Annotated in this window: 107 protein-coding genes, 1 tRNA gene and 2 pseudogenes (2 of these 110 running past the window's edge); 63 read left to right on the top strand and 47 right to left on the bottom strand. The window is 69.8% G+C overall.

Going from position 1 to position 111,905, the window contains the following annotated elements; translation table 11 throughout:
• The 3 genes in view from QQ657_RS27530 to QQ657_RS27520 are tightly spaced (each overlapping or abutting the next) and all read left to right on the top strand, a layout consistent with a single transcriptional unit that may run on beyond the window.
• Positions 1-814: the 3' portion of an NUDIX hydrolase gene (locus QQ657_RS27530; protein WP_284745148.1), read on the top strand. It extends 5 nt beyond the left edge of the window; 814 of the gene's 819 nt are visible here — the last part of the coding sequence; the start codon falls outside the window, past its left edge; its stop codon occupies positions 812-814.
• On the top strand, positions 811-1,581 hold the full coding sequence (locus QQ657_RS27525) for an MBL fold metallo-hydrolase (RefSeq protein ID WP_284745147.1): 771 nt from the start codon (positions 811-813) through the stop codon (positions 1,579-1,581). Before QQ657_RS27530 ends, QQ657_RS27525 begins: the two co-directional genes overlap by 4 nt.
• On the top strand, positions 1,578-1,829 hold the full coding sequence (locus QQ657_RS27520) for a glutaredoxin family protein (protein WP_284745146.1): 252 nt from the start codon (positions 1,578-1,580) through the stop codon (positions 1,827-1,829). The genes QQ657_RS27525 and QQ657_RS27520 overlap by 4 nt, the downstream gene beginning before the upstream one ends.
• Here the strand turns inward: QQ657_RS27520 and QQ657_RS27515 are convergent.
• The gene (locus tag QQ657_RS27515; protein ID WP_284745145.1) at positions 1,810-2,991 is read right to left on the bottom strand and encodes a carboxylesterase family protein; all 1,182 of its coding nucleotides are present in this window, start codon (positions 2,989-2,991) and stop codon (positions 1,810-1,812) included. The two genes, QQ657_RS27520 and QQ657_RS27515, sit on opposite strands and share 20 nt — an antisense overlap.
• A complete protein-coding gene (locus tag QQ657_RS27510) occupies positions 2,988-3,809 on the bottom strand; it encodes a VOC family protein (protein ID WP_284745144.1) in 822 nt (273 codons plus the stop codon). Before QQ657_RS27510 ends, QQ657_RS27515 begins: the two co-directional genes overlap by 4 nt.
• Positions 3,810-3,892: 83 nt before the next feature.
• Here QQ657_RS27510 and QQ657_RS27505 point away from each other — a divergent pair, with 83 nt between their 5' ends.
• Positions 3,893-4,855 (top strand): Lrp/AsnC family transcriptional regulator, encoded by a 963-nt coding sequence (locus QQ657_RS27505; protein ID WP_284745143.1) that lies wholly within the window; start codon positions 3,893-3,895, stop codon positions 4,853-4,855.
• On the opposite strand, the gene QQ657_RS27500 is transcribed toward QQ657_RS27505, so the two are convergent.
• The 4 genes from QQ657_RS27500 to QQ657_RS27485 all read right to left on the bottom strand — a co-directional run bounded on the left by QQ657_RS27500 (position 4,852) and on the right by QQ657_RS27485 (position 8,762).
• Complete coding sequence (locus QQ657_RS27500; RefSeq protein ID WP_284745142.1) at positions 4,852-5,913, bottom strand: DNA polymerase III subunit beta; 1,062 nt, start codon at positions 5,911-5,913, stop codon at positions 4,852-4,854. The two genes, QQ657_RS27505 and QQ657_RS27500, sit on opposite strands and share 4 nt — an antisense overlap.
• Before the next feature lie 107 nt (positions 5,914-6,020).
• The gene (locus QQ657_RS27495) at positions 6,021-7,271 is read right to left on the bottom strand and encodes an MFS transporter (RefSeq protein ID WP_434056781.1); all 1,251 of its coding nucleotides are present in this window, start codon (positions 7,269-7,271) and stop codon (positions 6,021-6,023) included.
• Between the two features lie 415 nt (positions 7,272-7,686).
• Positions 7,687-8,361 carry a Crp/Fnr family transcriptional regulator gene (locus QQ657_RS27490; protein ID WP_003081747.1) on the bottom strand — a complete coding sequence of 225 codons (675 nt, stop codon included), beginning with the start codon at positions 8,359-8,361 and terminating at the stop codon, positions 7,687-7,689.
• 149 nt (positions 8,362-8,510) lie between these two features.
• Positions 8,511-8,762 (bottom strand): hypothetical protein, encoded by a 252-nt coding sequence (locus QQ657_RS27485; protein ID WP_013230551.1) that lies wholly within the window; start codon positions 8,760-8,762, stop codon positions 8,511-8,513.
• A 226-nt stretch (positions 8,763-8,988) separates the two neighbouring features.
• On the opposite strand from QQ657_RS27485, the gene nth reads away from it, so the two are divergent.
• From nth to QQ657_RS27465, 4 genes are read left to right on the top strand one after another with little or no spacing between them, the layout of a single operon-like run.
• Positions 8,989-9,672: an endonuclease III gene (nth, locus tag QQ657_RS27480; RefSeq protein WP_284745191.1), complete on the top strand. Its 684-nt coding sequence runs from the start codon at positions 8,989-8,991 to the stop codon at positions 9,670-9,672.
• Positions 9,669-10,268: a TlpA family protein disulfide reductase gene (locus QQ657_RS27475; protein ID WP_284745141.1), complete on the top strand. Its 600-nt coding sequence runs from the start codon at positions 9,669-9,671 to the stop codon at positions 10,266-10,268. Before nth ends, QQ657_RS27475 begins: the two co-directional genes overlap by 4 nt.
• Positions 10,265-10,963 carry an NUDIX hydrolase gene (locus QQ657_RS27470; protein WP_284745140.1) on the top strand — a complete coding sequence of 233 codons (699 nt, stop codon included), beginning with the start codon at positions 10,265-10,267 and terminating at the stop codon, positions 10,961-10,963. Before QQ657_RS27475 ends, QQ657_RS27470 begins: the two co-directional genes overlap by 4 nt.
• 4 nt (positions 10,964-10,967) lie before the next feature.
• Positions 10,968-12,152: a MarP family serine protease gene (locus tag QQ657_RS27465; RefSeq protein WP_284745139.1), complete on the top strand. Its 1,185-nt coding sequence runs from the start codon at positions 10,968-10,970 to the stop codon at positions 12,150-12,152.
• Here the strand turns inward: QQ657_RS27465 and QQ657_RS27460 are convergent.
• Positions 12,149-13,030, bottom strand: coding sequence for a GntR family transcriptional regulator (locus QQ657_RS27460; RefSeq protein ID WP_284745138.1), 882 nt, complete (start codon positions 13,028-13,030; stop codon positions 12,149-12,151). The two genes, QQ657_RS27465 and QQ657_RS27460, sit on opposite strands and share 4 nt — an antisense overlap.
• 111 nt (positions 13,031-13,141) lie before the next feature.
• On the opposite strand from QQ657_RS27460, the gene QQ657_RS27455 reads away from it, so the two are divergent.
• Complete coding sequence (locus QQ657_RS27455; protein ID WP_284745137.1) at positions 13,142-14,230, top strand: FAD-dependent monooxygenase; 1,089 nt, start codon at positions 13,142-13,144, stop codon at positions 14,228-14,230.
• Here the strand turns inward: QQ657_RS27455 and QQ657_RS27450 are convergent.
• Genes QQ657_RS27450 through nhaA form a run of 3 tightly spaced genes read right to left on the bottom strand, consistent with a single transcriptional unit; the run spans position 14,223 to position 16,880 of the window.
• Entirely contained in the window at positions 14,223-15,143 is a 921-nt protein-coding gene (locus QQ657_RS27450; protein ID WP_284745136.1) for an alpha/beta fold hydrolase, read from the bottom strand. The genes QQ657_RS27455 and QQ657_RS27450 overlap by 8 nt on opposite strands.
• Positions 15,144-15,147: 4 nt before the next feature.
• Positions 15,148-15,642 carry a phage holin family protein gene (locus QQ657_RS27445; RefSeq protein WP_284745135.1) on the bottom strand — a complete coding sequence of 165 codons (495 nt, stop codon included), beginning with the start codon at positions 15,640-15,642 and terminating at the stop codon, positions 15,148-15,150.
• A 59-nt stretch (positions 15,643-15,701) separates the two neighbouring features.
• On the bottom strand, positions 15,702-16,880 hold the full coding sequence (gene nhaA, locus QQ657_RS27440; protein WP_284745134.1) for a Na+/H+ antiporter NhaA: 1,179 nt from the start codon (positions 16,878-16,880) through the stop codon (positions 15,702-15,704).
• 187 nt (positions 16,881-17,067) lie between these two features.
• Here nhaA and QQ657_RS27435 point away from each other — a divergent pair, with 187 nt between their 5' ends.
• Positions 17,068-18,525 (top strand): peptide MFS transporter, encoded by a 1,458-nt coding sequence (locus QQ657_RS27435; protein ID WP_284745133.1) that lies wholly within the window; start codon positions 17,068-17,070, stop codon positions 18,523-18,525.
• Here the strand turns inward: QQ657_RS27435 and QQ657_RS27430 are convergent.
• The gene (locus QQ657_RS27430; RefSeq protein WP_284745132.1) at positions 18,522-19,253 is read right to left on the bottom strand and encodes a VIT1/CCC1 transporter family protein; all 732 of its coding nucleotides are present in this window, start codon (positions 19,251-19,253) and stop codon (positions 18,522-18,524) included. The genes QQ657_RS27435 and QQ657_RS27430 overlap by 4 nt on opposite strands.
• Before the next feature lie 129 nt (positions 19,254-19,382).
• Between QQ657_RS27430 and QQ657_RS27425 the strand changes: the two genes are divergently transcribed.
• The gene (locus tag QQ657_RS27425) at positions 19,383-19,724 is read left to right on the top strand and encodes a cupin domain-containing protein (RefSeq protein WP_284745131.1); all 342 of its coding nucleotides are present in this window, start codon (positions 19,383-19,385) and stop codon (positions 19,722-19,724) included.
• Between the two features lie 158 nt (positions 19,725-19,882).
• Here QQ657_RS27425 and QQ657_RS27420 read toward each other — a convergent pair whose 3' ends face one another.
• From QQ657_RS27420 to QQ657_RS27410, 3 genes are all read right to left on the bottom strand, one after another.
• Positions 19,883-20,377, bottom strand: coding sequence for a DUF6319 family protein (locus tag QQ657_RS27420; RefSeq protein ID WP_284745130.1), 495 nt, complete (start codon positions 20,375-20,377; stop codon positions 19,883-19,885).
• 143 nt (positions 20,378-20,520) lie between these two features.
• On the bottom strand, positions 20,521-22,503 hold the full coding sequence (acs, locus tag QQ657_RS27415; protein ID WP_284745129.1) for an acetate--CoA ligase: 1,983 nt from the start codon (positions 22,501-22,503) through the stop codon (positions 20,521-20,523).
• A 100-nt stretch (positions 22,504-22,603) separates the two neighbouring features.
• On the bottom strand, positions 22,604-23,206 hold the full coding sequence (locus tag QQ657_RS27410; RefSeq protein WP_284745128.1) for a GNAT family N-acetyltransferase: 603 nt from the start codon (positions 23,204-23,206) through the stop codon (positions 22,604-22,606).
• Between the two features lie 112 nt (positions 23,207-23,318).
• Here QQ657_RS27410 and QQ657_RS27405 point away from each other — a divergent pair, with 112 nt between their 5' ends.
• Together QQ657_RS27405 and QQ657_RS27400 are read left to right on the top strand one after the other, a co-directional pair.
• Positions 23,319-23,816 (top strand): phosphoribosyltransferase, encoded by a 498-nt coding sequence (locus tag QQ657_RS27405; RefSeq protein WP_284745127.1) that lies wholly within the window; start codon positions 23,319-23,321, stop codon positions 23,814-23,816.
• On the top strand, positions 23,809-24,531 hold the full coding sequence (locus QQ657_RS27400) for a Fic family protein (protein ID WP_284745126.1): 723 nt from the start codon (positions 23,809-23,811) through the stop codon (positions 24,529-24,531). Before QQ657_RS27405 ends, QQ657_RS27400 begins: the two co-directional genes overlap by 8 nt.
• Here the strand turns inward: QQ657_RS27400 and nicT are convergent.
• From nicT to QQ657_RS27365, 7 genes are all read right to left on the bottom strand, one after another.
• The gene (gene nicT, locus QQ657_RS27395; RefSeq protein WP_284745125.1) at positions 24,528-25,616 is read right to left on the bottom strand and encodes a Nickel transporter NicT; all 1,089 of its coding nucleotides are present in this window, start codon (positions 25,614-25,616) and stop codon (positions 24,528-24,530) included. The two genes, QQ657_RS27400 and nicT, sit on opposite strands and share 4 nt — an antisense overlap.
• A gap of 61 nt (positions 25,617-25,677) precedes the next feature.
• On the bottom strand, positions 25,678-26,607 hold the full coding sequence (locus QQ657_RS27390; RefSeq protein ID WP_284745124.1) for an N-acetylmuramic acid 6-phosphate etherase: 930 nt from the start codon (positions 26,605-26,607) through the stop codon (positions 25,678-25,680).
• Between the two features lie 20 nt (positions 26,608-26,627).
• The gene (locus QQ657_RS27385; protein WP_284745123.1) at positions 26,628-27,629 is read right to left on the bottom strand and encodes a MurR/RpiR family transcriptional regulator; all 1,002 of its coding nucleotides are present in this window, start codon (positions 27,627-27,629) and stop codon (positions 26,628-26,630) included.
• 211 nt (positions 27,630-27,840) lie between these two features.
• On the bottom strand, positions 27,841-29,565 hold the full coding sequence (locus QQ657_RS27380) for a serine hydrolase domain-containing protein (protein ID WP_284745190.1): 1,725 nt from the start codon (positions 29,563-29,565) through the stop codon (positions 27,841-27,843).
• 46 nt (positions 29,566-29,611) lie between these two features.
• Complete coding sequence (locus tag QQ657_RS27375; RefSeq protein WP_284745122.1) at positions 29,612-30,895, bottom strand: exo-beta-N-acetylmuramidase NamZ family protein; 1,284 nt, start codon at positions 30,893-30,895, stop codon at positions 29,612-29,614.
• Positions 30,892-32,631, bottom strand: coding sequence for a glycoside hydrolase family 3 protein (locus QQ657_RS27370; RefSeq protein WP_284745189.1), 1,740 nt, complete (start codon positions 32,629-32,631; stop codon positions 30,892-30,894). Before QQ657_RS27370 ends, QQ657_RS27375 begins: the two co-directional genes overlap by 4 nt.
• Before the next feature lie 670 nt (positions 32,632-33,301).
• Entirely contained in the window at positions 33,302-34,132 is an 831-nt protein-coding gene (locus QQ657_RS27365) for an HAD family hydrolase (RefSeq protein WP_284745121.1), read from the bottom strand.
• 598 nt (positions 34,133-34,730) lie between these two features.
• Between QQ657_RS27365 and ssd the strand changes: the two genes are divergently transcribed.
• The 9 genes from ssd to QQ657_RS27320 all read left to right on the top strand — a co-directional run bounded on the left by ssd (position 34,731) and on the right by QQ657_RS27320 (position 41,527).
• Entirely contained in the window at positions 34,731-35,804 is a 1,074-nt protein-coding gene (ssd, locus tag QQ657_RS27360; RefSeq protein WP_284745120.1) for a septum site-determining protein Ssd, read from the top strand.
• Between the two features lie 166 nt (positions 35,805-35,970).
• A complete protein-coding gene (locus QQ657_RS27355; RefSeq protein ID WP_284745119.1) occupies positions 35,971-36,222 on the top strand; it encodes a hypothetical protein in 252 nt (83 codons plus the stop codon).
• The gene (locus tag QQ657_RS27350) at positions 36,219-37,370 is read left to right on the top strand and encodes a TadA family conjugal transfer-associated ATPase (protein ID WP_284745118.1); all 1,152 of its coding nucleotides are present in this window, start codon (positions 36,219-36,221) and stop codon (positions 37,368-37,370) included. The genes QQ657_RS27355 and QQ657_RS27350 overlap by 4 nt, the downstream gene beginning before the upstream one ends.
• Positions 37,371-37,434: 64 nt before the next feature.
• Positions 37,435-38,193 (top strand): type II secretion system F family protein, encoded by a 759-nt coding sequence (locus tag QQ657_RS27345; protein WP_284745117.1) that lies wholly within the window; start codon positions 37,435-37,437, stop codon positions 38,191-38,193.
• A 55-nt stretch (positions 38,194-38,248) separates the two neighbouring features.
• On the top strand, positions 38,249-38,971 hold the full coding sequence (locus QQ657_RS27340; protein ID WP_284745116.1) for a type II secretion system F family protein: 723 nt from the start codon (positions 38,249-38,251) through the stop codon (positions 38,969-38,971).
• 28 nt (positions 38,972-38,999) lie between these two features.
• Positions 39,000-39,176: a DUF4244 domain-containing protein gene (locus QQ657_RS27335; RefSeq protein ID WP_284745115.1), complete on the top strand. Its 177-nt coding sequence runs from the start codon at positions 39,000-39,002 to the stop codon at positions 39,174-39,176.
• 20 nt (positions 39,177-39,196) lie between these two features.
• Positions 39,197-39,532 (top strand): TadE family type IV pilus minor pilin, encoded by a 336-nt coding sequence (locus QQ657_RS27330; protein WP_284745188.1) that lies wholly within the window; start codon positions 39,197-39,199, stop codon positions 39,530-39,532.
• Positions 39,519-39,995 (top strand): Rv3654c family TadE-like protein, encoded by a 477-nt coding sequence (locus QQ657_RS27325; protein WP_284745114.1) that lies wholly within the window; start codon positions 39,519-39,521, stop codon positions 39,993-39,995. Before QQ657_RS27330 ends, QQ657_RS27325 begins: the two co-directional genes overlap by 14 nt.
• Positions 39,996-40,912: 917 nt before the next feature.
• Positions 40,913-41,527: a bifunctional DNA primase/polymerase gene (locus QQ657_RS27320; protein WP_284745113.1), complete on the top strand. Its 615-nt coding sequence runs from the start codon at positions 40,913-40,915 to the stop codon at positions 41,525-41,527.
• An 84-nt stretch (positions 41,528-41,611) separates the two neighbouring features.
• Here the strand turns inward: QQ657_RS27320 and QQ657_RS27315 are convergent, their stop codons facing one another.
• Positions 41,612-44,056 carry a DEAD/DEAH box helicase gene (locus tag QQ657_RS27315; RefSeq protein ID WP_284745187.1) on the bottom strand — a complete coding sequence of 815 codons (2,445 nt, stop codon included), beginning with the start codon at positions 44,054-44,056 and terminating at the stop codon, positions 41,612-41,614.
• A 357-nt stretch (positions 44,057-44,413) separates the two neighbouring features.
• On the opposite strand from QQ657_RS27315, the gene QQ657_RS27310 reads away from it, so the two are divergent.
• The 3 genes from QQ657_RS27310 (at position 44,414) to QQ657_RS27300 (ending at position 48,127) form a co-directional block, all read left to right on the top strand.
• Positions 44,414-46,678: a sodium-translocating pyrophosphatase gene (locus QQ657_RS27310; protein ID WP_284745112.1), complete on the top strand. Its 2,265-nt coding sequence runs from the start codon at positions 44,414-44,416 to the stop codon at positions 46,676-46,678.
• A 156-nt stretch (positions 46,679-46,834) separates the two neighbouring features.
• Entirely contained in the window at positions 46,835-47,422 is a 588-nt protein-coding gene (locus QQ657_RS27305) for a hypothetical protein (protein ID WP_284745111.1), read from the top strand.
• A gap of 51 nt (positions 47,423-47,473) precedes the next feature.
• Complete coding sequence (locus QQ657_RS27300; RefSeq protein ID WP_284745110.1) at positions 47,474-48,127, top strand: hypothetical protein; 654 nt, start codon at positions 47,474-47,476, stop codon at positions 48,125-48,127.
• 18 nt (positions 48,128-48,145) lie between these two features.
• Here QQ657_RS27300 and QQ657_RS27295 read toward each other — a convergent pair whose 3' ends face one another.
• Positions 48,146-48,952, bottom strand: coding sequence for a S1 family peptidase (locus QQ657_RS27295; protein WP_284745109.1), 807 nt, complete (start codon positions 48,950-48,952; stop codon positions 48,146-48,148).
• 307 nt (positions 48,953-49,259) lie between these two features.
• Here QQ657_RS27295 and topA point away from each other — a divergent pair, with 307 nt between their 5' ends.
• The 7 genes from topA (at position 49,260) to QQ657_RS27260 (ending at position 59,349) form a co-directional block, all read left to right on the top strand.
• On the top strand, positions 49,260-52,139 hold the full coding sequence (gene topA / locus QQ657_RS27290) for a type I DNA topoisomerase (protein ID WP_284745108.1): 2,880 nt from the start codon (positions 49,260-49,262) through the stop codon (positions 52,137-52,139).
• 118 nt (positions 52,140-52,257) lie between these two features.
• Complete coding sequence (locus tag QQ657_RS27285; RefSeq protein WP_284745107.1) at positions 52,258-52,866, top strand: hypothetical protein; 609 nt, start codon at positions 52,258-52,260, stop codon at positions 52,864-52,866.
• Positions 52,867-52,952: 86 nt separating this feature from the next.
• Positions 52,953-53,744: an ESX secretion-associated protein EspG gene (locus QQ657_RS27280; protein WP_284745106.1), complete on the top strand. Its 792-nt coding sequence runs from the start codon at positions 52,953-52,955 to the stop codon at positions 53,742-53,744.
• 188 nt (positions 53,745-53,932) lie between these two features.
• Positions 53,933-54,724 (top strand): hypothetical protein, encoded by a 792-nt coding sequence (locus tag QQ657_RS27275; RefSeq protein WP_284745105.1) that lies wholly within the window; start codon positions 53,933-53,935, stop codon positions 54,722-54,724.
• A 494-nt stretch (positions 54,725-55,218) separates the two neighbouring features.
• Positions 55,219-55,827: a hypothetical protein gene (locus QQ657_RS27270; RefSeq protein WP_284745104.1), complete on the top strand. Its 609-nt coding sequence runs from the start codon at positions 55,219-55,221 to the stop codon at positions 55,825-55,827.
• 148 nt (positions 55,828-55,975) lie between these two features.
• On the top strand, positions 55,976-58,147 hold the full coding sequence (locus tag QQ657_RS27265; RefSeq protein ID WP_284745103.1) for a bifunctional MFS transporter/dTMP kinase: 2,172 nt from the start codon (positions 55,976-55,978) through the stop codon (positions 58,145-58,147).
• Positions 58,144-59,349, top strand: coding sequence for a DNA polymerase III subunit delta' (locus tag QQ657_RS27260; RefSeq protein WP_284745102.1), 1,206 nt, complete (start codon positions 58,144-58,146; stop codon positions 59,347-59,349). The genes QQ657_RS27265 and QQ657_RS27260 overlap by 4 nt, the downstream gene beginning before the upstream one ends.
• Positions 59,350-59,417: 68 nt before the next feature.
• Here the strand turns inward: QQ657_RS27260 and QQ657_RS27255 are convergent, their stop codons facing one another.
• Positions 59,418-61,076 carry a hypothetical protein gene (locus QQ657_RS27255; protein WP_284745101.1) on the bottom strand — a complete coding sequence of 553 codons (1,659 nt, stop codon included), beginning with the start codon at positions 61,074-61,076 and terminating at the stop codon, positions 59,418-59,420.
• A 133-nt stretch (positions 61,077-61,209) separates the two neighbouring features.
• Here QQ657_RS27255 and QQ657_RS27250 point away from each other — a divergent pair.
• From QQ657_RS27250 to QQ657_RS27240, 3 genes are all read left to right on the top strand, one after another.
• Positions 61,210-61,283, top strand: a tRNA-Thr gene (locus QQ657_RS27250).
• A gap of 196 nt (positions 61,284-61,479) precedes the next feature.
• Complete coding sequence (locus tag QQ657_RS27245) at positions 61,480-61,809, top strand: trypco2 family protein (protein ID WP_284745100.1); 330 nt, start codon at positions 61,480-61,482, stop codon at positions 61,807-61,809.
• A 31-nt stretch (positions 61,810-61,840) separates the two neighbouring features.
• Entirely contained in the window at positions 61,841-65,428 is a 3,588-nt protein-coding gene (locus QQ657_RS27240; protein WP_284745099.1) for a tetratricopeptide repeat protein, read from the top strand.
• An 81-nt stretch (positions 65,429-65,509) separates the two neighbouring features.
• Here QQ657_RS27240 and QQ657_RS27235 read toward each other — a convergent pair whose 3' ends face one another.
• The 7 genes from QQ657_RS27235 to QQ657_RS27205 form a co-directional block, all read right to left on the bottom strand.
• A complete protein-coding gene (locus QQ657_RS27235) occupies positions 65,510-66,715 on the bottom strand; it encodes a site-specific integrase (RefSeq protein ID WP_284745098.1) in 1,206 nt (401 codons plus the stop codon).
• The gene (locus QQ657_RS27230; protein WP_233223602.1) at positions 66,699-66,929 is read right to left on the bottom strand and encodes a helix-turn-helix domain-containing protein; all 231 of its coding nucleotides are present in this window, start codon (positions 66,927-66,929) and stop codon (positions 66,699-66,701) included. The genes QQ657_RS27235 and QQ657_RS27230 overlap by 17 nt, the downstream gene beginning before the upstream one ends.
• On the bottom strand, positions 66,926-68,482 hold the full coding sequence (locus QQ657_RS27225; protein WP_284745097.1) for a DUF3631 domain-containing protein: 1,557 nt from the start codon (positions 68,480-68,482) through the stop codon (positions 66,926-66,928). Before QQ657_RS27225 ends, QQ657_RS27230 begins: the two co-directional genes overlap by 4 nt.
• The gene (locus QQ657_RS27220; RefSeq protein ID WP_284745096.1) at positions 68,482-69,012 is read right to left on the bottom strand and encodes a hypothetical protein; all 531 of its coding nucleotides are present in this window, start codon (positions 69,010-69,012) and stop codon (positions 68,482-68,484) included. The genes QQ657_RS27225 and QQ657_RS27220 overlap by 1 nt, the downstream gene beginning before the upstream one ends.
• A gap of 450 nt (positions 69,013-69,462) precedes the next feature.
• Positions 69,463-71,634, bottom strand: coding sequence for a P-loop NTPase family protein (locus QQ657_RS27215; protein WP_284745095.1), 2,172 nt, complete (start codon positions 71,632-71,634; stop codon positions 69,463-69,465).
• Positions 71,634-72,422 (bottom strand): ABC transporter permease, encoded by a 789-nt coding sequence (locus QQ657_RS27210; protein ID WP_284745094.1) that lies wholly within the window; start codon positions 72,420-72,422, stop codon positions 71,634-71,636. The genes QQ657_RS27215 and QQ657_RS27210 overlap by 1 nt, the downstream gene beginning before the upstream one ends.
• A 91-nt stretch (positions 72,423-72,513) precedes the next feature.
• On the bottom strand, positions 72,514-72,747 hold the full coding sequence (locus tag QQ657_RS27205; protein WP_284745093.1) for a hypothetical protein: 234 nt from the start codon (positions 72,745-72,747) through the stop codon (positions 72,514-72,516).
• Positions 72,748-72,890: 143 nt separating this feature from the next.
• Here QQ657_RS27205 and QQ657_RS27200 point away from each other — a divergent pair, with 143 nt between their 5' ends.
• Complete coding sequence (locus QQ657_RS27200) at positions 72,891-73,244, top strand: GntR family transcriptional regulator (RefSeq protein ID WP_284745092.1); 354 nt, start codon at positions 72,891-72,893, stop codon at positions 73,242-73,244.
• Here the strand turns inward: QQ657_RS27200 and QQ657_RS27195 are convergent.
• Positions 73,241-73,441, bottom strand: a complete 201-nt coding sequence (locus QQ657_RS27195; protein WP_284745091.1) for a hypothetical protein — start codon at positions 73,439-73,441, stop codon at positions 73,241-73,243. The genes QQ657_RS27200 and QQ657_RS27195 overlap by 4 nt on opposite strands.
• A gap of 184 nt (positions 73,442-73,625) precedes the next feature.
• Between QQ657_RS27195 and QQ657_RS27190 the strand changes: the two genes are divergently transcribed.
• Entirely contained in the window at positions 73,626-75,041 is a 1,416-nt protein-coding gene (locus QQ657_RS27190) for an NsdA family TPR-like regulatory protein (RefSeq protein WP_491047358.1), read from the top strand.
• Here QQ657_RS27190 and QQ657_RS27185 read toward each other — a convergent pair.
• The 7 genes from QQ657_RS27185 to QQ657_RS27155 form a co-directional block, all read right to left on the bottom strand.
• On the bottom strand, positions 75,000-75,896 hold the full coding sequence (locus tag QQ657_RS27185) for a phosphotransferase family protein (protein WP_284745089.1): 897 nt from the start codon (positions 75,894-75,896) through the stop codon (positions 75,000-75,002). The genes QQ657_RS27190 and QQ657_RS27185 overlap by 42 nt on opposite strands.
• A gap of 124 nt (positions 75,897-76,020) precedes the next feature.
• Positions 76,021-76,350, bottom strand: coding sequence for a helix-turn-helix domain-containing protein (locus tag QQ657_RS27180; RefSeq protein ID WP_284745088.1), 330 nt, complete (start codon positions 76,348-76,350; stop codon positions 76,021-76,023).
• The gene (locus QQ657_RS27175) at positions 76,347-76,679 is read right to left on the bottom strand and encodes a helix-turn-helix domain-containing protein (RefSeq protein ID WP_284745087.1); all 333 of its coding nucleotides are present in this window, start codon (positions 76,677-76,679) and stop codon (positions 76,347-76,349) included. The genes QQ657_RS27180 and QQ657_RS27175 overlap by 4 nt, the downstream gene beginning before the upstream one ends.
• Positions 76,679-76,927, bottom strand: coding sequence for a hypothetical protein (locus QQ657_RS27170; RefSeq protein ID WP_284745086.1), 249 nt, complete (start codon positions 76,925-76,927; stop codon positions 76,679-76,681). Before QQ657_RS27170 ends, QQ657_RS27175 begins: the two co-directional genes overlap by 1 nt.
• On the bottom strand, positions 76,914-77,213 hold the full coding sequence (locus QQ657_RS27165) for a hypothetical protein (RefSeq protein ID WP_284745085.1): 300 nt from the start codon (positions 77,211-77,213) through the stop codon (positions 76,914-76,916). The genes QQ657_RS27170 and QQ657_RS27165 overlap by 14 nt, the downstream gene beginning before the upstream one ends.
• Complete coding sequence (locus QQ657_RS27160) at positions 77,210-77,407, bottom strand: hypothetical protein (RefSeq protein ID WP_284745084.1); 198 nt, start codon at positions 77,405-77,407, stop codon at positions 77,210-77,212. The genes QQ657_RS27165 and QQ657_RS27160 overlap by 4 nt, the downstream gene beginning before the upstream one ends.
• Positions 77,404-77,565: a hypothetical protein gene (locus QQ657_RS27155; protein ID WP_284745083.1), complete on the bottom strand. Its 162-nt coding sequence runs from the start codon at positions 77,563-77,565 to the stop codon at positions 77,404-77,406. The genes QQ657_RS27160 and QQ657_RS27155 overlap by 4 nt, the downstream gene beginning before the upstream one ends.
• Positions 77,566-77,715: 150 nt before the next feature.
• On the opposite strand from QQ657_RS27155, the gene QQ657_RS27150 reads away from it, so the two are divergent.
• Complete coding sequence (locus QQ657_RS27150; RefSeq protein ID WP_284745082.1) at positions 77,716-78,867, top strand: helix-turn-helix domain-containing protein; 1,152 nt, start codon at positions 77,716-77,718, stop codon at positions 78,865-78,867.
• A gap of 276 nt (positions 78,868-79,143) precedes the next feature.
• Positions 79,144-79,944, top strand: a complete 801-nt coding sequence (locus QQ657_RS27145) for a DUF5131 family protein (RefSeq protein ID WP_350310708.1) — start codon at positions 79,144-79,146, stop codon at positions 79,942-79,944.
• Here the strand turns inward: QQ657_RS27145 and tcmP are convergent.
• From tcmP to QQ657_RS27115, 6 genes are all read right to left on the bottom strand, one after another.
• Positions 79,904-81,046 carry a three-Cys-motif partner protein TcmP gene (gene tcmP / locus QQ657_RS27140; RefSeq protein ID WP_284745080.1) on the bottom strand — a complete coding sequence of 381 codons (1,143 nt, stop codon included), beginning with the start codon at positions 81,044-81,046 and terminating at the stop codon, positions 79,904-79,906. The two genes, QQ657_RS27145 and tcmP, sit on opposite strands and share 41 nt — an antisense overlap.
• A gap of 211 nt (positions 81,047-81,257) precedes the next feature.
• The gene (locus QQ657_RS27135; protein WP_284745079.1) at positions 81,258-81,902 is read right to left on the bottom strand and encodes a DUF2314 domain-containing protein; all 645 of its coding nucleotides are present in this window, start codon (positions 81,900-81,902) and stop codon (positions 81,258-81,260) included.
• Entirely contained in the window at positions 81,899-82,189 is a 291-nt protein-coding gene (locus tag QQ657_RS27130) for a PadR family transcriptional regulator (protein ID WP_284745078.1), read from the bottom strand. Before QQ657_RS27130 ends, QQ657_RS27135 begins: the two co-directional genes overlap by 4 nt.
• Before the next feature lie 528 nt (positions 82,190-82,717).
• Positions 82,718-83,428, bottom strand: coding sequence for a hypothetical protein (locus QQ657_RS27125; RefSeq protein ID WP_284745077.1), 711 nt, complete (start codon positions 83,426-83,428; stop codon positions 82,718-82,720).
• Positions 83,429-83,444: 16 nt separating this feature from the next.
• The gene (locus QQ657_RS27120; RefSeq protein ID WP_284745076.1) at positions 83,445-83,927 is read right to left on the bottom strand and encodes a hypothetical protein; all 483 of its coding nucleotides are present in this window, start codon (positions 83,925-83,927) and stop codon (positions 83,445-83,447) included.
• A 174-nt stretch (positions 83,928-84,101) separates the two neighbouring features.
• Positions 84,102-84,557, bottom strand: a complete 456-nt coding sequence (locus tag QQ657_RS27115) for a GreA/GreB family elongation factor (RefSeq protein ID WP_284745075.1) — start codon at positions 84,555-84,557, stop codon at positions 84,102-84,104.
• Positions 84,558-84,679: 122 nt separating this feature from the next.
• Here QQ657_RS27115 and QQ657_RS27110 point away from each other — a divergent pair, with 122 nt between their 5' ends.
• The 7 genes from QQ657_RS27110 to QQ657_RS27080 all read left to right on the top strand — a co-directional run bounded on the left by QQ657_RS27110 (position 84,680) and on the right by QQ657_RS27080 (position 91,215).
• Positions 84,680-85,267, top strand: a complete 588-nt coding sequence (locus tag QQ657_RS27110; RefSeq protein ID WP_284745074.1) for a TetR/AcrR family transcriptional regulator — start codon at positions 84,680-84,682, stop codon at positions 85,265-85,267.
• A gap of 106 nt (positions 85,268-85,373) precedes the next feature.
• Positions 85,374-86,576, top strand: a complete 1,203-nt coding sequence (locus QQ657_RS27105) for a M14 family metallopeptidase (protein WP_284745186.1) — start codon at positions 85,374-85,376, stop codon at positions 86,574-86,576.
• Positions 86,577-86,604: 28 nt separating this feature from the next.
• Complete coding sequence (locus QQ657_RS27100) at positions 86,605-87,129, top strand: gamma carbonic anhydrase family protein (RefSeq protein WP_284745073.1); 525 nt, start codon at positions 86,605-86,607, stop codon at positions 87,127-87,129.
• 39 nt (positions 87,130-87,168) lie between these two features.
• Positions 87,169-87,591 carry an uL11 family ribosomal protein gene (locus QQ657_RS27095; protein WP_284745072.1) on the top strand — a complete coding sequence of 141 codons (423 nt, stop codon included), beginning with the start codon at positions 87,169-87,171 and terminating at the stop codon, positions 87,589-87,591.
• Between the two features lies 1 nt (position 87,592).
• A complete protein-coding gene (locus QQ657_RS27090; RefSeq protein WP_284745071.1) occupies positions 87,593-87,997 on the top strand; it encodes a hypothetical protein in 405 nt (134 codons plus the stop codon).
• Between the two features lie 112 nt (positions 87,998-88,109).
• Positions 88,110-89,378 carry a serine hydroxymethyltransferase gene (gene glyA / locus QQ657_RS27085; RefSeq protein ID WP_284745070.1) on the top strand — a complete coding sequence of 423 codons (1,269 nt, stop codon included), beginning with the start codon at positions 88,110-88,112 and terminating at the stop codon, positions 89,376-89,378.
• A 181-nt stretch (positions 89,379-89,559) separates the two neighbouring features.
• The gene (locus QQ657_RS27080) at positions 89,560-91,215 is read left to right on the top strand and encodes an MDR family MFS transporter (RefSeq protein ID WP_284745069.1); all 1,656 of its coding nucleotides are present in this window, start codon (positions 89,560-89,562) and stop codon (positions 91,213-91,215) included.
• Positions 91,216-91,287: 72 nt separating this feature from the next.
• Here the strand turns inward: QQ657_RS27080 and QQ657_RS27075 are convergent, their stop codons facing one another.
• Positions 91,288-91,806, bottom strand: coding sequence for an inorganic diphosphatase (locus QQ657_RS27075; protein WP_284745068.1), 519 nt, complete (start codon positions 91,804-91,806; stop codon positions 91,288-91,290).
• A gap of 178 nt (positions 91,807-91,984) precedes the next feature.
• Here QQ657_RS27075 and dacB point away from each other — a divergent pair, with 178 nt between their 5' ends.
• The 14 genes and pseudogenes from dacB (at position 91,985) to folK (ending at position 106,697) form a co-directional block, all read left to right on the top strand.
• Entirely contained in the window at positions 91,985-94,336 is a 2,352-nt protein-coding gene (gene dacB, locus QQ657_RS27070) for a D-alanyl-D-alanine carboxypeptidase/D-alanyl-D-alanine endopeptidase (RefSeq protein WP_284745067.1), read from the top strand.
• Between the two features lie 102 nt (positions 94,337-94,438).
• On the top strand, positions 94,439-95,449 hold the full coding sequence (locus tag QQ657_RS27065; RefSeq protein WP_284745185.1) for a zinc-dependent metalloprotease: 1,011 nt from the start codon (positions 94,439-94,441) through the stop codon (positions 95,447-95,449).
• Positions 95,446-96,405, top strand: coding sequence for a tRNA lysidine(34) synthetase TilS (gene tilS / locus QQ657_RS27060; RefSeq protein WP_284745066.1), 960 nt, complete (start codon positions 95,446-95,448; stop codon positions 96,403-96,405). Before QQ657_RS27065 ends, tilS begins: the two co-directional genes overlap by 4 nt.
• Positions 96,406-96,408: 3 nt before the next feature.
• Positions 96,409-96,960: a hypoxanthine phosphoribosyltransferase gene (gene hpt / locus QQ657_RS27055; protein ID WP_284745065.1), complete on the top strand. Its 552-nt coding sequence runs from the start codon at positions 96,409-96,411 to the stop codon at positions 96,958-96,960.
• Between the two features lie 157 nt (positions 96,961-97,117).
• A complete protein-coding gene (locus tag QQ657_RS27050; RefSeq protein WP_284745064.1) occupies positions 97,118-97,483 on the top strand; it encodes a hypothetical protein in 366 nt (121 codons plus the stop codon).
• Positions 97,484-97,505: 22 nt separating this feature from the next.
• On the top strand, positions 97,506-98,909 hold the full coding sequence (locus QQ657_RS27045; RefSeq protein WP_284745063.1) for a hypothetical protein: 1,404 nt from the start codon (positions 97,506-97,508) through the stop codon (positions 98,907-98,909).
• Positions 98,910-98,967: 58 nt separating this feature from the next.
• Positions 98,968-99,753 (top strand): ESX secretion-associated protein EspG, encoded by a 786-nt coding sequence (locus QQ657_RS27040; RefSeq protein WP_284745062.1) that lies wholly within the window; start codon positions 98,968-98,970, stop codon positions 99,751-99,753.
• A 271-nt stretch (positions 99,754-100,024) separates the two neighbouring features.
• Entirely contained in the window at positions 100,025-100,840 is an 816-nt protein-coding gene (locus QQ657_RS27035) for an ESX secretion-associated protein EspG (protein ID WP_284745061.1), read from the top strand.
• Between the two features lie 202 nt (positions 100,841-101,042).
• Positions 101,043-103,457 (top strand): ATP-dependent zinc metalloprotease FtsH, encoded by a 2,415-nt coding sequence (gene ftsH, locus QQ657_RS27030; RefSeq protein WP_284745060.1) that lies wholly within the window; start codon positions 101,043-101,045, stop codon positions 103,455-103,457.
• Positions 103,435-103,698 (top strand): annotated as a pseudogene (locus tag QQ657_RS27025) (GTP cyclohydrolase I); the annotation flags it as partial. The gene ftsH and the pseudogene QQ657_RS27025, both read left to right, overlap by 23 nt.
• A 972-nt stretch (positions 103,699-104,670) precedes the next feature.
• Positions 104,671-105,015, top strand: a pseudogene (gene folE / locus QQ657_RS27020) (GTP cyclohydrolase I); the annotation flags it as partial.
• A 35-nt stretch (positions 105,016-105,050) separates the two neighbouring features.
• A complete protein-coding gene (folP, locus tag QQ657_RS27015) occupies positions 105,051-105,857 on the top strand; it encodes a dihydropteroate synthase (protein WP_284745184.1) in 807 nt (268 codons plus the stop codon).
• Positions 105,850-106,209, top strand: coding sequence for a dihydroneopterin aldolase (gene folB, locus QQ657_RS27010; RefSeq protein WP_284745059.1), 360 nt, complete (start codon positions 105,850-105,852; stop codon positions 106,207-106,209). The genes folP and folB overlap by 8 nt, the downstream gene beginning before the upstream one ends.
• Positions 106,206-106,697, top strand: a complete 492-nt coding sequence (gene folK / locus QQ657_RS27005; protein WP_284745058.1) for a 2-amino-4-hydroxy-6-hydroxymethyldihydropteridine diphosphokinase — start codon at positions 106,206-106,208, stop codon at positions 106,695-106,697. Before folB ends, folK begins: the two co-directional genes overlap by 4 nt.
• Positions 106,698-106,823: 126 nt before the next feature.
• Here folK and QQ657_RS27000 read toward each other — a convergent pair whose 3' ends face one another.
• On the bottom strand, positions 106,824-107,759 hold the full coding sequence (locus QQ657_RS27000; protein ID WP_284745183.1) for a helix-turn-helix domain-containing protein: 936 nt from the start codon (positions 107,757-107,759) through the stop codon (positions 106,824-106,826).
• Between the two features lie 61 nt (positions 107,760-107,820).
• Between QQ657_RS27000 and QQ657_RS26995 the strand changes: the two genes are divergently transcribed.
• From QQ657_RS26995 to QQ657_RS26985, 3 genes are all read left to right on the top strand, one after another.
• A complete protein-coding gene (locus QQ657_RS26995; protein WP_284745057.1) occupies positions 107,821-108,282 on the top strand; it encodes a DUF3180 domain-containing protein in 462 nt (153 codons plus the stop codon).
• A gap of 69 nt (positions 108,283-108,351) precedes the next feature.
• Positions 108,352-110,691: a DUF6779 domain-containing protein gene (locus QQ657_RS26990; protein WP_284745056.1), complete on the top strand. Its 2,340-nt coding sequence runs from the start codon at positions 108,352-108,354 to the stop codon at positions 110,689-110,691.
• A gap of 191 nt (positions 110,692-110,882) precedes the next feature.
• Positions 110,883-111,905, top strand: partial view of a PrsW family intramembrane metalloprotease gene (locus tag QQ657_RS26985; RefSeq protein ID WP_284745182.1) — the 5' portion only. 81 nt of this gene lie beyond the right edge of the window; the window shows 1,023 of its 1,104 coding nt (coding positions 1-1,023); the start codon lies at positions 110,883-110,885; the stop codon falls past the right edge of the window.

Below are 111,905 nucleotides of genomic sequence, written 5' to 3'. Positions count from 1 at the left end.
GCAGCCCAAGGAGTTCGTCTTCGACATCCCCGTCGGCGCCGGGATAGCCACCCGCGCCAACGCCGACGGGCCGCCCGCCGTCCCCAAGGACGCGGCCACCGTGATCCTGGTCCGGGACGGTGCCGACGGCGTCGAGATCTTCCTGCAGCACCGGGTCAAGGGCATGCCGTTCGCGGGCGGGATGACCGTCTTCCCGGGCGGCGGGGTCGACCGGCGCGACGCCGACGCGTCGGTGGCGTGGGCCGGCCCGGAGCCGTCGTGGTGGGCAGCGCGGTTCGGCTGTGACGATGCCCTCGCCCGGGCGCTGACCTGCGCGGCGGTGCGCGAGACGTTCGAAGAGTCCGGTGTGCTGCTCGCGGGCAGCGCGGACGCGGTGCTCACCGACGTCACTGCGTACGCCGCCGCCCGCCAGGCCCTGGAGACGCGCGAAGTCTCGCTCGCCGGGTTCCTCGCCGACGCCGGGCTGACGCTGCGGGCCGACCTGCTGCGGCCGTGGGCGCACTGGATCACGCCCGAGCAGGAGCCGCGCCGCTACGACACCCGGTTCTACGTCGCGAAGCTGCCCGAAGGCCAGGAGGCGGACGGCGCGACGTCGGAGGCGTCGAGCTCCGGCTGGCAACGTCCCGAGGACGCCATCGCCGACGCGCGGGAAGGCCGCCGGATGCTGATGCCGCCGACCTGGCTGACGTTGAGCGAGCTGGCCGAGTTCGCCACCGCCGACGACGTCCTGAACGCGGAGCGCGAGATCGTCCGGATCGCCCCGACGCTGATCCGTGAGAACGACCACGTCCGCGTCGTACTGGAGAAGCGATGAGCGCCCCCGCGTACGGCGTGCTGCGGCGGGTGTCCGAGACGGCTTCGGTGCTGCTGGAGAACAACCCGTCGTCGATGACGCTCGAAGGCACCAACAGCTGGGTGCTGCGGGCGACGCCGTCGGCCCCGGCGGTCGTCGTCGACCCGGGCTACCGCGATCTCGAGCACCTCGAGTTGCTGGCCGGAGTCGGCGAGGTCGAGCTGATCCTGCTGACGCACTTCCACCCCGACCACGCCGAGGGCGCGCCGTGGTTCGCCGAGCGCGCCGGCGCGCCGGTGCGGGCCTTTGACCCCTCGCTGTGCGTGAACGCGTCGTCCTTTGTGGACGGTGAGGTCATCTCGGCCGGTGGGCTCTCGATCCGCGTGCTGCACACGCCGGGGCACACCGACGACTCGGTGTCGCTGGTGCTCGACGGCCAGGTGCTGACCGGCGACACCATCCTCGGGCGCGGCACCACGGTGCTGCACGACCTCGGTGACTACCTGCGTTCGCTGCGGAAGCTGATCGAGCTCCCGGCGGGCACGCTCGGGCTGCCGGGGCACGGTCCAGAGCTCCCCGATCTGCCCGCGACCGCCCGTGAGTACCTTGCCCATCGGGAACAGCGGCTCGACCAGGTGCGTTCGGCTCTGAAGACGCTCGGTGCGGACGCCACCCCGCGCCAGGTCGTCGAGGTCGTGTACGCCGATGTCGACCGGGCGCTGTGGGCGCCGGCCGAGCTGAGCGTGCAGGCGCAACTGGACTACTTGCGGTCGGAGGAACAGGGATGAGCAACGTCGAGGTCGAGTTCTACTGGCGGCCGGGGTGCGGGTTCTGCGCCGCACTGCACCGCCCGCTGTCGAAGAGCGGCTTCAACGTCCGCGAAATCAACATCTGGGAGGACCCGTCCGCGGCCGCGCGCGTGCGCGAGGTCGCGAACGGGAACGAGACGGTCCCGACCGTGATCGTCGGGTCGACCGCGATGGTCAACCCCTCCTTCGCCGAGGTCGAAGCCGCGGTCAAGGCCGCATCGGCCTGATCGCTTCCCACGTCGGACTGGGCCGCTTTCCGTGCAGGAAGGCGGCCCAGACTTCGCGAAGACCGGATTCGGTTTCGAGGCCCTTCGGCGCGCCTTCCAGCATCGGCGCGTCCCAGACGTCGTGGGTGCCGAAGAGGAACGGGAGGTCGATGCAGTGGCACGCCCTGAACGGGTTTCCCGTTACTTCCCAATCGAAGCGGTAGACGGAGGCGTCGAGCTTCTCGGCCAGCTTGTCGCTGACGAAGAAGCCGCTCGCGGCGTCGATTGTTTCTTGGGGTGCGTCGGGGGCGAAGGCGCGTAGCTCGTCTTTCGTCCAGCTGATGAGCGCCGGCCCTTCGGGTGCCGCTTCGACGAGGTCCTTCGCGACGAGGTCGTCGTCGGCGACCAGCTGGAACGGCGGTTCGACGGAGCCGGGCTTCGCGGTCTTGGCCGCCACCCTGAGCTGGGCTTCGAGGAGTTGCTTCGTCGGTGCCGTGCGGATGTCTTCGCCGAGTTCTTGTTGCAGCAGAAGCGCGTTCTGGTTCGCTTCGTCCCATGTGGATGGTCGCATGCCGAGGGGTGCGCTCTGCAGGGCGATCCGCTTGACGAGGTCCCGGGCGCGCGGCGCCGACCACAGGGCGAGTGTCGACTGCGCGCCGGCCGACTGCCCGCCGAGGGTGACGTCGGCGGGATTCCCGCCGAATGCGGCGATGTTGTCGCGGACCCATTCGAGGGCGGCGAGCTGGTCGGCGATCCCGAGGTTGGGCGGGACCCCCGGTGCGCTCAGGAAGCCGAGGGCGCCGAGGCGGTAGTTGAGCGTCACGACGACGGCGTCGGCTTCGTTGGCCAGGCGCGTGCCGGTGTACCAGACCTGGCCGCCGGAACCGCTGGAGAACCCGCCGCCGTGGATCCACACCAGCACCGGGCGGCTCCCGGTGATCGACGGCGTGAAGACGTTGAGCGACAGGCAGTCCTCGCTCTGCGGCAGGGGCATCGGCCCGAGGGCGTGCTCCAGCCGTGACGGCGGTTGCGGAGCCGCGGGGCCGGGTTCCAGCGCGTCCCGGACGCCGGTCCACGGCTTCGGCTTTACCGGGCTTTCCAGTCGTTTCGCTGTGGCGTAAGGGATTCCGTAGAAGGTGCCTTCGGTGCCGCGGACCCGGCCGGTGGTGGTTTCGACGATCATCGTGCCTCCTCGAAGGACAGTGCGGCGCCTCCGGCGTCTTCGGCGCGGACGAAGAAGCCGGTCCGGTGGGTCGTCGTCGGGACATGCTCCTCGACCAGCTTTCGCGCTTTCGCCAGATCGGCAACCACGACGCCGTGGGCCGCGAAGTACGGCAGCGCTTTCAGGGCCTCGCCCGGCAGGACTTCGTCGAGGTCGCTGACGCCGACGATGTCGACGAGCTGCCGGCCCTTGGTGATCACGTCGTACCGCTGCTGGTAGGCCTCGATTTCGTCGTCGGGGACGACCAGGACGATCCCGGCGACGCCGCGGGCACCGTTGGGGTGGTCGAGGTAGCGCGGCTGGTGGACGTACTCCGGGGTGAGGTGCTCGGCGGTGTGGAGGATGCCCTCGGGCGTCCGGTCCCGTCGGATGTGGACGCTGCGGAAGCGCGCGGTGCGGGTGCCTTCGGGCAGCTCGACGTCACGTTGCAGCTTCAGCACGCCCGACGTCGAGAGACCGGCTTCGCCGAGCCTTTTCGACGCTTCTTCGGAGTCGTCGACGCCGAAGGAACAGCCGTGGAGGCCGTCGCCGCGGGCGTCCAGGATCGGCAGCACCCGCCAGGGGTCGCCGGCGGCTTCGTCGACGATGCCGATGAACTCGAGGAAGGAGTCGCCGAAGTAGGCGCAGCGGTTGGCGGTGCAGCTCGGGACGGGTTCGGTGTGGTCGCTGGCGGCTGCGAAGTGCCGCGAAGGCGGGCTGAGCGTGAAACCGAGCTGTTCGTAGCGCTGCCAGGTTTCGTCGTAGCTCCTGGTCAGGAAGACGGTGTGGTCGATGTTCATGCCTTCAGGGTGGATCTCGTCCTCGTTTTCCTCCGCCCGCGCGCGGATTGTGCCCGGAATCCGACATTGCCTAGGCTTCCCTGGTGGAATCCGGCCTGCTCGACGACCTCGACCGCCGCCTGGCGCACGCGCTGCAGCTGGACGGGCGGGCGTCGTTCAGCACGATCGCGTCGGTGCTGGGCGTGTCGGACCAGACGGTGGCGCGCAGGTACCGGAAGCTGCGGTCGTCCGGGGTGCTGCGGGTGGTGGGCGTTCCGGAGGCGGCGCCCTTGGGGCAGGTCCATTGGCTGGTCCGGCTGCGCTGCGTCCCGGACGCGGCGGCGGCGATCGCGGCGGGCCTGGCCCGGCGGCCGGACACCCAGTGGGTGAGCCTGATGTCGGGCGGCACGGAGATCGCGTGCTTCATCCGGGCACCGCTGCGCGAGGAGACGGACGGGTTGTTGCTGGGGCAGCTGCCCCGGACCCCGCGGGTGGTGTCGATGACGGCGTACCGGCTGTTGCGCCGGTTCGCGGGCGGGCCGGCCGGGTGGTCGGGTCGTTCCAGCGCTTTGTCGGATGCGCAGGTCGCTGCGCTGCGCCGTTCTCCTTCTGGGGCCCCTTACCACCCGGAGCCCGGCGACTGGGGTCTCTTCACCGCCTTGGCCCACGACGGCCGAGCCGACATGTCGACATTGTCGGCGGCATCGGGTCGGTCGGAGTCGACGGTCCGCCGTCGCCTGTCGGTGCTGTGCGCGTCGGGAGCGCTGTACTTCGACGTGGAGGTGGACGCGGCCCTGTTGGGCTACCCCCTGACGGCAACGCTCTGGCTGACGGTGGCGCCATCGGCATTGGAGTCGACGGGCCTCGCGCTGGCAACCCACCCCCAGGTGGCGTTCGCGGCGGCAACAACGGGCCCGGCGAACCTGGTGGTGAACGTAGGCTGCCGCGACGACGCGGCGCTGTATTCGTATTTGGCGGACGACCTGGGCGGGTTGACGGGAGTCCAGCAGGTGGAGACGGCCCCGATGATCCGCACGCTGAAACGCTTCGGCACCGTGGTGCCTTAGCGGGTCAGCATCGGCATCAGGTAGTACGTCAGCTCCACCTCCCCGGGCTCCGCGGCCCGCAGGATGCACGCCCGCATCCCCGGCTGGATCGACAGCACCACGCGCTCGCCGGTGAACGCCTGCAACGCGTCCAGCAGGTACCTCGCCTGGAACGACGGGGATGTCCGGCCGCCGCTGACGTCGGCCTTCAGCGTCTCCTCCGCCTCGCCCGTGTCTTGGCGGGCGCTCGCCAAGCGGACCTGCGCGTCTCCGACCTCCAGCGTCAGGACTCGCCTGTCCTCGGCGTACACCCCGACACGGCGGACCGCGGCTGCCAGCGCGTCCGCATCAAGGGCCACCGTGGTGTCGACCGCGGCCGACGGGATCGAGTCCTCCGACAGGAAGCCCGCGTCGAGGACCGCCGTGCCGACCAGGCCGCCCGGCCAGCTCAAACCGAAGCGGCCAGGGCCCGCGTGTAGGCCCACCACACCCTTCGCCTGGCGAGCGGCCTCGGTCAGCAGCGTTGCCGGGACCAGGACATCCAGCGAGCCCAGCGTGCGCAACGGCAGCCGGGCCACCGCCATCCGATAGCGGTCGGACGCCGCCAGCGTCAGGTGGTCGGCTGCCTGGACGCGGACGCCGGTGAACAGGGGCAGCGGGTCGTCCTTGGACGCCGTTCCCGCGACGATCCGCAGCGCCGACGCGAACGCCGCACCGTCCACTTCGGACACACGGGGTGGCTCTTCGGGCGGCGGGCCGGCCTCGGTGGACAGGAGGGGGAGGGCGAATCGTGCGTTGTCGAGCCGCAGGGCCAGGCGGCTGCCTTCGACGACCAGGCGCACCAGGTCGGTGTCGAGCATCTTCAGCGTCTCCGCGAGAGGTGCTGCGGGGACGGCGACCGCACCGTCGGTGTGGGTGGTCGCCGGGCAGTCGAACCGGACGGCGAGATCCGGATCGCTCCCGGCGACGGTCAGCCCGGCCGCATCCGCCCGCACCCGCAGCCCGGCGCGGGCGGGCAGCAGCCGCGAAGCAGCGGAGACGGCCGCCGAGAGGCGGTGGGCAGGCGCGGTGACGTCCATGCCTCGCAAGCTAGCGGCGACCACCGACAAAACCGGCGCAGAGGGAGGTCGTGAGTGAGAAACAGGGTTAGAACACTGTTTCTCACTCACGACCAGCTGCGGCAGACCTACCGGCCGGCGCCGACCAACTCCGAAACCGCCGAAGCCTGCCGAGGCTCCCGAACCGTCCCCCGCAGCAGCCAAACCACCACCGCGAGCACCAACCCGGCCACACTCGCCGCCAAGAACGCTGCCGAAGGGCCGGCGTGCTCCACCACGTACCCGCTGATCGACTGACCCGCCGCCAACCCGAGCGTCACCGCCGTGAGCACCCAGCCGAACGCCTCCGCCGCGGTCCCGGCCGGCGCCACGAGCTCGATCGCAGACGAGTGCGCCGTCGACTGCGGGGTGATCAACGCCCCCGCCAGCAACATCATCAGCGCCAGGCCCCACAGCGACGACGGCCACGCGAGCAGCGCCACCAGCGCCCCGAACGCGCCCAGCAGGGCCGGCAATCGCAGCCCCATGCGGCGGGGCCACGGGCGCAGGCTGTACGCCACGCCGAACGCCACCGAACTCAAGGACCACGCCGAAAGCAGCAACCCGCCGAACGACGGGGAGCCCGCCTCGGTCGCCGACGCCGGGACCGCCACCTCGACGAACCCGATCACCACGCCGAAGCCCAGCGCGGCCAGTGCCAGCGTCCGCATGCCCGGGCTCGCCAGCGCTCCCAGCAGCGAACCGCCGGATCCCGGGGAAGCTCGCCAAGCCCGCACCGCCGGGCTCAGCGCGAACATCACCGCGCCGGTGAACTGCAGCGCCACGCCCAGCACCAGCCCGGAGCCCGCCCACGGGGCCAGCACCAGCAGCCCGGCCACGCCCGGCCCCAGGATGAAGAACACCTCCATGCTGATCGCCTCGTACGAGAACGCCGCGTTGCGCGCGCCACCCGGCGGGAGCAGGCGGGCCCACAGCGCTCGGGACGCCGAGCCGACCATCGGTTCCGACAGGCCGGTCAGGAAACCGAACGCGACCAGCACGGCCGTGGGCGCGTGGGACTCGATCGCCGTCACCAGCGCGGTCATCGACAGCGCCAGGAGCCCCGCGACGACGAGCAGCGGCCGTGTCGGGCCGAAGCGGTCGATCAGCCGGCCCTGGATCACCGCGCCCACCGACACTCCGACGAGTGAACCGGCCGAGACGAGCCCGGCCGCGGCGAAGGAACCCGTCTCGCGCTGGACGTAGAGCAGCGCCGAGATGCCGATCATGGCGATGGGCAGACGGGCGAGCACGGACGCGAAGGCAGGCCGCCGGGCCGCGCGGGTCGTCAGCGCGCTGCGGTAGTCGGCCAGAGACGTACGACCTTCAGAGTGGGACACGCGTGCCAGTATGCCGCAGAGTGGTACGTCAGTACCAGTTATTTGACGGTCAGGTGCGTCACCGGCAGACTGGAAGTGAATCGCATGAGGTCTCGATCAGGTAACACTCACGATATTCTCCGTGGACTCGTGCAACAAAACAGCGTGCATGGCGTCCTTGAGAGTGAATGGCCTTGAATTCGTGGGTATGGGCCGTGATGGTTGAACAACAGCACAGAACCCAGCTCCCTCCGGCATATGGGTCGGGGCCTGGCCCGGAGGGCGGGGAGCGCGGATCGTCGGGGGATGGTCCGCGCGACAAACGAAGAGCCGGTGCGCCACGTCGGGGGTGGCGCCCGGCTCTTTGTTTTGGGCATGAAGATCAACGAAAGAAGGCCCCCTCACCCAGGTGAGGGGGCCTTCTTTCGATCAAGACTCAGCGGGCGCGGCGAGCCAGCCGCTCCGGGTCCAAGATCAGCACGCTCTTGCCCTCGAGCCGCAGCCAGCCGCGGTGGGCGAAGTCGGCGAGCGCCTTGTTGACGGTCTCGCGCGAGGCGCCGACGTACTGGGCGATCTCTTCCTGCGTCAGGTCGTGCGTGACCCGCAGCAGGCCGGCTTCCTGGCTGCCGAACCGCTGGGCGAGCTGCAGCAGCGCCCGCGCCACGCGGCCGGGGACGTCGGTGAAGATCAGTTCCGCGACCATGTTGTTCGTCCGGCGCAGGCGGCGCGCGACCACGCGCAGCAGCTGCTCGGCGATCTCCGGGCGGGTCGAGATCCACTGCCGCAGGGCCGGGCGGTCCATGGTGACCGCGCGGACCTCGGTGACGGTGGTCGCGCTCGACGTCCGGGGGCCGGGGTCGAAGATGGACAGCTCGCCGAACATGTCGGACGGGCCGAAGATGCCCAGCAGGTTCTCGCGGCCGTCCGGGGACTTGCGGCCGATCTTCACCTTGCCGGACTGGATGATGTACAGCTTGTCGCCGGGTTCACCCTCGTTGAAGATGACATGGCCGCGGGGGAACTCCACGGATTCCAAGGTCTGGGCCAGCGCCTCCGCCGCTGCCGGCTCCACACCCTGGAAAATGCCCGCACGGGCCAGGGTTTCATCCACCTCGGGTGCCTCCTCGTCGAGAAACGTTCACGCACCCCCGTGGCTGGAAGTGCGTGACGCCGATCACTTGCGCGTCAGTCTAGGGCGTACTCCCGAGATCGCCTGTCGGACGCGCGCGCCCGCCAGATGATCTCGTTCGAACGTGGAGCCTAACTCCGCACGCGTCGCGCGCGTAGCCTGGCCGCCCGTCCGCCCAGCCTACGCAGCCGGAACAGCTCCAGCGCGCGGCCGATGCCGTGCCCGTAGAGCGCCCTGACCTCGTTGGGCTGCGCCTGCTCGAGGAACTCTTCGACCTCGTTTTCCTGCACCGCGACGTGCTTGAGCCTGCTTTCCACGCGCTCCATGAAGAGCGCGAAGAACATGATCACCAGCGGGACCAGGATGACGAACCAGACGGTCATGACCGGACCCCAAAAGTTTCAGTGGGAAGCATCTACTCCAGATCCTCGCTCATGGCGGCCGGAAACTGCGCCGAGGTGGTGCTCTGGCGTGTCGGTCGTCCACCGGTGCACTGACCGGCTCGTCCGACGGCGCCCGTAGGCTATCGGGGTGCCACCTGCCACCACGAACGCCCCCCGTGAGGGCGCTGGTGAAAGCCGGTTAGCTCTGGTGAGACGCGCCAGGCGGATGAAGCGTTGCCTCGACGACGTGTATCCGGACGCCCACTGCGAGCTCGACTTCACCACTCCGCTGGAACTGCTCGTCGCGGTCGTGCTGTCCGCGCAAACCACCGACGTCCGGGTGAACCTCGTCACGCCCGCGCTGTTCAAGCGCTACCGGACCGCCGCCGACTACGCGGGTGCCGACCGCGCCGAGCTGGAGGAGTACCTCCGCAGCACCGGCTTCTACCGGGCCAAGGCGAACTCCGTGATGGGGCTCGGTGCGGCGCTGGTCGAGCGCTTCGACGGCGAGGTCCCCGGCAAGCTCGACGACCTCGTCACGCTGCCCGGCGTCGGCCGCAAGACCGCCAACGTCGTGCTCGGGAACGCGTTCGACGTCCCGGGCATCACCGTCGATACCCACTTCGGCCGGCTGGTCCGGCGCTGGGGCTGGACGGCCGAAGAGGACCCGGTCAAGGTCGAGCACGCGGTCGGCGAGCTGATCCCCCGCAAGGAGTGGACGATGCTCTCGCACCGGGTGATCTTCCACGGCCGGCGCGTCTGCCACGCCAAGAAGCCCGCCTGCGGTGCCTGCCCGCTGGCCAAGGACTGCCCGTCCTTCGGCACCGGCCCGACCGGGTTCGAAGAGGCCGCGAAGCTGGTCAAAGGCGTCGAAAAGGACCACATCCTGGCGCTGGCGGCGCCCCGGTGACGACCGTCACCAAATGGGCGCTGGCCGCCGCCGTGCTGGCGGTGGCGCTCATCGTCGCGCTCCTGCCCCGCGGGGGTGACGACAGCGCCGCGAAGCCTTCCGGAGATCTGGCCCCGGCCCGGTCCGCGGCGGCGCTCCAGCCGTGCCCCGCGGCCGGCCCCGCGCAGCCGGTGAAGCAGCTCGAAGGCGTCAAGGCGGACTGCCTCGGCGACGGCGCGAGCGTCGACGTCGGCAAGGCCCTCGCCGGTGCTCCGGTGCTGGTCAACGTGTGGGCGTCGTGGTGCCAGCCGTGCCGGACCGAGCTGCCGGTGCTCCAGGAGTACGCGAAGCAGCCGGGTGCCGCGCGCGTGCTCGGCGTCCAGGTCCAGAGCCCGGCGGAGGACGGCTTGAACCTCCTCGCCAAGCTGGGCGTGCACCTACCGTCGGTGTTCGACGGCGACGGGCCGAGCGGGCCCGTCCGCACGGCGCTGAAGGTGCCGTCGTCGCTGCCGGCGTCCTACCTGGTCACCGCCGCGGGCGAGGTGCGGTTCATCGCGAATCCACGCACCTTCGGGAACACTGACCAGGTGCGCGCGGCAGTCGAGGGAGCATCGTGATCGGACCACTGGTCGAGCCGGAGTCGGTGCCCGAGTGGCTCCGGCCGCTGGTCAAGGTGAGTGCCGAGGTCGACTCGAAGACGTTCACCCGGTTCAGCCCGCCCGAGGCCGCCTACACGCGCGCCGCGGCGGTGCTCATCCTCTTCGGCGAGCGCGAGGCCGACGGCGAGCCCGACGTCCTGCTGCAACGCCGGGCCGACACGCTGGGCTCGCACGCCGGGCAGGTCGCGTTCCCCGGCGGCGGCGCCGAGGACGGCGACGGCGGCCCGGTCGGCACCGCCCTGCGCGAGGCCGAAGAAGAAACCGGCGTGGTCCCGTCCGGCGTCCGGCCGGTCGCGGTGCTGCCGGAGCTGTTCGTCCCGGTGTCCGGCTTCGCCGTGACGCCCGTGCTGGCGCACTGGGCGGAGCCGTCCCCGGTGCACGCGGTCGACCCGGCCGAGACGGCGTCCGTCGCGCGCGTCGCGATCGCCGACCTGGTCGACCCGGCCAACCGGTTCACGATCCAGAAGGCCGGCATGCCGTGGAAGGGCCCGGCTTTCGAGGTCGGCGGCCTGTTCGTCTGGGGGTTCACCGCCGGGTTGCTGTCCGTCCTGCTCGGCCTGGGAGGCTGGGAGCGCGAATGGGACTCGGATGATGTCCGGGATCTCGACGAGGCGCTGGCGGCCTTCCGGGCACGCCTGACAGGCGGGGAGTGACGACGTGAACTGGGTCGATGTGCTGGTCTTGCTGCTGGCCGTGCTGGCGGCGGTGTCCGGCGCATACCAGGGCGTGATCGTCGCGCTGCCGTCGCTGGTCGGCGTGGTGCTCGGCGCGCTCGCCGGGATCAAGCTCGCGCCGGTCGTCGTCTCGTTCTTCGACGACCCGGTGTGGAAGGTCGCCTTCGCCGTCGCGACCGTGGTGTTCCTGGTCGCCTTCGGTGAGGCGCTCGGCGTGTACGTCGGCCGCAAGCTCCGCCAGAAGATCAACCCGGACAAGCTGTCCGGCGTCGACAAGGCGCTCGGTGCGATCGTGCAGGCCATGGTCGTCTTCGTCGTGGCGTGGCTGATCGCGACGCCGCTGACGACCGTGTCCGCCGTGCCCTGGCTGGCCAAGGGGATCAACAACTCGCTGGTGCTCGGCAAGGTCAACGACGCCATGCCGGAGGCCGCGCAGGGCTTCCCGAACCAGCTGCGCAAGCTGCTCGACGCGTCCGGCTTCCCGTCGATCGTGCCCCCGTTCGAGAAGGCCCCGACGGCCGACACCTCGCCGCCGGACCCGGCGCTGCAGAGCAGCGGGACCGTCCAGCAGCTGCACGGCAGCGTCGTCAAGATCCGCGGCAGCGCCAGCTCCTGCTCGCGGTCGCTGGAGGGCAGCGGGTTCGTGATCTCGCCGCAGCGGGTGATGACGAACGCGCACGTCGTGGCCGGCACCGACACCGTCGGCATCGAGACGACCGAGGGCGACTACCCGGCGCGCGTCGTCTACTTCAACCCGGAGGTCGACATCGCGGTGCTCGCCGTGCCGCGGCTGCGGGCCCCGGCCCTGCGGTTCGCGGCGGAAACCGCCACCGCGGGCGACAGCGCGATCGTGCTCGGCTACCCGCTCGACGGCCCGTACCGGGCGACGCCGGCCCGCGTGCGCGGCCGGATCAACCTGCGCGGCCCGGACATCTACGACGCCAACACCGTGCAGCGGGACGTCTTCACGGTCCGCGCGGAGATCCGCAGCGGCAACTCCGGCGGCCCGATGGTGACCCCGGACGGCCAGGTCATCGGCGTCGTGTTCGGGGCGGCGGTCGAGGACCCGGAGACCGGCTTCACGCTCACGGCCGAGCAGGTGCGGGCCGAGGTCGACGCGGCGCCGTCGCAGTCGACGAACGTGTCCACCGGCTCCTGCGCCGCCTAACGCCCGTAGCGCAGCGCGAGGCCGTCCAGCAGCGCTCGCATGCCCGATTCGAAGATGTCGTCGAGGACGAGGTCGTAGCCGGTCTCGGACAGCTCGGCGAGCATCTTGGCGAACGTCGGGTGCCCGGCCGCCATCGCCATCACTGCCGGCCCCTGGTGGTCCATCCAGTCCTCTTCGGTCAGCCCGGACGACGCCAGCGCGCTCTGCTCGCGCTCCAGGTGGACCGCCATCCCCTGGACGTGGCTGAAGAACAGGACGTGCAGGTCGCACAGCGTCGCCGCGTCGACGTCCAGTTCGGACAGCGCGGAGAGCGCCCACTCGCCGTGCGTGGCGAGGTTGCGCAGCGGCAGTGGCCGGGTGATCGGCCCGAGCTGCGCCAGCCACGGGTGGCGCCGGAAGAGGGACCAGAGCGTGCGGCCGCCGAGCGTCAGCCGGTCACGCCAGTCGCCGGCCGGCTTCGCCGGGTAGCCGCGTTCGCCGAACGCGGCGTCGGCCATGAGCAGCACCAGTTCGTCCTTGCCCCGCACGTACCGGTACGGCGCCATCGCAGCGACGCCGAGGCGGGCCGTGACCCCGCGCATGGACAGCGCACCGAGCCCCTCGGTGTCGGCGATGGCGATGGCCGTCCGCACGATCCGCTCGCGGGTCAGCCCCCGCTGGGTACCACGGCGTTCCCGGCCGCTGACGACCGTGCCGGAGCGCGGCTCGGCGTGCACCAGCCCTTCCTGGTTCAGCAGGGTCAGTGCCTTCGCCGCGGTCGCCATCGCGACGCCGTGGTCGGTCGCGAGCCGCCGGGTCGAGGGAACCCGCGCGCCCGGTGAGAGTTCGCCGCGCGTGATCCGGCCCCGCAGCTCTTCGGCGATGGCCAGGTACTTCACGGCTGCCTCCTGTGCTAGTACAGATACCCATCTGTGCTAGCACAGATTTTGCTTGTGAACTGCTGGAACTCCAGAGTGATGGCAAGAAGTGTACGACTCTGGAGGCACGAAATGCGAAACGTCCTGATCTCGGGGGCCGGCGTCGCCGGCGGGACCCTCGCCTGGTTCCTGGCGCGCCAGGGCTTCGCCGTGACGGTGGTGGAGCGCGCGCCCGGTCCGCGGACCGGCGGCCAGGCGATCGACGTGCGGGGAGCCGCGCTCGACGTCGTCGACCGGATGGGCCTGGGCGAGCGGATGCGCGCGCTGCGCACCCGGATGCGCGGGATGTCGATGGTCGACGGTGCCGGGCAGGAGCTGTTCCGGTCCGAGGAGTTCACCTACAGCAGCGGCCGGCTCGACAGCGACGACTTCGAGATCCTGCGCGACGACGTCGTCGCGATCCTGCACGAGGCGACCGACGTCGAGTACGTCTTCGGCGACTCGGTCACGGCGTTGACCGAGGAGGCGCACGGCGTGCGCGTCGAGTTCGAGCACGGCGGCTTCCGGACGTTCGACCTGGTCGTCGGCGCGGACGGCCTGCACTCGGCGGTGCGGCGGCTGGCCTTCGGGCCGGAGGACGAGTTCGTCCGCCACCTCGGCCAGTACCTGGCGATCTTCCCGGCGCCGAACTTCCTGGGCATCGAGGACTGGCAGGTCTGGTTCCGGCACGAGGAGACCGGCGGGGCGATCTACCCGGTCCGGGACAACACCGAGCTGCGCGTGACTCTCGGTTTCGGCTCGGACCCGCTGCCCCGCCAGGACGTCGAGGGGCAGAAGCGGCTCATCGCCGAACGGCTGGGCGGGATCGGCTGGGAGGTGCCGAAGCTGCTGGAGGCGATGGCCGCCGCGGACGTCTTCTACTTCGACGCGATGGCGCAGATCCACCTGGACCGCTGGTCGGCCGGCCGGGTCGTGCTGCTCGGCGACGCCGCTTACTGCGCTTCGGCGCTCTCCGGCCAGGGGACGAGCCTCGCGCTGGTCGGCGCGTACGTCCTCGCCCAGGAGCTGGGCCGCGCGGAGCACGAAGCCGCGTTCGCCGCTTACGAGAGCCGGATGCGGCCCTTCGTCGAGCTCAACCAGGCGCTGGCCACGGAGAACCCGACGGGCGGTCCGGCGGAGGAGTCGGTCGAGCGGGCGAAGAACGCCATCGACCTCACTTGAGGAAGTCCACCAGGGCCGCCGACGTGCGGTCCGGCGCCTCGAGGTGCGGGAAGTGCCCGACGCCCGGCCAGAGCTCCGGCTCGGTGTGCGGGCCCGCCCAGCGCACGGACGACGTCGCCGTCTCGGGGAGGATGCAGGGGTCGTCGGCGCCGTGCAGCTGCAGCGTCGGCGCGGTGATCCGGCCGCCGACGGCCTCGGTGAACCGGCGGCCTTCGCCGCGGAACTGCGCGCGGAACGCCCACCGGTAGTACTCGAGCGCGCTGTGCGCGACGCCGGGCACGAGCATGGCGTGCCGGAACTCCTCGACGCTGTCGGCGAAGTCCGAAGTGGACCGCCACCGGCTTCCGGCCCAGCCGCCGAAGAGATCCGCGACGGCCTGGGCGTCGTCCTTCAGGAGCCACTTCTCCGGCGCCATCGGCACCTGGAAGCGGAAGAGGTGCCCGGCCGCCCGTCCTTGGCCACGCCACGGGCGCGCGGCCCCGGACCGCAGCGCGAGCGGGTGGGCGGCGCCGATCGCCGTCACCGACGACACGAGCCGGGGGTGCAGGGCCGCGACCGTCCACGCGAGCATGCCGCCCCACGCGTGGCCGACGAGGTGCGCCCGGCGCGCGCCGAGCGACTTGATCAGGCCGCCGACGTCCCCGGCGAGCGTCCACGCGTCGTAGCCGCGCGGCGGCTTGTCCGAGTCGCCGTAGCCGCGCAGGTCGACGGCGACCGCGCGGAATCCCGCGTCGGCCAGGGCCCGCAGCTGGTGGTGCCAGGTCCACCAGAACTCGGCGAACCCGTGCAGCAGCACCACGACGGGACCCTCGCCGAGCTCGGCGACGTGCAGCCGGATGCCGTTCGCGGACACGTCGCGATGAGCCCACGGGCCGTCGAGCCGGACGCTCGACGGGTCGGGGGACGCGGGCACCGCCTCAGTCGCGCGTGGTGGTCAGGTCGGCGTCGGGCGCCTTCTGCGGCTTCAGCGCGGCGGCGGTCTCCTTGACGCTGGCGATCGTCCGCTCCGGTGCCTTGAACTTCTTCACCTTGCGGTAGCCGAGGAACCCGGCCGCGCCCGCGACCAACAGCATCAGGAAGAAGACGATGCCGAAGGCGATCCAGCGGTAGCGCAGCCACTGGGCCAGCCCCTCCGCCGCGAAGAAGAACAGGAAGAACGTGCTGTACAGGAAGACCGTCAGCGCGATCAGGAAGTAGACGGCCCCCTTGAGACCCTTCTTCACCTCGCCGACCAGCTCGGACTTCGCGAGCTCCATCTCGGCCCGGACCAGGGTCGAGATGTGCTGGGTCGCGTCGCCGACGAGCCTGCCGAGCGACTGGTCGCCGGGGACGTCGGAGTCGGAGGACAGCGGGAGGTAAGGCACGGCCCCCACGCCGTCGGGGCCGGTGCGTTCGTGCTTGGGGCTGCTCACCGGGTCATCGTGCCATGTGTCCCGAAACCGGGCGCGGCGGCGTAGCCGAGTGTCGTGGATCAATCTCTCTCGGCGTGTACCCGGCTTCGCTTCAGCAGCATCGCCGCCGCCAGCAGGGAAGCCAGCGCGGACGCGATCAGCACCGCCGTCTTGGCCAGCTCGCTCGCGTCGCCGGGCAACGCCAGCTCCGCGATCAGCAGGCTGACCGTGAACCCGACACCCCCGAGCACCGACAACGCGCCGAGGTCACGCCAGCCGACGCCGCGGGGCTTTTCGGCGGCCTTGAGCTTGACGGCCAGCCAGCTCGCCCCGAAGATCCCGACGACCTTGCCGCCGAGCAGCCCGGCGAGGATCGCGAGCGGCAACGCCGTCGTGAACACCGCGCCCAGTGCGTCGCCGTTGACCGAGATCCCCGCCGCGAACAGGGCGAACACCGGCACGGCGACGGCGGCCGACCACGGCTGGAGCCGGTGCTCCAGCCGTAGCGCGGGCGCCTCGGCCTCGCCTTCGTCGGCGCGGACGCGGGTGAGCAGGCCCAGCGCGACGCCGGCGATCGTCGCGTGGATGCCCGCCGAGTGCACCGCGACCCAGGTGACCAGTGCGAGCGGCACGTACAGCCACGACGTCCGGACGCGGCGGTGCTGGAGGAAGGCGTACAGCGCGAGCGCGGCCACCGCCACGGCCACCGCGACCAGGTCGAAGCCGGTCGTGAACAGCACGGCGATGACGATGATCGCGCCGAGGTCGTCCACGACGGCCAGGGACAACAAGAACACCCGTGCGCTCGAGGGCAGGTTCGAAGCGGTCAGGGCCAGCACGCCGAGCGCGAACGCGATGTCCGTGGCGACCGGGATCGCCCAGGCCCGCTCGATGCCCGGCGTTCCCCAGCCGACGCTCAGCGCGACGAGCGCGGGCACGACCATGCCGCCGATCGCGGCCACGATCGGCAGCACGGCCTGCTTGAAGCGGGACAGCTCGCCGATGACTAGCTCGCGCTTGAGCTCGAGCCCGGCGACGAAGAAGAAGAGCGCGAGCAGGCCGTCCTTCGCCCAGTCACCGATCGTGAGGTTCAGGTGGAGGAACTCCGGGCCGAGCCGGAAGTCGCGCAATGCGTGGTAGCTGTCCCGCAGCGGCGAATTCGCCCAGATCAGGGCGACGGCGGTGGCCGCCAGCAGGATGATCCCGCCGGTGGTTTCGGTGCGCAGGTAGCGCGCGAACTCGGTCAACGGGCGGGACACGGCGGCTCCAGGGGGTCGCTGATCACTGTTGCCGACCAGACTTCCCGGCGCACCTTGGCGAAATTTTAACGTCTCTTTGTCACGGACCGTTATGGCGGTCGCCACACGTCGTACCGGTGGTGGGTCACACGGTGTGCTCATAGCATGCCAATCGACAACGAAGTCCGAGACAAAGGAAGACAGAGTTGTGAGCACCTCTACCGAGGTCCAGCAGGACACGAGGTTCTTCGGGCACCCACGAGGGCTGGCGAACCTCTTCGGCGTGGAGATGTGGGAGCGCTTCTCCTACTACGGGATGCTCGGCATCCTGCCGATCTACCTCTACTACAAGGTCGAACAAGGCGGCCTTGGCCTGGCGCAGGAGTCCGCGCTCGGCATCGTCGGCGCGTACGGCGGCCTGGTCTACCTCTCCGCCGTCATCGGCGCCTGGGTCGCCGACCGGCTGCTCGGCTCCGAACGCACGCTGTTCTACAGCGCCGTGCTGATCATGATCGGCCACATCAGCCTGGCGCTGCTGCCGGGCCTGGGCGGCATCGGCGTCGGCCTGGTCTGCGTCGCGGTCGGCAGTGGCGGGCTGAAGTCCAACGCGACGGCGATCGTCGGCACGCTCTACGCCGAAGGCGACGAGCGGCGCGACGCCGGCTTCACGATCTTCTACATGGGCGTCAACCTCGGCGGTTTCGTCGGGCCGCTGCTGACCGGGCTCGCGCAGACGGAGGTCGGCTTCCACCTCGGCTTCGGCCTCGCCGCGATCGGCATGGCGCTCGGCCTGATCCAGTACACGTTCGGCCGCAAGAACCTCGGCGACAAGGCCAAGGAGGTGCCGAACCCGCTGCCGTCGTCGCAGCGCGCGCTCGCGGTCGGCGCCGCTCTTCTGCTGGTCGCCGCGATCGTGGTGCTGGTGCTGACCGGCGTCGTCAACCCCGGCAACCTCGCCGACGTCGTCGTGTGGGTGGTCGGCGTGATCTCGGTGATCTACTTCCTGGTCATCCTGACCAGCAGCAAGATCACCGGCGACGAACGCAGCCGGGTGTTCTCGTTCATCCCGATGTTCATCGCCAGCGCGGTGTTCTTCTCGCTCTACCAGCAGCAGTTCACAGTCGTCGCGGCCTACACCGACCAGCGGCTGAACCGGAGCCTGTTCGGCTGGGAGCTGCCGGTGTCCTGGGTCAACTCGATCAACCCGGTGTTCATCATCGTGTTCGCCCCGGTGCTGGCGGCGCTGTGGACGAAGCTCGGCGAGCGCCAGCCGTCGACGCCGATGAAGTTCGTCCTCGGCACGGTGCTGATGGGCGCGGCGTTCCTGCTGTTCCTGCCGATGGTGGGCAGCGGCAAGAACGCGAGCCCGATGCTCGCGATGGTCGGCATCCTGTTCGTCTTCACGATCGCCGAGCTGTGCCTCTCCCCGGTCGGGCTGTCGCTGTCGACGAAGCTCGCGCCGGAGGCGTTCCGGACTCAGATGGTCGCGCTGAACTTCCTGTCGATCTCGTTCGGCACCGCGATGTCCGGCAAGCTCGCCGAGTACTACTCGGTCGACGACGAAGCGCCGTACTTCAGCACGGTCGGCGGGGTCGCGATCGGCGTCGGCATCCTGCTGTTTCTGGGCATCCCCTTCATCCGCAAGCTGATGAAGGGCGTTCACTAGCCCACGGTGACGCCGAAGATCACCCCGACGAAGTAGGTCACCACCATCGTGAGGGCGCCGACCCCGACGTTGCGCAGGATCGCGCGCCCCACGTTCGCGTCGCCGAGCCTCGCGCTGACCCACCCGGTCAGCGTGAGGCCGACGACGACCGCGGCCGCGCACGCCCACACCCGCAGGGAGACGCCGGCCCAGGCGATGGACAGGATCGGCAGCAGCGCGCCGACCGAGAACGCGAGCAGCGACGCCCAGGCCGCCTGCCACGGGCTCGTCAGGTTGTCCGGGTCGATGCCGAGCTCGGCCTCCGCGTGCGCGTGCAGGGCGTCCTTTTCGGTCAGTTCGCGAGCGACCTGGGCGGCCAGTTCAGGCGAAAGGCCCTTTTCCTCGTAAATCCCCGCCAGCTCGCGCTCCTCGGCCTCCGGCATCGTCTTGAGCTCCTGCTTTTCCAGCCGGAGCAAGGCCTGTTCGGTGTCGCGCTGGGTGCTCACGGAGACGTATTCCCCGCCGGCCATGGAAAACGCGCCGGCGACGAGCCCGGCGATTCCGGCGGTGAGGATCGTGGTGTTTTCGGTGGTCGCGCCGGCGACGCCGACGACGATGCCGGCGACGGACACGATCCCGTCGTTCGCCCCGAGAACCCCGGCCCGCAGCCAGTTCAGTTTTCCGCCCACGTCCTGGTGCGGTTCGTGCGCGGCGTGCTCCACGGCGTCACCGTCAATCGTTTCGGTCACGAGACCAGTGAAACACGAACGGAGAATCGTGGCGAGACCTCCGATTTGGGTCAGGTTCGCCTAATTAACGCGTGCCTAACCTAAGCGAGTCCTGTGTGGACTCAGCGGTTCTGGGTCATCATGGGCGGCATGGACGAGCAAGTGTGGCAGCCGCTGAAGACGGTGGAGGGCCTGCCGCTCCGGGGCGGCGAGGGCCGTTTCCGGCTGCTGGAGACGGCCGAGAGCGGCCTGGCGTACCTGATCCACTACCCGGCCGGCGTGGCGTCCCCGACCCACGCGCACGACCACGACTCGATCGTCTACGTCCTGTCGGGCAAGCTGCGGGGCGCGGTGGACGGCGCCGAGGCGGTGCTGGAGCCGGGGGACTCGGTGCTGCACCCGCGCGGGGTGGGCCACCACGTGGAGGCCCTGACGGACTCGATGTGGGTCGAGTTCAAGTCACCCCTGCCCGGACGCCCGCCGATCGCCTGAACCGTGTCGACCCTTCAATCACGCATGTCGACCCTCTGATCACGCGAGCCGACCCTCCAAGTACGCGAGCCGACTGTCCGGGTACGCGAGCCGACCCCCGGAAAGCGGAAACGCCCGGCCCCGCTCGAGGCGGAACCGGGCGTCTCCTGGGATGAAGCTCAGGCGTCCAGCTCGGCGAGGGCCTGCTTGGCCTTCTCGAGCTCGGCTTCGAGCGCGGCGACCTTCGCGGCCTGCGCTTCGCGGGCCTGGTTGATCACCTCGTCGATCGGGCCGGACAGGTCGGAGTGCAGCTCCTTCGCCGCGCGCGACACCGCGGCGGCGGGGATCTCCAGGCCCTTCGCGACCCACTTGGAGCCGTTCTTCAGCTCGGCCTGCCACTCGCCATCGGCGGTGCCGGTGACGGTCAGGATCAGCTCGACCGTGCGGGTCTTCTTCGCCGTCGACGCGGTCGCCGCACCCTTCGGGCGGCCACGCTTCGGCTTGGGGGCCTCTTCGGCGGCGGGCTCGGCCGGAGCCGAGTCCTCCGAAGCGGCCGGGGACGCGGACTCGGTGACGGTCGTCGCCTCGGCGGCGGGAACGTCGGTGGCCGGCGCCTCGGTGGTCGCCGGAGCTTCGGCCGTTTCCTCGTCGTGCGTCAGGACATCCACGGTCATCGTCGTGTCGTCTCCTTGCCCGGGAAGGGGGTGTGGTTCGCGGCACAGTGTAGAACATGCGTTCGAAGTGTGCCGCTCGGGGGGTTCATGAAAGAACCCTCCCGGCGCGAAGCCGGAAGGGCTCTGACAAGAGGAACGCTAGCTCACTCCTCGGACTTGCCCGACTTCAGGCCCGACGAGATCAGGTCCATCACCGACGAGTCGGCCAGCGTGGTGACGTCGCCGACCTGCCGGTTCTCCGCGACGTCGCGGAGCAGGCGGCGCATGATCTTGCCCGAGCGCGTCTTCGGCAGCTCCGGCACGACCATGATCTGCCGCGGCTTCGCGATCGGCCCGATCTCCTTCGCGACGTGGTTGCGCAGCGCCTGGATGGCCTCCTCGCCGCCGTCGACGGCGTTGCCGCGGAGGATGACGAACGCGACGATGCCCTGGCCGGTCGTCGGGTCGGTCGCGCCGACGACCGCGGCCTCGGCCACCGTCGGGTGCGAAACCAGCGCCGACTCGACCTCGGTCGTCGAGATGCGGTGGCCGGACACGTTCATCACGTCGTCGACGCGGCCGAGCAGCCAGATGTCGCCGTCGTTGTCGTACTTCGCGCCGTCGCCGGCGAAGTAGAAGCCCTGGTCCTTGAACCGCGACCAGTAGGTGTCCCGGAAGCGCTCCTCGTCGCCCCAGACACCGCGCAGCATCGACGGCCACGGCTTGTCGAGCACCAGGTACCCGCCGCCGCCGTGGGCGACCTCGGTGCCGGTGTCGTCGACGACCTTCGCGGAGATGCCCGGCAGCGCCTTCTGCGCGGACCCCGGCTTGGTCGAGGTGACGCCCGGCAGCGGCGAGATCATGATCGCGCCGGTCTCGGTCTGCCACCACGTGTCGACGATCGGCGCCTTGCCCGCGCCGATGTTCTCGCGGTACCAGATCCACGCCTCGGGGTTGATCGGCTCGCCGACCGAGCCCAGCACCCGCAGCGACGACAGGTCGTGCTTCTCCGGGATTTCCGCGCCCCACTTCATGAAGGTGCGGATCAGCGTCGGCGCCGTGTAGTAGATGGAGACCTTGTACTTCTGGACGATCTCCCAGTGCCGGCCCTCGTGCGGGGTGTTCGGCGTGCCTTCGTAGACGACCTGCGTGACGCGGTTGGCGAGCGGGCCGTAGACGATGTAGCTGTGGCCGGTGATCCAGCCGATGTCGGCGGTGCACCAGTAGACGTCTTCGCCGGCCTTGTGGTCGAAGACGTTGTGGTGCGTGTACGCCGTCTGCGTCAGGTAGCCGCCGGAAGTGTGCAGGATGCCCTTCGGCTTCCCGGTCGTCCCGGACGTGTAGAGGATGAACAGCGGGTGCTCGCTGTCGAACGCCTCGGGAGTGTGCTCTTCGGACTGTTCGCCGACGAGTTCGTGCCACCAGAGGTCGCGGCCGTCGGTCCACGGGACGTCGCCCTCGAGCTTGTCGCCGGTGCGCTTCACGACGATGACCTTCTCGACGGTCTCGGCGCCTTCGAGCGCTTCGTCGACATTGGCCTTCATCGGCGCGGCCTTGCCGCGGCGGAACTGGCCGTCGGAGGTGATCACGATCTTCGCGGCGGCGTCGTCGACGCGGGCCCGCAGCGCGGTCGGCGAGAAGCCGCCGAAGACCACGTTGTGCAGCACGCCGATCCGCGCGCACGCGAGCATCGCGAAGATGGCCTCGGGAACCATCTGCAGCTGGATCGCCACGACGTCGCCGGCGGTGACGCCCAGCGACGTGAGTGCGTTGGCGGCCTTGGAAACCTCGGTCTTCAGCTCGGCGTAGGTGATGTCCCGCGTGTCACCCGGCTCGCCGACCCAGTGGATCGCGACCTGGTCGCCGTGCCCGGACTCGACGTGGCGGTCGACGCAGTTGTACGCGACGTTCAGCTTGCCGCCGACGAACCACTTCGCGAAGGGCGCATTGGTCCAGTCCAGTACCGTGGTCCACTTCGTGTCCCACGTCAGCCGCTCCGCCTGCTTCGCCCAGAACGCTTCGCGATCGGCGTCCGCCTCGGCGTAGAGATCGGCCTTCGCATTGGCCTGGCCAGCGAATTCGTCACTGGGCGGGAACGTGCGGCTCTCGGTGAGCAGGTTGTCCAGGGCTGGGGACTGCTCGGTCATGGTTGCAAGGCCTCCTGTAGTGCGCCGACATGACGGCTAGCGGCACGCTAGCGACGTTAGTCCGCCTTGTAAAAGGTTGCACCCACGTTGCCCCGCCGTTTCACCGAGCCAGGCGAGACCCGGTGACTAAGCGTTCGTTCAGCCGGGCCTTGGCCGCCGGCCACTCCGGCGCGAGCATCGAATAGGTGACGGTGTCGCGTGACGAGCCGTCCGGCCGGATCCGGTGCGCGCGCAGCACGCCCTCGCGAAGCGCGCCAAGCCGTTCGATGGCGCGTTGCGAGCGCAGGTTGCGGATGTCGGTCTCCCAGCAGACCCGTTGCGCGTCAAGGGTTTCGAACGCGTGGGTGAGCAGGAGCAGCTTCGATTCGGTGTTCAGCCCGGTGCGTTGCCAGTCCGCGCCGATCCAGGTGTGCCCGATCGAGAGGATCCGGTGCTTCTCGACGACCTGGTAGTACGACGTCGTCCCGGCGACGCGGCCGGACGCGACGTCGATCTGCGCGAAGGGCCGCCGGTCGGGGTCGGCGAGCGCGTCTTCGACCATCCGCTCGGCCGCGGGAAGATCGCCCGGCTGCCGGATGCTCAGCCACGCCCAGATGCCCGGGTCGGCGCCGGCCTCGAACAGGCCCTTGGCGTGCTCGGCCGTCAGCGGTTCCAGACGGACGTGCTCGCCGGACAGGGTTGGCGGGGTGCTCCAGTCACTCACAGGACCACCGTAAAGCCGTCATTGGCCGTTCGTGATAGCCAATTTCGGAGCATTTCTGAAGACCACTTCGGCGTTGCCTATGCTCGGCTGACCACGACGAAGGGCGAGATCGATGGCCGAAGAGCGGGAAGAGCTGAGCTGGGAGCTGTTCGGCACGGCGAGCCGTGAACTGGCTCACACCATCGCCGACGACGGCTTCGCGCCGGACCTCATCCTGTCCATCGCGCGCGGCGGGCTGTTCGTCGCCGGCGCGCTCGGCTACGCGCTCGACGTGAAGAACCTGCACGTGATGAACGTCGAGTTCTACACCGGCGTCGACCAGCGCCTCGACCTCCCGGTGGTGCTGCCGCCGGTGCCCAACGTCGTCGACCTGACGAGCAAGAAGGTGCTGATCGCCGACGACGTCGCCGACACCGGCGCCACGCTCAAGCTGGTGCGCGACTTCTGCGTCGAGCACGTCGCCGAGGTGCGCTCGGCCGTCGTCTACGAAAAGCCGCACTCCACGGTCAAGTGCGAGTACGTCTGGCGGCACACCGACCGCTGGATCAACTTCCCGTGGTCGGTGCTGCCGCCCGTGGTCTCCCGCGAAGGCCAGGTGCTCGATGCCTGATCCGCTCAAGCCGCTCCTCGACCTCGAAGGCGTCGCGGCGGCCGCGAAGTCCGCACAGGACGCGGTGTTCGCGGTCCACCGCCTCCCCGCCAACCTCCGCGGCGGCGCGGCGACGGCGGCCGAAGCGTCGGTCCGCGCGGCTCGCGCGTCGGCCGGCATCGAAGGCGCGAACCCGGAACTGCCCGCCGACGGCGCGGTCGCCGACCCGATCCTCGCCGGCTCGCTGCGCGTCGCGGAGACGTTGGAGACGCTGCTCCCGACGTGGCGCCGGGCACCGATGCAGGCACTGGCCCGCCTGCACGTCCTGGCCGCGGCGGACCTCGTCGACGACCCGGATGCGTTGGGGCGCCCGCATTCCGGCGGTGGCCGGCTGGAGATGCTCGCTCAGCTGGTGACGGGCGCGACGTCCGTGCCGGGCCCGGTCTTGACGGCCGTCGTGCACGGGGAACTGCTGGCACTCAAGCCTTTCGGCAGCGCGGACGGCGTCGTGGCCCGCGCTGCCGCCCGCCTGACGATGGTCGCGACGGGCCTGGATCCGAAGGCCTTGAGCATCCCCGAAGTCGCGTACTTCCGTCGCGTGCCCAAGTACTTGGAGACCGCGGAAGGGTTCGCGAGCGGGACGCCCGAAGGCGTACGCGCGTGGCTGCTCTTCTGCTGCGAAGCATTCGAAGCGGGCGCGCGCGAAGCGAAGAGCATCTCCGACGCGGCGTCTTAACGGGACAGTTTTGCCGACCACTTCTCTTCGATCCGCCCGAACCGCCACACCGCCAGCGCGATGACCCACGTCAGCACGAACAGCCCGACGATCCCGAAGCCGACGTAGTCCAGGTCCACCGACGCGATCGCGGCCAGCGGCCCCGACGTGATGTCCAGCTTCTCGGCGAGGATCGACACCAGCTCGATCGTGCCGATGACGAACGCGACGGCGACCGACAACGTCGTCACCGTGATGTTGTAGAAGATCTTGCGCACCGGCTTCGCGAACGCCCAGCCGTAGGCGAAGTTCATGAAGCAGCCGTCCACCGTGTCGAACAGGCTCATCCCGGCGGCGAACAGGATCGGCAGCACGAGGATCGCGTACCAGGGCAGGGCGAACGTGGCGGCGCCGGCGGCGAGCACCAGCAGCCCGATCTCGGTCGCCGTGTCGAAGCCGAGGCCGAACAGCACGCCGACGGGGTAGATGTGCCACGGCTTGCGCACGGACTTCGTCGCGCCGCGCAGCAGGCGGTTCATCACGCCGCGGTTGTTCAGCTGGTGCTCCAGCGCGGCCTCGTCGAACTCGCCGTGGCGCATCCGCCGGAACACCCGCAGGATGCCGATCAGCACGACGAGGTTCAGGATCGCGATCACGTACAGGAACACGCCGGACACCGACGTCCCGATGATGCCGGTCGCGTCGTGCAACGCCGACGAGCCGTCCTCGACCTGCCCGGCCAGCGCGCGGACACCGAGGGAAAGCAGCAGGCACAGCGCGAAGACGATCGTCGAGTGCCCGAGGGAGAACCAGAACCCGACCGACAGCGGCCGCTGGCCGTCGGCCATCAGCTTGCGGGTGGTGTTGTCGATCGCGGCGATGTGGTCGGCGTCGAACGCGTGCCGCATGCCGAGGGTGAACGCCGTGACGCCGAGGCCGATCCCGAAGACACCGGACGCGCCCAGCGCGTAGTGCTGGGGTGCGACGAAGACCGCCAGCACCACCCAGCCCACGACGTTGAGGAGCAGGATGAACCCGGCCATCCCGCCGATCGACACCCACTCGCGGCGCGAAAGCCCGCGCCGCGAGTCCTCTGTGCCGGCCATCGCCACCCGCCTTCCCTCATCTGAGAGGTTAGACAGGTGAACAGATGAACGGCAATGAATCTCAGCTAGCGCGCACTCGCACCAGATCCAACGCCTTCCGGACGTGCCCACCGGAGACGTGCAGCGCCTTCGCCGCGCTCTTGACGTCCTCCCCGGAGAGCAAGTGCACCAGCGCCACCTTGAGGTCGCCCCCGGCCTCGGTCAGCGCGTCCGAGCAGTCCGCCATCGTCATGCCGGTGGCTTCCTGCAGGATCCGGATGGTCCGGCCGCGCAGCTTCGCGTTCGTCGCCCGCATGCTGACCATCAGGTTCGAGTAGGTGCGGCCCAGCTTGATCATCGTCGCCGTGGAGAACGACGTGAGGATCATCTTCTGCGCCGTGCCCGCCTTCATCCGGGTCGACCCGGCGATCGCCTCCGGGCCGGTGTCGACGGCGATGAGCACGTCGACGCCCGCCGGCTTGGCGGCCTTCGCGTTGCCCGACACCAGCCCGGTGTGGGCGCCCTGGCGCGACGCGGCCAGCAGCGCGCCCAAGACGTACGGCGTCCTGCCCGACGCCGTCAGCCCCAGCACGAAGTCGCCCGGCTGGACCATGGCGGCCATCTCGGCCGCGCCGGCCCCGTCGTCGTCCTCCGCGTTTTCGACGGCCTGGCGCAATGCGCGCTCGCCGCCGGCGTGGTGCGCGATGAACCAGTCCGCCGGCACGTTGAACGTCGGCACGAGCTCGGCCGCGTCCAGCGTGGCCAGCCGCCCGGACGTCCCCGCGCCGACGTAGTGCACCCGGCCGCCCGCCCGCAGGGCGTCGACCGCGTAGTCCACCGCGCGGGCCACCTGCGGCAGCACCTCGGCCACGGCGCCGGCGACCGTGCGGTCCTCGGCGTTGATCGCGCCCAGGATCCCCGCGGTGGACATCAGGTCGATGTCCGTGGTGCGGGGATTGCGGGTCTCGGTCGGCGAATCGACGTGCACCGCCTGCGTGGGGACGGTCATCATGCGCCTCACTTTTTCCGTCATTACTTGCCGGTTTCCCGCGGACGGCGACGGCCGTCCGGCCTGACCCCCAAGCGGTGCGAGCCGACCGCGTCCCGGGTGGCGTCCAGAGCGTTGACCGACGCGTCCATGTGCCGCTGCGCGACGCCGATGAACAGGCAGTCGATGACCGTGAGCTGGGCGATGCGGCTCGCCGTGGCCCCCGAGCGGAACGTGGTTTCCCGCGCCGCCGTGGTCAAAACGTAGTCGGCCACCTCGGTGATCGGGGACCGCGGGAAGTTCGTCACGGCGATGGTGATCGCGCCGTGCTCCCGGGCCACCCGCAGCGCCTCGACGGTGTCGGTGGTCGCCCCGGTGTGCGAGACGCCGATCGCGACGTCTCCCGGGCTCAGCACCGCGGCCGAGGTCAGCATGATGTGCGTGTCCGACCACGAGAAGCACACGCGGCCGATGCGGTGCAGCTTCTGCTGCAGGTCCGCGGCGACGAACGCGCTGGCGCCCACGCCGTAGACGTCCGCGCGGCCGGCGCTCGCGACGACCTCGATCACGCGCTCCAGCGTGGCGACGTCGAGCTGGTCGGCCGTCTCTTCGACGGCACGCGCGTCGGCGAAGCTGACCTTCCCGATGACGGCCGCCAGGTCGTCGTCGGGTCCGATCTCGCCGCCGAGGTTGCGCGTGGTGCGCGCCTCGGTGCGAGCGGTGTCCGCGGCCAGCGCGATGCGCAGCTGCGGATACCCGCCGACGCCGACCGCCTTGCAGAAGCGCGTCACCGTCGTTTCACTCGTGTTCGCGGCCAAGGCGACTTCGGTGATGCTGCGTCTCGCGACGTGCGCGGGATCCTCCAGCACCACCTTCGCCACGCGCTGCTCGGCGCGGGCCAGGCCGGGGAGCAAGGACCGAATCCGCACCAGCGGGCTTGAGTCCGCGTCCCGTACGGCCGTCTGGACCGCTACGGCTTCGGACGGTGCCGCGCCGACTACGGATTCGGTATCACTCACCGTCGGAAAGTTACTAACCGTTGGCATCTGCGACAAGGCTACCCACACCCTTCGGTCGGATCGCAACCCGTCCGTGTCTGCGGATCTGGATTTGCGATTAATCACTGACCAGAAAGTCGCCAACCAGGTCGGTCTTGTTAACGAGGTCAAGCTAACGACTTGGCAACTTAGTGTCGCGGTGCAAACGGCAAAGGGACGGTTAACTGGGCCGGAAGTTCGACGGCGTGCGACAGGCCTGTCACCGTGCGCTCAACTGCCAACCCTCTGCGACGAAAACGGCGGGGTTCCGTTCACCGTCGAGGAGTGAACGGCCGCTCTCGGTGACTTTCACACCGTCGACCGAAACACCGCGGCCCGTGTAACTCGGATCGGTGCTGTAACGCCACCTGAGGCTCACCGACGCGCCCTGGGGCAGCGCGCCGCTCGCCTTCCACCAGGCACGGTGCCCGTGTCCGGAGAGCGACATCACATCTCCGGAGGGTGCGCCCGGCCCGGAAACCGATAGCGCGATCGGTTGCCAGTTCACCCCGTCGGTGGACGCTTGCAGCTGTAATGGATCAGTACTTCCCTCGGTGTCCACGAAGGCGTAAAAGGACACCCGTGCTTGATCACTTTGCGTAGTAAACGGGCGGGTACTCAGCGTGGCGGCGCTCGCGTTACCCAGCGTGCTCGTCCACGCGTCCTTCCCGACCTTGGGTTTGACGGCCATCGCCCTGGCCAGCGACGTCGCCCACACCTGGCGCGCGGTGTTGATCGAGCCCCAGTTCCGGCTCGGGTGCACGCGGTTGGTCAGCAGGATCGCGAAGGAGCGCGACTCGGGGTCGATGACCAGCGTCGTCCCGGTGAAGCCGGTGTGCCCGGCGGTGACCGGGGAGGCCAGCGCGCCCATGTACCAGGGCTGGTCGAGCTCGAAGCCCAGGCCGTGCGCGTCGTCCGGGAACTGCTGGTTGTAGTTCGTCAGCATCATCTGCCGCACGGTGTCCTCGCCGAGGATCCGGTGCCCGCGGTAGCTGCCGCCGTTGAGCATCGTCTGGGCGAGGACGGCCATGTCGTTCGCGGTGCTGAACACCCCGGCGTGCCCGGCGACGCCGCCGAGCGACCACGCGTTCTCGTCGTGCACGCTGCCGCGCACCATCCCGCGCGGCGGGTTGGCCTCGTACTCCGTCGCGGCGATCCGGTTCAGCTTCGACGCGGGCGGGTTGTACCCGGTGTCGACCATGCCCAGGGGCGCGGTGATCCGGTCGTGGACCACCTTGTCCAGCGACTGCCCGGTCAGCTTCTCGACGATGAAGCCGAGGGTGAGCAGGTTGATGTCGGAGTAGAGGTAGGTCGTGCCTGGCTTGTTCTTCAGCGGGCTGTCGAGCACCGCCTGCCGGCGGGACGGGATGTCGGGGTAGCCGGCCCACAGCGACGGGATCGGGTCGGCGTCGAACCCGGAGACATGCGTGAGCAGCATCTTGATCGTGATGGCTGCCTTGTCGCCGGTGGCGAACTCCGGGAAGAACCGGCTCACCGGGGTGTCGATGGTGAGCTGACCGCGTTCGACGAGCTGCAGCACGGCGATCGAAGTGAACAGCTTCGAGATCGACGCCATGTCGAAGATGGTGTCGTTGCGCATCGGGACCTGCTGGTCGGCGGGCAGTTCGGTGCCCGCGGCGTCGGCGTATCGCAGGGCGCCGCCGACGGCGTACCGGTCGACGACCACGCCGTCGTGGGCCAGCAGGCCGACGGCGCCGGAGAAGTGCGGGTGCCCGGTGGCGTCCGGCTTCGTCCAGCTCGCGAGGAAGTCCTCGGCGGCCTTGATCGGTGCCGGATCGAGGTTGGCCTCCTTCGGCTTGCCGTCGCGCAGCGTCGTCCACAGCGAGGCGAACCCCTGCTGCGGCCGGTCGAAGCGGCCCGCTTCGTCGTGGCGTCCGGTGATGGCGCTGGCTCCCGAGGTCAACGTGGTCAGCGCGACCAGCACTCCGGTGGCCGCGGCGAGGACCTTCCTAGCACGCACGAGTTCTCCCTCAGCGGTAGAGCAGGTAGCGACGACGTTTCCGGTCGAACTCGGCCAGCTCGGCCCGCCAGGCCCCGGTGACCTCGTCGACGCCCGCGCCTGCGTCGACCATCGTCCGGAGCCGGTCGGAGCCAGAGAGCTTGTCGATGTAGTTGTCGGGGCGCCAGGCGAAGACGTCCGGGTGCAGCGCCTTCGCCGTGACGAGCATGGCGACCGCGGTGCGGATCGCGTCGAAGGCCCGCGGGTCGTCGACGCTGACCTGCACGCCTCCGCAGGTCTGGTTGACGAACTTGCTGAACGTCGGCACGAAGTAGATCTCGCGGAACCGGGCGCCGGGCAGCGCGAGGTCCTCGAGCTTCTCGCGCCAGCTCCAGTCGAGCCCGGGCGCGCCGATGATCTCGAACGGCCGGGTCGTGCCGCGGCCCTCGGAGAACACCGTGCCTTCGAACATGCCGGTGCCCGGGTAGACGAGCGCCGTGTCCGGCGTCGGCATGTTCGGGCTCGGCAGCACCCAGTTCAGCCCGGTCTGCGCGAAGAGCGTGTCGCGCTGCCAGCCGCGTACCTGGACGACGTCGAGACGCTCCAGCTTCACGCCTTCGGCGGGCAGGAACTCTTCGGCGAAGAAGCGCGCCAGCTCGCCGACGGTCATACCGTGCTGCTGGACGATCGCCTTCTTCCCGATGCCCGAGGAGAACTTCGGGTCGAGCAGCGGGCCGGCCGCCCGGCCGCCGATCGGGTTCGGCCGGTCGAGCACGACGAAGGCGGCTTTGACCTGCGCCGCGGCCACCATCGCCGTGTAGAGCGACCAGATGTAGGTGTAGAAGCGCGCGCCGACGTCGGCGATGTCGAAGACGACCGTGTCGACGCCTGCCTTGGTGAACAGCGAAGCGAGCTTCGTCGCGTCGACGCCGTACGCGTCGTACACCGGCACGTCGGTGCGCGGGTCGGTGTAGTCGCCTTCGGAGCCGCCGGCCTGCGCGCTGCCGCGGAAGCCGTGCTCGGGCCCGAAGGCCGCGACCGGCTTCACGCCGGCCGCGACCATCGAGTCGACGATGTGGTCGCCGTTCAGCAGGACCCCGGTCGGGTTCGACAGGACGCCGAGCTTGCGGCCCGCGAAGGACCGCCAGCCCTGCGCGGCCAGCTGCTCGGCGCCGGTGAGGACGCGGCCGGGGTGTGCCTGGGCCTGCTGCGGTGCCGGTGTCTCGGGCTGGGCCCCGGCGACGGCCGAGCCGCCCGCCAGGGCCGGGACCGCGAGCGCTCCCGCGCCGAGGAAGTGGCGCCGGTTCAGGTTCACCAGGTCAGCCCGTGGCCGAAGGGGTACTTCACGGTGTGCACGTCGGCCCCCGCCGGGATGTCGACCGGCAGCTTCCCGGTCGGCTTCGTCTCGCCGAGGATCACCTTCGCCAGTGCTTCCAGCGTCGGCCCGATGTAGCCGTAGGTCGCCAGCCAGGTCTTGACCGTGGACGCGTAACCCGCGTCGTAGGGGATCTGCGCGGCGACCGCGACGACCGGCTTGCCGGTGGCCTGCAGGGCGTCGAGGAGCTTGGTCTGCAGCGGGAAGCCGCCGATGTTGTTGGTCAGCACGACGACGAGGTCGGCGTTCTTGGCGTTCGCGACCGCTTGCGCGATCTGGGCGTCCGTCGGGGCCTGACCGGTCTGGTACGCCGTCGCGGCCGTCCCGTGGGCGGTCAGCTTCTGCGCGAGCGTCGTCGTCGTGGCGACGCCCCAGCCGGTCACGAGCGCCGTGGCGGGCTTCTGCTTCAGCGGGAGGACACCGGCGTCGTTCGCGACGGCCGTGATGCCGCGGTCGGCGATGTCCTGCGCCGTCTTGAGGTTCGCCGGCGTGCCGACCGTCTTCATCACGCGGTTCGGGTCGACGAACGGCGAGAAGAGGATGCCGCGCTCGAACTTCAGCTTCAGCACGCGCAGCACGCTCTGGTCGATCCGCTGCATCGGGATCTCACCGGACTTCACCGCGGCGAGCACGGAGTTGATGGCGACGTCGAGGTGCACCGGCATGAGCAGCTGGTCGACGCCGGCCTTGAGCGCGAGGACCGGGATCTCGGCGTCGCTGTGCATCTCGCGCACGCCCTGCATTTCGAGGGAGTCGGTGATGACGACGCCCTGGTAGCCCAGCTCGCCCCGCAGCTTGCCGGTGACTATCGGCTTCGACAGCGTCGCCGGCTCCAGCGACGGGTCGAGGCTCGGGAACTGGATGTGCGCGGTCATGATCGAGTCGATGCCGGCCTTGATGGCGGCCTTGAACGGCGGCACGTCGGTGGCCCGCCACTGGTCTTCGGTGCTGTCGATCCGCGGCAGCCCGGTGTGGCTGTCGGTCGGGGCGGCGCCGTGGCCGGGGAAGTGCTTCGAGGTGGCCGCGACGGACTTCTGGAAGCCCTTGATCTCGGCGGTGACGAAGTCGCTGGCCAGGCCGGGCTGCCCGGCGAAGGACCGGACGCCGATGACCGGGTTGACGGGGTTGGAGTTGACGTCCGAATCGGGCGCGAAGTCCTGGTTGATCCCGACGGCCCGCAGTTCCTGGCCGAGGATGGTGGCGGCCTTCGTCGCGCGGCCGGTGTCGCGCCCGGCCGAGATGGCCATCGCGTTGGGGAACTCGGTGGCCGGCGCGCCCATCCGGGTCACCGTGCCACCTTCCTGGTCGGCGCCGATCTGCAGCGGGATGTGCGCCCCGCTGCCGATGGCGGCCTTCTGGAGGCCGTTGGACAGCTTCGCGACCTGCACGGGGTCGTCGAAGTTGTCGCGCGAGTCGTTGTTGAAGTAGATGACGCCGCCGAGGTGGTACTTCCGGATCACCTGCGCCGCGGTGTCGACCCCGAAGTCCGTCTGGTTCTTCGGGTTCACCTCGTCGGCCGACTTGCCGTTCACCCAGGTGACGAACAGCTGCCCGACCTTCTGCTCGAGCGTCAGCCCGCGCAGCGCCTGTGTCGCCGCGGCCTCCGCCTGCGCGTCCGCGCTCAACCGCGGTGCGCTCGCCGCGGTCGCGACACCCACACCGGTGAGGGCGAGCACCCCCGCGACGGGCAGGGCGAGCGCATGGAACCTCCGATTTCGGGTCGTCACGACCAGCCTCCCAGAAAAGTTGCGGGCGCTCGGCGGACGTCAGAAGTCCACTCGGAAGCGCCAGTATCGGGAAGCTACTCACCGAATCCGTCGATGTCCATCGGCCGACCGCACCAACGTCCCGTTTTTACCCGTATCGTTAATAAAGCCGCCTTTCGCATGGTGCATGGGGGCCTATCGGGGGGGGTGCCCCGCCTGCCCCGGAATTAAAAGGAGGGGGCGCCCGTGGCATTGGGCCGAGGGGCGCCGCCTGCAAGCGCGAACTTCTCGGGCGACCAAGCGTGCAACTCTGGTCGTACCTACATGGACTCGGCGTGTGGCGTCCCACTACGCAGTCCCTAGACGACGAGCCTCCCGCGGCGCGCTGCGCGTGGGTACCCGGAGTCCGCGCACGGAGATTCGCCGGGGTGGAACAGGCTTCTCTTCTACCTGCTCCCTGGCCGAACGAACGTCCGCACTTACTTTCTACGCCGTGAGCCCGGTCACTTCAAGTGCGCGGATGGGTGCACCGGTACAGAGGCTGGATCGGGTGACACGGGCACCCTGCGCGACGGACAATTCGGGGCTGGGCCAAGCAAAAGCGGACGCCGTACGGCCGTGTGGGTGGCGGCCCGGCCGGCTATCGGGACCGACGGCGACGATTGAGGCCGTACCAGGTCGCTCCGGCGGCCACCGCGCCGACGCCGAGGGCCACCATTCCCGCCGATCGTGTCGGGATCCGGCTGCGCAGCGACATGGGCCGGTCGAAGGCCAGGATCGGCCAGCCGCGGTCCAGGGCCTCGCGCCGCAGGAGCTTGTCCGGGTTGACCGCGTGCGGGTGCCCGACGACCTCCAGCAGCGGGATATCGGTGCTCGAGTCGGTGTAGGCGAAGCACTCGGCGAGGTCGTACCCGTGGGTAGCGGCGAGTTGCTTCGCGGCAACGGCTTTGTTGGCGCCGTAGCAGTAGAAGTCGACTTCGCCGGAGTAGCGGCCGTCCACGATCTGCATCCGCGTGGCCACGCTCCGGGTCGCGCCGAGCATTTCCGCCACCGGCGCGACGACCTCCTCGCCGGTCGCCGACAGCACGATGACGTCGTGCCCGTCCTCGCGGTGGCGCGCGATCAGCTCCGCCGCCTCCACGTACACGAGCGGGTCGACGACGTCGTGCAGGGTTTCGCGGACGATCGCCGAAACCTGCGCGACGTCCCAGCCGGCGCACAACGCGGAAACCTCGGCCCGGAGCCGCTCGGTCTTGTTCTCGTCGGCGCCGGCGAGTGAGAACACCAGCTGCGCGTAGGCACTGCGCAACGCGGCGCGACGGTTGATCAATCCTTCTTTGAGCAATGGTTTGCTGAACGCCAGCGCACTCGACGAGGCGATGATCGTCTTGTCCAGGTCGAAGAACGCGGCCACCGCGTGCTCCGGGCCCGGCTTCCGGATGCGCGGGAGCGCGCTGCTCGGTTCGGCCACGTGCCCAGGATAAGAGCTTGATCGCGGCGCGTCCCGTTGATCCACCACCTGCGTGCCGTGTCGGACGGAAAATCCATGACAGGAAGGCACTTCCGGGGCGCTGTGCCGTTATCGAACTGTGTGCCTCGCCCGGCGCGCGAACCGGCTACCGGCGGAGTTACAGTGAGGGAGTCCGGTGTCCAACCGGGCCGGTTCAGTCCGACCCCCCGGGGCTGAACCCACGGCGGCCCCCGTCCCTCCCCCCTGGCGGGGGCCGCCCTCTTACCTCTCGGTTCGCGCCTCTCGGCGCCGGCGGCTTGCCTTCCGCTTACCTTTCTCGATTCCGTTTTCCCGGGCCGGATCATCGTTTCTTCGGCGCGGGAAATCTTCGAACGCGGGTATTCCCCGCATTTTCCGCCGCACGTGCGTCGCGGGCGGGCGCGATCCTGTCACAGCCCACCGACGGAACCGGCGCGCGAGCCGTCCGCGGGACGGCAGTTGTCCACAACACCCCGGTTGTCCACAGCCGCCCGTCCGCCCCGTTGCGCCCCCGAGCCCCCCACCGCGACGGTGGAACCCGGGCCACCCACGGCCCGCACCGACGACGGGGGAGGAACGCATGACGGGGGAACGACCGATCGTGGTCGCCGCGGACGAAACGGTGCTCGACGAGATCCTGCGCGTGGCCGCGGTCGCGGGCTGCGAGTTCGACCGGGCACCGGACCTGACGGCGGCCCGCGCGCACTGGGCCCGGGCACCGCTGGTGGTGCTCGACGAAGAAGCCGCGCGGCTTTCGCCGGTCTTGCCCCGGCGGGGCGGGATCCTCCTGGTCTGCAAGGGCAGCCCGGGGACGACGACGTGGGAGCACGCGTTCCGCGTCGGCGTTGAGCGCGTGATCTCGTTACCGGACGAGGAGTCCGAGCTGGCGAGTGCCTTCGCCGACATCGTCGAGACCCCGGCGGAGGAGGCGGGCCTGGTACTCGCCGTGGTCGGCGGCCGGGGCGGCGCGGGCGCGTCGGTCTTCGCCGCGACGCTGGCACTGGCGGCCGACCGGGAACCGGGCGGCGCCCTGCTGGTGGACTGCGACCCGCTGGGCGGCGGCCTGGACTTGTTGCTGGGCCTGGAAAAGACGCCGGGGCCGCGCTGGTCGGAGGTGCGGCTGAGCGGCCGCGTGTCCGTACCGGCGCTGGCAGCGGCACTCCCGCAACGAAGACATCGAGGCGGCAGCCTGCCGGTGCTGGCGTGCGGCCGGGAGGGCGAAGGTCCAGCGGTCGAGTCCCTGTCGGCGGTCCTCGCGGCCGGCCGGCGAGCGGGCCGCACGGTGATCTGCGACCTCCCGCGCACCCTGGGCGACGCGGCGGCGGAAGCGGTCGCCGTAGCCGACCTGGTGGTGCTGGTGGTGCCGGTGGAGTTCCGCGCCTGCATGGCGGCGAAGCAGGTGCTGCGGCCCTTGTCGCAACTGACGGCCCGCCTGGGTGTGGTCGCGTGTGGACGGTCCCGCGCCGGCGTCTCGCCCGTCCGGACGGCGGGGCTCCTCGGCCCGCCCCTGCTGGCGTCGATGGCACCGGAGCGAGGCTTACCGGTGGCGATCGAACGCGGCGAGTTCCCGGCCAAGCCATCCGGCCCCCTGGCAACGGCGGCCGCGGACGTCTTGGCAGTAGCCCGCCGCGAGGCCCGGGCGGCAGCCCGATGAGCACCCCGCTCCGCCCGCCGGGACCCCCGATCAGGGTGTCCGAACTCCTGCTGCCCACGCTCCTGACCCTGGCCGGCCGCGGTCCGGTAAGTGCGGCGAGCTTCCTGGCGGTGCTAGCGGGCACCCGCGTGACCGCCGCTGGCGCCCGGACCGGGGCGGTGAAACGGTGATCGCCGACTTCGTGGACTGCGCTTTGGCCGGCTGTGGCCCGGTGAGTGCGGCGAACTCCCCAGCCATGCCGGTCGGCACCCCGGGTGACCGCCGGCCGCATCCGGAAGGCGGCGAATCGGTGGCTATCGACTTCGTGGACCTCGCCCCGGCTGGCTACAGCCCGGTGAGTGCGGCGAGCTTCCTGGCCGTGCTGGCGGGCACCCGTGTGACCGCCGCCCGCACCCGGACCAAGGCAGTGAACCCATGACCACCGACTTCGTCGACCGCGTCCGCAATCGCCTCGCCGGCGACCGCCGCCAGGCCGACCCGGTCGCCGTCGCGACGGCGGTCCGCGCCGAAGCCGGCGGCGCTCTGGGCCACGACGCGGTGCTCGACGCGGCCCGCCGAGCCCGCGACGAGTTCGTCGGCGCCGGCCCGCTGGCCCCGCTCCTCGAGAACCCGGTGACGACCGACGTGCTCGTCACCGGCCCGGCCGAGGTCTGGACAGACGGCCCGGAAGGCCTGACCCGCACCTGCATCACATTCGACGGCGAAGAAGCAGTCCGCCGCCTGGCCCAGCGCCTCGCACTCGCGGCAGGCCGCCGGCTCGACGACGCACAGCCCTATGTGGACGGCTGGCTACCTGGCAACGGTCCCCACGGCCGCATCCGGGTGCACGCCGTCCTTCCCCCGGTCGCGGCCGGCGGCACCTGCTTGTCCCTGCGCGTCCTCCGCCCGGCGACGCACGACCTCTCGACGCTGCAGGAGCTCGGCGCGTTCGACGCGAACGGCGCGAAGCTGCTGGAGACGGTCGTTACGCGACGAATGGCATTCCTCGTCACCGGCGGCACCGGCGCGGGCAAGACGACGCTCCTCGCCGCGCTGCTCGGCGCGGTCGACCCGGCCGAGCGGATCGTCTGCGTCGAGGACGCGGGCGAGCTGCAGCCCGCGCACCCGCAGTTCGTCAGCCTCGTCGCCCGCCCGGCCAATGTGGAGGGTGCGGGCGCGGTGGGCCTGCCGGAGCTCGTCCGCCAGGCGCTGCGCATGCGTCCCGACCGGCTGGTGGTGGGCGAGGTCCGCGGCGCCGAGGTCGGCGCCCTGCTCGCGGCCTTGAACACGGGCCACGACGGCGGCGCGTGCACGGTCCACGCGAACTCACCGGCCGAGGTACCGGCCCGCATCGAGGCCCTGGCGGCACTGGGCGGCCTCGGTCGCGATGCGGTGCACAGCCAGCTGGTCGCGGCGATCCGGGTGGTCCTCCACATGCGACGCGAGCCCGGTGGCCGCCGCCGGCTCGCGGAGGTCGGCGTGCTCCGCGCGGAACGCGGCCGGGCACGAGTGGTCCCGGTGTGGCGCGCGGGCCGCTGGACGGTCGACCGCCATCTGTTCGTCACGACGGGGGCGATCGCATGCTGATCCTGCTGCTGGTGCGCATTTCCTTACTAGTGAACATCTTCCCGCGCCGGAGAAGGAGATCGCGATGATCACGCCGTGGTTCCCGCTCTGCGTGGGCGCAGCCCTGGCGTGCTGGCCCGCGGCCCCGACCCGGCTCCAGGCGGCGGTCGAGCAACCTACGACAGTCCGCGTTCCGGACGTGTGGGCGGTGGTCCGCTGGCTGCTCCCGGCGGCCCTCGCGGGCTTGCTCGCGGGGCTCGGAGGCGCGATCGCCGCAGGCGTCCTGACATTGGCGTGGCGCCAGGAGCGGCAAGCCCACAGTCGGGCGACCACGGACCTGGAAATGGCAGCCCACACAGCGACGGCGTTGCGAACGATGGTGTCGGAGCTGCGCTCCGGCGCCCACCCGGTAACAGCGGCGGAAGCTGCGGCAGAGGTCGTCCCGGCGGTAGCGGACGACCTCCGCGCACTGGCGACGTCAGCCCGCCTCGACGGCGAGCTGCGGGCTCCGGCCCTCCCGGAACTGGCCGCGGCCTGGACCCTGGGCAAGCGCTACGGCCTCCCGATGGCAGACGTCCTGAACGCAGCCCGCAGCGACGCCGAAGCAAGCTTGACATTCGCCCGCCGAACGCGAGCAAAGCTGGCCGGCCCCCGAGCAAGCGCGGCGGTGCTCACAGGCTTGCCCGCCTTGTGCATCGTGCTCGGCCAGGCGATGGGCGCATCCCCGCTGCCGGTGCTGACGGAGAGCGCGCCGGGTCAGCTGTTACTGGTGATCGGCAGCCTCCTGCTCTGGGCGGGAACGGCCTGGTGCCGCGCCTTGACAGGCCGGGTGCGAATCCGATGACCGCCACCGCGTCCCAGTTCCTTACTCGCACGCGCACCAGGCGAGGACGGACCCGATGAACGCCACCGCACTCCTTCTCTTCGCCGCGGCCCTCCTCACCTGGCCGAGCGACTCCGCCGCGGCACAGCGCTTCACCTGGCTGGCCGGCGGCACGACCCCCGAACCACGCAAGTGGCCCCGAACAGTCCCACCCATCGCGACCACCCTGGGCGGCGTATCGACGGCAGTACTCATCGGCGGACTGCCCGGAGTGGTCGCAGGCGTTCTGGTGACCGCCGCCGGCTGGTGGACGATCCGCCGCACCCGGCGCCCGCGCGCCCCCACCGTCGACCTGGCGGCGAAGCTCCGGCTCGCCGGAACCCTCGATCTCCTCGCGGCGTGCCTCCGCGCCGGGCTGCCGGTCCCCTCGGCCCTCGACGCGGTGGCCAGTACGGCACCGGCCGAGGCGGGTGCGGCCCTGCACTCGACGGCCGGCCTCCTCGCTCTCGGCTCCGGCCCGGAGGAGGCATGGGCGCCGGTGCAGGCCATCTCCGGCCTCGGGGAACTGGTGGCCGCGGCGATCCGGACGTCCCGCTCGGGCGCGGCCTTCGCCGCGGCGGCCGCCGACCTCGCCGGACGGTTCCGCGAGGAGCTGGCCACCGAGGCGGAGGAGCGCGCGGAACGAGCCGGGGTGGCGCTGGCGCTGCCGGTCGGCCTGTGTTTCCTGCCGGCCTTCTTCTGCCTGGGCGTGCTCCCGGTCGTCCTCAGCCTGGCCGCCCGCCTCGGCCCGCTCTTCTGACCACCGATAAGTACCGAAGGGAAATCCCATGCGCGCATCCCACCGCCATCCCCGCTCAGACGACGGCTCGACAACGGTCGAGTACGCGATCGTCACGGTCGCCGTCGCGGCCTTCGCGGCTGTCCTCTACACACTCCTCACCGGCGACTCGGTGGTCTCGTGGCTGACGAGCCTGGTCATGAAGGCCCTGACGGTGCCGTCGTGAGCCGCGAAGACAAAGGCGCGGTGACGGTCGAAGCGGCACTCGGCCTGGCCGGCCTGACGGTGGTGACAGTCCTCCTGGTCGCAGGGCTAACAGTGCTGACGAGCCAGCTGCGCTGCACGGACGCGGCCCGCGAGGCAGCCCGTCTCCTGGCGAGAGGCCAGCCCCACGAGGCAGCGGCAGCTGTCCACGAGATAGCCCCGGCAGGCGCAAGCCTCGACATCGAAAAGGCAGGCGGCGAGATAACGGTCAAGGTAAGCGCCCACCCGGCTGGCGGGTTGCTCCCGGCGATCGACCTGAAGGCAACGGCGTATGCAGTGGCTGAGCCAGGCACGGAGACTCCCGATGCCGCAGGTTGACCCACGCCGCGGCACCAACGACCCGGAGGACAGCAATGAGGTCGGCCGCGCGGGCCGTGGGTGCGCGGCCCAGCAGGACAGCATCGAGGCTGGCCGCCCGTGCGCTGCCGGTCGGCAGCAGGACAGCGGCGTGGCCACGATCTGGACAGCGATGGCGGTGGCCGCGCTGGCCGGGGTGGCGGTCCTGGCCTGCTGGCTCGGGGCAGCGGTCCTGGCCCGCCACCGCGCAGAGAGCGCGGCCGACCTGGGCGCACTCGCCGCAGCCGCGCACGCGGCGGAAGGCCCAACCCGAGCTTGCGAGCGCGCCAGGTGGGTGGCCGACCGGATGGCGGTCAGCCTCCTGACCTGCCGATGGCAGCGGCTGGACGCCTTCGTCGAGGTCCAGGCACCAGGCCTCGGCCTCGCCGGATTGCCGGGTCCCGCTGCAAGGGCTCGCGCCGGCCCCACCGGTCAACCACCGTGAGCCGCGGAGAGCGGACGCGCCGCCCGGGCGGTAGGGCGCCGGCGCCCTCGGGGCTGCGATCATCTGGCCGGCCCGAGCAGCCCAAGCACCGGCCTACCTGCAGCCCCATTCCCGGGCTTCGGTCGCAGCCCCCGCTCCAGCCCAGCCCCTGTCTCAGCTTGGCCTGAGCCTCCGCCTGGCCCTGGCCCTGGCCCAGCTCAGCTCGGGCTCCGGCCTGAGTCCAGTCTCAGCGAGGCCCGGGCGGCCCGGCCTGGCCAGCCCGCCCGGACTTGTCCCAGCCCAGCCCAGCCCAGCCCAGCCCAGCCCCGATCCGATCCGACTCAGCCCAGCGCCGGTCGCGTCTCCGGCCTGAGTCCGCCTCTGGTCCAGCCCTGGCACCGGCCCAGCCCGGCCACGCCGTAGCCCATCCCCTGCCTTGGGCCCAAGCCCCAGCCCCGACCACCCACCCACAACAACCGACTCCACCCCCGCTGCCCGTTCACCGGGACCCCTCCCACCACCGCCGCCCGGCGGACGCCGACCGGTCGGTATGCCACGGTGACCGGCTGATCCGTCCGGGCGGACGATGAGCGGCCGATGGTCACGGGCAGCGGTCGGTAGTGCACGGCGAGCGGTCGAAACCGGTGCCTACCTGGGCCGATAGGACGCGTCTCGGCGCCCGCACGCCCCGCGCCAGGGCTCTCGATCCTGGGCCTTCGCACGACGAACGGTCCGTGGGCGGCTGCCGTTCACCGCCGACAGACGCCGCCGGGTTCGGTCGGGCGGTAGAGATCACTGGGCGTTCATCGCCGCGTAACCACCGGTTGTCGCGCGGGGGTTCCGGGCAATGTGCAACTTGCCGTTAAGTGAGATGTGCGACACCACGACAGCGTTTAGCTCCGGGGTCGCGGAGAACCGGAACCTAAGGCAGGAAGACAATGTTGGACGCGAATTGGCCGGACAGCTGGCGCGGCGCCTTCCGCATCGAACTGCGGGCGGAGGCGATCGGCCTCGCCTGGCGTGGCTGGCCGGTGCTCCCGGGCGTCAACCCCGCTCCGCTCGGCGGCGACGACCTCACTTGGCGTCGTCCGGTCCCGGCCAGTGACAACTGGCGCGAGCAGATCGGCACCCACGCCCACGAGGTCGCCACCTGGTTCTCCGACCGGACCCACAGCCTGCTCGTCGCCACCGGCACCGTGCTCGACGCCATCGAGGTCGACGACGAACTCGGCAAGCGCGCCTGCCGCCTGCTCCGCACCCTCGGTCACCCGGCGCCGATCATCGCGCTGCCGAACGGCCGCTGGCTCTTCCTCACCACCGTCGCCGACCGTGTCCCGGCCGAGCTGGCGACCCACGCTTCGATCCAGTGGCACGGCAAGGACAGCTACATCCCGCTGCCCCCGTCGCCCTTCCAGCACGGTGTCGTGCACTGGCGCGTCAAGCCCGAGGTCTGCGGCTGGCAGCTGCCGGACGCCGCCGAGGTGCACGACGTCCTCGTGCGCGCCCTGGCCGGCGCCGACGCCGCGCAGCTGGTTCAGACCACCGCGGCCTGACCCACCCGAACCACCGCCGGCGGCCGGTCCCAGCCCGGTCGAGGCGGAGCAGGACACAACTCCATGAACCACCAAAGTGGCCGTCTAGGCGCCGTGTTGACGCAACGCCCCGAGCACGGTGCTCAAGACAGCCACTGCCCCCGCCTTGTCCAGCGGATCGTTGCCGTTCCCGCACTTCGGCGACTGGACGCAGGACGGGCATCCCGTCGGGCACTCGCAGGAGACGATCGCCTCCCGCGTAGCGACCAGCCACGGGACAATCGCGGCATAACCGCGTTCGGCGAATCCCGCACCCCCGGGATGGCCGTCATGCACGAACACCGTCGCCTCCCCGGTGTCTTCGTGCCACGCGGTACTCACCCCGCCGATGTCCCATCGGTCGCACGTAGCGAACAGCGGTAGCAGGCCGATCGCCGCGTGCTCGGCGGCATGCAGGGCACCGGGGACCCGTGCCGGAACCAATCCGGCACCCCCCGGTGCCCTGCCACCCTCGTGAACGGACCCCCGACCGTTCGCCAGGGTCTCCTCCCCGGTCCCCACCGGCCCCGCAGATTCGGTCCCCACCCGATGGCCCCCGGTCCCCGCCACGCCATCGGCCCCGGAAACGCGCACGTCCGCGTGCCGCGGTTCCGCAGGCCCGAGCAGTTCCGACGAGACCGTGTACCAGACCGCTCGCGTGCGCAGGCTCTGCTCCGGCAGGTCGAGCGGCGTGTGGTCCAGCACCTCACCCGACGGACGTCGCCGCAGGTAGCCGACCACCTGTGATGTCACCGCCACCTCGCCGAGGCACACGCTCACCCCGCCGAAGTCCTGCTTCTCCTGCGTGCTCAGCACCGCGATGTCCACGATCTCGCGCGGGGTCGTCGTCCAGTCCGGGTTCTCGGCGTGCACCATCGCCAGCCCCTGCTCCAAGTCCAGCTCGTCGACCACGTACGACGACCCCTGGTGCAGGTACACCGCGCCGGGGTGGACCGCGAAGCACGCCGACCCCGGGTCGACCGTTCCCAGCATCCGCCCGGAGTCCGACTCGACCACCGCGACCTGCTCGCCGCCCGTCCCGCGGATGCCGACCTCGGCGTGCGGCCGGTCCCGGGACGTCCAGTACCAGCCGCTCGACCTGCGCCGGAGCAACTTCTGCTCCGCCAGTTCGGTCAGGACTTCCTGGGCCGCCGCGCCGCCGAACATCTCCAGCTCGGCGAGCGTCAGCGGCAGCTCGGCCACGGCACACGCGAGCTGCGGCGCCAGCACGTACGGGTTCGCCGGGTCGAGCACGGCCGTCTCGACCGGACGCTCGAGCAACGCCGCCGGGTGGTGCACCAGGTACGTGTCGAGCGGATCGTCCCGCGCCACGAACACCACCAGCGCCGAGTCGCCGGAGCGGCCCGCTCGCCCGGCCTGCTGCCAGAACGACGCGAGCGTGCCCGGGTAGCCGGCCAGCACCACGGCATCCAGCCCCGCGATGTCGACGCCGAGCTCCAGCGCGTTGGTCGTCGCGACACCGAGCAGGCGTCCCGACAGCAACGCCGCTTCAAGCGCTCGCCGTTCCTCCGGAAGATAGCCGGACCTATACGCCGCAACGGTTTCCGTCAGCCGCGGGTCCACTTCGGACAAAATGCGACGCGCACCCAGCGCGGCCAGCTCCGCGCCCCGCCGCGACCGGATGAACGCCAGTGACCGCGCGCCTTCGACGACCAGCTCGGCCAGGATCCGCGACGTCTCCGCGCCCGCCGACCGCCGGACCGGCGCGCCGTTCTCCCCGGTCAGTTCCTCCAGCAGCGGCGGCTCCCACAACACGACCGTCCGAGCGCCGCGCGGCGAAGCGTCCTCCGTGACCGCCTCGCACGAAACCCCGGTGAGCCGCGAAGCGAACGAAGCAGGCGAAGCCGTCGTCGCCGAAGCAAGCACGAACACCGGCGAAGCGCCGTAATGCTCGGCAACGCGCCGAAGCCGCCGAAGCAGCAGCGCGACGTGCGAGCCGAAGACGCCGCGATAGCTGTGGCACTCGTCGACCACCACGCAGCTGAGCCGCCGGAAGAACTGTGCCCACCGCCCGTGCTGCGAAAGGATCCCGCGGTGCAGCATGTCCGGGTTGGTGAACACCCAGTTCGCGTGCGCGCGCACCCAGTCGCGCTCCACCATCGGCGTGTCCCCGTCGAACGACGCCGCCCGGACACCCGGGACGTCCAAAGAGGACACTGACCGCAGCTGGTCCGCCCCCAGCGCCTTGGTCGGCGACAGGTACAGCGCGTTCGCCTTCTCGCCCGCGGCCAGCCGGGACAGCACCGGCAGCTGGTAGGCCAGCGACTTACCCGACGCCGTGCCGGTCGAAATCACGACATGACGACCCTCGTAAGCGTGCGACGCGGCTTCGGCTTGGTGCGCCCAAGGAGCCGAAACGCCGCAGTCACTCAGCGCAGTCACGACGGCCGGATCGGCCCACGACGGCCACTCTGTGTAACGCGCGTTCCGGCCCGGAAGGTCCGCCACGTGCGTGACCGGATCCTCGCGCGACGGGATGCCGGCGGTCACCCGCCCCAGCAGCCGCCGGCCCCGTGAGTCGTCCACCAGCCGAGCTTCGCACAGGGGTCCGACAGTTTCCGCATCCCGGAGCGATCCCCAAGCGCGCCAACGGATCGGCGAACGAGTGATCGATCAAGTGAGGAGCCTCACAAGGTAACGGAATGTACCGTCACCGGGACGGCGTGAAGACGCTGGTTGCGATACCAATACACTCCCGCAATCCACACCCTCTGTGGTGAGCGTCATGTGAGACGTGCGTTGCTGCCCGGCTAGCGTGTCGCTCCGTACAGGGTCCATGCCAGCGCCGGCCGTGTCGAACCCTCGGCTCGTCGACGCTGGCGATCGGCGACGTCTCCTGGAGGACGAATGTCACGGCAGTTCCTCGCGGAGGGCGCGGGCAGTATTGCGCTCACCGGAGGTGGCTACACGATTGTCGGTGTAGTCGCCGTGGTCGCGCTTGCCGCACTCGTCATCGGCTACGTCCTGCTCAAGGAGGTGCTGGCCGCGGGCCAGGGCACCGCCAAGATGCAGGACATCGCCAAGGCGGTGCAGGAAGGCGCGGCCGCTTACCTCAAGCGGCAGCGGAACACCCTCGCCATTTTCGGCGTGATCGTGTTCCTCCTGCTCTTCGCACTTCCCGCCGACGACTGGAACGAGAAGATCGGCCGTTCGATCTTCTTCCTGGTCGGTGCGGCGTTCTCGTTCGCGATCGGTTACCTCGGCATGTGGCTGGCCACGCAGGCGAACCTGCGCGTGGCCGCCGCGTCGCGTGAGGAAGGCGGCCGTGAGGTCGCCATGCGCGTGGCGTTCCGCACCGGTGGTGTCGTCGGCATGATCACCGTCGGCCTCGGCCTGTTCGGTGCCGCGGTCGTCGTGCTGGTCTACACCGGCCAGGCGCCCAAGGTGCTCGAGGGCTTCGGCTTCGGCGCCGCCCTGATCGCCATGTTCATGCGTGTCGGCGGCGGTATCTTCACCAAGGCCGCCGACGTCGGCGCGGACCTGGTCGGCAAGGTCGAGCAGGGCATCCCGGAGGACGACCCGCGCAACGCCGCGACCATCGCGGACAACGTGGGCGACAACGTCGGTGACTGCGCCGGCATGGCCGCGGACCTCTTCGAGTCCTACGCCGTCATGCTCGTCGCCGCTCTGATCCTGGGCAGCACCGCCTTCGGCGTGCACGGCCTGATCTTCCCGCTGATCGTGCCGGCCATCGGCGTGATCACCGCGGTGATCGGTGTCTACATCACCAAGGCGCGCCCCGGCGAAGGCGGCCTGGTCACGATCAACCGCTCCTTCTACATCTCCGCGGTCATTTCCGCGGTCCTGTCGGCCATCGCGGCGTTCGTGTACCTGCCGAGCAGCTTCTCCGACTTCGGCGCGGGCTTCGAGAACTCGGGCAACCCGGCGGTCATCGCGACCATCGCGGTGATCATCGGCATCGTGCTCGCCGCGGTCATCCTGAAGCTGACCGGCTACTACACCGGCACCGAGTACAAGCCGGTCAAGGACGTCGCGCAGACGTCGGAGACCGGTGGCGCGACAGTCATCCTCTCGGGCATCTCGGTCGGTTTCGAGTCCGCCGTCTACACCGCACTGGTGATCGGCGCGGCCGTGTTCGGCGCGTACCTGCTGGGCGGCGGCGTCGCGCTGTTCGCCGTGGCGCTGGCCGGTACCGGCCTGCTGACCACCGTCGGCGTCATCGTCGCGATGGACACTTTCGGTCCGGTTTCGGACAACGCGCAGGGCATCGCCGAGATGTCGGGCGACGTCGACGAGAAGGCCGCGCAGATCCTCACGGAGCTGGACGCGGTGGGCAACACCACCAAGGCCATCACCAAGGGCATCGCGATCGCGACCGCCGTCCTCGCGGCGACGGCGCTGTTCGGCTCCTACTCCGACGCGATCACCAAGGCGATCGGTACCGGCGGCGACTTCGTCGCGAACATCGTCGGCCCGGCCACCCTGGTCGGCGTGATCGTCGGTGCGGCCGTGGTGTTCATGTTCTCCGGTCTCGCGGTCAACGCCGTGTCCCGTGCCGCCGGCGCGGTGGTCTACGAGGTCCGTCGCCAGTTCCGCGACATCCCCGGGATCATGGAAGGCACCACCCGTCCCGAGTACGGCCGGGTCGTCGACATCGTCACGCGCGATTCGCTGCGTGAGCTGACGACGCCGGGTCTGCTGGCGGTCTTCGCCCCGATCGCGGTCGGTTTCGGCCTCGGCACCAGTGCCCTCGCCGGGTACCTGGCCGGCGCGATCGCCTGCGGCACTCTGATGGCGATCTTCCTCGCCAACTCCGGTGGCGCGTGGGACAACGCGAAGAAGCTGGTCGAGGACGGCAACCACGGCGGCAAGGGTTCGGCCGCACACGAAGCCACCATCATCGGTGACACCGTGGGTGACCCGTTCAAGGACACCGCCGGCCCGGCGATCAACCCGCTGATCAAGGTGATGAACCTGGTTTCCGTGCTGATCGCGCCCGCCATCGTGCAGTTCACGATTGGCGAAGACGCCAACACCGCGGTCCGCATCATCATCTCGCTGGTCGCGGTCGCGATCATCGTCGCGGCGATCGTGGTGTCGAAGCGCCGGGGAACCGTCCTCACGGACACCCCGACCGAGATCACCGCCTGAGTTCCACAGCAGTACCGGTCCCGGGCCCGGCACGCAGCGTCGCGTGCCGGGCCCGAGGCATGTCCGGTCATCCCACACAGGCCCGGCGACTTGCGAAGCGGCACCGAGTCGGTACCGTCGGGCTCTCCGGGACGTCGTCGAGCAGGAGGTGTTCAGGTGCGGCCGCGGTCAACCGTCTTCGCCGCCCTAACCACGACGATCACCATCGGCCTCGCCGGCTGCGGGCAGCAAGCCACGCAGGCGCCGGCGCGGGACCAGGGTCTGTCGGTGACGACCGTGGTGCCGCAGGCCGATCCGGCGGCGAGATGGGCGGACGCCTACTGCGGCGCGGTGACGCACCTGGTCCGCACCCTGGCGGCGCTGCCCACCGTCGACCCGAGCACGCCGCAGCAGGCCTCTCGGACCTCCAGTGACCTGCTCTCCTCGGTGGTCGGCGGGCTCGACCAGAGCCTCGCCGGGCTCACCTCGCTCGGCGCGCCGCCGGTGCCGTCGGCGGACGGTGGCCGCGAGGACGTCATCGGGCAGTTCGCCGACATCCGCGAACAGGCCGAGAGCGCGCGTCAGCGCATCGACGCCGTCCGCGGCGACGCGGCGGCGACCAAGGAGGCTCTCGGCGAGGCCAAGGCCACGCTCGACCGCATCGACGCGCTCGATTACCTCAAGGGCCTGAAGGACGTCCCGGCCCTGGAAGCGGCGGAGCAGCGTGCTCCCGCCTGCCGTCAGCTGGATCAACCGCCCCGGTGAAGATCGGCGTGACTCTCGCGTAGAATCGAACTTGTGTTCTAGTATGGCGCGGTGGATCGGACGATCTCCCTCTTTTCCGCCGAGGCCAGCGGGCCGGGTCTGGGTGACCTGGCCGGGCTGTTGTGTTGCCACGGCCAGATCACCGGCTTCGGGCGCACGGCTGCGCGGCTGTCGGTGGTCGTCGAGGAGCCGTGGCGGGCACACATCCTGGCGCGCGAGTTCCGCTGCCGCGGCGCGGACGCCCAGGTCTCGAAGGCCGACTGCGGCAACCCGCAGGTCCGGACGTCCTTCCGGGTCGACCTGCTCCCGCTCGCGCTGCGGTGGCTGCGTGAGGGCTGCGCAGGGCCGGTCGAGGACGACTCGGGCAAGGCGGTGCCGGACGGTTTCCGGCTGAGCGGGGCGATGCTGCGGATGTGGGCACTGGCCGGCGGCCGCCCCGGCACGCAGGGTTACCTGCTGGGCGTCGACCCGCTGGCGCCCGGCATGCACGAGCGGCTGGTCGAGGCGCTGACGCCGCTGGGCGTCGCGGCGAAGCTGACCGGCCCGAAGGTCGAGGTCCCGGCCGTCAAGGTCACCGGGAAACGCCGCTTGGAGGCGCTGCTGGAACTGATCGGGGAACCGCCGCCGGGCGCCGAAGCGGCGTGGCCAGGCGCGGCGCCACCGCAACCGGTCTCGCACCCGGAGGCCGTGACGAGCACGGCCTGACCGGGTGCGAGAGCAGCATCAGGGCCGGGGCAGGGTGCAGCCGGCCTGGGTGAGGGCGATTTCGTTGGCCGCGGTGAGGCAGGCCGGAATGCCGTAGGTCTCCTGGCCGTAGTTGGTCAGGTGGTGCACCGTCACGTTGCCGGCCTCGTCGACCTCGCACGGGTTGTTCTCCGTGCAGCGCTGGCCGTCCTCGTTGCCGGTGTTGTTCACGCCGACGACCTTGCCGCCGGAGACGATCGGCGAGCCCGACGTGCCGCCGATGGTCTGGCAGGCGGACGTGTAGCGGATCGAGTCCTTCCAGGTCCAGCTGCCCTCCTTCAACCGGTAGACGAAGCCGTCGATGTTGCAGGAGTAGATCCGCTTCCAGTAGCCCGAGACGACGTCGATCGCGACGCCGGCGGCCGGGTGCGCGTTCGACAGTTCGAGCGGCGAGATGCCGTAGCTCGACTTGATCTGCGCGTAGGTGGTGGTGAGCTGGTAGAGCGACACGTCGGTGTCGGTCATCGTCCCGTAGACGATCTTCTTGGCCCGGAGCGTGCCCGCGCTGCCGCCGCTCGCGTTGAGCAGCGTGAACGTCCGGCTGGAGGTCCGGTTGGTGATGACCTGGCCGGGACCGGGGAAGCCGGTCTCGAGGCAGTGCCCGTTGGACATGACGAGCGCGGGGGCGGTGTCGGGTGTCGCGGCGGGCTTGACCACCGAACCCGAGCAGTTGGACAGGGCTACCGTGCCGGCGAAGTTCGCCGCGGCCGCACTCGCCGGAGTGGTCCCCAGTAATACTGTGGCGGTCGCGGCGGTGAGCAGGGCGCCGAGGAGGCGTCGGGTCATGGCGGATCCTTTCGGCTGAGCGGGGAATTCAGTGAAGCGGTCACGTCCCCGCGCCCACCACCGTCGAACGGAGGGTATCCACACGGTCACGCGCTAGGCTGCGCGGGACGTGGCCGAAATCACGTGGCAGGTACGTTGGGGAAACATCGTCGAGGTCAGCGGCGATGCGCTGGGCACAGGACCGGCGGCGTGTTGGGCCACCTCCGCGCCGTCCGGGCCGGAACAGCGTGCACACTGGCAGGTCGAGACACGGGCCCGGACCCCCAGAGGGACGGGGCGCAGTGCAGTCCCGCGGCGGTGGGACGAGATGAGCGGAGAGCAGGACAGCGTGGCAGGAGCACGGACCAAGAAGAACGGAGCCTCGGCGGACAACGGCGCCGGGCACCGGCGGCTGGTGATCGTCGAGTCCCCGACGAAGGCCCGCAAGATCGCGCCCTACCTCGGCGGCGGTTACGTCGTCGAGTCCTCCGTCGGGCACATCCGCGACCTGCCGCGCGGTGCCGCCGACGTGCCCGCCCAGTACAAGGGTGAGTCCTGGGCACGCCTCGGCGTCGACGTCGACAACGGCTTCAAGGCCCTCTACGTCGTCACCCCGGACAAGAAGTCCAAGGTCACCGAGCTCAAGAGCCTGCTCAAGGACGTCGACGAGCTCTACCTCGCGACGGACCCCGACCGCGAGGGCGAAGCCATCGCGTGGCACCTGCTCGAGACGCTGAAGCCGAAGGTCCCGGTCCGCCGGATGGTCTTCCACGAGGTCACCGAGCAGGCGATCCTCGCGGCCGCCGACTCCACTCGTGAGCTGGACGCCGACCTCGTCGACGCCCAGGAGACCCGCCGCATCCTCGACCGCCTCTACGGCTACGAGGTCTCGCCGGTGCTGTGGAAGAAGGTCATGCCGAAGCTCTCGGCGGGCCGCGTGCAGTCGGTGGCGACCCGGATCGTCGTCGAGCGCGAACGCGAGCGGATGCGCTTCACCTCGGCGTCGTACTGGGACATCTCGGCGACGATGGACGCCGGTGAAGAGGCCTCGCCGCGGAACTTCGCGGCCCGGCTCGTCGCCGTCGACGGCGCGCGCCTGGCCACCGGCCGCGACTTCGGCTCGGACGGGCAGCTCAAGTCCTCGAACAACGAGATCCGCGTGCTGGCCGAGGCCGACGCGCGGCGCCTGGCCGACGCGCTCAAGCAGCGTGACTTCAAGGTCTCGAGCGTCGAGGAAAAGCCGTACACGCGGAAGCCTTACGCGCCGTTCATGACCTCGACGCTGCAGCAGGAGGCGGGCCGCAAGATGCGGTTCACCTCGGAGCGCACCATGCGGATCGCGCAGAAGCTGTACGAGAACGGTTACATCACTTATATGCGTACCGACTCGACGACCCTGTCGGAGTCGGCGATCTCGGCGGCACGCAGCCAGGCCACGCAGCTGTACGGCAAGGAGTACGTCTCGCCGTCGCCGCGTCAGTACACGCGCAAGGTCAAGAACGCGCAGGAGGCGCACGAGGCGATCCGTCCCTCGGGCGAGGTCTTCCGCACGCCGGGCCAGGTCGCGAGCGAGCTGGACACCGACGAGTACCGCCTCTACGAAATGATCTGGCAGCGCACGATCGCGTCGCAGATGGCGGACGCCAAGGGCACCACGATGTCCGTGCGCATCGTCGGCAACGCGACTTCGGGCGAGGAGTGCACCTTCGCCGCTTCGGGCCGCACGATCACCTTCGCGGGCTTCCTGAAGGCGTACGTCGAGGCGGTCGACACCGAGACCGGTGGCGATGCCGACGACAAGCAGAGCCGCCTGCCGGTGCTCGAGAAGGACCAGGCCCTCACCGCGACCGAGCTGAACCCGGACGGGCACACGACGTCCCCGCCGGCTCGCTACTCGGAGCCGAGCCTGGTCAGCAAGCTGGAAGAGCTGGGCATCGGCCGCCCGTCGACGTACGCGTCGATCATCAAGACCATCCAGGATCGCGGCTACGTCTGGAAGAAGGGCTCCGCGCTCGTCCCGTCGTGGGTCGCGTTCGCCGTGATCGGTCTGCTGGAGCGGCACTTCGAGCGGCTGGTCGACTACGACTTCACGGCCGGCATGGAGGACGAGCTCGACCGCATCGCCAACGGCGACGAGCAGCGCGCGCAATGGCTGTCGAAGTTCTACTTCGGCGGTGACATGGGCGTCGACGGCTCGATCGGCCGCCTGGGCGGGCTGAAGAAGCTGGTCGAAGGCAGTGTCGAGGACATCGACGCGCGGGAGATCAACTCGATCCCGCTGTTCAGCGACGCCGACGGGCACACCGTCGTGGTCCGCGTCGGCCGCTACGGGCCGTACCTCGAGCGTGAGGTCGACGGCGAGTCGCAGCGCGCGAACCTGCCCGAGGACCTGCCGCCGGACGAGCTCTCGCAGGAGATCGCGGAGAAGCTGTTCGCGACCCCGCAGGAGGGCCGCACGCTGGGCACCGACCCGGTGAGCGGGAACCCGATCGTCGCGAAGGAAGGCCGCTTCGGTCCGTACGTCACCGAACTGCTGCCGGAGATCGAGATTCCCGAGGACGCCACGGCGGCGCAGAAGAAGGCCGCCAAGGCGAAGGCGCCGAAGCCGCGTACGGGATCGCTGTTCAAGTCGATGGACACCGAGACCATCACGCTCGAAGAGGCGCTGAAGCTGCTTTCGCTGCCGCGCGTGGTCGGCAAGGACCCGGAGTCCGGCGACGAGATCACCGCGCAGAACGGGCGCTACGGGCCGTACCTGAAGAAGGGCACGGACTCGCGTTCGCTCTCGACCGAGGACCAGTTGTTCTCGATCACGGTCGAAGAGGCGCTGAAGATCTACGCCGAGCCGAAGCAGCGTGGGCGTTCCGCCACGGCGAAGCCGCCGCTCAAGGAACTCGGCGAGGACCCGGCGTCGAAGAAGCCGATGGTCGTCAAGGAAGGCCGGTTCGGCCCGTACGTGACCGACGGCGAGTACAACGCGACGCTGCGGAAGGGCGACGAAATCGAGTCGCTGACGGCTGAGCGGGCGTCCGAGCTGCTGGCGGAGAAGCGGGCGAAGGGTCCGGCGCCGAAGCGGAAGGCGCCGGCGCGCAAGCCGGCTTCGACGACGGCGAAGACGGTCAAGGCGGGCACGAGCAAGACGTCGAAGGCCGCGGCTGCGAAGTCCACCACGACGAAGCGCAGCTCGACCGCGACGAAGGCCAAGTAAGACCGCTCGGAAAGGCCCCCGGTACGCCGGGGGCCTTTCTGGCGCCCGGCCACACTTTCGGGTGACACCTCGAACGGATGTTCGGGAAATTGTCGGTGGTCCCGGGTTTCATGAACGCGTGACCACAACACCACGCACCGTGCACACGGTGACCACCAAGATCCTCAAGCCGGTCCGGCCCGCCGTCGCCGGCAGTTCCACGGCCGCGGACCTGATCGAATCGCTCCCGGGTTTCGCGGGCAGCGGCGGCGTCTGCGGCGTGGCCGTCGCGGTGTTCGGCGAGCCGTGGACATCGGCGTTCTTCGACGACCGGACGCGGTTCGGCGTCGCCGGCGAGGGGGTGCGCCTGTCCGGGCCTTCGCCGGATTCGGTCGCGGAGCTCCTCACCCTGGCGCTGACGCGGCTGCCACCGCATCCGCCGGCGCCGGGCGAGGGGCTGTACCTCGACGCCGACGAGCGCGGAGTGCTCGAGCCCGAGCAGGAGTGCCTGATCTTCGACCTGATGGACGACCTGTGCCGACCGCGGCTCGGCACCGTCCAGTTCGACATCGCGCGCGACGGCGCGCGGGGGCCTTGGGAGATGCTGGCGTTCGTCGACGACGACCGTGGCCGGCACCTCGCGGCGCTGGGCAGACGCCGGGGCGGTCACCGCCGGTTCTGGTGGCTGCCCGGCAGTGTGGAGAGGCTCGCGGAGTTCGTCGAAGGGCGGGTGCCGGAGCATGCCTGAGCCGCTCGCCGACCGCTCACCGAACGATGTCACCCAGTCGAACATATGTGCGAGAAATTGTCGGTGCCAGGGTGTTCAATCTAGGGGTGAACACTTCAGTCGCCGTCTTCGACGTCATCGACGAGGTCATCGCCCCGCTGTCGGCCGAGGTGCCGGAGCGGCCCTCGGTGATGGAGTTCTACGACCCCGAGTTCGAGATCCCGCCGGTGCTGGTGGACACCGAACCGCTGCCGGGCCGTCGCTCCTCGCCCGCGCGCACTCTCGCCGACGAGGTGGAGCAGTACACCCGGTTCGTCGCCGGGATGGCCGCGATCGGCCTCGCCCCGGGTGGCGAGGTCACGCCGGAAGCCGTCGGGCTGTACCGGGCGCTGCGGGGTGGCTTCATCCGCGGCGTCGTCACGGGCGTCTTCCCGGCCCGGCGGGAGCCGTGGGAGGTGCGGTTCTTCGGCGACGAGGACTACACGACGGTGCTGCACAAGCTGGGCAACCGCGCGCGCCTGCGGTCGGGCTTCCTGAGTGAGCTGCCGGGCTGGGTGTTCGACGGCCTGCCCGACCGGCCGCCGGGCCCCGGGCAGCAGGTGCGCATCGAAACCGACGAGGGCGGGCTGATCCCGCGCCGGTGCGAGCGGGCGGTCGAGCTGATCCGCGAGTGCGCGGCCCGGCCGCGGCTGGGCACGGTGCTGGTCGACCTCGCGGTGCGCAACGCGATCCTGGCCGAGTACCCGCACGGCGCGTTCGGGCTGGTGGACAACGACCTGGGCCGCTACCAGTTCAGCGCCGCGGTCGGCCGGACCGGGCGCTGGACGGTCACGTGGGGTCCAGCCTCGCGGAGCACGGCTGAGCAGTGGATCGTCGAGGCGGTGCAGAGCCATGCCTGAGCACGCGGCGGTGCGAACGACGGACGGTGAGGGAGTGGACCGCGTGGTTGAGGCAGCCCCGAGGGACCTGACGGTCCGCGAGGCAATCCTCGCGGCGGCAGAGCTGATCAGTGATGTGCCGATCCCGCGGAGCCCGACGGCTGGCGAGGGTGAGGCCGGGCGGAGGCCCGGAGGGGCGGTGCGAAGCCATGGCTGAACGCACGGCGGCCCGTGAGCTGCTCGAACTGGCCGCAGGCCCGGTGCTGGCGGCGATGCCGGACCGCGAGCCGGTCGACCGGCTCTACAACCCGGAGGTCAGCGACCACGACATCCTGGTGCACGGACCGGTCTCCGACGACCCCGCCGACCTGGTGGCGGAGGTCGAGCGGCACACGGCGTGGGCCGCCTGGATCGACGGCACCCCGTTCGGCGTGGACGGCGAGCTCAACGAGGTCGGCTTCGAGGTGGTGTCGCTGATGCTGCGCGGTTCGGTCCGGGCGGCATTGTGCGGCGTGTTCGACGAAGGCCCGGAGACGGCGGACATCCGCTGCTACGCGGACGGCGAACGGGCCTTCATGATGGGCTCGCTGCCCGGCCGTACGGCGATCCACCTGGCCGACTTCGAGGAGCTGCCGGAGATGTTGGTGGCGGAGCTGCCGGAGGCCCCGTTCGGCGCTTCGCCCCGCGCGATCTGGCTGTCGGTGGACGACGACGGCCTGGTCCACGACGGCCAGGACGCCGACGTGGGCGCGATGCGGGAGCTGCTGGGCCGCCCACGCTCGGGCACGGCGGTGCTGGACATGCTGGCCTTCGGCGGCTTGTGCGCGGAGTTCCCGGACCACGGGTTCGTCCTGGTGGACACGGACCTGGGCCGCTTCGCCCTGGCCGCGCTCGACCGCGGCGACGGCCGCCGCCAGCTGGTCTTGAGCCCCTTCAGCCGCGGCATGCTCCGCGATTGGTGCCGAAAGATGGTCGACCTGGGACAGGAGGAGACGCCCTGAGAAGAGAAGCGCGGAGGCGTGGGTCTCGCTGACCAGACCGCCGGCCGGTGGCGCGGTCGCGGAGGATGCCGCCCGTGGGTCCGAGCCCCTCGGGCAGGCGCGCCGGCGGTCGTCGCGCTCGAAACGCTCAGTCACCACCCTCGCCGGCACCGATGCTCCAACCAGCCGCCGCGGACCCGCCAACCGGCGCATCCGGCCTCCTTGGCGCCTCCAGGCAAACCCGTCCCCGACCCGATCGCGAACCGGCAAACTGGTCACCGGAGGCCGGCCCCTGGCCAACCCCGCCCGACGACCCCTGTGACCCGACTCACTACGATCCGTCACCATTGGCGGTCGACCGGACCACCGGCGGGCTGGACACTGCAGGGGGTTCGGGCACGGGCTTGCGCTGCGTGACCGACCCTCCATTACAGACAGAGCCATTGGGCGGATGCGTTATCCGCCATCGTCGCTACCCTGGAAAGGCGAGGACATTCAGTAGTGAGGTGGTCACCATGAGCGCGAACGGTGAGGCTCCCTTCTTCAATGCCCCCGAGCTCACTCAGCGCGACGGCACATTGTCCGAAGCCCCCGGCGAAATGTTCGCCGACCCGGTCTCGGGACTCGTCACGGCGGCGCCCGAGCCACGCACCGCGGTCGCCAATGGCCACGAGCCCGCCGCCTTCCCGGTGGCCGGGCCCGTGCAGCACGACGAGGAAGCCGTGCGTCGGATGGTCGAGGAGACCCTCCGGGAGGAGAACTCCGGCACCCCGGCGGCGATCCCGCCGGCCGGCACCACGAGCAACGTCGGCGAAGCCCCGGCTCCGCCCATGGGGCTCCTTCCGCGCCAGCGGAACCGGCGGCGTACGTGGCCGAGCCGGCCGCCGATGCTGAAGCGGCCCGTGCGGCAGCAGGCACCCGTCGAGGACGACTTCGACGAAGACCTCGAAGTGGTGCCCGTCAAGCGGCGGCGGCTGCCGTCGATGTCGATGCCGGCCCTCAACCGGCCGTCGTCGAGCGCGGCCGGAGTCATGCTCGCCGTGGCGTTGCTGATCGTGTTCGGTTTCGTCGCCATCGAGCTGGTGTCCAGCCTGGTCAGCAGCGTGACCGGACTGTTCGACTAGCTTTCGCTCGCTGTTCCCCACCCCACCGGCACCTCGGGGCCGTCCGCGAGGCAAGGTCCGATCGGGCTACCCTGGCTTCACGGTCGGGCGACCTCACGAGGGCGTCCGGCACCGCGGTGACTAGTGGGGTGGGCGTATCAGCGAGGGCGTGCGAGCGGTACCCGGGGCCGACCCGGGTGGGTCGTCGGGCGCCGAGGCGTCCACGATCAGCCGGGTCCGGCGGGTACTGGCGATCAAACCGTTCCGGCGCCTCTGGGGCGTCACGTACCTGTGCAGCGTGGCCGACTGGCTGAACATCCTCGCCCTCACCGGCCTGGCCACGAAGCTGACGAACAACTACTTCGCCCAGAACTTCGCGTTCGTCGGCGTCGTGCTGACCGGCCTGGCACCGGGGCTGTTGTTCGCCCCGGTCGGCGGGCTGCTCGCGGACCGGTTCGACCGCCGCAAGGTCATGGTGGTCGCCGACCTGCTGCGTTGCGGTTTCCTGCTGTCCATCGCCCTCATCAGCGCGCCCTGGTGGTTGCTCGTCGGCAACTTCCTGGTCGGCAGCGCGGCGAGCATGTGGATCCCGTCCAAGGAAGCGGCGGTCCCGAACTTGCTCCGTCGGCCCGACCAGGTCGAGACGGCCAACCAGCTCGGCATGGTGATGACCTACGGCCTCGCCGTCATCACCGCGGCCGGCGCGAACGCGATCATCACCGGCGTCAACACGACCTTCCACCTCTTCCCCGGCGAGAGCGCGAGCCTCAGCATCGCGAAGCTGGTCGTCATCATCACCGGCCTGCTCTACCTGGCCAGCGCGATCCTCATCGCCACCCGGATCCCCGAGCTTTCGCTGCGCAACGTCCACGCGCTGCCGGAGCAGAAGGTCAAGCAGGCCGACGAGGAGAAGCTCGGCATCGGCGCGATGATCGCCGACGGCTTCCGGTTCATCCGCAGCACGCCGCTCGTGCGCGGCCTGCTGGTGGGCGCGTTCGGCGCGTTCGCCGCGGGCGGTGCGGTGATCGGCTCCGCCAAGCCCTACTCCTCGAGCCTGCTGGCCGGTGACTCGGCGTTCAGCCTCCTGGTGCTGGCCATCTTCCTCGGCCTGGCCTCCGGGATGGCCTTCGCGCCCAAGCTTTCCCGGCGGCTCCCGCACGACCGGCTGTTCGGCGTCTCCATCATCGCGGCCGGGCTCTCTCTCGCGCTGGTCGCGTTGTCGCCACACCTGTCGGTCTCGCTGATCACCGTGGTCCTGGTGGGGTTCTGGGCCGGGACGGCGTTCCTCACCGGCGTCACGATCATCGGCTCCCGCGTCGAAGACGCCATCCGGGGCCGGATCAACGCGATCTACCAGCTGATGATGAAGCTCGTCCTGTTCGGCACCACGGTCACCGTCCCGGTCCTGGTCGGTGTCGTGGCGCCGCACACCATCAACGTCTGGGGCAGCCCGGTCACGATCGACGGCACCCGGCCGATCATGCTCGTCGGCGCCGCGCTCGCCCTGATCGCCGGCTTCTTCGCCTACCGGCAGATGGACGACAAGCGCACCGAGCCGATCCTGTCCGACCTGCGCAACGCCCTGCGCCGCACACCGAGGCGCGTCAACGGCTTCCTCATCGCCGTCGAAGGCACCACCGCGATCAACACCGCGATCCAGGCCGTCAACCTGGCCGACTGGATGCGCGGCGGCACCCGGCCCGTCGTGGTCGCCGCCGATCCGGCGCTCGACGACAAGCGGCTCACCGCGCTCGTCTCCGGCGCTTCGCTGACCGGCGCGCGGGCCCAGGCGCTGGCCGCCGCGGCGGTGCGGGCCGACATCGTCGAGCGGCACGTGCAGCCGGCGCTCGACGCCGGTTCGGTCGTGGTGATGGAACGGTTCGTCGACTCGCCGCTGGCGCACCTCTCGGCCGTCGCCGGCTTGGACAGCGACGAGCTCGAAGGCCTCGCCGACTGGGCGACCGGGCGGCTGCGGCCGGATCTGACCGTCCTGCTGGACTCCGCCCCGCACGCCGCGCCGCGCGACCGGTCGACCGCGATGAACGACCAGTGGCGCGTTCAGCACCTGCTCACCGAGATGGCCGCGGCCGACCCGGAACGGTACGTCGTGATCGACGCCGACGGCACCGACACCGAGGTCGCCATGCGCATCCGCACCGCGCTGCGCGCCGTGTTCGTCGGCCGGTTGTCCGCACTGGCCCCGATGGCCGACGCGCCGACGAACGGAAACCCGGCGACCATCGACGGCCCGGCGACGGACCGGCCGTCGACCCTGCCGCTCGACATCGACGACCCTCTGCCCGTCGAGGCACCGGAAGAGCCTCGCGTGGAGGCGAAGTGACGACGACCGAACGCATCGGCGTCTGGAACCAGCTGGTCGGCCAGGAGCCCGCGGTCGAAACGCTGAGCTCGGCCGCGGCGGCCGCCGCGAAGATCGTCGCCGGTGAGCCCGCGCCGCCCGGCGCGATGACGCACGCCTGGCTGCTCACCGGCCCGCCCGGGTCCGGCCGGTCGGTGGCCGCGCGGACGTTCGCCGCCGCCCTGCAGTGCAGCACCGGAACCGGCTGCGACGCCTGCCCGGGCTGCCACACGGTGATGGCGGGCACCCACGCCGACGTCCGGCTCGTGGTCCCGGAAGGCCTGTCCATCTCGGTCGCTGAGATGCGTGCCCTGGTGCAGGCGGCCGCGCGTCGCCCGACGACCGGCCACTGGCAAGTCGTCGTCATCGAGGACGCCGACCGGCTCACCGAAGGCGCGTCGAACGCGCTGCTGAAGGCCGTCGAAGAGCCGCCGGAGCGTACGGTCTTCCTGCTCTGCGCGCCGTCGGACCACCCCGACGACGTCTCGGTGACGATCCGTTCGCGTTGCCGCCTGGTGACGCTGCGGACGCCGCCGCCCGAGGCGATCGCGGACGTCCTGGTGCGCCGCGACCACGTCGACCCGGAGCGCGCGCAGTGGGCGGCTTCGGTGTGCGGCGGCCACGTCGGCCGCGCGCGGCGGCTCGCCACCGACGAGGCCGCGCGGCAGCGCCGTGCCACCGTGCTGCGCATCCCGACGGGCCTGCGCCGGCCCGGTGACGTGTTCACCTGCGCCGACCAGCTGATCAGCGCGGCGGAGGCCGACGCGGGCGAGGCGAGCAAGGGCCGCGACGAGGACGAGCGCAACGAACTGCGCACGGCGATGGGCGGCGACGGCGTCGGCAAGGGCGTCGCCGGAGCGAAGCGGGCCGCCGAAGCAGCGGTGAAGCAGCTAGAGAAGAAGCAGAAGTCCCGCGCGACGCGCACCCAGCGCGACACGCTCGACCTCTCGCTGATCGACCTCGCCGGCTTCTACCGCGACGTCCTGGTGACGACGACCCGCTCCGGCGCGACGCTGAACCACCCCGACCACGCCGACCAGATCGCCGAAGCGGCTTCGGCGTGGACGCCGGAATCGACGCTTCGCCGTCTCGAAGCGGTGCTGGAATGCCGCGAGGCGATCGACCTGAACGTCAAGCCGCGCATCGCCGTCGAGGCGATGGTCACGACGCTTCGCCAGGGCTGAGCGCAAAGAAACCCGTCAGGAGCCGAAGCTCCTGACGGGTTCTTCACTGCCCCCGGGGCTGCCTCAGGTCACTCGCGCGGGCGCGGTGACGGCTTGAACGGCTTCTCCTCGACCGCCACGGCCAGCGGACGACGTCGCGTGCCCGGCATCGCGGCCACCATGACCGCGCCGAGCAGCAGCATCGCGGTGCCCGTCCAGAACAGCGGCACCGTGTCGTACGCGCCGCCGGTGTAGGCGAGGTTCTTCACCGGCCCCTTCGGTGCCTGACCACCCGCGGGCGGCGTCGACGTCGTCCCGCAGATCACGCCGCCGGTCGGCGCGTAAGCCCGCGCGACCTGCTCGCCGAGCGACAGCTGCGCCAGCGACGACGGCAGGTTCTTCGCCTGGTCGGCGGGCAGCAGGCTCTTCAGCTTGGTCGTGGGCAGCAGCTGCAGGTCGAACAGCCGCGCCGACGCACCCAGCTGGAAGCCCTTGAACGGCGTCGTCATCTGCGCTGACTTCTGGTCCAGCCCGGCGATGCTCAGCCGCAGGACACCGAGGTCCAGCACGGTCCCCGCGGTGTTGCCGACCTGCTGGATGCCCTTGGTGAGCGTCGAAACCAGGCCACCGACCACCGGGATGTCGTTGAGCTGCCCGAACTGGTCGCTCAGCCCGGTCAGCGGCAGCCCGATCGGGATGTCCTTGGTCGGGTGCGCCGCGTCCAGCGTGTACAGCGTCTTGCCGGCCGCCTCGATGGTCAGCACCGGCGCGGTGTAGTCCACTTTGGACGTCTTCGCGTCGCCGGTGGAGGTCACCTTCAGCGTCGGCTGGCTGGCCACCTTGATGCTCAGCGCCAGCGGCGTCCCCTTGAGGATCTCGATGTCCGCGGCCTGCAGCGTCGACGTCGACTGCACGGCCTTGTTCTTCGAGCCCGGGACGTCGACCAGCTTCACCTGCGAACGCGACGAGAGCGTGTTCGGCAGGCTCAGCAGCGAGCCGGTGCCGTTAGCCGCCGTCTGGCCGCCGCCCTGCAGCAGCCCGCCGAGGCTCTGCAGGCCCTTGGTCAGGTCGAAGCCCTTCGCGAGCGTGCTCGGGTCCAGGGCGAGCTTGTCGAGGCCCAGGTTCGGCATCGACGGGATGACGTTCAGCAGCGACAGGCTCGCCACCGACGTGCTCGCGTCCGCGATGGTGTCGACGCACGGCCCGAGCGTCGGGCTCCACCGCGCGTGCGCGCTCCCGTTCAGCAGGCCGATGTTCAGCAGCGGGTTCGGCGGCGCGTTCAGCCCACCGCTGATCGGCTGCGGGTTGTCCGGCAAGGCGGTCTGCACGACACTGCCCGGCGTCTGCGGCGCGTTCCCGCCGACCGACAGCCCGAACGGCGACGCCTGCGCGACGGCCTTCTCGTAGCTCAGGTAGGCATCGGAGTTCGCCGACGCGCTCGAGAGGCCCATCCCGGCCTCGAGCGCGGACTGCTTCGGCAGCGTCTCCCCGAACCCGGGCAGGATCGTGCTCGTCGTGACGGCATTCGGCAGCAGCCGGATGATGCCGAGCGCGGTCCCGGCATCCCCGACGGCCTGCCCCAGCGGCTGCGGCCCGATCGGCGCCGAAATGGGCGCCTGCCCGGAACTGGCCGGCTGCGGAATCGGCGTAGTCGGATAGGTCGGATCGGCGTTCGCCGGCGCCGCGCTGAGCAGGAGCAACGCCGCAGCCGCCGGCAGCGCCGCCGAACGGGGCAGTCTTCGCCGCATGTGCCAGAGCCTCCAGATAGGTCGATCGGGGGATGAGACCGACGTCATAGGGCCCTAACGACAGTCCCCCCGGAAAGTGACGGTGACAGCCTCCGCTACACTTGTCCCCGTCGCCAGCGCGAGCCGGAGACATGCCGCCTTAGCTCAGTCGGCCAGAGCGATTCACTCGTAATGAATAGGTCAGGGGTTCGATTCCCCTAGGCGGCTCCGCAGGTCAGGCCCCATCCGAGACACCTCGGATGGGGCCTGCTTCGTCCGGTGGGTGACTAAGTGGGTGACTAAGACGCTTGGTCGATGGGTGAAGAAAGTTCCGGAGGTTCACCCGTCGCGGGGAAAGCTTGTCGATCGCGTCCGGCACCAGGAGGGGTGTAGCACGCTGCAGCGGTTGAACGACTCTGTGGTCATGGACATTGAGTTGGGGGACGCAGTCGCCGCCCTGCGGGATGAGTTGCTGGACGCCGCCGATCGCGCCACGACCGCTGAGGTCGAGTTCGCGGTGGGGCCGATCGAGTTGGAATTCGCTGTCGAACTGCGCATGGACGCAAAGGTCAAGACGGGGTTCAAGGCCTGGGTGGTGTCAACTGACGCTGAAGCTGGCGCCTCTCGCACGACAAAGCACAAGGTCACCGTGACGTTGACTCCGCGCGCGCCCGGCGGCGGAGACATGATCGTGTCGAACAAGGCTCCCAGCGGGGACGGACCTGGTGACGTGACTGGACATATCGGCCGGTAACACCCGCTGATCAGAGGGAGGGACGCTCGCAGTGGAGCGGGAGCGGGTTGTAGCTGTGAACGGCCCCGGGGGTCGAGGGTCGGGCTATGTCATCGCCCCGCGGCTCGTGCTGACTTCGGCACACGTCATCATCAACACGCAGGCGTCCTTAACAGTGTTCCGGCCCGGCCGTTCCGGCAACTTCACAGCCCGACCGGTGTGGTGCGGGACTCCGGAGGGCCGTGACGACGCCGCGCTCGTGCTCATCGACGACCCGACGTGGACTCCTTTGCCTGACGTCCCCTTGGCGTGGGGACGCACCGTCACTCACCAACCGGGTACCGCCTGCCAGACGTGGGGTCTGCCGCAGCTCGTGCAACGCGAAGGCCGTGCACCTGACATCGGCCAGGTAACGGGCACGCTCAATCCGGGCAGCAGGCTTGTCGCTGACCTGTATGAGCTGAACTTGGACTCGTTCCCGCCCGAGGGTGATTCGCCATGGGCGGGCATGTCCGGTGCGGCGGTATTCTGCGGTGATCTGCTCGCCGGCGTGGTCGCGGTCGACCCCGCCGGACGGCAACATGCGGCATTGGAAGCGGTGCCTGCCTACGTCCTGCTCAACGACACGACATTCGCCGAAGTGGTGACCGAGTACGCGAGTGAGGACGCGCTGCGATGCGAGGCGATCGAACTCCAGTCTTTGTCCGACTCCAGAAGTCATGTGACACCAGGCGAGCCGATCCGCTCGCCTGCGGCGTTGTTGACGGCGCACCGTGCGGTGGTGCCGTTCCGCGGCCGAGAAGACCTTCTGGTTGAACTGCATGCCTGGGCGGCGCAGTCGGGCGTGGGGGTGTGGTTGCTGCACGGTCCGGGCGGTCAGGGCAAGACTCGGCTGGCGCATGAGTTCGCCACCCGGCTGCACCACGGGGAGCAGGCTTGGGCGACGGTATGGCTGGACCCTGCGGCCGACGCCGCGAGCATGGGGGTGCTGGCAGCGGTGTCGTCGGCGACGCTGGTGGTCGTCGACTATGCGGAGAATCGCGCCGACCAGGTCGCAGCCCTGTTCACCGTCCTTGCACGGACCGGTTCGACCGTGGCCGTGAAGGTGCTGTTACTCACTCGGAACGCGGGTGCGTGGTGGGACGAGCTGGCTGCGACCGGCGGCGACATGGTTCGCGACATCGCAGACTTGACCTGGCCCCGGTCGCTGCCGGTATTGGATGCGACGCCGCAGGGTCGCGATCTGACGTACCGTGCGGCGGTATCCGCGTTCGCGACTGCGTTGTGTGCCGTACCGGGGCTGTCCGATCGGCCGTGGGCTGCGGTCGCAGCAGCGTTGCCCGAGCCGACCAGTACCGCCTCGACGGTGCTGGCGGTTCAGATGAGCGCGCTGGCCGATCTGCTGGACGCGGCGGCCTCTGGCACGTGCGCAGTCGACGTCGTGGTGGCGCCACCCTTATCGGGCCCAGAAGATCGCGTACTGGCGCACGAACGCGGGTACTGGAAGTCCACCGCGACCGCCCAAGGGCTGTTGCCGGGGTTGACCCTAGCGACGTTGACCGATGTCGTGATCACGGCTGCGGTGCTCGGGCCGGCTACCGCCGAGGACCTCGGCGCGGTGGTCGCGCGCGTGCCGGGGATGGCCGACCAGTCAACGGATCGGCGGGAGGCGGTTCGGGCGTGGCTGATGAGCGTGTATCCCGCCGGTGATGATGGCGCCTTCGAAGGGCTGGTGCCGGACCGGCTGGCCGAGAGGCTGGTCGGTCGTTCGATCCTGCAAGCTGGGCGCACGTGCGTTGTGCGTCAACTGGCACCTCAGGCCAGTAACGACGAGGCTGTGCGGCTGCTGACCGTGTGCATACGAGCGGCCGCACACGCCGTGCTTGGCCCGGGGGTTGGCGACTGGGTGACACGGTGGTGTGTCGAGCAGGCCGGCACACTCGCAGTGGCCGCGGTCGACGTAGCGACCCGAGTCGAGGCGCCATTGCCGCTTGTACGGGCGATCGAACAGATCGCTGCCGCCGGCATGGTGGATACGGCGCTGCTGGAACGCGTGCAGGATGCGTTCCCCTTGCAGAGTCAGGTTCACAGCGAAGCCGCAGCAAAGATCGGCCAATTACTGGTCGACCGTCGGCGGCAGTCCCTCGCCGAGGACCCTGGCCAGGATGGCTCGCGCCTCGCTCTAAGTCTGAATAACCTCGCAATCTGCCTAGCGAGTCTAGGACGGGAAGAGGAGGGATTGGCGGCTATCACGGAGGCTGTCGAGATCCGCCGTCGGCTGGCTGGGGAGAGTCCGGACGCGTTCCTGCCTGATCTGGCCATTGGCCTGAACAACCTCGCGATCTGTCTGGGGGATCTGGGGCGGCGGGAGGAGGGGTTGGCGGCTGCCATGGAGGCTGTCGAGATCCGCCGTCGGCTGGCTGGGGAGAGTCCGGACGCGTTCCTGCCTAATCTGGCCACGAGCCTGAACAACCTCGCGATCCGTCTGGGGAATCTGGGGCGGCGGGAGGAGGGGTTGGCGGCTATCACGGAGGCTGTCGAGATCCGCCGTCGGCTGGCTGGGGAGAGTCCGGACGCGTTCCTGCCTGATCTGGCCACGAGCCTAAATAACCTCGCAAATCGTCTGGGAGGTCTGGGGCGGCGGGAGGAGGGGTTGGCAGCTGCCATGGAGGCTGTCACGGTCTACCGTCGGCTGGCTGGGGAGAGTCCGGATGCATTCGTGCCCGATGTCGCTACGAGTTTGAATAACCTGGCGAATCGTCTGATGAGTCTTGGGCGGCGGGAGGAGGGGTTGGCGGCTATCACGGAGGCTGTCGAGATCCGCCGTCGGCTGGCTGGGCAGCGTCCGGATGCGTTCCTGTCCCATCTGGCCGCGAGTTTGAATAACCTTGCGGTCTGTCTTGGGGGGTTGGGGCGGTGGGAGGAGGGGTTGGCGGCTGTCACGGAGGCTGTCGAGATCCGCCGTCGGCTGGCTGGGCAGCGTCCGGATGCGTTCCTTCCCGACCTCGCTATGAGCCTGAATAACCTTGCGATCAGTCTGGGGGATCTGGGACGGGAAGAGGAGGGGTTGGCGGCTGTCACAGAGGCTGTCACGGTCTACCGTGAGTTGGCCGAGCAGCGTCCGGATGCGTTCCTTCCCGACCTTGCCACGAGCCTGAACAACCTCGCGATCCGTCTGATGAGTCTGGAGCTGCGAGAGCAGGGGTTGGCGGCTGTCACAGAGGCTGTCGAGATCTACCGTGAGTTGGCCAAACAGCGCCCGGATGCGTTCATTCCCGATCTGGCCACGAGTTTGAATAACCTTGCGGTCTGTCTTGGGGGGTTGGGGCGGTGGGAGGAGGGGTTGGCGGCTATCACGGAGGCAGTCGCGATCCGCCGTCGGCTGGCTGGGCAGCGTCCGGATGTGTTCCTGCCTGATCTGGCCACCAGCCTGAGTAACCTCGCGATCCGTCTGGGGGATCTGGGGCGGCGGGAGGAGGGGTTGGTGGCGATTAGGGAGGCTATCGAGACCCGCGGCCGGCTGGCCGAACAGCAACCGGCCACATATCTCAGCAAACTTGATCAGTCGCGCCGTATTCTGGCGTGGCTGACTAATGAACAAGCCACCGCGCCCTACGAAGAGACGGACACTGGGCCTTAAGTACACGATTCCACGGGCGGTCCGCAGGTCATGCCCCACCCGAGATACCTCGGGCGGGGCATGACTCTTCTCGTGAGGTGGCTAAGACGCCTGGTCGGTGGGCGGCAAAAGTTCCGGAGGCTTACCCGTTACAGGGAAAAGCCGGTCCATTGCAGTCGCGCCGGACTCGACCACCGGCCGGATCTGCTTTCGGTAGACCAGCTCCGTCACGGCGGTGCTGCTATGCCCGACCAGCCGCGAGATCTCCTCGATCGGCATACCGCCGTCCGAGAGGATCGACACGAAGCTGTGCCGCAGTTCCCGGGGCGTCCACTGTGTCGGGTTGAGCCCAGCTGCCTTGATTACCCGGCGGAAGTCTCGTCGGACGTTGTTCACGTCCCGCTCGGTGCCTACGTTGGTTGCGAACACGAGCCCGTGTTCACGCCAGTCGTCGCCCGCGACCGTCTTTACCGCCTGCTGGGCCACTCGGTGCGCCTCCAGCGCCTTGACGGCTCGCTCAGGCAGTGCCATTGTGCGCCGGGACTTCTTCGTCTTCGTCTCACCGCGGGCACGAACCGAACGCCACACCTTCACGTTTGGCGGGATCGCCGGCGTCACTTCCGGCTTGCCCACGAGGTCAACGTGGTCCCACGTGAGGGGGCGCATCTCCTCGGTCCGCGCGCCGGTCAGCAGTGATACCACAATGTAGGCCCGCATCGGTGACGACTCTGCGGCCGTGAGCACCGCTTCCGCCTGAGAGAGCGTGAGCGCCTTCGATGGCCGCCCGGCTCCCTTGCCGGCTGGCAACTCATCGCACAGCAGCACCACGTTGTACCGGACCCGCTTGCGCACCTGAGCGCGGTTGATCGCTCGTCGGAGGATCGAGCGCAGGTTGCGCAAGGTCGAGGTCACCAGCACTTCAGCCTTGTCCGCCAGCCAGTCTTCGACGTCGTCGACTTCGAGCTTTACCAGTGGGCGAGCACCGATCGCAGGCACGATGTGGTTGTTGACCAAGGACCGGACGGCTTTCACGGTGCTGGGGTCCCGCTCGCCGCGTTCGTAGTTCACCAGCCAGTCGTTCACCGCCTGCTCGACCGTGTAGCCGGTCGACGCGTTGGCCGCGCCTTCCTCGACGTCGCGAATCAGCTCCTTTAGCTTGTCCTTGGCTTCGGTTTTGGTCTTGCCGCTCGCCTTACGGACGATCCGCTTCCCGTTCGGCCGGTAGCCGGTCGTCAGCTCGGCGATCCAGCGCTGACGACTCTCCGACCAGTAGAGCCCGCCGTCTCCACGACTACGCCGACTCGCCATAGCCGACCTCCGCTTCCTTCATAAGCAACTCGACGTACTGCTGGATCGCAACGGCCGGCACGAGCCGGGCGCGTCCCTGCTTGACCGAGCGCAGGCGTCCCGAGCGGAGCTGTTCGTAGATGACCGAGCGGCTCATCGACAGCAGGCGCATGGCTTCGGTGATCCGGTAGAGGTGCCGTTCAGGCACGGCGACCGGCATGGGTACGGCGTTCATCGATCCCCCTCGTGGTCGTGATCCGGCTTGGCGGCCGCGACGTCCGCGACGTCCGCGACCGGGCTGGTCAGCACGGGTGCGAGCGGCTGTTGGGTGCCGCGACCGTCCGCGACTCGGGTTGCGGAGGTCGCGGACGAGCCCGGCGTGTCCGCGGCGCCGGATGTGGCGGTCACCTGCGGGGTCGCGTTGGTCGCGGAGGTCGCGCCCGTTTCGGGCGGCGGGAGGTAGCGGCTCCAGGCGTCGGCCAGGCCACCGTCGCCGTCGATCCGGTAGCCCTTGAGGGTCTTGCCGCTGACCTTGAGGTCTTTCGGCCGGACCAGGTAGCGGTCGAGCTCCTTCGCCAGCCGGCGACTGTCGAGCGGCTTGCCCTGGACGTCGGTCCAGGGGCCGTCTTCGATGGCGTGTAGTTCGCGGATCAGCTCGGCGGTGACCATCCGGTCGGTGTTCTCGACCGTGAAGATCTGCCGGATGTCCGCCAGCAGCCGCACGCCGATCGAGGCCGGTTGCGCGGTCACTTCGAGCACGAAGTGACGGCACGCCCGACGAGCGGTCTCCGGCCAGTGCCCGCCGGCCGCGTCCGCGATCGCGAGCAGCGGACGCCAGATCTCCGCAGCACGGTCGCGCACGCCGTCCGGGCGTTCCGGCCGTGCGCGGCTCACCTCGTCGCCGACGCGACCGACCCATTCCGCCAGCTCGGCGCGCACCGGCGCCGACTCGCGCTCGACGTCTTCTTCGATGAACTCCTCGACTACTTCGTCGAACCGGCGCTTGCGCATGTGCACGGTGATCGCCCGGGTGGTGATCGTGTCCGGCATGCCGCCGGCGATCCCGGCGAGCGCGACCGGTGCGTAGACCGGGAAGCGGGTCACGTTCATGCTCTTGGCGTCGCCGACGCACCGCGTCACGGTCGCCGAGCGCTTGTAGCCCGCGTTGAGCAGTGCGCGGAGGTCCTCGTTGTTCCCGCCGGTCTTGGGGTTGAAGACCGCGTCGATCTCGTCGAACAGCAGGGTCATCGGCCCGTCGGCGAGCATGCGGAAGATCGCGGCCGGGGTGATGCTGATCGTCATCTCGGGCTTGGCGACGAGGTACTGTGCGACTTCCAGCACGCGCGTCTTGCCGCTCCCCGGTTCCGCCGAGTCGAGGATCAGGCGCGGGGTGACGTATAGCCGCTCGGCGACGTGGGTGTGGGCGTACCAGAGTGCCAGCGTCGGCGCGGCGTGCTCGTTGGCGAAGGCGGAGAAACGCGACACGAACGTCACGACCGCATCGAGGACCTCATGACCCGGCTTCGCGAAGGCACCAGTCGGGGCCGGTCCGAGCCACGTCAGCGGCATGACTGGCGCGACCTCGGGCAGCTCGCTCGGGTGGGCGCCGCCGTCCTCGGCCGGCTTCGTCGCGGTGTGGCGTCCGCGCCATACGCGCTGGCAGTTCTCCGAGCAGAAGTCGCCGGACGGCGAGTCGCCGCGCGGTCGGCCGCATTGCTGGCAGGTCGGTGCCGGCTCGTCAGGAATCACGAAGTCGATCACGGACAAGGTGTCGTCGAATCCGGACATCAGGCGGCCACCTCCAGGCGTGCGGTTGGTTCGTCGTCGCCTCCGGCTTCGCGGTAGCGCCGCCACAGGTCGTCGAGCCGCTCGGTGTCGTCGAGCTGGTGGCGGAGGACATCGGTCGGCGATTCGTCCTCGACGGTCTGCACCAAGCGAGCCGCGTGCTCCCGAACAGCGCGGCGGTACGCGTTCTTCAGCACGACGGCCTTCAGCCAGGCGCCGTAGTACGGCGGCGGCAGGATCGGGCCGTCGGTGTAGATCTCGACGATCCAGAGGCCGAGGCTGTGCAGGCGGTGCGCGCCGCCGGACCGCGGTTCGGTTGCCGTCCGCTCGCGGGCGTGATCCATCACGGCCATCGGGGTCGGTGCGTGGCCCGCGCCGGTCAGCTCGATGACCAGCTGGAGGATGTGGGCGGCGATCGGCGAGCCGAAGTCGTCGGCGCGCATGCCGGCGAGCAATCGGCGGGCCCCGGTCAGCCGGACCTGCATCACGCAGCTCAGGAACTGACGCTCGGGGTCGAGCAATGTGGTCTTCATGGGGTGGCCTTTCGGTTGAGCTGCGCGTCAGCGGCTGTTGTCGCGGCGGTCGCGGTCGCGGAGATCGCGGTACGACCGGCGAGCGCGGAGGCAGGAGTTGTAGGCGCGGCGGCCGGCGCGGAGCGTGCGGCCGGTGCCGCTGCACCGGTGGCAGAGCCGGATCGCGCGGAGCAACGGCGAGCGGAAAGCACCGAAGCCCCGGCAGGAACGGCACGGCTTGTACGGGTAGACCGCGCACGACCACGAGTAGCCGAGAGTGACAATCGCAAGAAGAATCAGGAGCAGGACAGTCGGGTTGCTGAGGGGGTTCAACGGAGCCTCCGGGGCTGTTTTTGGCCGCAGTCGGCCCGCGCCTCTAGGTGCTAGGGCGCCGATCAGCGGTGTTGTGGTGGTCTAGGGAGGGCTCTAGGTCTAGAGGGACGAGGCTCTAGACCTAGAGCCCTGCGGGAGCTAGCCGCTCTTGCGGTTCCGATCACGCTCGGTCAGCGCGTCGGCGATCCATTCGCGCTTGACGCCCATCCGGTTGGCGCCCTTGCCGGTGTCGGCGTCGGTGCCCCACACCTGCTTGGTGGTGATCCCGAGCGGCTTTAGCGCGGTGGAGAGCTGGGTTGCCTTCGCCGCGCCGGTCGGCAGTTCGGCCCACGGGCCGTAGACCGCCGGGCGCAGCTCGGCGAGCCGGTCCACGATCCGCTCCGACCACGCCTTCTCGGCGTCGCCGATCGCGGTCAGCACGTCGGCGAGCAAGGTGCTTGTGTCCTCGTCCTCCTTGGGCGTGAGGTCGAGGCCGGCGGCGTAGCCGGTCAGCCGTCCGGCCGCCAGCCGTGCGGTTCGTGCGCGGGCGGCGATCTTCTCGGCGTCCGGGCCGTCGATGTACACGCCGCGGGTGATGCGCGGCTCGTCGCCTTCGCCGGCCAGGTAGCCGATGCCCTTGTCCCGAAAGGACAGCGTGGTGGCCCGGATGCCGTTCCGGTACGACGAGGTTCCGAGCACCATGTCGTTGGCCTGCTGGCCGGTGACCTTGAGGCAGAACCGCATCACCGCGTTGTCGCTGATCGCCGTCGGGATGCTCTTCGCGTCCGGCCGCTGCGTTGCCAGGATGATCACGATGCCCAGCGCGGGGCCGCGCTTCACGAGGTCGGTGCAGACCTCCTCGATCTCCGCGCCGTACTCCGGGTGCTCGAACCACTTCTGGCACTCGTCGACGCCGATCACGATCGGGTGCAGGCCGAGGGACTTCTTGCCCGCCAGTTCCGGCGTGACCTTGTTCTCCGGGCACAGGTCCTTCGGCAGTTCCCGGATGACCTTCGCGCGCCGCCGCAACTCGTCGGCGAGTGCGCGCAGGTCGGCGACGGCGTACGCGATGTCCTCCGGCTCGTCGCCGGCGCGGTACCGGTGCGACACCGGCGCCAGCGGCGAGAGGTCGCCGGTTCCCTTGAGGTCGAACGAGTGCAGCTCGGCCCGCGGGTCCAGTGCGGCGATGAGTAGCAGCTCTCGCAGCGTGAACGTCTTGCCCATCCGCGGGATCGCGCCGATGACCATCGAGATGAACATCATGGTGATGTCCACCCACCGGCCGCGCTGGTCGGTGCCGAACGGCTGAGGCTTGAACAGGTCGACGGTGCCGGGCTTCCGCAGTGGCCAAGCTGCCTGTCGCGACTTGGAGAGGTCCTGGTCGCCGACCCACAGGACCATCCGCCCGGGGTGAACCTCGGCGTTGCCCTCCGGCCAGACGCAGCCGAGGGGACGGCCGAGGCCGGACGCGAGCTTCGCGCGCCGCTCGACCACTTCGGACACCGTGACGCCCGGCGGAAGGTCGACGTCGGCGCGCCAACCCGGCCCGTCGCGAGTGATCGGCGCCGTGAACCCGATCGCGTTCGGGTTCTTGGCAAGGGCCTGGTTGATGCCCGCGATGCCGAGCACCGACAGCGCCTGAACGACGTGGTCACTCGTCAGCTTCTGGACCTGAGTGGACAGGACGGCGCGAGACGACACCACCGGGTTGTCCCTGGTGGACCCGAGCTTTCCGAGTAGTCCTACTGCGATGGCGCCGCAGGCCCAGATCACCCACTCGGGCAGGACGTTCGGCAGCGTGAACACCAGGACCAGGCCGACCGTCGAAACGAGACCGAGCTGAATCAGCCGGAGTACGACTCGCCGGTCACGCTGCTGCGACAGCTTCAGGTACAGGTCGGCCTTATCGGCCGTGGCCGTCTCCGACCGGGCCGGGCGCCCTTCGGCGTCGGTCACGTACCGGCCGGTCGCTGCCAGCAGGAGGAAAAGGCCCCGAGGGGAACGCACCGCGAGCCGAAGGGCGTAGAGCGGTGACCGGGCCGCGTGGTAGCCGGCCTTATGCGCGTAGTGCTTCCCCACCCACTTCGCGGCGTCCTTCGCCTCGGACGTCGACTTGAGGTAGCTGGGAATGATCGCTTGGCGATTGTGTGAGCGGAGGCGGTCCAGCCACGACGAGCCGTCCGTGACCTGGCGGTCCACCGGGACGGCCGGCGACTGCTCCGCGGCCTCGTCCCCGGACTCGGCGTCGATGAGGAACGGGTCGGCCTCGACGGGTGCCGTGCTGGGGAACGCGATCACGCGGCCGGTCTGCGGTTCGTTGGTGGTGCTCATCAGTCGTTCACCTCCTGGTCGGTGGTGTCGCGTACGAGGTGTGCGAGGGCAGCGCCGCAGCCGAGGACGACCACCGGCAGGCAGGAGACGAGCGTGGTCACCGGCCAGGGAGCGCGTTCGACGTCCGCCGCGGTCATCAGGTGATAGGCGACCTGGCCGACCATGCCGAGGACGAGCGAGCCCAGGGCGGACCACTTCGCGAAGCTGCGGACTCGGTGGGTCCGGGTCGCCGGGGACAGCCAGACCCGCAGGGCGAATGCCGCGTAGGTCTCGACCCCGATGGGGAGTGTGATCGCCGAGTTGATCGTCAGGTGGTCCCAGATGCCCGGCAGGAGCTGTATCGGGCCGAACCCGGTCAGCCTGCCGAGACCGACCCAACCGCTCCAGACGGCGACGAACGCCGGCAGGGCCAGGAGGAGTACCGGCCACAGCTTGATCCGCCGCACCTTCTCCGGCGTCGCGCCCGGGTCTGCGGTGACGTTGACCTGCGGCTCTGAGTCATCCGAGGCCGGTTCGTCCGAGGTCTCGGACTCCTGATCCGGTTCCTCGACTTCGGCGGGTTCCGTCACCGCGTGCAGCTTCCGCACGGGCTTGGTGTCGGCCTCCTCGTTCAGCGCGGCGAGGATGGCGCGGGCTTTCGGCGCACCCACCTTGAACTCGGTCATGATCCGGTTCCGGGAGGGGCACTCGCCCAGGTCCGCGGCGAACTCGCGGACACGGGGCAGCAGGTCGGTGACCGAAGGCGGGTACGCGCTTCGGGTGTTCGTAGGCGTGTCGAGCCCTACCATGGGTGTTCTCCTGACTGGCTTGGAAGTGGTTGGGAGAAGCCCGGTCCGGCGGGTGGTTCTTGGCGGTTCCGTGCGCCGGGCCGGGGCGGCTTCAAGCGGCCGCGCCGGGGCTGTCCGGCCGGCCCCGGAGGGCCGAGCTGACGTTCTGGCGGCTGATGCGCCGGACGTGTCGATGCGTGGCGGCCCGATCCAGGCTCGGCGCCGGGCTGGTGCTCGCCGCTTCTTGGTCGTGAGCCGTCACGAAGTACTCGGCGATCATCGCGTCGATGTCCGATTCGGTCAGGCCGTCCGGCGCGTAGCTGGGCAAAGGGATGAGGTCATCCATTGGTGTGAACTCCAACGACTTGTAGGTCTCCCGCTCGGGAGCGGCCGGTGGCGGCCGGAACTCAACGTAAGTCCTGTCTATTAACTCTGTCAACTGACATGGGAGAACTGACTTAGCCAACTGACTTGGCCTACGCTGGTGGTATGGCATCCCTGAACCCGGACGACCCGCGTGCGCCGTTCTTGCAAGTAGCTGGCGGTCTCCGGGCCGCGATCCTGTCGGGGGAGTACGCCCCGGGGGCGCAGTTGCCGACCTACCAGGAACTGGCCGATTCCTGGGGGGTGGCGGTGAACACGGCCAAGAGCGCCGTTGCCCACCTCAGGGAAGAGGGCCTGGTGGTGATCCGGCACGGCAAGGGTTCGTTCGTGCGCACTCAGCCGGCCGAAGGTGACTCCGCGGTTCGCTCCGAGGCCTCGGGAGACGAGCGGGTCTGGCAGGCCATTGCCGAGATCAGGAAGCGTCTCGGCGAGATCGAGCGGAAGCTGGGGGAGAACTAGCCGAACAGGGCGCGGAGGAACGTCACGACGCCGTCGATCACTGCGCCGACGCCGTGGGCCGCTCCGCTGGCCCAGCTCGCCGAGTCGGCCGGGTACTTGACGATCAGCACGATGATCGCGAGCCCGACGACCAGGCCGATCGCCTTCCCGACCAGGCCGCTCCCGCTCTTCATAACCGGGAAATTGCTCTTCGCCATCACTGTCTCCTTCGTTCTGCGACGGGCCGGAAGGCCGGTCCGGATCGGGGTTTTCGATCCGGCGTTGTCGCTGATGAACTCAGGAAACCGCGGGAGGGCGGCGGTGCAGCAGTGTGCACGTGGGGGTGCGTTTTTGCACGTGGGGGGTGCACGGGGGGTGCTTTAATGACCTTCGGAGGTACCGGTGGTCGACAAGGGGAAGCAGCCGAACGCACTTCTAGCTGCGGTTATGCGACAGGCGGGGGCGACGAACAAGGGTTTCGCCCGCCGCGTGCGCGAACGCAGCCAGAGAGACGGCGGCGAGCTGGTCAGCGCGGACCACGTGTCGGTCAAGCGCTGGCTCGACGGCACGAAGCCGCACCCGCGCACCTGTCAGCTGATCGCCGGCGTCCTCGGTGAGCTGCTCGGTCGGCCTGTCGGCCTGGACGAGATCGGCTTCGGCGGTGGCGCCGAGACGACCTCGGACGACGTTGGTCTGGAGTACCCCGAGGAGATCGCACACAGCCTGGTCGCGCTGGGCGCGATCACCGAACTCGAGCTGCGGACACCGAAGCGGGTCGGCCCGCTGGCCGTCGTGCCGGAGGCCTGGAGCGGCCTGGTCATCCGGTGGCTGACCGACTCGGACAACGAAGGATCGCGGCCGCCGGCCGAGCCGCGCTCGATCACCGTCGTGGACGTCGAGGCGGTTCGCGAGGCAACCGCGATGTTCAGCAGCTTCGACTACAAGTACGGCGGCGGCCGGCCGAAGTCGCTCGTCGCATCGTTCCTCGACCAGGAGATCTTGCCGAACATCGGCCACGTGTCCCCGCACGACCCGGTCGGGCGTGAGTACTTCCGGGAGGTCGCGGCCTTGACGCGGCTCGCCGGCTGGACTGCGTACGACACGGGCGCGCACGGGCTCGCTCAGCGGTACCTGACGCAGGCGTTTCGCCTGGCGAAGGCGGCCGGTGACAAGCCGCTGTGCGGCCGAATCCTCGCGGGCATGTCGCACCAGGCGAACTTCCTAGGGCACTTCCAGCGCGCCGTCGACCTGGCACGAGCCGCCTACAAGGGCGCCAACGGCTACGCCACCCCGACGACGATGGCGCTCTTCCACGCGATGGAAGCGAGGGCACTCGCGTCGCTCGGCCGGCAGGAGGACGTCACGGCCGCGCTGCTCACGGCCGAGCGTTGGCACGGCCAGGGCAACCGGGACAACGACCCCGAGTGGATTCACTACTTCGACGAAGCCGAGCTGCACGCGGAGTTCGCGCACTGCTTCCGCGACATCGGGAACGCCGAACTGGCGAACCATCACGCCGCCGCTTCGATCGCGGCGTCGGAGTCCACCTACGTCCGGAGCCTCTCGTTCTGTCGGACCGTGCTCGCCACGTCGCACCTGCAAGGCGGGAACCTCGAAGAGGCGTTGGACGTCGCCAGGGCCGTCGTCGATACCGCGGCCAAGCTGAAGTCCTTCCGCGTCATCTCGTATCTCGACGACTTCCGCGGCCGGCTGGGCGGGCACGCCGGTGACCCGCTGGTGAAGGAGTTCCTCGACTTCGCCAGCATCCACCTGCCGTCAGAAGACCTTCCAGTGGCGGGGCGCCTGATCGTCGCGTAGGTCGGCGATCCGCTTCTGAACTTCGGCCTTGACCTCGGCGGACTCGTCGACGGTCTGCGAGAGCCACATGGTCATGTTCAGCTCACGGGTAGCCCTGACCACTGGGAACCCGTCCCAGCTGATCGGGTCGAACCCGTACGCCTCGGTGTACGAGTCGTACTCGGCCTCGGAAGCCCAACCGAACGCCTGGTGACGGACCGAAAGCACGGCCGCGTCCCACTCGCGCGGCCCGAAGGCGAAGTCCTCGAAGTCGATCAGGTTCAGCGTCCCGTCCGGGGCACGCATGACGTTCCCGGGGTGCGCGTCGCCGTGCACGGGGCCGGCGGGAAGCGGGAACTCAAGGTCTTGGAACTTCTCGGTCAGCTCTTCGTACCGCTCGCGCAGGAAGTCGAGGTCAGCCTCAGGGAGCTTGCCCTTCAGAGCCTGCAGACGAGGTTCCACCTTCGGCATCGGCGAGAACGCCGGCAGGCGGAAGTCCTTCGGGTGGGGGAGCGCGTGCAGGTCGTGGAGCAGCTTCCCGAACTCCGCCGGCGTGATCGGGGTGTTGTCCTCTTCGAGGCAGTTCCAGAAGGTGACGGGGAGCCCGTCTTCGATGAACGGCTGTTCGGCTCCGCGTAGCGACGTGGCAGCGGGGAACCCGTTCTCCGCGAGCCAGCCGGCGACAAGTACTTCCTTCGTCGCGGCAGGGATCGAACGTCCGACGCGGACCACAGCCGAGCTGTCGGCCAGGCGGAAGATGGCGTTCTCCCCGAACCGGACCCGCTTCGCGCCGGCCGCGTCGAGCCCGGCGAAGGCACACGCAGCCTCGAAGACGGCTTGTGTCCGCTCTGACGTGAAGGCCTTCGTCGTGGTCATCAGACTCCTCTATCGGGGTGCCTCGGCCAGGCTAGAGCTTCGGCGGGAACGTGTGCGCGCCGAATGACGCGGGGGTGGAACCCGGTCGGCGCGCTGGTCGGGGCCTCAACGCGCCGGCCGGGAGTCATCTCAGCGGACGAGGCCCGCCGCGCGGTCGAAGTTCACAACCGGCGCGGAGCAGGCCACGGCGCATCGTGCTGTAGGTGGTCGCCGCAGCCTCAGCCAGCTCTCGCACGGTGCCGCCAGCGTCGTAGCCAAGAACGTAGGGAGCGAAGTCCAGCTCAACTCGGAAGCCCTTGCCGTGAGCAGGCGGAGCAGCGCCGCTGGCTCGCAAAACCGTGCCGGTCCAGCTCAGCGACAGGTCGAAACGCGTAGCGACCTCGCTGTAGGACTCGCCGCCGTTGACGGCTTCCACCATGGCGGCGTTGCGCAGCTCCAGATCATCGGTCGTCACCGGGCACCTCCGCGACGAGCCACCCGCAAACTTGGCTGACCTTGTCCGCGCAGCGTCACCCCAGCGTGGCGGAGCATGTTCCTCGTCTGGCTGTACGTGAGGTCGTACTTGCTGGCCACCTGGCGGATCGATGCGCCTTGCTCGTACGTCGTGGCCAACCCGGGCGGGCACGGCGGTACACGTCGCATCGGCGGACGGATCGGCACCCCGAGCGCCATCAGCGTCTCTCGCACCCGGCGGTAGCTGAGTCCGCTCTGTGCGGCGAGGTCTTCGATCGTCGCGCCGGCGGTGTACCAGTCACGCAGGAGCGCGGAATCCTCCGGCGTCATCAGGACTCTCCAGATTCGATCGCCGGGGCAGAGTTCCGATCCGCCGCGTCGAGCGATCCGCCGTCAAGCTCGTCCGCGCGCGCGGTCAGCTCGGCTCCGATGTCGACGAGCTGGCGGCCGAGCGTGCGCAGTCCGGTGGCGTACCCGGCATCGTCAGATTGCAGCGTCAACAGCTCGACGGTCACGCGTCCGACCGAGGTATTGACCTTCGCCAGGCCAGCGAGCAGCTGGCGGTCACGCGCGTCCACACGGCACCTCGATTCGCCGGTGCTCGTTCTGGCTGCCGCAGACCGGGCACATCCGGCCCGGTCGTGGGATCACTCGGCGGCGGCTGATGCTGGGCCGGTCGTGCTCCAGCGGGAATCGATCGTTGACCAGGCACCAGGGCAGCAGCATGACGAGCCGCAGATTGGTCATCTCCGAGTGCAAGTAGAGGTGCGCCCATCCGTCGCCGTCGGTGAATTCGTGCCACTCCCAGAAATCGCCCCGAGGAGTGGCGGCGCGCGTCAGAGGACGGTCGTCCACGGCGGTCATCGGATGCCCCGCTCAACCTCGAACTCCCGGAGCGCGACGGCGGCCTGTTCCCAGTCGGCGTCGGTCATATCGGCGTGGGTCTTCGGGGCCCGGTAGGTGCTCAGGTCGATCTCGTTGAGCCGCTGGCCGCGGTTGTTGAACACCGACGGGCCGCTCCAAAGGGCCTGTCGGCCCTCGCGGGAATCACAGTTCATGACGTGACTCCTGGCCGACCCGTCCGCGCGTCACGCAGGGAGATCGTCAGTGCGTCGCCGAGCTGGTTCCGCAGCTGTGCGGCCCGCTCGGCGCTGAAGAAGATCGGCTCTCCAGGCGGCGTCGAGCTGGTCAGCGTGATCCGACCGTCAGCCCGCACTTCGACTTTAAGGAGGACGGGAGCGCCTCGCAGGTCGACGCCCTCTGTGGCCTGGCGGGTACGTAATGGATCACGCATAGTGAGTGACCGTACAAAGATGCAGGTCACAAAGGTTTCCTCCTGGGAAACCTGGATAGGTACGCTGAACGCATGGACTCGATCGGCACCACGATCCGCCGCCTTCGCCGCTGGCGCGGCTTGTCCCTGGACCAGCTCGCTGGCCTATCCGGCCTGTCGAAGGGCTACCTGTCCAAGATCGAGAACGAACGCACGGCGATCGACAAGCGCTCGACGCTCGTCGCGATCGCTGGCGCTCTGCGCGTCAGCCTGTCCGACATCACCGGCGACGGCCTGGAGATACGCGACCCACAGGCCGACACCGCCATTCCCGCCATCCGTGACGCCCTGCTGAGCACGGACCTCGACGGCACCGAATCGCCGATCGGTGATCTCGGCCAGCTGCTATCCGAGACGCAGCTGCTCGCCGCGCTGCGCCAGGCGAACCAAGACGCCGAGGTCGGCGCCCGGCTCCCTGACCTGCTGTTGGCGCTCCACACCCACGTGAGCAAGCCGGAAGCACTCCGTTCGCTCGTCACCGCCACGCACACCACCGCGCTGCTGACCAAGGGGCTCGGCGCTTTCGAGCTGGCATGGATCGCCGCAGACCGCGGTCACGAGGCCGCAGCTCGGCTCGGCGAGCCCGGCTGGATCGCGCTCGCCGAGTTCGCGCGCACGCAGGCCCTTTCCGGGCTCGGCGCGCACAAGCGCGCCGGCAAGCTCGCAGAACGCGCCCTGGACTACGTGCCGGCCGACGCCTACGACGTGCGCGGCGCGCTCACCCTGACCTCGGGCTACACCGAATCCGTGCTGGGCGGAGATGCGGCCGCCGCGCTCGACGAAGCCGCTGGCCTGGCCGAGCACGTCGAGTACGGCAACCGGAACTTCCTGCTGTTCAGCCCGCCGAACGTCGTCCTTTGGCGGATCTCCTCTGCGCTTGAACGAGGTGACCACGCCGAGGCGGCCCAGCTTGCCGCGACCGTCGATCCGGCCGAATTGACGATCGACTCGCGCCGCACGACGTTCTTGATCGAGCACGCCCGCGCGCTCTACGGCATCCGCCGGCCCGACGAGGAGGTGCTGGCGCTCCTGGTCCAGGCCGAAAAGCTAGGGCACATCCGAACCCGGACGAACCCGTTCGTCAGAGAGATCATCTCCACGATGCTTGCCCGCGCCCGGCGCGAGGGCGTCGCTCGCGAGGTCCGCGGCATGGCCGACCGGATGGGGCTAATCAAGACTTCCTAGAAGGGTGTCAGTAGGCGCTTCGAACGGTGTGATGTGACATAACGATATCGGTGGCGATCCCACAAGCACGTTCGGATTCGCTGGGTCTTCGCTCGTAGAACACGATCATGTCGGGTAGGAAGTCCGGTGGTCGAACGCGTTGGGCGGGTCGGTGACGACGTAAGCAGTGACGTTGGTCAGGCTCAGCGACTTCCATCGAGCGCTCCGGATTGAAGGCGCAAGCGTCCCGCGAGTAGGCCAACTGGTGGAACGCCGTCAAGTTGACACTGGTCGAACATGTGTTCGAGGGGCTACTCTGTACCTATGTCGGACAAGAGCGCGATCGAGTGGACTGAAGCGACATGGAACCCCACGACGGGGTGTGATCGCGTTTCTGAGGGGTGCGACAACTGCTATGCCCTGGCTCTCGCGAAGCGGCTCAAGGCGATGGGTGTCGAGAAGTACCAAACTGATGGTGATCCGCGAACGAGTGGTCCGGGATTTGGGGTTGCGTGGCACGAGGATACCCTTTCCGCCCCGTATGCATGGCGAAAGCCGCGCCTGGTATTCGTCAACTCAATGAGTGATCTGTTTCATGCTCGTGTTCCGGTGTCATTTGTGCGCGACGTATTTCAGGTTATGCGTGAGACGCCGCAGCATACCTATCAAATTCTAACCAAGCGTAGCAAGAGGCTTCTCCGGTTAGCCTCAGATCTTCACTGGCCTGAAAATGTTTGGATGGGCGTCAGTGTTGAATCAGCTGATCAATTCGATCGGGTAAGTCATCTGCAAGCCGTTCCCGCTGCGGTCAGGTTCCTATCTTGCGAGCCATTGCTGGGCCCATTGTCGGGCATTCCGCTCGATGGAATCGACTGGGTGATCGCTGGTGGGGAAAGTGGACCTAACGCGCGATCATTGGACCCTGAGTGGGTTCGCGAGATCCGAGACAGGTGTCGTGAATTTTCCACCCCATTTTTCTTTAAGCAATGGGGTGGCGTTCGGGCAAAAAGCGGCGGTCGTACGCTTGACGGTAAGCTCTGGAGTGAGATGCCGACTCCTAGGCACGCTCCACGTACGCTCGCTGAAGCTTCCCTGTAGGAACTGTCTTGATGATGTTTCGAGTCTTTAGGATCTTGAGTGCGCTTCGAATGTGTGTTTCGCGAGCCAGTCCCAATGTGCGACCAAGTAGTTCGCCGAGTTTGCTTTCAATGACGAAGCCGGGTTGACTGCTCAATATTGATTCGATGTTGGTTGCGATCTCGTCAATCCAGGCCTCTTTGTTGTCGTCGAAGCTGAGTCCACGTAGCTCTTCTTGGCCGCCGGTGGCTTCCTCGCGGCGCGATGCGAGCCATTGGCGCCACTCCTGGCGAGCCATGGACATCGATCGCGCCATCTCCCATAAACCATCCCAGTGGCGGGTGAAGAGGATTAGCTCGTATACTGGCTGTGCTTCTAGCGAGTCGGCAACGTTGGCAGTTATCGTGCCATAATTTGCGGCCCGGCAGACACGGTTTGCGTAGCCATGCAGTACTTCCTGAACCCAGCCTTCGTTCTCATTTCGAGCTATCTCCTGCCACCAGTCACCGCCGAGCGCTTCGTTGAGGGCTCGAATCTGGCCTTCTTTTGCAGGGTATTCTTTTTCGCTACGAACCACGCCTGAAATCCGCCGAACGGCCTCGTATGAAAAATTCATAAGAAGCTCGGTCTTGGGCTGCTGAAAGCTCGGCGTCGCTGGCCTGTCTCGTGAGGTAAGGACATGGACGACACGTTCAAAGGGTATTGTTAGACCGTAGGGGTCCAGAAAGACAAGGAGGGGCAGTCCGTCGGTCTTCGCTAAAACGTCGTCGACGTGCTTTTCAACTGGCCCCTGAAGGACCTCGTATGTGGAGGGATCTACGGCCTTGCTTTTCAGTAGCTCGGAAAGCTTATCGCAGTAGTCCTGCTCTTTCTCGCTAAAAACCGAGTACACTGATCGCAAGCTTGCCATAGCCACTGCTGTGTCGACTAGAAGCTCAGGTGATCCCGGGTTTTCGTCCTCGTAGCGCCCGGGGCCGGAGTAAGCGTCGTAAACAACTATCTTGTTGTTGACTGATGTTGAGCCGACCTTTCCCGCCCAGGCGGGGGTGTAACTCTTTAGTAGCTTATGCTTATAGACCGCCGCGGCTTGAGGGGAAAGAAAGAAATTCTTGTTGCTACTCATCGGCTCGATCCCCTCCGTGTCATGATCTAGACAGACAAGGGTAGTTGCACGTATGGCGGCGATCGATCCGCCAGTCCGGTGGTGAACCCGCTCGGTCTGCGATGGTTGCCTGCAGTGTCACGCCGGATTGCAGGCCGAATCGTACACATGTTCTACGGCGAAGGTGGGTACGCTCACCGACGGCGTCCGCGTGTTGCGTCTTTCAGGCGCTCTACCCTATATCCTCAATCGGATCAGGTGCATTTGCGCTAATGCAGTGATGGCACGTCGTGGTGTGCTGTCTCTTGCGCATCTGTGTATGGGGGTCGAAATCGATGTCGATAATGTGCTCTCGCTGAAACTTGATTTTGCTGCCGACGTCCAGTCGCGGGAACGCGAGTGGTCTATTTGTCAGAGAACCCACGAGCTTCCGGCGGCCCACCTTTTCAACGATGACCCACATGCGTTCGCTCCAGCCGTCGCTTTGATCAAACATCAGCTTGACGACGGCGCCGGGTTCAATCGCGTCCTTTTCTTCCTCCTCTGGGATCCAGAATGACTGCGGGTGAAGGCGATTCAGTTTGACACCTGACTTGAGCTTCCAGCGCAGGATGACACGCCCCGTAAGCGTCCACCTGATGCGCGGGCCAAGGCCATCAAATATCGCAGTTTCGATCTGCTCGGCGACCCAGAATGGACGCTTAAGGCGCGGAACCTCGTACAGTTCGGCGATCAGCTCTGCTCGTCGAGGGTCGTCTCGCTCGTAAACCATAACGACGAGGCGCAGGACGAAGCCTGGCGCGAAGCCGTACACGACGATTGCGATCAGCAACGTCGGCCACGAGGCCAAGCTCTGGAGTAGTTCGGTCGCGTTCATGCGAACCGCCCGACTAGACCGGGGAGGTCGGTGAAACGAGCGTCGCGACGAGCGTCGACAAGGATCCCACCGAGTGCTAGTCGTCCCTCGTCGGTCAGTTCGTAGTACCGGCGGGGTGGACGTTTGCCCTTGATGGTTGCAGGGTCTTCCCAGCCATCAGTGAGCCAGCCCTCGTTCAGCATCCGCGTCAAGATCGGATAGAGCACGCCAGACCGCACGCCGGCCGTCTTGGACAGGTGGTAACCCCAGTGTCGACCTGTCGGGTCGTCCAGTATGGCGATCGTCACCTGGACTAACGCATGTGTCTTTCGCAAGTCTCGTAATCTACATAGGTAGTTTACTGGTGTCTACGGTGAGTAGGGCGCCCTTCCAGCGAAAGAGGGCGAGGGGGCGACCGGTCGGTCCTCGGCTCCTCGAACGAGCTGAGTGGCATGCGGGGCACGTACATCCAGTTGCTGTCTCCAGCCTGCTGCGGCCTGGTGAGTGGCTCAATGAGTGACAATCCGGGTGGTCAACCCCGGACGCGCACGGACGCACAGGGACCTTGGAAGCGCAGGTCAGAGCCCTGAGGCTAAGGTCAACAAGTGACGAATTCCGCTCGTAATGAATAGGTCAGGGGTTCGATTCCCCTAGGCGGCTCAGCAAGTGGTTGGCCCCTGCCCCTCGAGGGCAGGGGCCATTTTCTTGCTTCGCGTGTCTTGTGGGGCTCCGCCCCACACCCCGTCCGGTGGGCTCCGCCCCCGGCCCCCCGCGTGGTCGGCTTGGGAGCGGATGCGCGAATTTGTTCTTTCAGAACCACCCGGTTGAGGGAAGTTCTAGCTCGCTCGTTGGCGGGTGCGTTCTTGGAGGTTCTCGTACCAGCGGCTTCCTCGGGGGCCGCAGCTTGTGTGGATGTGGTCCCTCAGCTTGCCTGTTGCCTGGTTGAAGCGGGTCAGCTCGTTGTTGCTGCGGGCTATCTCCTGCTGGACCCGGTTCACTCCCGCCGACAGCGTGCGGACCGTTGTGCGCGTTGCCTCCGCGTGGCGGCGTAGGCGGGCTCTGCCGCGGGCCGCGTTTGACAGGTGGTGCTCCAGTTTTCGGACGCCTGCTGCCAGTTCGCGTTTCGAGCCCATTGCCTGGTGCTTGTGGCCGTGCCACTCGTCGGCCAGTAGGCGAGATGCGTGGTGGCGCTGGGTCAGCAGCCGGAAGTTGACCTCGCCGTGCGTTGTCCGGCGCAGCTGGTCCAGTTCGCGCGCCTTGCGCTCGAGCACGACGCGGTCCGCCGCAAGTACCTGGACGGCGTGGTCCGAGCGCTTCCGCAGCCGCTCGACTTCGGCCACCTGCTTGGTGATCGTCGCCATTTCCGCCTGCTCGGCGGTCGCCCGCCGGCGGCGCCGGAACACCACGTCGATCGCGAGCAGGACCGTCACGACCGGGACCAGGTACGGCCATTCGTGAGCGAGGAGCCGGACGACGCCCTCGAGCAACGACGAGAGCAGGACGAGGGCGAACAACGCGCCCATCAGGCAGCCGAGCGCTTTCTGCACGGGGAAGTCGCTTTCGTCAGCGGCGGGAATCCAGGCCGCGCCAGGCCGCGATGGCCGTCTTCGTTTCGGCCACCGACAGTGAGTCGCTCAGCCGGACCAGCGTGTCGCCGCTGTTCGCGTGGTGGCCGATGATCTGACCGGAGAGGATCGTCAGCGTGCCCTGGGTCGCGATCCTCTCGGACGACGAAATGCGCAGGTCGCAGGCCATCCGCACCATCTCGCGGTAGCCGTGGTGCAGCTCGTCGAGGGACACCTTGATCTGTTCGCTGTCGCGCATCCGGGTGTCGAAGAGCCCGATGATCGTGCTCTGGCGGGCGCGGATCAGCTTCGTCGCGGTGTCGTGCCGGGCCTGCAGCCTGCCCTTCTCGATCCGGAACCGGCCGATCTCCACCGCGCAGGCCCCGACGGTGGCGACGATCTCGGCCGCCGCACCCAGCGGGTTCAGCGCCTTGGCCACACTGGTGACCGAGTCCGCGAGGACGGCACGTCCGTTCTGCACTCGAATGAGCTCGTTGAGCATGTCAGGTCGATCGTGGCTTGACTCCGCTTCGTTACAAGTCGGCACTCTGTGTGATCAATTGGAGAGCCGGTCGCCCGGCGAGTGGGGAGATCACTGCCCGGACGAACGAAGGCCCCCGGCTCGTGGCCGGGGGCCTTCGGAGGGGCGGGGGGCTTACTTCGGGGGCGTTACTTTCAGGACCGTGGCCTTCGCGTCGCCTCGGGGGGTTCGGTAGGTGATCTCGTCGCCCGCCTTGCGGCCCACCAGGGCCAGGCCCAGGGGGCTGTCGGAAGTGATCGCGTCCGCGTCTTCGCCCGGGACCGTCACCACCTGGAACGTCTCTTCGTCGCCGTCCGAGAAGCGGAGGGCCACCGTTGTCCCGTCGGGGAGCTGGGCGTTGCCGTAGCCGCCGTGCTCCATCTTCGCCGCCAGGTCCGCGATCTGGCGGTCGAGCCGGGCTGCCGCCTCCGCGCGGTCGATCACGTCCGCCTGGTCCGCCGCGTCCCCCGTGCGCTCCTGCTCGCCGGGTTGCGGCGCGAGCGCCTCGCGTTGAGCACGCAAGTTCGCGATTTCCTTCTCCAGCTGGCTGCGCGCAGCCGAGCTGAGCCCCTTGTCCCCTGAGATCACCATGCGCGCATTGTCCGCTGCGCGGACCGGGGTGGCCAATCCGGTTTTTCACCCCGGGGCCACCCGCAGGACGTCTGCCCTAGGATTCGGGGCTGCAGTCCAGGAAGAAGGTAACGAGAATCACCGTGAGCGCAGTCCCCGGTCGCAGCGAGCGGCTCTCTCCCAACCAGCTGGCCAAGCAGGAACAGATCGTCGAAGCCGCGCGCGTCGTCCTCGCGCGCGACGGGCTCGCCGGGTGCACCGTGCGGGCCATCGCCGATGCCGGCCCGCTCACCAAGAGCGCGATCCACTACTACTTCGCCGACATCGACGTCCTCATCGACCGCGCGATGGCCGCGCACATCACCGCCTTCGCCGCGGGGCTGCGCGAGGTCGCCGCGAAGCACGACGAGCCACGCGTGCGCCTCTTCGCCGTCCTCGAGGAGTACCTGAGCGTCTTCGCGGGCAACCCCAACGCGGCGTTCCTCTGGTTCGAGTACTGGATCGCGGCCGGGCGCGCGCAGCACCCGCAGGCCATCGACGTCATGCTCACGTCGCTCACCGAACTGCTGGCCGAGCTGCTCGCCCCGCTCGACGTCGACGACCCGCGGGCGCGGGCCCGCGCGCTGCTGTCGTACCTGCTGGGCACCGTCGTCCAGCAGCGGGTGCGCCCTCGGCCGTTCGCCACGCTGCGTGCCGACATCGAGGCGCTCTGCTTCGCCAACTACGGCTAGAAACGCCCTATAGATCCGTAGACGTACGGATTGCGCACTACGTCCGGCTCCCGCCAAGGTCGAAGCACCCCCGAGAGCAGGAGACGTGATGCGCCCACGAACGTGCATGGCGGCGGCCGCGGCCGTCCTTCTGATGCTCGCCACCGGCGGCCAGGCCGTCGCCCAGCCGGCCGGACCGCAGGTCTACGAGGTGAGCGGCACCGGCACGGCCCAGCAGCGCACCGAGGTCGCGAGGACCGGTGCCGACATCCTCGACAGCGCGAACGGCACGACGACGGTCATCGCCAACCCCGGCGAAGCGGCCCAGCTGCGTGCGCTCGGCTTCGGCGTCAAGGCGCTCGGCGCGGTCGACCGGCCGCAGAGCACCGCGACCGTCGAGGACTTCCCGGCCGGCTACACCGGCTACCACACGTACGCCGAGACCCAGACCGAGCTGCAGAAGGCCGTCGCGAACTACCCGTCGCTGACGAAGCTCGGCAGCGCCGGCACCTCGTACGAAGGCCGCGCGCTTTCGCTGATCAAGATCTCCGACAACGCGGCGACCGACGAGAACGAGCCCGAGGTGCTGTTCACCTGCAACCAGCACGCGCGCGAGCACCTCACCACCGAGATGTGCCTGCACATCGTGCAGCGGCTGACCAGCGGGTACGCCACGGATCCCGCGATCAAGCGGCTCGTCGACAGCACCGAGATCTGGGTCGTCCCGAGCGTCAACCCGGACGGCGCCGAGTACGACATCTCCGGCGGTACGTTCCACAGCTGGCGCAAGAACCGCCAGGGCGCCGGCACCGACACCAACCGCAACTGGGGCTACAAGTGGGGCTGCTGCGGCGGCTCGTCGGGCTCGACGTCCAGCGAGACCTACCGCGGCACGGCGGCGTTCTCCGCCCCCGAGGCCCGGGCCGTCTCGAACTGGGTGAACTCCCGCGTGGTCGGCGGCGTCCAGCAGATCAAGACGCACATCGACTTCCACACCTACTCCGAGCTGGTGCTCTGGCCGTTCGGCTACACCTACGACCGGACCGCGCCCGGGCTCACCGCGGCCGAGGCGACGAAGTTCGAGACGCTCGGCAAGCAGATGGCGGCGACCAACAGCTACACGCCGCAGCAGTCCAGCGACCTCTACATCACCGACGGCAGCGTCAACGACTGGATGTGGGCGACGCACAAGATCTGGAGCTTCACCTTCGAGATGTACCCGAAGGGCAGCAGCCCGGGCTTCTACCCGCGCGACACCCAGATCGTCCCGCAGACCACGCGCAACGACAAAGCCGTCGACATCCTGATCAACGCGGCGATCACCGGGTGACGCGCCGGGCGCGGTCTAGGGTGCGGGCATGCCTCTGTTCTCGTTCGAAGGGCTCAGCCCACAGGTCCACCCGGACGCCTGGATCGCGCCCACCGCCACCCTCATCGGCGACGTCGTCGTCGAGAAGGACGCCTCGGTCTGGTACGGCGCCGTGCTGCGCGCCGATTTCGGCAAGATCATCGTCCGGGAGGGCGCCAACATCCAGGACAACTCGGTCGTGCACGTCAACGTCGGCAAGGTGTGCGAGATCGGCAAGAACGCCACCGTCGGCCACCAGTGCCTGGTGCACGACTGCACGGTCGGCGAGCAGGCCCTGATCGGGAACGGCTCCACGATCCTGGACGACGCGAAGATCGGCGAGCGGACGCTGGTCGCGGCCGGCGCCACCGTGACGCCGGGTACCGAGGTGCCGTCCGAGGTCGTCGCGATGGGCAGCCCGGCGAAGAAGTTCGTGCCGCTCACCGACTCCGCACGGCTGTGGGTGGAGCACAACGCGCCCGTCTACCAGGACTTGGCGAAGCGGCACAAGGCAGGCGTCGAGGCCCTGGATTGAAGTTGACTCTCCAGTAGCTGGAGACTCTAGCTTCGGGGCATGGCTCCGAAGAAACTCACCCACCAGGTCACCCTCGAACTCAGCGCGGGCAACGCCCCGGTCGTCGACCTCGGCAAGATGCTGGGGCAGACCGGGGTCAACCTCGTCGAGATCAAGAAGGCCTACGACGCGGCGACGGCGGCCCAGCGCGGCGACATCGTGCCGGTGGTCGTCTCGGTGTTCGAGGACCGCTCGTTCGCGCTGCGGCTCAAGACGCCGCCCACGTCGTTCCTCATCAAGAAGGCGTTGGGGGACAAGGGTTCCTCGCGGCCCGGGCACGAGGTCGCGGGGAAGATCACGAAGGATCAGCTGCGCGGGATCGCCGAGCGGAAGCTGCCGGACCTCAACACCTCCGACGTCGAGATGGCGATGCGCACGATCGCGGGCACGGCCCGGTCCATGGGCGTCGTGGTCGTCGACTGAGGTGCGCAAGCACGCGGTCGTGCCGCCGTTCCGCGCGCTCGACCCTGAGCTCGGGGTCGCGGAACGCTTGCTGCGCAAGGGAAACCCCGAGCTGTGCGGGATCGCCGCGCAGCTCCCCGACGAACACGCGGCCGCGCGCCGCCTCAACGCCGTGCTGGCGGCGGCCGGGGCGCGGCCGCGGCTCGTCGACACGGGTGTGGCCTGGCGGATCGTCTACGTGACAGCGCTGATGAGCGAGAGTGAGTTGGCGGCGGGGGCCGCGGGACTCGCGGAGCTCGTCACGGTCGGCGGCTGGCGGCGGGTGAAGCGCTGCGCGACCTGCGCCCGGCCGTTCTGCGACCGGACGTCGGGCTGCACCCGCAAGTGGTGCGCCGAGCACCGCCGGGCCTCGAGTGCGGTGGACTAGGCTCTTCCCCGCAGCAGCGACTGGCGCCATCGAGGTGGAGCACCACCGGGAAGCGACGACGAGGCCGGCACCGCGCGCCTGGGTGAAGGCCACTCCAGAGCCGGAGTACGCCATGACACACCAGCCGAAACTGAACGCACTCGCCGCCGCCGACCCCGCCATCGCCGGGCTCGTGGAGGACGAGGCGAAGCGCCAGCACGACAAGATCCGCCTGATCGCGTCGGAGAACTACGTCTCGCAGGCCGTGCTCGAGGCGACCGGCACCGTGCTCACCAACAAGTACTCCGAGGGGTACGCGGGCAAGCGCTACTACGAGGGTCAGCAGTTCATCGACCAGGTCGAGCGGCTGGCGATCGAGCGCGCGAAGGCCGTGTTCGGCGCCGACCACGCGAACGTCCAGCCGTACTCCGGGTCTCCGGCGAACCTGGCCGTGTACCTCGCGTTCGCGCAGCCGGGCGACACCGTGCTCGGCATGGCGCTGCCGGACGGCGGCCACCTCACGCACGGCTGGAGCGTGTCGGCGACCGGCAAGTGGTTCAACCCGGTCCGCTACGGCGTCGCCAAGGAAACGGGTCGCGTCGACCTCGACCAGGTGCGTGACCTCGCGCGCCAGCACCGGCCGAAGCTGATCTTCGCCGGCGGCACGGCGATCCCGCGCACGATCGACTTCCCGGCGTTCGCCGAGATCGCGCGCGAGGTGGACGCGGTCCTCGTCGCCGACATCGCGCACATCGCGGGCCTGGTCGCGGGCGGCGCGCACCCGTCGCCGGTCGGGCACGCGCAGGTGATCACGACGACGACGCACAAGACCCTCCGCGGTCCGCGCGGCGCGATGATCCTTTCGGATGCCGACCACGCGAAGGCCGTCGACAAGGCGGTCTTTCCGGGTCTGCAGGGCGGCCCGCACAACCACACGACGGCCGCGATCGCCGTCGCGCTGGGTGAGGCGCAGCAGCCTTCGTTCTCCGAATACGCGCACGCGATCGTCGCGAACGCCCGCGCGCTGGCCGACGCGCTGCTCGCCCGCGGCTACGACCTCGTGTCCGGCGGCACGGACAACCACCTGCTGCTGATCGACCTGACGAACAAGGCGGTCGCGGGCAAGCCGGCCGCGCAGGCCCTCGACCGCGCGGGTATCGAGCTGAACTACAACACGGTCCCGTTCGACCCGCGCAAGCCGTTCGACCCGTCGGGCATCCGCCTCGGCACGTCCGCGATCACGACGCGCGGCCTGCGGCCGGAGCACCAGGTCCAGGTGGCGGAGTGGATCGACCGCACGGTGACGGCGGCCGCGGCCGCCGACGAGTCTTCGCTGGACTCGATCGCCGCGGAGATCCGCGAGTTCCTGGCGCCGTTCCCGATCCCGGGCTACTCCGCCTGACCCTCGTTCGCCGAAGGCCACTTCCGCAGCTCGGAGGTGGCCTTCGGCGTGTCCGGCGCCAGGGAGACCGGGCTCACAGAAAAGTTGATTGCACCATGCAAGCTTCCGAGGAATACTTGGTCGAGGCAAGTAGTTGAGAGGTACAAGCAACTACGGCGAAGGCTTACCAAGGGAGACCACCATGAGCGACACCACCACGGCGGAAGGAGCAGCCGCTACGAACGGCAAACTGTCCCACCGCCAGATCCTGACCATCCTGTCCGGGCTGATGCTCGGCATGTTCCTCGCCGCGCTCGACCAGACCATCGTGTCGTCGTCGATGCGCACCATCGCCGATGAGCTCCACGGCCTGTCGCTGCAGGCCTGGGCCACCACGGCGTACCTGATCACCGCCACCCTTTCGACGCCGCTGTACGGCAAGCTGTCCGACCTCTACGGCCGCAAGCCCATGTACTTGACGGCGATCTCGCTGTTCCTGGTCGGTTCGCTGGCCAGCGGCATGGCGACGTCGATGTACGAGCTTGCCGCGTTCCGCGCGTTCCAAGGCCTCGGCGCCGGCGGCCTGATGTCCCTCGCGCTGGCGATCATCACCGACATCACCGCGCCGCGTGAGCGCAGCAAGTACCAGGGCTACTTCATGGCCGTCTTCGGTATCTCGAGCGTCGCCGGTCCGGTCGTCGGCGGGTTCTTCGCCGGCATCGACACCTTCGCGGGCATCACCGGCTGGCGCTGGGTCTTCCTGGTCAACGTCCCGATCGCGCTCGCCGCGCTGGTCGTCGTCACCAAGGTGCTGAACCTCCCGCACACCCGCGTCGACCAGAAGGTCGACTACTGGGGCGCCGTCGCGCTGGCCACCGGGCTGGTGCCGCTGCTGATCGTCGCCGAGCAGGGCCGTGAGTGGGGCTGGGGATCCGCCGCCTCGATCGCCATGTACGTCGTCGGCGGGCTGGGCGTGGCCGCGTTCGTCTGGATCGAACGCCGGATGGGCGACGCCGCCCTGCTGCCGCTGCGCCTGTTCAAGCGTCCCGTGTTCCGGATGGCCACGCTGGTCACCGTCGTGCAGGGCGCCGGGATGTTCGGCGCGATGATGTCGCTGCCGCTGTACCTGCAGATCGTCAAGGGCGCGACGCCGACCCAGGCCGGCCTGCAGATGCTCCCGCTGACGCTGGGCATCATGGTCGGCAGCCTGACCAGTGGCCGGCTGATCTCGAAGACCGGGCGCTACAAGATGTTCGCGGTGGCCGGGATCGGCCTGATGGCGGCGGCGCTGCTCGCGCTGTCGACGATCACCGTCGACACCTCGCTCAGCCTGGTCATGGTGATCGCCTTCGTGATCGGCCTCGGCCTCGGCGCCTCGATGCAGACGCTGGTGCTGGCGGCGACCAACGACGTCCGCCCGCAGGACATCGGCGTCGCCACCTCGGCGGCGACGTTCTTCCGGCAGATCGGCGGCACGGCGGGCACCGCGGTGTTCCTGTCGATCCTGTTCGGCACGGTCGGCGACCGGATCGCGAACGCCGTCCGCTCGGCGATGACCACGCCGGCCTACGTGTCGGCGCTGGCCCAGCACCCGGAGTTCGCGCAGCAGATGAAGAGCGGCCTGGACGTCAACGACACGTCGTTCCTGTCCACGCTCGACCCGACGCTGGCCCGGCCGATCCTGCAGGGCTTCGCCGAGTCGATGAGCACGGTGTTCCTGGTCGGCGGGATCGTGCTGACCGTCGGGTTCGCCCTGGTGTGGTTCCTCAAGGAGAAGCCGCTCTCGGACAAGTCGGCGATGGAGCAGCGCGCGGAGGCCGACGCGGACGCCGCCCCGGCCCTCGCCCTGGCGCACTGACCGCCTGAAAGTCATGAGGGGCACCTTCATGGACATAAAGTCCATGAAGGTGCCCCTCATGGCATTGGGGCCTCAGTGGGCGGCGCCGCCGTTGGCCGCTTCCTTGGCCAGCCGGTCGGTCTCGCGCTCGTACGACCGGGCGATCTCCGCCTCGGCCTCGGTGCGGCCGACCCAGGACGAGCCTTCGACGCTCTTGCCGGGCTCCAGGTCCTTGTAGACCTCGAAGAAGTGCTGGATCTCCAGGCGGTGGAACTCGTTCATGTGGTGGATGTCGCGCAGGTGCTCGAGGCGCGGGTCGTTCGACGGGACGGCGATGACCTTGTCGTCCGGGCCCTTCTCGTCGGTCATCCGGAACATGCCGATCGCGCGGCAGCGGATCAGGCAGCCCGGGAAGGTGGGCTCCTGCACGAGCACCATCACGTCCAGGGGGTCGCCGTCCTGGCCGAGGGTGTCGTCGATGAAGCCGTAGTCGGCCGGGTACTGGGTGGCCGTGAACAGGGTCCGGTCCAGCTTGATGCGACCGGTCTTGTGGTCGACCTCGTACTTGTTGCGCTCCCCTTTGGGGATTTCGATCGTGACGTCGAACTCCACGGCGTCCTCACTGCTTCTTTTTGACGGATCCGGCGTGCCCACGCGTCGCGGGCGGCAACCTTAATGACTGTCTTGACGTCTCCTAGTGTGGACTACGCCCTGTCTCGCGGTCGCATCGATGTCGGCCACGCGGCATGTGAGCTTGGCCCCTTCCGGGGCAGGTGAGAAGGAGTGGTGGGTGCCGGAAAACGACCAGCCGATGTGGCCTTCGTCGGACGAAGACCGCTCGTCGTCCGGCGCGCGGAAGACCACGCCGATGTCGCTGCCCGACTCGCCGGCGAGCGCTCCAGGGGAGTCCGGCGTGCCCAAGGTCACAGGCAGTGAGGCGCCGAAGGGATCGTGGTTCGCGCCGAACGTCGAGCCCGAGCCGATCCCGGGACTGAACGCGCCCGCCGCCGAGGAGCCGCCGCCCCCGCCGACCCCGGCCAAGCAGGACCTGGCCGACCGGCTCGGTTCGCGCAAGCCGGAACCGAAGCCGGCCGAGCCCGAGCCCGAGCCCGCCCCGGTCGCGGAGTCCACCCAGTACATCGAGGTGAAGCAGAAGCTCGAGGAACCGGCGGCGGAGAGCACCCAGTACATCGAGGCGAAGCCGCCCGAGGAGAAGCCCGCCGAGCCGCAGGCGGATGCCCAGAGCACCCAGCAGATGGCGCCGCAGCAGCAGCCCCAGAAGGCGCCGTGGGTGCCCGTGGAGCGCAACGTCTGGCCCGGTGAACAGCCGGATCGTCACGACGAGCCCCAGTCCGACAAGCCCGACGCGCAGCCGTGGCGGGAAGAGCTGCAGCTGTGGCGTGAGGAGCAGCAGCGCCGCGAAGAGCAGCTGAAGCGCTCGGAGCCGCAACGGCGCGAGGAGCCGCCGCAGCAGCCCTGGGCGCAGCGCCTCGACGTGCCGGACGACCGCCGTCCCGCGCTGCCGCCGGAGCCGCCGCGCGGGGTCGTCCCGCCGGCGTCGGCCGGGTCGCTGGCCCGGCCGATGCGGATCGAGCCGGACGGGCAGCGGTTCGACGCCGAGGCGACCGTCGGGATCGAGCGGCCCACCCAGTTCCCCGGGGCCTTCCAGCAGCAGCCGCAACCGCGGACCGAGCCGCCCGTGGAGCCGCCGGCCGAGCCGGCGCCCGCGACCGGCGCGGAGCCGCCGAAGAAGAAGCGCAAGGGCAAGATCATCGCGCTCGTCGCGGTCGTCCTGCTGCTGCTGGCCGGTGGCGGGGTCGCCGCCGCGATGCCGAAGGTGTCGAACCGCCTCGGCCTGCCGTGGGCGCCGAACGCGCCGAAGGGCGACAGCCCGGACCCGGCCGCCGCCACGCGCCAGCTGCAGGGACCGGACACCGCCGGGCAGGCGCCGACCGCGAACGGCGTCAAGTCCGTGCTGACCGGCCCGGCCGGCAACAGCGCGCTCGGCCAGCTCAACGGCAGCGTCGTCGACCCGGTCAGCGGCACCACGCTCTGGGACCACAGCGCGGCGACGGCGGTGACCCCCGCGTCGACGACGAAGGTGCTGACCACCGCGGCCGCGCTGCTCGCGCTGGACCCGAACACGCGGCTGTCGACGAAGATCGTCCAGGGCGCCGACCCGGGCACGGTGATCCTGGTCGGCGGCGGCGACGTCACCCTCACCGCGCTGCCGCTGGGCACCGAGTCGCCGCTGTACCCGGGCGCCGCGCACGTCGACGACCTCGTCGCGCAGGTCAAGAAGGCCAACCCGAATGTCAAGAAGGTGCAGGTCGACCTGAGCCTCTTCAAGGGCGCGACGACGGCGCCGGGCTGGGCCGCGGGCGACGCGCCCTCGACGTTCGCCACGCAGATCGGGTCGGTGATGGCCGACGCCGGGCGCCTGGACCCGAAGAACAACAACTCGATGCGCGTGGCCAACGCGGGCAGCGCGCTGGCGTCGACGATCGCGTCGAAGCTCAGTGCCTCGGGCGGCGGCCAGGCGGCCGCGCCGAAGGACGCGAAGGTCCTCGCCGAGGTCAAGTCGGCGCCGCTGACCGAGCTGGTCTCCGACACGATGGAGCTGTCCGACGACGTCCTCGCCGAGGCCCTCGCCCGGCAGGTGGCGCTGGCCACCGGCCAGGAGGCGACCTTCGCCGGCGGCGCCACGGCGACGATCAAGGTGCTCAAGGACCACGGCTTCGACGTCTCGGGCGTCAAGCTGTCCGACGGCAGCGGTATCTCGGGGGAGAACAAGATCCCGGCGAAGCTGCTGACCCAGCTCATGGCGGCCGCGGCGGCGCCGGAGGGCAAGAACCCGAACACGGCGAAGCTGCGCGCGATGCTGGCCGGCCTTCCGGTCGCCGGCGGGTCCGGCACCCTCGCGGACAAGCGGTTCGAGACGCCCGCGTCGCAGGCCGGCCGGGGATGGGTGCGGGCCAAGACGGGCACGCTCACCGGCGTCAACGCGCTCGCCGGCCTGGTCCTCGACCAGGACGGCCGGGTGCTGGTGTTCGCGTTCATGTCCAACGGCTCCGACCAGCAGCCGGGCCGCGACGCCATCGACGCGCTCGCGACGAGCCTGCGCAAGTGCGGGTGCTCGTAACGGTGCACTCCTCGGACACCGAACCGTACGAAGATCGTGGCCGGAAACCCGTCCGGGCCAGGTAGCGTCGGAAGGGTGAGTCAGGAAACCGAGACCCGGCCCATGGTCGACTGGGCGCTCGCCGCGCAGACCGGCGCGCTGCTCGTGCGCGGCGGCCCGCAGGTCCCGCGCGAAGAGGCCGAGGCGGCCGTCACCGACCTGCGTGAGCTGACCATGGAGGCCGAAGGGCACGTCCGGCAGCTGACGAACCTGGGTCTCGACCTGCCGCTGCTGCCCGGCGAGGTCGTCGACCGCCCCGGCTGGGTGCGCTCGGCCGCGGCCGGCCTCGACGCGCTCACCGGGCGGGCGCTGCCGCAGCAGGGCGGGCCGTTCGGGCCGATCCTGGCCGGTGGCGCCGGCGTGCACACCGGGCTGGTGCTCGCCTTCCTGGCCAGCCGCGTGCTCGGCCAGTACGACCCCTTCGGCGGCCCCGACCGGGAAGGCAGGCTGCTGCTGGTCGCGCCCAACGTCGTCGCCGCCGAGCGCGCGATGGACGTGCCCGGCCACGACTTCCGGCTCTGGGTCTGCCTGCACGAATGCACCCACCGGCTCCAGTTCACCGCCGTCACCTGGCTGCGCGACTACTTCGCCGACGAGGTCGAGCGGCTCGTCTCCGGGCTCGCCGGCGGCGGCAGCGACAGCCTGGCCGACCTGGTCGGCCGGCTGCCCGAGGCGATCAAGCAGGGGCCGAAGCTGAACCTCGCCGAGCTGCTCCAGTCGCCGAAGGAGCGCGCGGTCTTCGATCGGCTGCTGGCGCTTTCGACGCTCCTGGAGGGGCACGCCGACTTCGTGATGGACGCCGTCGGCCCGCAGGTCGTGCCGAGCGTCGACACGATCCGCGCGCGGTTCACCGCGCGGCGCAAGGGCGGCGGCGTCTTCGATCGGCTGCTGCGCGCGCTGCTCGGCGTCGACGCGAAGATCCGTCAGTACGAAGAAGGCGCGAAGTTCACGAAGCACGTCGTGGACGCCGTCGGCATGGAAGGGTTCAACGCCGTCTGGCGGTCGCCGAACACCCTGCCTTCGCGCGCCGAGATCGCCGACCCGGCCGCGTGGGTCCGGCGCCTGCACGGATGACCGGGCCGGCGGTCGCGGCCGTCCGCCGGGCGGTCCGCGCCTTCCTGGACGCCGTCGAAGTGCCGGCCGAACTCTGCGTCGCGGTCTCCGGCGGTGCCGACTCCCTCGCCCTCGCCGAAGCCACGGCGTACGCCGGGCACCACCGCGGCCGCCTCGTCCGCGCGCTGGTCGTCGACCACGGCCTGCAGGAGGGCTCGGCGAAGATCGCGCGCGACGCCGCCGCGGCCGCGAAGTCCCTCGGCGTCGACGAGGCCGAGGTGCGCCGCGTCGACGTCACCGGCTCCGGCGGCCCGGAAGCCGCCGCGCGCAAGGCCCGCTACGGCGCGCTGGCCGGCCACGACCTCGTCCTGCTCGGCCACACCCTCGACGACCAGGCCGAAACGGTCCTGCTCGGGCTCGGCCGCGGCTCGGGCCCCCGCAGCGTCGCCGGGATGCGGCCGCACGACCCGCCGTGGGGCCGCCCGCTGCTGGCGGTGTCGCGCGCGACCACCCTGGCCGCCTGCGCCGAGCTCGGCGTCGAGCCCTGGCACGACCCCCACAACGCCGAACCGCGCTTCACGCGGGTCCGGTTGCGGACCGAAGTCCTGCCCTTGCTCGAAGACGTCCTCAACGGCGGGGTCGCCGCCGCACTCGCCCGCACGGCCGCGCAGCTGCGTGAGGACAGTGAGGCGCTGGACACAATGGCGGACATGATCTTCACCCGCGCGGGCGGCTCCGAAGGGCTGGATGTCGGCGTCCTCACGGCCGAGCCCGCGGCGATCCGCCGGCGGGTTATCCGCAGGTGGCTGCTGCAATCGGGTGTGCGCGAGCTCACCGACGCGCACCTGCGGGCGGTCGACGCCCTCGTCGCCCGGTGGCGTGGTCAGGGCGGTGTCTGGTTGCCGGGCAACTTGGAAGCCCGGCGGTGCCGTGGCAGGCTCTGCGTCATCTCCCAACCCACCACCCGAGGGGAATGACCCGTGTACGAGGGCGAAATCGCCTCCGTGCTCGTCACCGAGCAGCAGATCAAGGACAAGATCACGGAGCTGTCGGCGCAGATCGCCGCCGACTATCCCCCCAACGGGCAGGGTGAACTCCTGCTGGTGGGTGTCCTGAAGGGCGCGGTCATGTTCATGACCGACTTCGCCCGCGCGCTGCCGCTGCCGACGCAGCTGGAATTCATGGCCGTCTCCTCGTACGGCTCCTCGACGTCGTCGTCCGGCGTCGTGCGGATCCTCAAGGACCTCGACCGCGACATCGCGGGCCGGGACGTGCTGATCGTCGAGGACATCGTCGACTCCGGCCTGACGCTTTCGTGGCTGCTGAAGAACCTCGCCAGCCGCAACCCCGCGTCACTCGAGGTCGTCTCGCTGCTGCGCAAGCCGGAGGCGGTCAAGGTGGACGTCCCGGTGAAGTACATCGGCTTCGACATCCCCAACGAGTTCGTCGTGGGCTACGGCCTGGACTACGCCGAGCGGTACCGGGACCTGCCCTACATCGGGACGCTGGACCCGAAGGTCTACACCGCGTAGCGCACCGGCGGAGTTCACCGACCGTTCACCGCAACGACCGGATTCGCGGAACCCCGGCAGCGCGGATTGCGTCATACGCTCTGATCACGTGCGTTAACCTATGCGAAGACCATTCGTGCCCGCGGTGACCGGGTCGGGGGAACGGGAGAGAGCTCAGATGGCCAACAGCAGCGCTGCCGACGCGAACGCCTTCAAGGCCGCGGCCGCGGCGGGTCAGGTCGGAATCGACCCCGACGCCGCGCAGACCGTGCTGAACAAGATCCGGACCGGCAAGGACGCGGTCGAGGCCCTGCTCAGCGGAGCGGGCACCCTCGCGCAGCCGCCGAAGCTCGGGGACAACCCGGTCGGCAACGCGATCGCCGCGAAGTTCGTCCAGCGCGCCGACGGCGGGAACGACTCCTACGCCTCCGCGCTGCAGAACCTGCTCGACCAGTACAGCGCCGCCGAGGAGGGCATCGTCACGGCGATGGCCCGCTACCACGAGATCGACCAGGCCGCGGCCGACCCGTTCCGCAACGCCTGAGCCCAGAGGGGGACTCGAAGTCATGGCTCCGAACCACAGCGACCAGCCGGCGACGACTGACCCGGGCTCGCTCGTCCCGCTCGGCGACAACGCGTCGTCGCAGAACATCGTCGACAGCGCCCGCGGCCGTTCCGACGGCTTCGACATGGGCAGCGACCGTGCGATCGCGAACCCGCCGAACTGGAACGCGCAGGACAGCCAGCAGCTCTACGACGGCGCGGTCAACAACAACGACCCCGGCACGGCCACGTCGACCGGGCAGGTCTGGTCGCACCACGGCAACGAGCTGAAGCAGGCGTCCGACCACCTGTACAACGCGATCTCCGAGCTGGGCAACGTGTGGGTCGGCCGGGGTGCCGCGGGCGCGCAGGGCGCGCTGGTGGCCATCGCCAACTCGGGCTCGCAGGCCTCCGAGGCCGCGCACACGATGTCCGACCGGCTCGCCCGGCAGGCCACGGCCGCCGAGCAGGTCAAGAAGATGCCGAAGCCCCAGAACTACGACCCCAAGCAGGCCATGGCGGCCGCGCTGGCCGGCGGTCCGGCGGCGCTGATCGCCGACCAGAAGGCGCAGGCGGACGCGGCCAACGACGTCAAGGCGCAGCAGGTCGCGTTCTTCAACACCTACACCCAGGCGATGAGCGAGGTCGACGGCTCGACCCCGAGCTTCGGCCCGGAGTCGCTCGGCATGAAGCCGACGGGTTCGCACAACTCCATCTCGTTCGGCGGGATCAGCAGCGTCGGCAGCGCCGGCCCGGTCCACGGCCTGTCGGGCGCGGGCGGCGCGGTGTTCGCTTCGAGCGGCTCGGGCTTCGGCGGCGACGGCGGCGCGTTCGACGCGCAGCAGGCGGGGGTCGTCGGCCCGAACGGCGTCCACGGTGCCGGTGTCGGTGCCGGCGGCTTCGGCCAGGACGCGGCGGCCCTCGGCCACGACGGTTCCACCGGGTCCGTCGCGGGCACGGGGACGAGCACCGGCGCGGGCCACGTGGCTTCGGGCGCCGGGCAGCCGGGCGGCAGCAACCCGCTGGGCAAGATCGGCATGGGCCTCGGCCTCGGCGGTGCCGCCGGCGGCCTCGGCGCGCTGGCTTCCCGCGCGCTGGGCAAGGGCAACCGGTCCGGCGCGAAGGCCGAGAACGAGACGACGCTCGCTTCGGCCGAAGGCCAGGGGCAGAGCGCCGCGTCGGCCCAGGCGCCGCAGCAGGGCCTGGTCTCGTCCGCGGGCACCATCGGCGGGCAGCAGACCCCGCCGCCGATGAACCCCGGCGGCATGGGCGGCATGGCCCCGCACGGCGCTCAGGGCGAGCAGGACGAGGAGCACACGCACGCGTCGTTCCTCATCGAGGCGGACCCGGACGCGGCCTTCGGCGCGAACCAGGCGACCCCGCCGCCGGTCATCGGCGCGTGGTCCGAGGACGACGAAGACCGCTGATCCTTTCGGCCGGGCACGCTGACGGCGTGCCCGGCCGGTTTCTCTTGGGGGTGGCTCGATGCCGAACGCTGAGCTGCTCACCCCGGTCGAGGTGGACTTCCTGTGGGAGTCCGCCGGGCTGGGCGAGCTGCCGTACCCGCTGCGCATCCGTTCGCACGGCGATACCGTGGACGAGCGGTCGATCCTGCGCCGGCGCACGCTGGAAGGACTGACCGCGCGCGGGCTGGCCGACGGCCGCGGCCGGCCGGAACCGCACGTCGAGGACTACTTCGGCGTGCTGGCGCAGGCCGAGCTGAGCCTGGACGCGGTCCAGCTGATCGCCCCGGACGCCGAACCGCTGCTGGCGATCGCCGGCGTGCTGGGCACCCAGGGGCTGCTGGCGGTGCAGGACACGCGTGGCCTCCACCTGCAGCCGTGCCCGGTGGACGGGCTGGCGAGCGCGATCGTCTCGCTGCTCCCGGGCGCCCCGCGCGGCACGGAGAAGTCGGTGACGGTCCCGCTGGAGCAGCTGGTCGGCGCGCACGGCGTCGACTTCCTGTCCCGCCGCGGCAACGGCGACGAGCGCGCTTCGGCCGACGAGGACCGCAAGGCGCTGGCGAAGCTGCACGCCCAGCCGCGGCTGCGTGGTGGCCAGATCGCGGCCAACGCGCGTTCGCGCATGGGCGGCCGCACCCGGACACCGGTCCTGAGCTGGTTCGACACGGAGACGGGCCGCTACTTCACCCAGGCAACCCGCGGCCGCGACGGCCGCGACTGGATCACGATCGCCCCGGCCGACGCGGCGACGCTGCGCCACCGGCTCGGCGAGATGCTCGCGGGAGCGGCGACGACCAGCACGGTCTGACACCTCGTCGCCGAAAAGCCATGAGGGGCACCTTCATGGCTCTTATGTCCATGAGGGTGCCCCTCATGGCTCCGGCAAGTCGGTTCCGGGCCGGGAGACTTTGCCGGGACCTGGGGGTGCCCCTCAGAGCATCGCCATCCCGGCCTCACCGCCCCGCCTCAGCCACTCTCTGCCAAAATCGGGCTCCGGTTTCTCCGAGCGTGCCCGGCCGATGATCACTTCTTGTCGGTGGTGCGGGCTACGCTGAGCAAGAGTCCGATCCGGGAGAGTAGTGATGCAAGAGTTCTTCTCGCCGCTGGCGTTCGACTTCCTCTGGGAGTCGGCGCAGGTCGGCGAGCTGCCGTACCCCTTGCTGGTCAGATCGCACGGCGCGACCGAAGACGAGCGCGTTTCGCTGCGCCACCGCGTCGACGCCGAGCTCAAGGCGCGCGGCATCCGCGAACCGCGCGGCAGGCTCGCACCGCCGATCGAGGACGCGCTGCAGCTGCTGGCCTTCGCCCCGCTGACCATCGACGCCCTGCACATCCCGCAGTTCGAGGCGCCCACCGTCGGCATCCTCGCGGCGGCCGACGACACCAAGGGCGTCCTCGCGGTCCAGGACGCCGACGGCATCTGGCTGCGGGACGTCCCCCCGGACGGCCTGGCCTCCGCCGTCGTCGGGGTGCTGCCGGCCGGGCCGCGCGGCAGCGAGGCGTCGGTCACACTCCCGCTGGACGACGCCCTGCGGACCGCGCCGATCCGGGTGCCCGTGTCCCTGCCGTCGAACCCGGGTGAGGAGCGGGGGAAGGCGCGCCGGACGCCGCTGAGCGAGCGCATCACGGCCGACCCGCGGGAGGCCTACGGCCGCATCTCGGGGCAGCCGCGGCAGCGGGGCGGTCAGCTGGCAGCGAACAGCCGTTCGCAGGTCGGGGCCAAGCAGCGGTCCCGGGTGCTGGCCTGGTTCGACACCGCCACCGGGCGCTACCTCAGCCTCTCCCGCGCAGGTACGGACGGTCGTGAGTGGGTCACGGTCGCCCCCGCCGACCCGGCCACGCTGCGGACCCGGCTGGGCGAGATGGTGAACAGTGTGTCCGACGGCACGCGATAGCGTGACCACCATGGACGCCGTGCGGGAACCCGGGCGCGGTATCGCCCGTTGACCTGCGAGAGGCTCACAGGGGATGAACGCGGCAGCGGACGGTACCCTGATGGGACGGGTGTCCAGGCACCACGGGTTGTCAAGATCGTGATGGCGGGTATCACAGGAGCCGCCCAACCAGGGAGGGTCGAGGCCACCAGGGCCGAGTCGTATGAACCGGAAGAGCGTGCTCAGGAACCCACTGCTGTGGATCGTCGCGGGGTTGCTGGCGTTGTTCGCGTACAACACGATCTTCGACAGTGATCGTGGGTACACCCAGGCACCCATCTCGGTGGCGAACTCCCAGATCTCCTCGAACAACGTCAAGGAAGCCAGCCTCGAGGACAAGGAACAGCAGCTCAAACTGCTGCTGGCCAAGCCCATCGACGTGGACGGCCAGCAGGTCACCCAGATCATTTCGCAGTATCCGGCGGATGCCACCCGCCCGATCTACGACTCGCTGACCGCGGCCAAGACCGGCGGGCAGCCGATCAAGTTCACCACCAAGGTGACCCAGCAAGGCGTGCTGACGCAGATCCTCATCTTCGCCATCCCGCTCGCCCTCGTGCTGGGCCTGCTGATGTGGATGATGAACAACGCGCAGGGCGGCGGCAACCGCGTCCTCAACTTCGGCAAGTCCAAGGCCAAGCAGCTGAACAAGGACATGCCCAAGACGACCTTCGGGGACGTCGCGGGTGCCGACGAGGCCGTCGAAGAGCTTTACGAGATCAAGGACTTCCTGCAGAACCCGGCGCGCTACCAGGCACTCGGGGCGAAGATCCCGAAGGGCGTCCTGCTCTACGGGCCGCCCGGTACCGGTAAGACGCTGCTCGCGCGAGCCGTCGCCGGCGAGGCGGGCGTGCCGTTCTACACGATCTCCGGCTCGGACTTCGTCGAGATGTTCGTCGGTGTCGGTGCGTCCCGTGTGCGTGACCTGTTCGAACAGGCCAAGCAGAACGCGCCCTGCATCATCTTCGTGGACGAGATCGACGCGGTCGGCCGCCAGCGCGGCGCCGGCCTCGGCGGCGGCCACGACGAGCGCGAGCAGACGCTGAACCAGCTGCTCGTCGAGATGGACGGCTTCGACGCCCGCGGCGGCATCATCCTGATCGCGGCCACCAACCGGCCGGACATCCTGGACCCGGCGCTGCTGCGCCCCGGCCGGTTCGACCGGCAGATCCCGGTGTCGGCGCCCGACATGCGCGGTCGTCGCGCGATCCTCGAGGTGCACGCCAAGGGCAAGCCGATCGCGCAGGGCACCGACCTGGGCAGCCTGGCGAAGCGGACCGTCGGCATGTCCGGCGCCGACCTGGCGAACGTGCTGAACGAGGCCGCACTGCTCACCGCCCGCAAGAACGGGCACGTGATCAGTGACGTCGAGCTCGAGGAGTCCGTCGACCGCGTCGTCGGCGGCCCCGCCCGCAAGAGCCGGATCATCTCCGAGAAGGAGAAGAAGATCACGGCCTACCACGAGGGCGGGCACGCGCTCGCCGCGTGGGCGATGCCGGACATCGAGCCGGTCTACAAGCTGACGATCCTGCCGCGCGGCCGGACGGGCGGGCACGCGCTGCTCGTCCCGGAGGACGACAAGGACCTGATGACCCGCTCCGAGATGATCGGGCGGCTGGTCTTCGCGATGGGTGGCCGCACGGCGGAGGAGCTCGTCTTCCACGAGCCCACCACCGGCGCGTCCTCGGACATCGAGCAGGCGACGAAGATCGCCCGCGCGATGGTCACCGAGTACGGCATGAGCGCCCGGCTCGGCGCGGTCAAGTACGGCCAGGAGCAGGGCGACCCGTTCCTGGGCCGCTCGGCCGGCCGGCAGGCGGACTACTCGCTCGAGGTGGCGCACGAGATCGACGAGGAGGTGCGCAAGCTCATCGAGACGGCGCACACCGAGGCGTGGCACGTGCTCAACACCTACCGCGACGTGCTCGACGAGCTGGTCATCGAGCTCCTGGAGAAGGAGACGCTGACCCGCAAGGACCTGGAGCGGATCTTCGCGACGGTCGAGAAGCGCCCGCACATCACCGTGTTCAACGAGTTCGGTGAGCGGACGCCGTCGGACAAGCCGCCGATCAAGACCCCGGGCGAGCTGGCGATGGAGCGCGGCGAGCCGTGGCCCCCGCCGGAGAAGGAGAAGCCGGTCCTGAAGCCGGAGCCGACCCCGGTCGGCACCGCCCAGGGCGCGGGCGACCTCCCGGGCGGCCCGCCGTACCCGGCACCGGCCGACCCGAACGCCAACCCGTACGCCCCACCGCAGCCGGGCGCCTACCCGAACGGCGGCCGTCCCTACGGCGGCTCGAACGGTGGCCCCAACGGCACGGCGCACTGGCCGCAGAACCACGGCAACCAGCAGGCCGGCGGGTACCCGGGTGGCCCGGTGGGCCAGAGCGGCCCGCCGAACTACGGTGCCCCTCCGGGCTGGACGCCCGCGACTTCGCCGGGCGGTCAGCCGGGCCAGTCGTGGCGGCCCGGTGGTGAAGAACGCGCTCGCGAGCACGGCTGGTTCGCCGACCAGGCGGGCAACCAGCAGCAGAGCGAGGGGGAGCGTCGTGACGCGGATGGACCAGACAAGTCCCAGTGACGCCGACCGCCCGGTCTTCGACCAGGACCGGGCGGAGAAGGCGATCCGCGAGCTCCTCTTGGCATGCGGCGAAGACCCGGAGCGGGACGGTCTCAAGGAGACCCCCGCCCGGGTGGCCCGCGCCTACCACGAGATGTTCGCCGGGCTGTACACCGAGCCGGACTCGGTGCTGGACCGCACTTTCGACGAGTCCCACGAAGAACTGGTGCTGGTCACGGACATCCCGATGTTCAGCCAGTGTGTGCCGAGCAGGCAGACGGTGAACGCCGTCGGCGGCCGCAAGCGCGCGATGGACGTCGAGGTCGGCGACAAACTGTGGACGCTCGTCGGCGGCAACGTCGAGGAGACCGAGGTCACCGAGGTCAGCTCGCACCAGGTTCGCGAGCTGGTCGAGGTGAAGACCTCGGTGGGCAAGTTCCAGGTCACCCCGGACCATCCGTTGGCGACTCCCGAGGGCTGGAAGGAAGCCAAGGACGTCGAGGGCACCTTCATCGAGTGGACGCACGCCAAGAAGCTCTGCCGCAACCGGTGGCGGCCGACCCTCGGGTACGACTTCGGCTACGTGGTCGGAACCGTCTGTGCCGACGGCACGGTCGCCGACCGGTATGTGTCCCTCGTGGTCAACGACCGGGACTACGCGAAGAAGTTCGCCGAGTCCCTGCACCGTGCGTTCGCCATCGACGCGAAGGTCGAGCCGATCTCTCGGCCGTCGGGCTATCTGGGGCGTGATCTGCCCGGCTTCCGGGTCCGGGTGGTGTCGTCCTTCCTCGCCGACCTGATGCGGCAGTACGTCGGCGGCGACGCGCACCACATGCGTCAGCGGTTCCCGATGGTCGTGCTGAACGACTTGTCGACCTTCAACGGATTCCTCGACGGATATGTCGACGGAGACGGGCACCGCAGCAAGTTCTCGGCGGGGCGCATCATCGCGAGTGCCAACACCCCGTTCCTCGAGGACTTGGCGACGGTCATCGGCGCCCGGTTCACCGCCAACACGGGTGACGCCGTGTCCCGCCTGTACGTGGCGGACAGCTGGTTCCGCAAGCACGGCTTCCCCCAAGACGACTATGCGACCGACCTCATCGAGTCCGAGTACGTGCAGGTCGAGTCGGTCACGCCCGTGACCGCGACGGGAACCAAGCCCTACACCGTTTACAGTTTCAAATGCGATCCGCATCCGACATTTTTGATTTCTGGACATTTGACTCACAATTGTGAGCATCATTTGGTCCCATTCCACGGTGTCGCGCACGTCGGGTACATCCCGAACGCCGCCGGGAAGGTCACCGGGCTCTCGAAACTCGCCCGGCTCGTCGACCTCTACGCCAAGCGACCCCAGGTCCAGGAACGCCTGACCTCCCAGGTCGCCGACGCCATCGTGCGGAAGCTCGAACCGCGCGGGGTCATCGTCGTGATCGAGGCCGAACACCTCTGCATGGCCATGCGTGGCATCCGGAAGCCCGGTGCCCGCACGACCACCTCCGCCGTGCGGGGGCAGCTGAAGAACTCCGCCTCCTCCCGGGCGGAGGCTCTCGACCTGATCAGGGCGCGCCGGTGAGCGTGGGGCTTCCCACGCCGGGCCGGTGCGTCGTGATGGGCGTGCTGAACGTGACGCCCGATTCCTTTTCGGACGGTGGCCGGTACCTCGGGCTCGACCAGGCGCTGGAGCACGCCCGCGAGATGTGGGCGCGCGGGGCCGATCTGATCGACGTCGGTGGTGAGTCCACCCGGCCCGGTGCGGCCCGGGTGGACGCCGAGACCGAAATGCAGCGCGTTATCCCCGTGATCCGCACCCTCGCCGGCGAAGGCATGCAGCTCTCGGTCGACACCACGCGTGCCTCCGTTGCCGCCGCGGCGCTCGATGCCGGGGCGAAAGTCATCAACGACGTCTCGGGTGGGCTGGCCGATCCGGACATGGCGCGCGTCGCCGCGGAGTCCGGGGCGCCGTGGGTGCTGATGCACTGGCGGGGGCACAGCAGCACCATGCAGGCCCTGGCCAAGTACGAAGACGTCGTCGCCGACGTCCGTGCCGAGCTGCTGTCCAGAGTGGACGAAGCGCTCGCCGCCGGTGTTGCCGAGAGTGCGATCGTGCTGGACCCCGGGCTGGGCTTCGCCAAGGACGCGGGGCACGACTGGGCGTTGCTGCGCGGGCTGGATTCATTGCTTTCCCTGGGTTTCCCGGTGCTCGTCGGCGCCTCGCGCAAACGGTTCCTCGGCCGGCTGCTGTCCGAAAAGGACGGCACGCCGCGGCCGCCGGACGGCCGTGAAGACGCCACCGCCGCCATCTCCGCGCTCGCCGCGGCCGCCGGCGCGTGGGGTGTGCGGGTGCACGAGGTCGGGGCTTCGCTCGACGCGGTCGCCGTGGCCGCCGCTTGGTGGAAGGGTTCGCCGGATGTCTGACCGGATCACGCTGACCGGCCTGCGGGTGTTCGGCCACCACGGCGTGTTCGAGCACGAAAAGCGGGACGGGCAGGAGCTCGTCGTCGACATCACCGTGTGGCTGGACCTCGGGCCCGCCGCCGCGTCGGACGACCTGACCAAGACGCTGCACTACGGCGAGCTGGCCGAGCTGGCGGCGGGGATCGTCGCGGGCGAGCCGTACGACCTCATCGAGAGCGTCGCGGGGAAGATCGCCGACGAGGTCCTGCGCGACGAGCGGCTGGGCGCGGTCGAGGTGACGGTGCACAAGCCGTCCGCGCCGATCCCGCTGACCTTCGACGACGTCGCCGTGACGGTGCGGCGGGACCGGTGAGCCGCGCGGTGCTGTCGCTGGGCTCGAACCTCGGCGACCGGCTCGGCTTCCTGAAGCTGGCGCTCGACGCCGTCCGGCCCGCGCTGATCTCAGTGTCGAGCGTGTACGAGACCAAGGCGTGGGGTGTCGAGGACCAGCCGGACTTCCTGAACGCGGTCTGTGTCGTCGACGACCCGGCACGCGACCACTGGGCGTGGCTGCGCGCGGGCCAGGCGGCCGAGCAGGCGGCGGGCCGGGTGCGCGAGCTGCGCTGGGGCCCGCGGACGCTGGACGTCGACGTCGTCACGGTGGACGGCGTCACCTCCGCCGATCCGGAGCTGCTGCTGCCGCACCCGGGGACGCCGGACCGCGCGAGCGTGCTGGTGCCGTGGGCGGAGATCGAGCCGGCCGCGGTGCTGCCGGGGCACGGCCCGATCGCGGAGCTGCTGGCCGCGCGTCCGGCGGGCGAGATCGCTACGGTCCGTCGCACCGACCTTGCCCTGCGCTGAGCAAGTCAAGCCCCTGGCGCCTGCCCGTCGCCGAGTTGCGGTCCTGGCTCGGCGAGTGTCTTGAATGACTCATTCAGGACCTCCGAAGACCTGAATGAGTCATTCAAGACGTTTGAGGTGGGCGACTCAGCCCCGCAGGGCCGCGATCATGAACCGCACCGCGGGCTGGGCCGTCGGGACCGGCGGCCAGCCGTTGATGGTCGCCAGCAGCTGCCAATAGCGCTCGGCTCGCGGGTCGCCGCTCGTGGCGAACCGGTCCGCCATTTCCGTGCGGAACTCCGCCGAGGCCGGGTCCTGGTCCGGGCGGGCCGTCGCCGCCGCGATCTCGGCCGCAAGCGTTTGCCCTGTCTCCGACGTGGGCGAATCGCCGGCCGTCACGGCCGCTTCGGCGCGTGAGACCCAGCCCGGCCAGTTCTGCTGCCAGGCGTCGGCCGGCTGCTGGAACGCGCCTTCGCGGATCTGCCGCGCCTGGGTTTCGCTCATGCCGCGGATCAGCGCCCGGAACTCCGGGTCCTGGACCAGCTCGGCGAACTCGATCCAGGCCTCGAGCTGCTCGGGCGTCGGATCGTCGGGCAGCTCCGGCTTGCCCGAGCGCATTCGCTCGTAGAACTGCTCGTCGATCTCCAGTCCCGAGACCATCTCGTCCCAGAACTCGTCGACCAGCCGTTTGCGCTCTTCGTCGGACATCGACGCGAGACGGTTCATCAGGTTCACTTCCTCCAGCTCGGAATCACGCTTGGCCACCGCGCGCAGCACCGCCCGGCGCAGCCGGAGCCGCCGGATCTGCTCGTCCAGCGCCTCGACGTGCCGGGTCGCCAGCTCGCCGACGGTCGCCGACTGCGTCAGGGCCGCGGAGACGTCGGCGAGGCCCAGGCCCAGCTCCCGCAGCGTGCGGACCAGCTCGAGCCGGGCCATCGCCGCCGCGTCGTAGAGCCGGTAGCCGGCGTCCGTCCGGTCGGTCGGGGGCAGCAGGCCCTCGTCCGAGTAGAACCGGATGGTCTTGACCGGCAGGCCGGTCCGCCGGGCCAGCTCGCCGATGGTGAAGGTCGCGGTGGTGCCCACAAGACGCATGATGAACTCTCCAGTAGGGGGAGAGTCAACCTTTACACGGTACGGTTGGTTCATGCACTTCACCCGGCCCCGTGACCTGGTGGTGGCCGGGCTGCTCGGCCTGGTCCTCGGCTACCTCCTCTTCTTGGTCGCGTACGGCTCGCTGCCCCAGCTGCCGACGCTCGCCGGCGTCACCTTCGCCGTGCTGGCCGCCGTCGAAGTCGGGATCGCGCTCTCCATTCGCTCCCGGATCAAGAACGGCCGCGTCGTTGCCGCTATCGGGATCGCCCGATCGGTGGCCCTCGCCAAGGCTTCGTCACTCGCCGGAGCGTTCATGGGCGGCGCCTGGCTGGCCGCGCTCGCCTACGTTCTGCCGAGACGTGACGAATTCGTCGCGGCGGTGCTCGACACCCGGGCCGGCGTGGTCGGCGTGGCGTCCTCCGCAGCCCTGGTAGCAGCGGCTTTGTGGCTCGAACACTGCTGCCGGACCCCCCGCGATCAAGACCGGGAGCACACTCGCGGGACGACCGGTTAGCGCTCGATTCCCACCGCTCGCGGGACCGAGTAGGTCTCGTTCGGATTACGAGCAGGTACGGTGTCAGGCATGACCGGCGTGGGTGACGACTCGCGCGGCCGCCTACTGGGCAGGCCGTGGCTCGTCGTCGGATTCGTCCTCGCCATCGGAGCCACCCTCGCACTGGTGCTCAGCGACGATCTCCGCTATCTCCGGCTGGGGATCGTCGCCGCCCTCTGGGCTGCCCTGATCGGCGCTTTCCTCGCCGTGAAGTACCGCAAGCACGCGGCACAGAGCGAGGACGCGGTTTCCGAGGCGCAGGCTGTGTACGAGCTGGAGCTGGAACGCGAGATCGCGGCCCGGCGTGAATTCGAGCTGGAGGTGGAGGCGGAGAACCGCAGCGAGTCCGACTCCCGCGGCCGCGAGGAGCTGGAGGCGCTGCGCGCCGAGGTGTCCGCGCTGCGCGACAGCCTCCAGTCGCTGTTCGGCGGCGAGGTGCTGCTCGAACGCGTCGCGCTGACTGCCCAGGCGACCCGCATGCGCAAGCTCTCCGACGACAACCGGATGATCCCGGACGCCGCGCCGAAGAAGAAGCCGGCTCAGCTGATGTCCGGGAAGAAGCCCGCCGAGTCGGGCGAGCGGCCGACCGAGCTGATCGACCGGGTCCTCGACGAGCGCCGCCGCAAGGCGTCGAATGGCAAGCCCGCGAACGGCAAGGGCCTCGGCAAGGGCAAGGGCTTCGGTGGCAAGCCGGCCCCGAAGGCCCCGGCGAACGTCAACGCGCAGAGCACCCAGCAGATCGCCCGGCCGAAGCCGCTGAGCGAACGCCGTCCGCCGGTGCCGGCCGTCGACCCGGCCCTGAACGCCGCGCAGCGCGAGTTAAAGGCCGCCGAGCTGCGCGCCGAGGCCGCCCGCCGCCAGGCCGAGTCGCAGCCGATGCGGCTGCCGGACGCCGACGAGGTCGCGCAGCAGCCCGCGCGCCGTCCCGAGGCCGCCGCCGAGCCGACGCGCCAGGTGCCGCGGCCCGAGCCCAAGACCGAGATCCGCCGCGCCCCGGAGCCGAAGACGGAGATCCGCCGTCCGGAGCCGCCGCCCGCGCGCCGCGCGGAGCTGTCGCGGCCCGCGATGCGGCCCGCCGAGGTGTCGCGTTCGGACCTGCCGCGCGTGGATCCGTCGCGGTCGCCGGTGCGTCCGGGTGAGGTGTCGCGTTCGGACATCCCCCGGGTCGAGATGTCGCGCCCGGACATTCCGCGCGTGGAGATGTCGCGGCCCGATATCCCCCGCGTGGAGATGTCGCGTCCGGACCTGCCGCGGGTCGACCCGCGGCAGCCGCCGGTGCGCCCAGGTGAGGTGTCGCGTTCGGACATCCCGCGGGTCGAGCGGTCGATGCCCGCCATTCCGCGGGTGGAGATGTCGCGCCCCGACCTGCCGCGCGTCGAACGGTCCCGGACGGACCTGCCGCGTGTCGAACGGTCCCGGACGGACCTGCCCCGCGTCGGCGGCCAGCCGAACGGTGCGCGCCCCGAGCAGCGCCAGGCGCCCGAGCCGCCGCGGCCCGCGCCGCCCCGGCCGGCCCCGCCGGTGAAGCCGTCGGAGATGTCCCGGTCGGACCTCCGGCCGGTGACCGACCTGAGCGCGGCGTTCCAGAACCGCGACGACTTCGCGGAGCGGCAGCGGCCGAACCGGCCGAAGCCGCCCGAGCCGAAGGCCCCGCCGATGCCGAGGGACGCCACGGCATCGCGTCGTGACCTCCCGGTCGTCCCGCCGACGACGCCCGTGCCGAACACCAGCCCGGCCGCGCGGCAGCCGTCGCGCACGAACCTGCCGCCGGTGGTGCCGCCGACCACGCCGGTCCCGGCCGCCGACGGGCGTCGTCCGTCGCGGCTGGAGCAGTTCTCGCGGGCGGACATGTCGCCGATCCTCGACGAGCCGGCCTCCCGGCACGGGGGCTCGCACCGCGCGCCCGCCGACGCCGCGAAGGCCGACGCGCCGGCGGTGAACCCGACGCTCCCGGAGTCGGTCCGCAACTTCCAGGGCCGCTCGGGCGGCCGTCGCCGCAAGCCGGACGAGTCGCAGCAGATGCCGCCGGTGCCCGCCCCGGAGCCCACGGGCGGCGGCCGTCGCCGTCGTCCGGACGGCGAGCCCCCGGCGTGGGAGGGCATGGTCGCCGAGCGGGCGTCGATGTCGCGCCGCAACATGGCCCCGGTCGACCCGGCGGACGTGCCGCAGAACGGCAACGGCCACAACGGCGCGAACAACGGCAACGGTCACAACGGCGCGAGCAACGGCCACGCCCGCAACGGCCACCGCTCGCCCGAGGCCCAGCCGGGCAGCGGTTCGCACACGGCGGGCCGCTCGGTGAGCGAGCTGCTGGCGGCGAATGGCGGCACGGGCTCGACGCCCCGCCGCCGCCGTCGCGCGGAGGACTGAGGCCCTCGGTTGACCCCCAGCGTCCCAAGGCCGCCTGGGGGCGCCCGGGAAACGGCTGACACGCGGGACGCGCCGTGTGTGCCAGGTGGCGTTCCGGTTCCTGTCCGGTCTGCGTAGGGTGACCGGCTGTGAGCGGAACCCTCTCGCCCGCGACGGGACTCGATCGTGGACGGCGGCCTCGCCGGATCACCGTGCTGCTGCCGGTGCTCGGGCTGATCGTGGTCGCCCTGTGCGGCCTGTTCCTGTTCGGCCTCGCCACCGCGCGGGTCGGCCCCCTCGCCGTCACCATCGGCGTCCTCGCCGCGCTAGTGCCGGTCGCGGGCGTCGTCGCCGGGTTCCTGTGGGTCGACCGCTGGGAGCCCGAACCGGCTAAGTTCCTGCTGCTCGCCTTCGCCTGGGGTGCCTGCATCGCGACCATCACCGCGCTGCTCATCAACACCACCGCCGAAGCCGTCGGGGACGAGCTGCTCGGCAAGGGCAGCGGCAACACCGTCGCCGCGCTGGTGTCCGCGCCCATCGTCGAGGAGGCCGCGAAGGCGCTCTTCGTCGTGCTCATCCTCTGGCGCCGGTCCAGTGAGTTCGACGGCGTCGTGGACGGGGTCGTCTACGCCGGGTTCAGCGCCGCCGGCTTCGCGTTCACCGAGAACATCTACTACTTCGGCCGCGCCTTCAACGACTACGGCTTCGGTGACGGCCACAGCCAGGGCGTCATCACGGCGTTCTTCCTCCGGGGCGTCCTCGCGCCGTTCACGCACCCGCTGTTCGCCGTCCTCACCGGTATCGGGATCGGCATCGCCGCGCGGACGACGACGAAGGCGATGAAGGTCCTGGCGCCGCTCGCCGGCTACCTGGCCGCAGTCTGCCTGCACGCGCTGTGGAACAGCGCCGCGCTGCTCGGCGGGTCGAAGTTCCTCACCGTCTACTTCCTGATCATGCTGCCGCTGTTCCTCGGCGTGGTCTACCTGGTCGTCCTGCAACGACGGCGTGAGCAGCGGATCATCGCCACCGCCCTGCCGCACATGGCCGCGGCGCGCTGGATCGCGCCGTCGGAGGTCGACCTGCTGGCCAGCCTGCCCGGCCGCCGGGCCTGGCGGCGGCAGGCGAAACGCCAGTCCGGAAAGCGCGCTGCCCGCGCCGTCGCCGTCTACCAGGCGAGCGTGACGGAGCTCGCGTTCCTGGACCGGCGGGAGCTGACCACCGACACCGACCGGCAG

The sequence above is a fragment of the Amycolatopsis ponsaeliensis genome (assembly GCF_030182635.1).
GTDB lineage: Bacteria > Actinomycetota > Actinomycetes > Mycobacteriales > Pseudonocardiaceae > Amycolatopsis > Amycolatopsis ponsaeliensis.
This window is presented reverse-complemented; position numbering and strand designations above follow the sequence as displayed.

What these genes read in the sequence shown, in the direction of transcription:
- QQ657_RS27385 (WP_284745123.1), bottom strand. Translation starts at nt 27,629, where the DNA reads ATGCCAACGGTTAGTAACTTTCCGACGGTGAGTGATACCGAATCCGTA.
- QQ657_RS27210 (WP_284745094.1), bottom strand. Translation starts at nt 72,422, where the DNA reads ATGGTAGGGCTCGACACGCCTACGAACACCCGAAGCGCGTACCCGCCT.
- QQ657_RS27405 (WP_284745127.1), top strand. Translation starts at nt 23,319, where the DNA reads ATGGCCGAAGAGCGGGAAGAGCTGAGCTGGGAGCTGTTCGGCACGGCG.
- acs (WP_284745129.1), bottom strand. Translation starts at nt 22,503, where the DNA reads ATGACCGAGCAGTCCCCAGCCCTGGACAACCTGCTCACCGAGAGCCGC.
- QQ657_RS27160 (WP_284745084.1), bottom strand. Translation starts at nt 77,407, where the DNA reads ATGAACTGTGATTCCCGCGAGGGCCGACAGGCCCTTTGGAGCGGCCCG.
- QQ657_RS27390 (WP_284745124.1), bottom strand. Translation starts at nt 26,607, where the DNA reads ATGATGACCGTCCCCACGCAGGCGGTGCACGTCGATTCGCCGACCGAG.
- QQ657_RS27050 (WP_284745064.1), top strand. Translation starts at nt 97,118, where the DNA reads ATGGCCAACAGCAGCGCTGCCGACGCGAACGCCTTCAAGGCCGCGGCC.
- QQ657_RS27425 (WP_284745131.1), top strand. Translation starts at nt 19,383, where the DNA reads ATGGACGAGCAAGTGTGGCAGCCGCTGAAGACGGTGGAGGGCCTGCCG.
- QQ657_RS27520 (WP_284745146.1), top strand. Translation starts at nt 1,578, where the DNA reads ATGAGCAACGTCGAGGTCGAGTTCTACTGGCGGCCGGGGTGCGGGTTC.
- QQ657_RS27235 (WP_284745098.1), bottom strand. Translation starts at nt 66,715, where the DNA reads ATGGCGAGTCGGCGTAGTCGTGGAGACGGCGGGCTCTACTGGTCGGAG.
- QQ657_RS27325 (WP_284745114.1), top strand. Translation starts at nt 39,519, where the DNA reads ATGCCGCAGGTTGACCCACGCCGCGGCACCAACGACCCGGAGGACAGC.
- ftsH (WP_284745060.1), top strand. Translation starts at nt 101,043, where the DNA reads ATGAACCGGAAGAGCGTGCTCAGGAACCCACTGCTGTGGATCGTCGCG.
- tcmP (WP_284745080.1), bottom strand. Translation starts at nt 81,046, where the DNA reads ATGAGTAGCAACAAGAATTTCTTTCTTTCCCCTCAAGCCGCGGCGGTC.
- QQ657_RS27185 (WP_284745089.1), bottom strand. Translation starts at nt 75,896, where the DNA reads ATGACCACGACGAAGGCCTTCACGTCAGAGCGGACACAAGCCGTCTTC.
- QQ657_RS27165 (WP_284745085.1), bottom strand. Translation starts at nt 77,213, where the DNA reads ATGACCGCCGTGGACGACCGTCCTCTGACGCGCGCCGCCACTCCTCGG.
- QQ657_RS27080 (WP_284745069.1), top strand. Translation starts at nt 89,560, where the DNA reads ATGAGCGACACCACCACGGCGGAAGGAGCAGCCGCTACGAACGGCAAA.
- QQ657_RS27175 (WP_284745087.1), bottom strand. Translation starts at nt 76,679, where the DNA reads ATGACGCCGGAGGATTCCGCGCTCCTGCGTGACTGGTACACCGCCGGC.
- folP (WP_284745184.1), top strand. Translation starts at nt 105,051, where the DNA reads ATGGGCGTGCTGAACGTGACGCCCGATTCCTTTTCGGACGGTGGCCGG.
- QQ657_RS27150 (WP_284745082.1), top strand. Translation starts at nt 77,716, where the DNA reads ATGGACTCGATCGGCACCACGATCCGCCGCCTTCGCCGCTGGCGCGGC.
- QQ657_RS27225 (WP_284745097.1), bottom strand. Translation starts at nt 68,482, where the DNA reads ATGTCCGGATTCGACGACACCTTGTCCGTGATCGACTTCGTGATTCCT.
- QQ657_RS27195 (WP_284745091.1), bottom strand. Translation starts at nt 73,441, where the DNA reads ATGGCGAAGAGCAATTTCCCGGTTATGAAGAGCGGGAGCGGCCTGGTC.
- QQ657_RS27145 (WP_350310708.1), top strand. Translation starts at nt 79,144, where the DNA reads ATGTGTTCGAGGGGCTACTCTGTACCTATGTCGGACAAGAGCGCGATC.
- QQ657_RS26990 (WP_284745056.1), top strand. Translation starts at nt 108,352, where the DNA reads ATGACCGGCGTGGGTGACGACTCGCGCGGCCGCCTACTGGGCAGGCCG.
- nicT (WP_284745125.1), bottom strand. Translation starts at nt 25,616, where the DNA reads ATGGCCGGCACAGAGGACTCGCGGCGCGGGCTTTCGCGCCGCGAGTGG.
- QQ657_RS27100 (WP_284745073.1), top strand. Translation starts at nt 86,605, where the DNA reads ATGCCTCTGTTCTCGTTCGAAGGGCTCAGCCCACAGGTCCACCCGGAC.
- QQ657_RS27275 (WP_284745105.1), top strand. Translation starts at nt 53,933, where the DNA reads ATGGCTGAACGCACGGCGGCCCGTGAGCTGCTCGAACTGGCCGCAGGC.
- QQ657_RS26995 (WP_284745057.1), top strand. Translation starts at nt 107,821, where the DNA reads ATGCACTTCACCCGGCCCCGTGACCTGGTGGTGGCCGGGCTGCTCGGC.
- QQ657_RS27065 (WP_284745185.1), top strand. Translation starts at nt 94,439, where the DNA reads ATGGTCGACTGGGCGCTCGCCGCGCAGACCGGCGCGCTGCTCGTGCGC.
- QQ657_RS27525 (WP_284745147.1), top strand. Translation starts at nt 811, where the DNA reads ATGAGCGCCCCCGCGTACGGCGTGCTGCGGCGGGTGTCCGAGACGGCT.
- QQ657_RS27485 (WP_013230551.1), bottom strand. Translation starts at nt 8,762, where the DNA reads ATGACCGTCTGGTTCGTCATCCTGGTCCCGCTGGTGATCATGTTCTTC.
- QQ657_RS27420 (WP_284745130.1), bottom strand. Translation starts at nt 20,377, where the DNA reads ATGACCGTGGATGTCCTGACGCACGACGAGGAAACGGCCGAAGCTCCG.
- QQ657_RS27045 (WP_284745063.1), top strand. Translation starts at nt 97,506, where the DNA reads ATGGCTCCGAACCACAGCGACCAGCCGGCGACGACTGACCCGGGCTCG.
- QQ657_RS27135 (WP_284745079.1), bottom strand. Translation starts at nt 81,902, where the DNA reads ATGAACGCGACCGAACTACTCCAGAGCTTGGCCTCGTGGCCGACGTTG.
- QQ657_RS27230 (WP_233223602.1), bottom strand. Translation starts at nt 66,929, where the DNA reads ATGAACGCCGTACCCATGCCGGTCGCCGTGCCTGAACGGCACCTCTAC.
- topA (WP_284745108.1), top strand. Translation starts at nt 49,260, where the DNA reads ATGAGCGGAGAGCAGGACAGCGTGGCAGGAGCACGGACCAAGAAGAAC.
- QQ657_RS27270 (WP_284745104.1), top strand. Translation starts at nt 55,219, where the DNA reads ATGAGCGCGAACGGTGAGGCTCCCTTCTTCAATGCCCCCGAGCTCACT.
- QQ657_RS27095 (WP_284745072.1), top strand. Translation starts at nt 87,169, where the DNA reads ATGGCTCCGAAGAAACTCACCCACCAGGTCACCCTCGAACTCAGCGCG.
- nth (WP_284745191.1), top strand. Translation starts at nt 8,989, where the DNA reads ATGAAGCGTTGCCTCGACGACGTGTATCCGGACGCCCACTGCGAGCTC.
- QQ657_RS27205 (WP_284745093.1), bottom strand. Translation starts at nt 72,747, where the DNA reads ATGGATGACCTCATCCCTTTGCCCAGCTACGCGCCGGACGGCCTGACC.
- QQ657_RS27400 (WP_284745126.1), top strand. Translation starts at nt 23,809, where the DNA reads ATGCCTGATCCGCTCAAGCCGCTCCTCGACCTCGAAGGCGTCGCGGCG.
- QQ657_RS27340 (WP_284745116.1), top strand. Translation starts at nt 38,249, where the DNA reads ATGAACGCCACCGCACTCCTTCTCTTCGCCGCGGCCCTCCTCACCTGG.
- QQ657_RS27295 (WP_284745109.1), bottom strand. Translation starts at nt 48,952, where the DNA reads ATGACCCGACGCCTCCTCGGCGCCCTGCTCACCGCCGCGACCGCCACA.
- QQ657_RS27255 (WP_284745101.1), bottom strand. Translation starts at nt 61,076, where the DNA reads ATGCGGCGAAGACTGCCCCGTTCGGCGGCGCTGCCGGCGGCTGCGGCG.
- QQ657_RS27215 (WP_284745095.1), bottom strand. Translation starts at nt 71,634, where the DNA reads ATGAGCACCACCAACGAACCGCAGACCGGCCGCGTGATCGCGTTCCCC.
- QQ657_RS27105 (WP_284745186.1), top strand. Translation starts at nt 85,374, where the DNA reads ATGGCGGCGGCCGCGGCCGTCCTTCTGATGCTCGCCACCGGCGGCCAG.
- folB (WP_284745059.1), top strand. Translation starts at nt 105,850, where the DNA reads ATGTCTGACCGGATCACGCTGACCGGCCTGCGGGTGTTCGGCCACCAC.
- QQ657_RS27510 (WP_284745144.1), bottom strand. Translation starts at nt 3,809, where the DNA reads ATGAACATCGACCACACCGTCTTCCTGACCAGGAGCTACGACGAAACC.
- QQ657_RS27200 (WP_284745092.1), top strand. Translation starts at nt 72,891, where the DNA reads ATGGCATCCCTGAACCCGGACGACCCGCGTGCGCCGTTCTTGCAAGTA.
- QQ657_RS27350 (WP_284745118.1), top strand. Translation starts at nt 36,219, where the DNA reads ATGACCACCGACTTCGTCGACCGCGTCCGCAATCGCCTCGCCGGCGAC.
- QQ657_RS27310 (WP_284745112.1), top strand. Translation starts at nt 44,414, where the DNA reads ATGTCACGGCAGTTCCTCGCGGAGGGCGCGGGCAGTATTGCGCTCACC.
- QQ657_RS27515 (WP_284745145.1), bottom strand. Translation starts at nt 2,991, where the DNA reads ATGATCGTCGAAACCACCACCGGCCGGGTCCGCGGCACCGAAGGCACC.
- QQ657_RS27335 (WP_284745115.1), top strand. Translation starts at nt 39,000, where the DNA reads ATGCGCGCATCCCACCGCCATCCCCGCTCAGACGACGGCTCGACAACG.
- QQ657_RS27345 (WP_284745117.1), top strand. Translation starts at nt 37,435, where the DNA reads ATGATCACGCCGTGGTTCCCGCTCTGCGTGGGCGCAGCCCTGGCGTGC.
- tilS (WP_284745066.1), top strand. Translation starts at nt 95,446, where the DNA reads ATGACCGGGCCGGCGGTCGCGGCCGTCCGCCGGGCGGTCCGCGCCTTC.
- QQ657_RS27245 (WP_284745100.1), top strand. Translation starts at nt 61,480, where the DNA reads ATGGACATTGAGTTGGGGGACGCAGTCGCCGCCCTGCGGGATGAGTTG.
- QQ657_RS27115 (WP_284745075.1), bottom strand. Translation starts at nt 84,557, where the DNA reads ATGGTGATCTCAGGGGACAAGGGGCTCAGCTCGGCTGCGCGCAGCCAG.
- ssd (WP_284745120.1), top strand. Translation starts at nt 34,731, where the DNA reads ATGACGGGGGAACGACCGATCGTGGTCGCCGCGGACGAAACGGTGCTC.
- QQ657_RS27455 (WP_284745137.1), top strand. Translation starts at nt 13,142, where the DNA reads ATGCGAAACGTCCTGATCTCGGGGGCCGGCGTCGCCGGCGGGACCCTC.
- glyA (WP_284745070.1), top strand. Translation starts at nt 88,110, where the DNA reads ATGACACACCAGCCGAAACTGAACGCACTCGCCGCCGCCGACCCCGCC.
- QQ657_RS27220 (WP_284745096.1), bottom strand. Translation starts at nt 69,012, where the DNA reads ATGAAGACCACATTGCTCGACCCCGAGCGTCAGTTCCTGAGCTGCGTG.
- QQ657_RS27040 (WP_284745062.1), top strand. Translation starts at nt 98,968, where the DNA reads ATGCCGAACGCTGAGCTGCTCACCCCGGTCGAGGTGGACTTCCTGTGG.
- QQ657_RS27320 (WP_284745113.1), top strand. Translation starts at nt 40,913, where the DNA reads ATGTTGGACGCGAATTGGCCGGACAGCTGGCGCGGCGCCTTCCGCATC.
- QQ657_RS27500 (WP_284745142.1), bottom strand. Translation starts at nt 5,913, where the DNA reads ATGGACGTCACCGCGCCTGCCCACCGCCTCTCGGCGGCCGTCTCCGCT.